Source organism: Streptomyces ovatisporus, from assembly GCF_042653885.1.
Classification (GTDB): Bacteria; Actinomycetota; Actinomycetes; order Streptomycetales; family Streptomycetaceae; genus Streptomyces; species Streptomyces ovatisporus.
Genome location: NZ_JBHSFH010000013.1, coordinates 1 through 114997, shown reverse-complemented (window position 1 = coordinate 114997; position 114997 = coordinate 1). Strand labels below are relative to the sequence as shown.

90 protein-coding genes are annotated in these 114997 nt (G+C 71.6%); 51 read left to right on the top strand and 39 right to left on the bottom strand.

All coding sequences use genetic code 11. The annotated features are described in order from the left end of the window. Positions 1-438 precede the first annotated feature (438 nt). A complete protein-coding gene (locus ACFPA8_RS21780; protein WP_386451104.1) occupies positions 439-1347 on the bottom strand; it encodes a LysR family transcriptional regulator in 909 nt (302 codons plus the stop codon). 161 nt (positions 1348-1508) lie between these two features. On the opposite strand from ACFPA8_RS21780, the gene ACFPA8_RS21775 reads away from it, so the two are divergent. Continuing rightward, positions 1509-2135 (top strand): LysE family transporter, encoded by a 627-nt coding sequence (locus ACFPA8_RS21775; protein WP_386451102.1) that lies wholly within the window; start codon positions 1509-1511, stop codon positions 2133-2135. A gap of 405 nt (positions 2136-2540) precedes the next feature. Next, positions 2541-3350, top strand: a complete 810-nt coding sequence (locus ACFPA8_RS21770) for a hypothetical protein (protein ID WP_386451100.1) — start codon at positions 2541-2543, stop codon at positions 3348-3350. Between the two features lie 26 nt (positions 3351-3376). Here the strand turns inward: ACFPA8_RS21770 and ACFPA8_RS21765 are convergent, their stop codons facing one another. Next, positions 3377-3565, bottom strand: coding sequence for a hypothetical protein (locus ACFPA8_RS21765; RefSeq protein WP_386451098.1), 189 nt, complete (start codon positions 3563-3565; stop codon positions 3377-3379). A gap of 753 nt (positions 3566-4318) precedes the next feature. Here ACFPA8_RS21765 and argC point away from each other — a divergent pair. From argC to ACFPA8_RS21740, 5 genes are read left to right on the top strand one after another with little or no spacing between them, the layout of a single operon-like run. Further along, positions 4319-5347 (top strand): N-acetyl-gamma-glutamyl-phosphate reductase, encoded by a 1029-nt coding sequence (gene argC, locus ACFPA8_RS21760; RefSeq protein ID WP_386451096.1) that lies wholly within the window; start codon positions 4319-4321, stop codon positions 5345-5347. Positions 5348-5396: 49 nt separating this feature from the next. Further along, the gene (gene argJ, locus ACFPA8_RS21755; protein ID WP_386451094.1) at positions 5397-6548 is read left to right on the top strand and encodes a bifunctional glutamate N-acetyltransferase/amino-acid acetyltransferase ArgJ; all 1152 of its coding nucleotides are present in this window, start codon (positions 5397-5399) and stop codon (positions 6546-6548) included. After that, positions 6545-7513 (top strand): acetylglutamate kinase, encoded by a 969-nt coding sequence (argB, locus tag ACFPA8_RS21750; RefSeq protein WP_386451092.1) that lies wholly within the window; start codon positions 6545-6547, stop codon positions 7511-7513. The genes argJ and argB overlap by 4 nt, the downstream gene beginning before the upstream one ends. Beyond that, positions 7510-8766 carry an acetylornithine transaminase gene (locus ACFPA8_RS21745; RefSeq protein WP_386451090.1) on the top strand — a complete coding sequence of 419 codons (1257 nt, stop codon included), beginning with the start codon at positions 7510-7512 and terminating at the stop codon, positions 8764-8766. The genes argB and ACFPA8_RS21745 overlap by 4 nt, the downstream gene beginning before the upstream one ends. Before the next feature lie 23 nt (positions 8767-8789). Further along, positions 8790-9356 (top strand): arginine repressor, encoded by a 567-nt coding sequence (locus ACFPA8_RS21740; RefSeq protein WP_386451088.1) that lies wholly within the window; start codon positions 8790-8792, stop codon positions 9354-9356. A 344-nt stretch (positions 9357-9700) separates the two neighbouring features. Here the strand turns inward: ACFPA8_RS21740 and ACFPA8_RS21735 are convergent, their stop codons facing one another. Next, complete coding sequence (locus tag ACFPA8_RS21735; RefSeq protein WP_386451086.1) at positions 9701-10720, bottom strand: bile acid:sodium symporter family protein; 1020 nt, start codon at positions 10718-10720, stop codon at positions 9701-9703. A gap of 49 nt (positions 10721-10769) precedes the next feature. On the opposite strand from ACFPA8_RS21735, the gene ACFPA8_RS21730 reads away from it, so the two are divergent. From ACFPA8_RS21730 to ACFPA8_RS21705, 6 genes are all read left to right on the top strand, one after another. Beyond that, the gene (locus ACFPA8_RS21730; protein WP_386451084.1) at positions 10770-11141 is read left to right on the top strand and encodes a DUF488 domain-containing protein; all 372 of its coding nucleotides are present in this window, start codon (positions 10770-10772) and stop codon (positions 11139-11141) included. Positions 11142-11306: 165 nt separating this feature from the next. Beyond that, complete coding sequence (locus tag ACFPA8_RS21725; protein WP_386451082.1) at positions 11307-12503, top strand: argininosuccinate synthase; 1197 nt, start codon at positions 11307-11309, stop codon at positions 12501-12503. Positions 12504-12609: 106 nt separating this feature from the next. Then, the gene (gene argH, locus ACFPA8_RS21720) at positions 12610-14061 is read left to right on the top strand and encodes an argininosuccinate lyase (RefSeq protein WP_386451080.1); all 1452 of its coding nucleotides are present in this window, start codon (positions 12610-12612) and stop codon (positions 14059-14061) included. Positions 14062-14135: 74 nt separating this feature from the next. Next, positions 14136-14567, top strand: a complete 432-nt coding sequence (locus tag ACFPA8_RS21715; protein WP_386451078.1) for a phage holin family protein — start codon at positions 14136-14138, stop codon at positions 14565-14567. Continuing rightward, positions 14564-14893 carry a DUF3618 domain-containing protein gene (locus ACFPA8_RS21710; protein WP_386451076.1) on the top strand — a complete coding sequence of 110 codons (330 nt, stop codon included), beginning with the start codon at positions 14564-14566 and terminating at the stop codon, positions 14891-14893. Before ACFPA8_RS21715 ends, ACFPA8_RS21710 begins: the two co-directional genes overlap by 4 nt. Before the next feature lie 9 nt (positions 14894-14902). Then, complete coding sequence (locus ACFPA8_RS21705) at positions 14903-15163, top strand: DUF4235 domain-containing protein (RefSeq protein WP_386451074.1); 261 nt, start codon at positions 14903-14905, stop codon at positions 15161-15163. A 142-nt stretch (positions 15164-15305) separates the two neighbouring features. Here ACFPA8_RS21705 and ACFPA8_RS21700 read toward each other — a convergent pair whose 3' ends face one another. Both ACFPA8_RS21700 and ACFPA8_RS21695 read right to left on the bottom strand, forming a co-directional pair. Then, entirely contained in the window at positions 15306-16502 is a 1197-nt protein-coding gene (locus ACFPA8_RS21700; RefSeq protein WP_386451073.1) for a YihY/virulence factor BrkB family protein, read from the bottom strand. 79 nt (positions 16503-16581) lie between these two features. Continuing rightward, on the bottom strand, positions 16582-17262 hold the full coding sequence (locus ACFPA8_RS21695; protein WP_386451071.1) for a lysophospholipid acyltransferase family protein: 681 nt from the start codon (positions 17260-17262) through the stop codon (positions 16582-16584). A gap of 314 nt (positions 17263-17576) precedes the next feature. Between ACFPA8_RS21695 and ACFPA8_RS21690 the strand changes: the two genes are divergently transcribed. The 3 genes from ACFPA8_RS21690 to ACFPA8_RS21680 all read left to right on the top strand — a co-directional run bounded on the left by ACFPA8_RS21690 (position 17577) and on the right by ACFPA8_RS21680 (position 20145). Next, positions 17577-18734 (top strand): glycerophosphodiester phosphodiesterase, encoded by a 1158-nt coding sequence (locus ACFPA8_RS21690; protein ID WP_386451069.1) that lies wholly within the window; start codon positions 17577-17579, stop codon positions 18732-18734. Between the two features lie 174 nt (positions 18735-18908). Beyond that, entirely contained in the window at positions 18909-19520 is a 612-nt protein-coding gene (locus ACFPA8_RS21685; RefSeq protein ID WP_386451067.1) for a sigma-70 RNA polymerase sigma factor region 4 domain-containing protein, read from the top strand. Between the two features lie 115 nt (positions 19521-19635). Next, complete coding sequence (locus ACFPA8_RS21680; protein WP_386451065.1) at positions 19636-20145, top strand: GNAT family N-acetyltransferase; 510 nt, start codon at positions 19636-19638, stop codon at positions 20143-20145. Positions 20146-20248: 103 nt separating this feature from the next. Here ACFPA8_RS21680 and ACFPA8_RS21675 read toward each other — a convergent pair whose 3' ends face one another. Continuing rightward, entirely contained in the window at positions 20249-20647 is a 399-nt protein-coding gene (locus ACFPA8_RS21675) for a hypothetical protein (protein WP_386451487.1), read from the bottom strand. 67 nt (positions 20648-20714) lie between these two features. Next, positions 20715-21086 carry a hypothetical protein gene (locus ACFPA8_RS21670; RefSeq protein ID WP_386451063.1) on the bottom strand — a complete coding sequence of 124 codons (372 nt, stop codon included), beginning with the start codon at positions 21084-21086 and terminating at the stop codon, positions 20715-20717. 396 nt (positions 21087-21482) lie between these two features. Here ACFPA8_RS21670 and ACFPA8_RS21665 point away from each other — a divergent pair, with 396 nt between their 5' ends. From ACFPA8_RS21665 to ACFPA8_RS21645, 5 genes are all read left to right on the top strand, one after another. Next, on the top strand, positions 21483-22130 hold the full coding sequence (locus ACFPA8_RS21665; protein WP_386451061.1) for a GNAT family N-acetyltransferase: 648 nt from the start codon (positions 21483-21485) through the stop codon (positions 22128-22130). Positions 22131-22403: 273 nt separating this feature from the next. Then, a complete protein-coding gene (cbiE, locus tag ACFPA8_RS21660; RefSeq protein WP_386451059.1) occupies positions 22404-23726 on the top strand; it encodes a precorrin-6y C5,15-methyltransferase (decarboxylating) subunit CbiE in 1323 nt (440 codons plus the stop codon). A 257-nt stretch (positions 23727-23983) separates the two neighbouring features. After that, on the top strand, positions 23984-27715 hold the full coding sequence (gene cobT / locus ACFPA8_RS21655) for a nicotinate-nucleotide--dimethylbenzimidazole phosphoribosyltransferase (protein WP_386451057.1): 3732 nt from the start codon (positions 23984-23986) through the stop codon (positions 27713-27715). 271 nt (positions 27716-27986) lie between these two features. Beyond that, a complete protein-coding gene (gene cobA, locus ACFPA8_RS21650) occupies positions 27987-29255 on the top strand; it encodes a uroporphyrinogen-III C-methyltransferase (RefSeq protein ID WP_386451055.1) in 1269 nt (422 codons plus the stop codon). Positions 29256-29360: 105 nt separating this feature from the next. Beyond that, positions 29361-30167 (top strand): TrmH family RNA methyltransferase, encoded by an 807-nt coding sequence (locus ACFPA8_RS21645; RefSeq protein ID WP_386451053.1) that lies wholly within the window; start codon positions 29361-29363, stop codon positions 30165-30167. 147 nt (positions 30168-30314) lie between these two features. Here ACFPA8_RS21645 and ACFPA8_RS21640 read toward each other — a convergent pair whose 3' ends face one another. Next, the gene (locus tag ACFPA8_RS21640) at positions 30315-31859 is read right to left on the bottom strand and encodes a serine/threonine-protein kinase (protein ID WP_386451051.1); all 1545 of its coding nucleotides are present in this window, start codon (positions 31857-31859) and stop codon (positions 30315-30317) included. Between the two features lie 736 nt (positions 31860-32595). Here ACFPA8_RS21640 and ACFPA8_RS21635 point away from each other — a divergent pair. From ACFPA8_RS21635 to ACFPA8_RS21625, 3 genes are all read left to right on the top strand, one after another. Next, complete coding sequence (locus ACFPA8_RS21635; RefSeq protein ID WP_386451049.1) at positions 32596-32805, top strand: hypothetical protein; 210 nt, start codon at positions 32596-32598, stop codon at positions 32803-32805. A 204-nt stretch (positions 32806-33009) separates the two neighbouring features. Next, complete coding sequence (locus ACFPA8_RS21630; RefSeq protein ID WP_386451485.1) at positions 33010-33390, top strand: PPOX class F420-dependent oxidoreductase; 381 nt, start codon at positions 33010-33012, stop codon at positions 33388-33390. 209 nt (positions 33391-33599) lie between these two features. Beyond that, positions 33600-33887, top strand: coding sequence for an SHOCT domain-containing protein (locus ACFPA8_RS21625; RefSeq protein ID WP_386451047.1), 288 nt, complete (start codon positions 33600-33602; stop codon positions 33885-33887). 186 nt (positions 33888-34073) lie between these two features. Here the strand turns inward: ACFPA8_RS21625 and ACFPA8_RS21620 are convergent, their stop codons facing one another. Further along, a complete protein-coding gene (locus ACFPA8_RS21620) occupies positions 34074-34598 on the bottom strand; it encodes an ATP-binding protein (protein WP_386451484.1) in 525 nt (174 codons plus the stop codon). Positions 34599-34855: 257 nt separating this feature from the next. Then, on the bottom strand, positions 34856-35167 hold the full coding sequence (locus tag ACFPA8_RS21615; protein WP_386451045.1) for a hypothetical protein: 312 nt from the start codon (positions 35165-35167) through the stop codon (positions 34856-34858). A gap of 248 nt (positions 35168-35415) precedes the next feature. On the opposite strand from ACFPA8_RS21615, the gene ACFPA8_RS21610 reads away from it, so the two are divergent. Then, on the top strand, positions 35416-36495 hold the full coding sequence (locus ACFPA8_RS21610; protein WP_386451482.1) for a PLP-dependent cysteine synthase family protein: 1080 nt from the start codon (positions 35416-35418) through the stop codon (positions 36493-36495). Position 36496: 1 nt separating this feature from the next. On the opposite strand, the gene ACFPA8_RS21605 is transcribed toward ACFPA8_RS21610, so the two are convergent. Further along, positions 36497-37291 carry an arylamine N-acetyltransferase family protein gene (locus tag ACFPA8_RS21605; protein WP_386451043.1) on the bottom strand — a complete coding sequence of 265 codons (795 nt, stop codon included), beginning with the start codon at positions 37289-37291 and terminating at the stop codon, positions 36497-36499. Between the two features lie 117 nt (positions 37292-37408). Further along, positions 37409-38275: a DeoR/GlpR family DNA-binding transcription regulator gene (locus tag ACFPA8_RS21600; RefSeq protein WP_386451041.1), complete on the bottom strand. Its 867-nt coding sequence runs from the start codon at positions 38273-38275 to the stop codon at positions 37409-37411. A 215-nt stretch (positions 38276-38490) separates the two neighbouring features. Between ACFPA8_RS21600 and ACFPA8_RS21595 the strand changes: the two genes are divergently transcribed. Next, positions 38491-40947 carry a hypothetical protein gene (locus tag ACFPA8_RS21595; protein WP_386451039.1) on the top strand — a complete coding sequence of 819 codons (2457 nt, stop codon included), beginning with the start codon at positions 38491-38493 and terminating at the stop codon, positions 40945-40947. Here the strand turns inward: ACFPA8_RS21595 and ACFPA8_RS21590 are convergent. From ACFPA8_RS21590 to ACFPA8_RS21580, 3 genes are all read right to left on the bottom strand, one after another. Continuing rightward, entirely contained in the window at positions 40917-43367 is a 2451-nt protein-coding gene (locus ACFPA8_RS21590) for a right-handed parallel beta-helix repeat-containing protein (RefSeq protein ID WP_386451037.1), read from the bottom strand. The two genes, ACFPA8_RS21595 and ACFPA8_RS21590, sit on opposite strands and share 31 nt — an antisense overlap. A gap of 173 nt (positions 43368-43540) precedes the next feature. Beyond that, positions 43541-44143 carry an Rv1733c family protein gene (locus ACFPA8_RS21585; protein ID WP_386451035.1) on the bottom strand — a complete coding sequence of 201 codons (603 nt, stop codon included), beginning with the start codon at positions 44141-44143 and terminating at the stop codon, positions 43541-43543. Between the two features lie 352 nt (positions 44144-44495). After that, positions 44496-46895 carry a phosphoketolase family protein gene (locus tag ACFPA8_RS21580; protein ID WP_386451033.1) on the bottom strand — a complete coding sequence of 800 codons (2400 nt, stop codon included), beginning with the start codon at positions 46893-46895 and terminating at the stop codon, positions 44496-44498. 127 nt (positions 46896-47022) lie between these two features. Between ACFPA8_RS21580 and ACFPA8_RS21575 the strand changes: the two genes are divergently transcribed. From ACFPA8_RS21575 to ACFPA8_RS21565, 3 genes are all read left to right on the top strand, one after another. Then, positions 47023-48420: a GAF domain-containing protein gene (locus ACFPA8_RS21575; protein WP_386451031.1), complete on the top strand. Its 1398-nt coding sequence runs from the start codon at positions 47023-47025 to the stop codon at positions 48418-48420. A 66-nt stretch (positions 48421-48486) separates the two neighbouring features. Then, complete coding sequence (exaC, locus tag ACFPA8_RS21570; RefSeq protein ID WP_386451029.1) at positions 48487-50010, top strand: acetaldehyde dehydrogenase ExaC; 1524 nt, start codon at positions 48487-48489, stop codon at positions 50008-50010. Continuing rightward, positions 50010-50417, top strand: a complete 408-nt coding sequence (locus ACFPA8_RS21565; protein ID WP_386451027.1) for a DUF779 domain-containing protein — start codon at positions 50010-50012, stop codon at positions 50415-50417. Before exaC ends, ACFPA8_RS21565 begins: the two co-directional genes overlap by 1 nt. 95 nt (positions 50418-50512) lie before the next feature. On the opposite strand, the gene ACFPA8_RS21560 is transcribed toward ACFPA8_RS21565, so the two are convergent. Together ACFPA8_RS21560 and ACFPA8_RS21555 are read right to left on the bottom strand one after the other, a co-directional pair. Further along, positions 50513-51367, bottom strand: coding sequence for an MOSC domain-containing protein (locus ACFPA8_RS21560; protein ID WP_386451025.1), 855 nt, complete (start codon positions 51365-51367; stop codon positions 50513-50515). 41 nt (positions 51368-51408) lie between these two features. Beyond that, positions 51409-51969, bottom strand: a complete 561-nt coding sequence (locus ACFPA8_RS21555) for a DUF6643 family protein (protein ID WP_386451023.1) — start codon at positions 51967-51969, stop codon at positions 51409-51411. A 230-nt stretch (positions 51970-52199) separates the two neighbouring features. On the opposite strand from ACFPA8_RS21555, the gene ACFPA8_RS21550 reads away from it, so the two are divergent. After that, a complete protein-coding gene (locus tag ACFPA8_RS21550; RefSeq protein WP_386451021.1) occupies positions 52200-53504 on the top strand; it encodes a TerD family protein in 1305 nt (434 codons plus the stop codon). Positions 53505-53555: 51 nt separating this feature from the next. Here ACFPA8_RS21550 and ACFPA8_RS21545 read toward each other — a convergent pair whose 3' ends face one another. Then, complete coding sequence (locus ACFPA8_RS21545; protein ID WP_386451020.1) at positions 53556-54689, bottom strand: glycosyltransferase; 1134 nt, start codon at positions 54687-54689, stop codon at positions 53556-53558. 116 nt (positions 54690-54805) lie between these two features. On the opposite strand from ACFPA8_RS21545, the gene ACFPA8_RS21540 reads away from it, so the two are divergent. Continuing rightward, a complete protein-coding gene (locus ACFPA8_RS21540; protein WP_386451018.1) occupies positions 54806-55594 on the top strand; it encodes a glutamate racemase in 789 nt (262 codons plus the stop codon). Between the two features lie 24 nt (positions 55595-55618). On the opposite strand, the gene ACFPA8_RS21535 is transcribed toward ACFPA8_RS21540, so the two are convergent. Both ACFPA8_RS21535 and ACFPA8_RS21530 read right to left on the bottom strand, forming a co-directional pair. After that, positions 55619-56653: an O-antigen ligase family protein gene (locus tag ACFPA8_RS21535; protein ID WP_386451016.1), complete on the bottom strand. Its 1035-nt coding sequence runs from the start codon at positions 56651-56653 to the stop codon at positions 55619-55621. 234 nt (positions 56654-56887) lie between these two features. Next, entirely contained in the window at positions 56888-57277 is a 390-nt protein-coding gene (locus tag ACFPA8_RS21530) for an NUDIX hydrolase (protein ID WP_386451014.1), read from the bottom strand. Between the two features lie 647 nt (positions 57278-57924). On the opposite strand from ACFPA8_RS21530, the gene ACFPA8_RS21525 reads away from it, so the two are divergent. Next, the gene (locus tag ACFPA8_RS21525) at positions 57925-58410 is read left to right on the top strand and encodes an NUDIX hydrolase (protein ID WP_386451012.1); all 486 of its coding nucleotides are present in this window, start codon (positions 57925-57927) and stop codon (positions 58408-58410) included. Positions 58411-58836: 426 nt separating this feature from the next. Then, positions 58837-59490 (top strand): DUF309 domain-containing protein, encoded by a 654-nt coding sequence (locus tag ACFPA8_RS21520; protein ID WP_386451010.1) that lies wholly within the window; start codon positions 58837-58839, stop codon positions 59488-59490. Between the two features lie 48 nt (positions 59491-59538). Here ACFPA8_RS21520 and dhaM read toward each other — a convergent pair whose 3' ends face one another. From dhaM to ACFPA8_RS21485, 7 genes are all read right to left on the bottom strand, one after another. Next, on the bottom strand, positions 59539-59979 hold the full coding sequence (gene dhaM / locus ACFPA8_RS21515; protein ID WP_386451008.1) for a dihydroxyacetone kinase phosphoryl donor subunit DhaM: 441 nt from the start codon (positions 59977-59979) through the stop codon (positions 59539-59541). Continuing rightward, complete coding sequence (gene dhaL, locus ACFPA8_RS21510; protein ID WP_386451006.1) at positions 59972-60604, bottom strand: dihydroxyacetone kinase subunit DhaL; 633 nt, start codon at positions 60602-60604, stop codon at positions 59972-59974. The genes dhaM and dhaL overlap by 8 nt, the downstream gene beginning before the upstream one ends. 79 nt (positions 60605-60683) lie before the next feature. Next, the gene (gene dhaK, locus ACFPA8_RS21505) at positions 60684-61676 is read right to left on the bottom strand and encodes a dihydroxyacetone kinase subunit DhaK (protein ID WP_386451004.1); all 993 of its coding nucleotides are present in this window, start codon (positions 61674-61676) and stop codon (positions 60684-60686) included. Between the two features lie 369 nt (positions 61677-62045). After that, a complete protein-coding gene (locus ACFPA8_RS21500) occupies positions 62046-62957 on the bottom strand; it encodes a GNAT family N-acetyltransferase (RefSeq protein ID WP_386451003.1) in 912 nt (303 codons plus the stop codon). A 73-nt stretch (positions 62958-63030) separates the two neighbouring features. Then, positions 63031-64482 (bottom strand): amino acid permease, encoded by a 1452-nt coding sequence (locus ACFPA8_RS21495; RefSeq protein WP_386451001.1) that lies wholly within the window; start codon positions 64480-64482, stop codon positions 63031-63033. A 222-nt stretch (positions 64483-64704) separates the two neighbouring features. Further along, positions 64705-65661 carry a hypothetical protein gene (locus ACFPA8_RS21490; protein WP_386450999.1) on the bottom strand — a complete coding sequence of 319 codons (957 nt, stop codon included), beginning with the start codon at positions 65659-65661 and terminating at the stop codon, positions 64705-64707. Between the two features lie 643 nt (positions 65662-66304). Beyond that, a complete protein-coding gene (locus tag ACFPA8_RS21485; RefSeq protein WP_386450997.1) occupies positions 66305-66988 on the bottom strand; it encodes a peptidoglycan-binding protein in 684 nt (227 codons plus the stop codon). 234 nt (positions 66989-67222) lie between these two features. On the opposite strand from ACFPA8_RS21485, the gene ACFPA8_RS21480 reads away from it, so the two are divergent. From ACFPA8_RS21480 to ACFPA8_RS21460, 5 genes are all read left to right on the top strand, one after another. Beyond that, positions 67223-68005 (top strand): MgtC/SapB family protein, encoded by a 783-nt coding sequence (locus ACFPA8_RS21480; RefSeq protein WP_386450995.1) that lies wholly within the window; start codon positions 67223-67225, stop codon positions 68003-68005. A gap of 37 nt (positions 68006-68042) precedes the next feature. Then, the gene (locus tag ACFPA8_RS21475) at positions 68043-69650 is read left to right on the top strand and encodes a phytoene desaturase family protein (protein WP_386450993.1); all 1608 of its coding nucleotides are present in this window, start codon (positions 68043-68045) and stop codon (positions 69648-69650) included. A gap of 204 nt (positions 69651-69854) precedes the next feature. After that, on the top strand, positions 69855-70577 hold the full coding sequence (locus ACFPA8_RS21470; protein ID WP_386450991.1) for an alpha/beta fold hydrolase: 723 nt from the start codon (positions 69855-69857) through the stop codon (positions 70575-70577). A gap of 235 nt (positions 70578-70812) precedes the next feature. Then, positions 70813-71328, top strand: a complete 516-nt coding sequence (locus ACFPA8_RS21465; RefSeq protein WP_386450989.1) for a VOC family protein — start codon at positions 70813-70815, stop codon at positions 71326-71328. A 124-nt stretch (positions 71329-71452) separates the two neighbouring features. Continuing rightward, positions 71453-71668, top strand: coding sequence for a DUF397 domain-containing protein (locus ACFPA8_RS21460; RefSeq protein ID WP_386451480.1), 216 nt, complete (start codon positions 71453-71455; stop codon positions 71666-71668). Between the two features lie 79 nt (positions 71669-71747). Here the strand turns inward: ACFPA8_RS21460 and ACFPA8_RS21455 are convergent, their stop codons facing one another. After that, entirely contained in the window at positions 71748-74057 is a 2310-nt protein-coding gene (locus ACFPA8_RS21455; protein WP_386450987.1) for a HelD family protein, read from the bottom strand. Positions 74058-74354: 297 nt separating this feature from the next. Between ACFPA8_RS21455 and ACFPA8_RS21450 the strand changes: the two genes are divergently transcribed. Further along, entirely contained in the window at positions 74355-74852 is a 498-nt protein-coding gene (locus ACFPA8_RS21450; RefSeq protein ID WP_386450986.1) for a hypothetical protein, read from the top strand. An 84-nt stretch (positions 74853-74936) separates the two neighbouring features. Here ACFPA8_RS21450 and ACFPA8_RS21445 read toward each other — a convergent pair whose 3' ends face one another. Further along, positions 74937-76940, bottom strand: a complete 2004-nt coding sequence (locus ACFPA8_RS21445; protein WP_417801325.1) for an N-acetylmuramoyl-L-alanine amidase — start codon at positions 76938-76940, stop codon at positions 74937-74939. A 386-nt stretch (positions 76941-77326) separates the two neighbouring features. Continuing rightward, on the bottom strand, positions 77327-78490 hold the full coding sequence (locus tag ACFPA8_RS21440; RefSeq protein ID WP_386450982.1) for an aminoglycoside phosphotransferase family protein: 1164 nt from the start codon (positions 78488-78490) through the stop codon (positions 77327-77329). A 240-nt stretch (positions 78491-78730) separates the two neighbouring features. Between ACFPA8_RS21440 and ACFPA8_RS21435 the strand changes: the two genes are divergently transcribed. Further along, entirely contained in the window at positions 78731-80233 is a 1503-nt protein-coding gene (locus ACFPA8_RS21435) for a DNA-binding protein NsdB (protein ID WP_386450980.1), read from the top strand. Between the two features lie 80 nt (positions 80234-80313). On the opposite strand, the gene ACFPA8_RS21430 is transcribed toward ACFPA8_RS21435, so the two are convergent. From ACFPA8_RS21430 to ACFPA8_RS21420, 3 genes are all read right to left on the bottom strand, one after another. Continuing rightward, the gene (locus ACFPA8_RS21430) at positions 80314-82536 is read right to left on the bottom strand and encodes a glycoside hydrolase family 15 protein (protein WP_386450978.1); all 2223 of its coding nucleotides are present in this window, start codon (positions 82534-82536) and stop codon (positions 80314-80316) included. A 774-nt stretch (positions 82537-83310) separates the two neighbouring features. Next, complete coding sequence (gene dnaK / locus ACFPA8_RS21425) at positions 83311-85221, bottom strand: molecular chaperone DnaK (RefSeq protein WP_386450976.1); 1911 nt, start codon at positions 85219-85221, stop codon at positions 83311-83313. A gap of 254 nt (positions 85222-85475) precedes the next feature. Next, complete coding sequence (locus ACFPA8_RS21420) at positions 85476-87017, bottom strand: PP2C family protein-serine/threonine phosphatase (RefSeq protein WP_386450974.1); 1542 nt, start codon at positions 87015-87017, stop codon at positions 85476-85478. 308 nt (positions 87018-87325) lie between these two features. On the opposite strand from ACFPA8_RS21420, the gene ACFPA8_RS21415 reads away from it, so the two are divergent. The 4 genes from ACFPA8_RS21415 (at position 87326) to ACFPA8_RS21400 (ending at position 96562) form a co-directional block, all read left to right on the top strand. Beyond that, complete coding sequence (locus tag ACFPA8_RS21415; RefSeq protein ID WP_386450972.1) at positions 87326-88786, top strand: HEAT repeat domain-containing protein; 1461 nt, start codon at positions 87326-87328, stop codon at positions 88784-88786. 125 nt (positions 88787-88911) lie between these two features. After that, the gene (locus ACFPA8_RS21410; protein ID WP_386450970.1) at positions 88912-90423 is read left to right on the top strand and encodes a hypothetical protein; all 1512 of its coding nucleotides are present in this window, start codon (positions 88912-88914) and stop codon (positions 90421-90423) included. 148 nt (positions 90424-90571) lie between these two features. Then, the gene (locus ACFPA8_RS21405) at positions 90572-91639 is read left to right on the top strand and encodes a hypothetical protein (RefSeq protein WP_386450968.1); all 1068 of its coding nucleotides are present in this window, start codon (positions 90572-90574) and stop codon (positions 91637-91639) included. A gap of 111 nt (positions 91640-91750) precedes the next feature. Further along, positions 91751-96562 carry a hypothetical protein gene (locus tag ACFPA8_RS21400; RefSeq protein WP_386450966.1) on the top strand — a complete coding sequence of 1604 codons (4812 nt, stop codon included), beginning with the start codon at positions 91751-91753 and terminating at the stop codon, positions 96560-96562. 81 nt (positions 96563-96643) lie between these two features. Here ACFPA8_RS21400 and ACFPA8_RS21395 read toward each other — a convergent pair whose 3' ends face one another. Next, positions 96644-96943 carry a hypothetical protein gene (locus tag ACFPA8_RS21395; RefSeq protein ID WP_386450964.1) on the bottom strand — a complete coding sequence of 100 codons (300 nt, stop codon included), beginning with the start codon at positions 96941-96943 and terminating at the stop codon, positions 96644-96646. Positions 96944-97181: 238 nt separating this feature from the next. Between ACFPA8_RS21395 and ACFPA8_RS21390 the strand changes: the two genes are divergently transcribed. From ACFPA8_RS21390 to ACFPA8_RS21375, 4 genes are read left to right on the top strand one after another with little or no spacing between them, the layout of a single operon-like run. Further along, the gene (locus ACFPA8_RS21390) at positions 97182-99923 is read left to right on the top strand and encodes a sensor histidine kinase (RefSeq protein WP_386450962.1); all 2742 of its coding nucleotides are present in this window, start codon (positions 97182-97184) and stop codon (positions 99921-99923) included. Continuing rightward, positions 99920-100348 (top strand): roadblock/LC7 domain-containing protein, encoded by a 429-nt coding sequence (locus tag ACFPA8_RS21385; RefSeq protein WP_386450960.1) that lies wholly within the window; start codon positions 99920-99922, stop codon positions 100346-100348. The genes ACFPA8_RS21390 and ACFPA8_RS21385 overlap by 4 nt, the downstream gene beginning before the upstream one ends. A gap of 38 nt (positions 100349-100386) precedes the next feature. Next, on the top strand, positions 100387-100866 hold the full coding sequence (locus ACFPA8_RS21380; RefSeq protein WP_386450958.1) for a DUF742 domain-containing protein: 480 nt from the start codon (positions 100387-100389) through the stop codon (positions 100864-100866). Then, positions 100847-101476, top strand: a complete 630-nt coding sequence (locus tag ACFPA8_RS21375) for a GTP-binding protein (protein ID WP_386450956.1) — start codon at positions 100847-100849, stop codon at positions 101474-101476. The genes ACFPA8_RS21380 and ACFPA8_RS21375 overlap by 20 nt, the downstream gene beginning before the upstream one ends. Positions 101477-101639: 163 nt before the next feature. Here the strand turns inward: ACFPA8_RS21375 and glpK are convergent, their stop codons facing one another. Beyond that, positions 101640-103148: a glycerol kinase GlpK gene (gene glpK, locus ACFPA8_RS21370; RefSeq protein WP_386450954.1), complete on the bottom strand. Its 1509-nt coding sequence runs from the start codon at positions 103146-103148 to the stop codon at positions 101640-101642. A gap of 882 nt (positions 103149-104030) precedes the next feature. On the opposite strand from glpK, the gene ACFPA8_RS21365 reads away from it, so the two are divergent. After that, on the top strand, positions 104031-105491 hold the full coding sequence (locus ACFPA8_RS21365) for an aldehyde dehydrogenase family protein (protein WP_386450952.1): 1461 nt from the start codon (positions 104031-104033) through the stop codon (positions 105489-105491). 220 nt (positions 105492-105711) lie between these two features. On the opposite strand, the gene ACFPA8_RS21360 is transcribed toward ACFPA8_RS21365, so the two are convergent. Together ACFPA8_RS21360 and ACFPA8_RS21355 are read right to left on the bottom strand one after the other, a co-directional pair. Beyond that, on the bottom strand, positions 105712-106584 hold the full coding sequence (locus tag ACFPA8_RS21360) for a M15 family metallopeptidase (protein ID WP_386450950.1): 873 nt from the start codon (positions 106582-106584) through the stop codon (positions 105712-105714). Positions 106585-106596: 12 nt separating this feature from the next. Next, positions 106597-109038: a glycoside hydrolase family 31 protein gene (locus tag ACFPA8_RS21355; RefSeq protein ID WP_386450948.1), complete on the bottom strand. Its 2442-nt coding sequence runs from the start codon at positions 109036-109038 to the stop codon at positions 106597-106599. A gap of 319 nt (positions 109039-109357) precedes the next feature. On the opposite strand from ACFPA8_RS21355, the gene ACFPA8_RS21350 reads away from it, so the two are divergent. Together ACFPA8_RS21350 and ACFPA8_RS21345 are read left to right on the top strand one after the other, a co-directional pair. Further along, positions 109358-111394, top strand: coding sequence for an acetoacetate--CoA ligase (locus ACFPA8_RS21350; RefSeq protein ID WP_386450946.1), 2037 nt, complete (start codon positions 109358-109360; stop codon positions 111392-111394). Positions 111395-111473: 79 nt separating this feature from the next. Next, positions 111474-112403 (top strand): hypothetical protein, encoded by a 930-nt coding sequence (locus tag ACFPA8_RS21345; protein WP_386450944.1) that lies wholly within the window; start codon positions 111474-111476, stop codon positions 112401-112403. A gap of 54 nt (positions 112404-112457) precedes the next feature. On the opposite strand, the gene ptsP is transcribed toward ACFPA8_RS21345, so the two are convergent. Next, complete coding sequence (ptsP, locus tag ACFPA8_RS21340; RefSeq protein ID WP_386450943.1) at positions 112458-114128, bottom strand: phosphoenolpyruvate--protein phosphotransferase; 1671 nt, start codon at positions 114126-114128, stop codon at positions 112458-112460. A gap of 88 nt (positions 114129-114216) precedes the next feature. Beyond that, positions 114217-114666, bottom strand: a complete 450-nt coding sequence (locus tag ACFPA8_RS21335) for a PTS sugar transporter subunit IIA (RefSeq protein WP_386450941.1) — start codon at positions 114664-114666, stop codon at positions 114217-114219. Positions 114667-114997: the final 331 nt, after the last annotated feature.

Here is a 114997-nt window from a genome sequence, read left to right as displayed (position 1 = left end):
CGGACCATGACCGAGAGGAGCTCACTGTGCGTGAGGTTCGCGGTCACCAGCAATCAGCTCGAACTGTGCAAGTCCTGCCAACCCCGAAGAAGCGGGATGCCTCTGGGGTGTCTACGGACACTCAGCAAGTACCTCCTGATGCAACCCACCGACGTGGACGCCCATCAAGCAGGCTGAGAACGGCGTCGTCGAACGAAGCCGACCACCCGGGTACGCCGCAATGTGACCATGCGCCCCGCGGCGCCTTCCGGTAGTGCACCTGGGTCATACCACGACGTCTCGTGTTCCTCGTAGAGGCAAGCTGAAGAGTCCTTGGTTGAGACCGCTGACCTGACCACGAAGAGAAGTCAGCCGAACTGCCTGCCCTTGTACGGGAGTTGCCAGGCCGGCACCGGGCCGCACCAGCCATATCAAGATCATCTCACCCGTGAACTGGCGTTATGGGGTAAGCCTTAGGGCAGCGTCCTGGAGCGCGTCCAAGCCGCGCGCGATGGCGATCTGTGTCCTACTGCCGGGCCGGACGCAGGCCAGGAGCCGACGGACGGGGGCCGTGGGGCCTGCCAGGGGTACGCGACGGAGGGGCAGACCCTGAGGGAGCGGGGCCTGCCGGGGGACGAGACAAATTCCGTGGCCGTGGGCGACAAGGGCGGCCACGGCAGTCCAGTCGATCGCGCTGTGTGTGACTCGCGGTGTGAACCCCGCGGCGGCTGCGGCATGCAGGAGGACCGGGTGTTGGTCCCTGGGGTCCCCGGCCTGGATCCAGGTCTCCTGAGCAGTGTCCGACAGACGCACCGTTTCACGGCCGGCCAGTGCGTGGTGGTCGGGTACGAGCAGGTCCTGGGGTTCTTCGATCAGCACGTCGTGTTCGACGAGGCCACTTCCCGTGGACGACACGTCGAAGGTAGCGATCACTACGACGATGTCCACTCGGTGGGAGAGCAGCAGGCTGATGCGGTCCTCGTCGGGGTGCTCGTCGAGTCGGCAGGCCATGCCCGGGAACTGCTCGCAGAGTGTCTGTGCCGCGGGGGCGATCACCGTGGCCAGGGCGCTGGCCACGCCGGTGATCCGCAGAAGGCCGGCGGCCCCCTCACGGTGGGAGTCCAGGACGCCGTTGGCCCGTTCCCATTCTGCGTTCATAACCTCCACGTGCTCGACCAGGGCGAGCGCGGCGGGTGTCAGCCGGACCCTTCGGCCCACGGGTTCCAGGAGTTTCAGGCCGAGTTCGCCGGACAGCTGACGCAACTGCTGCGAGACCGTGGGAGGAGAGAGGTGCAGGACAGCCGCCGTGGCGGTGACAGTTCCTTCTGCACGCAGAACGCGCAACGCCTGCAGCCGAGGATCGATCATGTGGTTTCTCCGAACGGAACGGTGCGGAATTTCCCAATGGACGCCATCAGGACGCCCGGACCAGGATGAAGATCCGAACCTTGGACGGCCACCTCTCACACAGGGGGCCGCCCGAATCCTGCTTTCCCCGCTGTTCTTTCAGCGCCCCCTGGAGGCTTGTTGTGTTCGATTCAGCCGTCGCGGGAGCGCTGGCCGGTTATGGCCTGGCGATCCCGGTGGGAGCCGTGGCCGTACTGATGATCAATCTGACGGCCCGGACCTCCTTCCGGGTCGGAGCCGCGGCAGCGATCGGAGCCACGACGGCAGATGCGCTCTACGCGGTGATCGCTGTTGAGGGAGGAGCGGCAGTGGCCACGGTGATCCAGCCGTTCTCCGAGCCCTTACGGTGGATCGCCTTCCTCGTCCTGACCATGATGGCCGCGCGGATCGCCCTTGCCGGGCTTCGAGGGCAGAAGCGTGGAGCGGTCCAGGCGCCGACGGAGGAGGCGGCCATCAGTCCACGGCGGTCGTTCACTACGTTCCTGGCGCTCACTGCACTCAACCCGTGGCCTGCCCTCTACTTCGTCGCTCTCATCCTCGGACAACAGGGGCTCCGGAACGCATCAGGAGCGGAGACTGTGGTCTACATCGTTGCGGCCGTCGCCGCGTCCGCGAGCTGGCAGTTGCTGCTGGCCGGCGGAGGGGCTGTCTTCGGCCGTTTCATCACCGGCCCTCGCGGCAGAAAGGCAACCGCCGTGGTGTCCAGCGCCCTGATCTTTGGACTCGGCGCCCACATGGCACTGGGATGACCCGGCACGGTGTCCGCCCCAGGCGCGGATGCCGCCTGGGGCAGAGCCATCAGTCTCCCGGCACACCGGGCCAACCCACGTATGCTCAGCCGTCATGTGCTCAGTCCTGCCACGGACGACCTCGAACTACCGTGGGACAGCCGCGATGACGGCCAGTACGACGGCGAGACCTGGCCACGCGATGCCCTGCTCGATCTCGCGTCCCCTTACGCAGTTCATTCCGACTGCCCCACGTCCCTGGGGCGGAGACGGATTACGGGACAGCCCTCAGCAAGGCGGCGACTTCGGCTGGCGGAGACGGCAACGGCTGGGCGCGCTTGACTTGTTGTCGAACTTCGGGACAAACCAAATACGACTCAGACCGGCAGATTCGCCCAATAGTAATCGAGACCCATGGAGGATTGGATGCCACGCCATGACACGTCAAACGCGCCGGTCTTCAGTCTGTACTACATCGCTATCGATACCGAGGCCGGCGTGACGCCGGAGCAATTCGAAGCCTTTGTTCGCCATAAAGGCGTGCACATTCCCTGCTACCCCGGATGGCGCTGGACGCTGCTGCGCGGCCTGCGTGGCGAACGGGCCGGCCAATACATGATGCTGTTCGAAATCGATGACGCCGGGCAGCGCGACCGCTACCTGGCGGCCGACGGCAATCAAACAGAATTGGCACGCCAGTTCTGGCGCGATCGTCGCGAGGCCCGGGAGCTTGTCCGCGAATGGAGGAAATACGGCACATTCAGCGAATTGCCCACGATCTATACCGACTACCGCTTGCTGGCGGAAAACAAGAAGAGCACCGTCGCCGATGGGCCGCGTTATCAGGAGCGCCGCCCAGGAGAAGAACCTCTCGCCCGGGTGATCGGCATCCACAATCTCGCGCTGCGCCCCGACGTCCGGGCAGATACCTTCGAAAGCTTCATCGCTGAAAATCATCATCGCATCGAGGACTACCCCGACTGGAAATTCCGCCTGCTGAAAGGCGAGCGCGGAAACCGGCTGGATCAGTATGTTGTGCTGATGGAGATTGCCAGCCTCGCGGCACTCCATGCGTTCTATCCTGATGCGGACATCGCGACTGCTGAGGCTGCTGCATTCGCCGAGGCCTATCGGGACACGAAGCAGATGTACGAGGAATGGAAGCAGCTGGCTTCGTTCTCCGGCTCACCGCAGATCTACACCGATTACCTTTCGGTGGCGGAAAGCCTGAGCTGACGCAAGTGAGGTGATCTCACCAACTTTCAGTTGGTCCTGGTCCTGCCGTGTTCGAAATGGGTGAGTACAAGTGCGGCTTTGACGATGTGGCTGATCTTGCGAGGGCTGGGTGTGACGCGTCGCAGGGCGCGCCGGCGGCCGGTGAGCAGGGCGAATCCGCGTTCGCCGAGACATCGCAGGCCGCGGAGTAGGGCGTTGTAGGTTCGCGTGTCCACGTCGAGAGTCCACCGCCACCCACTGCTCCCGCGTCGAAAGGCCGCCACCACCCACAATCCACAACTCCACACGCTGGTGGACGACTTCTCCAGCAGCCGTGGCTCCTATCCGCCTCGTCCCCGTCTTCCCGCGCATGACGGACCGGCTGCGTGACGTCCAGCGCGTCCAGAAGCGCGCCGACATCGCCCCGGATCTCAGGTGGCTGGGCGACTGGCGGTTGCCACGAAAAGATCGAGTCCGCCTGAAAACCCTCGATGGCGGGAGCTTCCTCCAGGTCTCGGGTGGCCGTCATCGGCGTGAGGGCGTGCGATCACTGGTGACAGGGGACTGCTGCAGGGTCTGGTCACAACTGTCACCAACCCGTGCAGCAGTCCCAGCAGACCTCGCCGCCATCGATCCGCTACGTCGAACTCCACCGGCGCAACCAGCCGTTCACGAGCCGCAGCCGATCCCGCACCGCGGCATCTCGGTCGAGCTCCACGAGCAACTGGTCCAGGTGACTTGAAGCCGAAGCGATCTTCGCTCTCGCTGCGTCGTCCACGCACCGGCAGCAGCACTCACTGGCTGACTACGGGGAACACTCTTCGGAACTGATCGCAACACAGCGTTACGCGACCAATGTCCGCCAACTGGTTTGCCCGTCCGCCAACTAAAAATCTCGGTCGCAGCAGGGGCGGCGGCTGACGCCGATACCCGCCTTTGCATAAAACTGCTGCACTACGTATAGTCATGCTGTCGACGAGGAGGGTTCGATGACAGTGCGAGCAGCGGTCGCGGGGGCGAGCGGTTACGCGGGCGGGGAGATCCTGCGCCTGCTGGCCGCGCATCCCGAGGTGGAGGTCGGAGCGCTCACCGCGGGCTCCAACGCGGGTTCGCGGCTCGGTTCGCACCAGCCGCACCTGACGCCGTACGCGGAGCGCGTGCTGGAGGAGACCACGCCCTCCGTCCTCGGCGGTCACGACGTCGTCTTCCTCGCGCTGCCCCACGGCCGGTCCGGAGCGGTGGCCGCGGAGCTGGACGAGGACGTGCTGGTCGTGGACTGCGGCGCGGATTTCCGGCTCTCCGACGCCTCCGCCTGGGAACGCTTCTACGGCACACCCCACGCCGGAACCTGGCCGTACGGCCTTCCCGAGCTTCCGGGTGCACGTACCGGACTGCGGGGCGCGCGGCGCATCGCCGTCCCCGGCTGCTACCCGACCGCCGTCTCCCTCGCGCTCGTCCCCGCCTACGCGGCCGGACTGGCCGAGCCGGAAGCGGTCGTCGTCGCGGCGACCGGAACCTCCGGTGCGGGCAAGGCGCTCAAGCCGCACCTGCTCGGCAGCGAGGTGATGGGCTCGATGAGCCCGTACGGAGTGGGCGGCGTGCACCGGCACACACCGGAGATGGTCCAGAACCTCAGCGCGGCGGCAGGCAGGCACGTCAGCGTCTCGTTCACGCCCACTCTCGCGCCCATGCCGCGCGGAATCCTCGCCACATGCAGTGCGAAGGCGCTGCCCGGGGTCGGGGCCGAGGCCGTGCGGGCGGCATACGAGAAGGCGTACCAGGACGAGCCGTTCGTCACCGTGCTCCCCGAGGGGAGCTGGCCCGCGACGGGTGCCGTGACCGGTTCGAACCACGTCCACCTCCAGACCGCCCTCGATGCGGACGCCGGCCGGATCGTCGTCGTCGGCGCCGTGGACAACCTGACCAAGGGCACCGCGGGCGGCGCGGTGCAGAGCATGAACATCGCCCTCGGACTTCCGGAGGCGCTGGGGCTGCCCGCCGTCGGGGTCGCCCCGTGAACGCCCGGGGTGTCCGGACGACGGCCGGCGAAGCGAACGGAGAAGCAGAGTGAGTGTGACAGCGGCGAAAGGTTTCACCGCAGCGGGCGTCGCCGCCGGGATCAAGGACAGCGGCGGCCTGGACCTGGCGCTCGTCGTCAATGAGGGGCCACGCCGCTCCGCGGCCGGTGTCTTCACCGCCAACCGCGTCAAGGCGGCACCGGTGCTCTGGTCCGAGCAGGTGCTCAAGGGCGGGGAGGTCGCCGCCGTCGTGCTCAACTCCGGTGGCGCCAACGCCTGTACAGGCCCCCAGGGCTTCCAGGACACCCACGCCACAGCGGAGGCGGTGGCCCGCGTGCTGGAGGAGGGCGCCGGCGAGATCGCCGTCGCCTCCACCGGCCTGATCGGCACCCGGCTTCCCATGGACCGGCTGCTGCCTGGCATCGGCGAGGCTGCCGGGCAGCTCTCCCCGTACGGCGGTGAGAAGGCGGCCATCGCCATCAAGACGACCGACACCGTCCACAAGACCGCCGTTCACCAGGGCGACGGCTGGACGGTCGGCGGCATGGCCAAGGGCGCGGGGATGCTCGCCCCCGGGCTCGCCACCATGCTGGTCGTCCTCACGACGGACGCCGACCTCGACGCCGGCGTGCTCGACGGTGCTCTGCGCGACGCGACACGTACGACCTTCGACCGCGTCGACTCCGACGGCTGCATGTCGACCAACGACACGGTGCTGCTGCTCGCCTCCGGCGCCTCTCAGGTCGCCCCCGGTGCGGGGGAGTTCACCGAGGCCGTACGCGCCGTCTGCGACAGCCTCGCGAAGCAGCTCGTCCGGGACGCGGAAGGTGCCTCGAAGGACATCCGCATCGAGGTGGTAGGCGCCGCGACCGAGGACGACGCGGTGCAGGTCGGACGTTCCGTCGCCCGCAACAACCTGCTCAAGTGCGCCGTCCACGGCGAGGACCCCAACTGGGGCCGGGTGCTCTCCGCGATCGGCACCACCGGCGCCGTCTTCGATCCGGACCGGCTGAACGTGGCCATCAACGGCGTGTGGGTCTGCAAGAACGGCTCGGTGGGCGAGGACCGGGACAAGGTGGACATGCGCTACCGCGAGGTCAGGATCACCGCCGACCTCTCCGCCGGCTCCGCGTCCGCCGTGATCTGGACGAACGACCTGACGGCCGACTACGTGCACGAGAACAGCGCCTACAGCTCATGAGCACATCCATGACCCCCGCCGGCACCTCGTCCGTGCCCGCCGCGCGCAAGCACACCGCGCTGCCCAAGGCCCGCACCCTCATCGAGGCGCTGCCCTGGCTCACGCGGCACAACGGCAGGACCGTCGTCATCAAGTTCGGCGGCAACGCGATGGTGGACGAGGAGCTGAAGGGGGCCTTCGCCCAGGACGTCGTCTTCCTGCGGCAGGCCGGGCTCCGTCCCGTCGTCGTGCACGGCGGAGGACCGCAGATCAGCGCCCAGCTGGAGAAGCTGGGCCTGGAGTCGGAGTTCAAGGCCGGGCTGCGCGTGACGACGCCGGAGACCATGGACGTCGTACGGATGGTCCTCGCCGGCCAGGTGCAGCGTGAACTGGTCAACCTGCTCAACCAGCACGGCCCTCTGGCAGTCGGCATGACCGGTGAGGACGCGCACATCATGGCCGCGACCAAGCGCTACGCGACGGTCGACGGCCGGCCGGTCGACATCGGGCGCGTCGGCGACATCGAGAGCATCGAGACCGGCGCGATCCAGGCGCTCCTCGACGACGGCCGGATTCCGGTGATCTCCTCCATCGCCCGCAGCGCCGACGACGAGAGCGGCGGCTCCGGCGGCAGCGGCGTCTACAACGTCAACGCCGACACGGCGGCGGCCGCCCTCGCCGCCGCGCTGGGCGCGGAGACGCTGATGGTGCTCACGGACGTCGAGGGCCTGTACGCGGACTGGCCGCACAGCGACGAGGTGATCAGCGAACTCACGGCAGCCGAGCTGGAAGAACTGCTTCCGGGCCTGGCGAGCGGCATGGTGCCCAAGATGGAGGGCTGCCTGCACGCCGTACGCAACGGGGTCCGTACCGCCCGCGTCCTGGACGGCCGGGTGCAGCACGCGATCCTGCTGGAGATCTTCACCGACGAGGGCATCGGCACGATGGTCGTGCCGGACAAGCGCGAGGGGGAGCCCACACCATGAGCACCGCGAGCGGAGCGACGCGCACCACCACAGCGGCAGGCGCGGTCCGGCACGGCGCGGACGACGCCAACTCCGCGCTCACCAGGCGCTGGCAGTCCTCCCTGCTGGACAACTACGGCACCCCGCGCCTCCCCCTGACCCACGGTCGGGGCGCCACGCTCTGGGATGCCGAGGGCAACGCCTACACCGACTTCGTCGGCGGCATCGCCGTCAACGCTCTCGGCACCGGGCACCCCGCCGTCGTCCGGGCCGTGTCCGAACAGATCGCCACCCTCGGACACGTCTCGAACCTCTTCGTCGCCGAGCCCCCGGTGGCGCTCGCCGAGCGGCTGCTCCGGCTTGCGGGCAGGGACGGGCGCGTCTACTTCTGCAACTCGGGGGCGGAGGCCGTCGAAGCAGCCGTCAAGGCGGGCCGCCGCACCGGCCGTACGCACATGGTCGCGGCCGAAGGCGGCTTCCACGGCCGCACGATGGGCGCGCTGGCCCTGACCGGACAGCCCGCCAAGCAGCAGCCGTTCGAGCCGCTGCCCGGCGACGTCACCCACGTGCCCTACGGGGACGTCGACGCGCTGCGCGGCGCCGTCACCACCGATACGGCTCTGCTCGTGCTCGAACCGGTGCAGGGCGAGAACGGCGTCGTGGTGCCGCCGGAGGGATATCTCGCCGCGGCACGTGACATCACGCACGAGACCGGCACGCTCCTCGTGGTGGACGAGATCCAGACAGGTATCGGACGTACCGGCCACTGGTTCGCCTGCCAGGCGCAGGGTGTGGAACCGGACATCATCACCCTCGCAAAGGGCCTCGGCGGCGGTCTGCCCCTGGGCGCGACGATGCTCTTCGGGGAGGCGGCGGAACTGCTGACTCCGGGTCAGCACGGCTCCACCTTCGGCGGCAACCCCGTCGCCTGCGCTGCGGCGCTCGCCGTGCTGGACACCCTCGCCGAGGACGAACTCCCAGCACACGCACGGCAGTCGGGTGCGCGCCTGCGTGACGCGATCTGGTCGCTCGGGCATCCGCTCGTCGAGCAGGTCCGCGGGGCGGGACTGCTGCTGGGTATCGTGCTCACCGAGCCCGTCGCACCCCGAGTGCAACAAGCGGCTCAGGATGCGGGGTTCCTGGTCAACGCGGTCGCGCCGGATGTCGTACGGCTCGCACCGCCGCTGATCGTCACCGAGGACGAGGTGGACGCTCTCGTCCGGGCCCTCCCCGGTGTCCTGGACGCGGTGGACGGCGGGCACACGAGCCGATGAGCCGAAGAGGATGGACCGGGGCGATGACCGAGGGGTACGCGCACGAACGGGAGCTGGGAAACGGGCACGCCGGCCAGGCAGTACCGCAGACCCGTACGGCCCGGCACCGCCGGATCGTCGACATCCTCAACCGGCAGCCGGTCCGCTCGCAGAGCCAGCTGGCCAAGCTCCTCGCGGACGACGGGCTCTCCGTCACGCAGGCCACCCTCTCCCGCGACCTGGACGAACTGGGTGCGGTGAAGATCCGCAACACCGGTGGTGAGCTGATCTACGCCGTCCCGGGCGAAGGCGGCGACCGTACGCCGAAGGCGCCGCTGGGGGAGTCCGCCAGCGAGGCCCGTATGGCCCGTCTGGCCGGTGAACTCCTCATCTCCGCCGAGGCGTCGGCGAATCTGGTGGTGCTGCGGACTCCGCCCGGCGCCGCGCAGTTCCTCGCCTCCGCCATCGACCAGGCAGGGGTGCACGACATCATCGGCACCATCGCCGGGGACGACACCCTCCTGCTCATCAGCCGCGCCCCGGAGGGCGGTCAGGCGCTCGCGGAGCACCTGCTGAACCTCGCGCAGAAGGAGCATCAGGGCCGCCCATAGGGCACGTCGTTTGGGCTTAGGGGGCTCGCGACGCCCGGCCCGCCCATCTGCTGCGTTGTCGGAGTCGCCCGAGTACGCCCAGTACGAGGGCGATCCTCCGCCCGGCATCTGGACGCACCGGACGCCGCTCGCCGACCCACGAAGATCCAAACGACGCACCCTAGCGACGAGCGGCACCGGCCGTCACCTCATCCGGTTCTGTCACCCCTGACCGTCGAAGCCCGGATCCCGAGTGCCGCCCGTGCCCGGTGCCGGATTCCCGCCCTGTCGCGCGCCGCAGCCCCCGGGATTGCCGATCTCGCAGGCCGTACGGATCTCGCAGGCCGTACGGGCGGGGCGCCCGGTCACGCCCGAGGCCGGTCCCTGCGGGCGAACCATGCCGCGGCCACGGCGCCGGAGATGTTGTGCCACACGGAGAAGACCGCCGACGGCAGCGCGGCGAGCGGGCTGAAGTGGGCGGTGGCGAGTGCGGCGGCGAGCCCGGAGTTCTGCATCCCGACCTCGAAGGCAAGTGCCCGCCTGGCCGGTTCGTCCATGCCGCTGACCCTGGCGGCGCCGTAACCGAGCGCCAGGCCGAGGCAGTTGTGCAGCACCACGGCGAGAAAGACGAGAGCGGCGGCGGACTTGATGGCGTCCGCGCTGCCCGCGACCACCACGGCGACGATCAGGGAGATCGTCAGCGCGGACAGCCAGGGCAGCGCGGGCAGGGCCCGCCGCACGTACCGTGCGGCCAGCAGCCGTACGACCAGACCGGCGATCACGGGCAGCAGCACGGTCTTGAGGATGTCGGTGACCATCGAGCCCGCGTCGACCGGCAGGTACTCACCCGCCAGCAGCAGCGTCAGCGGAGGAGTGACCAAGGGGGCGAGGGCGGTGGACAGGGTGGTGACGGAGACGGACAGCGCCACGTCGCCGCGCGCCAGGTAGGTGACGACGTTGGAGGCCGTGCCGCCGGGCGCGCAGCCCACCAGGATGACGCCCGCCGCCAGCTGGGGCGGCAGGTCCAGCGCCTTGACGATCAGCCATCCGAGTCCCGGCATGATCAGGTACTGCGCGGCCAGACCGACAGCCACCGCCCACGGCCGTCGGGCTATGCCCTTGAAGTCCGGCGGAGTCAACGTCACGCCCATGCAGAACATGACCACACCCAGCAGATACGGAACGGCCTCCGCCGCGCCCGTGAAGGTGCCGGGGGTGATCAGGCCGACGGCTCCGGCGAGCAGCACCAGCAAGGGGAAGAGGGTGACTGCACGCCGCGCGGCGCGGTCGTCTGCGGCTGTTCCGGTCTCACTGACCTCTCGTTCGGTTCGCACCGCGCGATCGAACGCGCTTGCCCCGCGTCGGCGCAACCCCCGTCTCGCCATCCGGGCGTTCCGCATGCTGTTCCCGCGGGCTCTGTACCACCCTGGGGGCATGAGCAGAGCATCGCGGGTGAGAGTGCGGCGGGTGTACGAGCAGGCCGATCCCGGTGAGGACGGGCTGAGGGTGCTCGTGGACCGGGTGTGGCCACGGGGTGTGAAGAAGGAGGACGCCCGGCTCGACGAATGGGCGAAGGAGGTCTCGCCCTCGACGGAACTGCGCAAGTGGTACGCGCACGACCGCGAGCGCTACGGCGAGTTCGCCGAACGCTACCGCGCAGAACTCGCGGAGCCCCGGGCCCGCGAGGCGCTCGAACGGCTGAAGGAGCAGGCGTCCGGCCGGACCCTGACGCTGCTGACCTCGGTGAAGGAGGAGCAGCTGGACCGCAGCCACGTGGCGGTGCTGAAGGAGGAGCTCGGCGGCTGAGGCTGAGGCTGAGACTGAGCGGCCCGGAGCGGTGGGACGCCTTCCGGTGCGCGGGAGAGACGCCACTCTCGGCTCCGTCGCGACGCTCTCACCAGCCACGTTGACGAAGCATACGGTGGAGTGCATACTTATGCCAGTCAGTGTATGCACCGTAAGGAGAACCCCGTGACTGAGCGCGTCGTACTCGCCTACTCGGGCGGCCTTGACACCTCCGTCTGCATCGGCTGGATCGCCGAGGAGACCGGGGCCGAGGTCGTCGCCGTCGCCGTGGATGTCGGCCAGGGGGGCGAGGACCTGGACGTCATCCGCAAGCGCGCGCTCGCCTGCGGTGCCGTCGAGGCCGAAGTCGCCGACGCCAAGGACGAGTTCGCCGACGAGTACTGCCTCCCGGCCATCAAGGCCAACGCGCTCTACATGGACCGCTATCCGCTGGTCTCCGCCCTCTCCCGGCCCACCATCGTCAAGCACCTGGTGCACGCCGCGAAGAAGCACGGCGCCACGACCGTCGCCCACGGCTGCACCGGCAAGGGCAACGACCAGGTGCGGTTCGAGGCCGGCATCTCCTCCCTCGCGCCCGAGCTGGAGTGCATCGCTCCCGTCCGGGACTACGCGATGACCCGGGACAAGGCCATCGCGTTCTGCGAGGACAAGGGACTTCCCATCGCCACGAGCAAGAAGTCCCCCTACTCGATCGACCAGAACGTCTTCGGCCGTGCCGTGGAGACCGGCTTCCTCGAGGACATCTGGAACGCGCCGGTCGAGGACGTCTACGAGTACACCGAGAACCCCGCCACCCCCCGCGAGGCCGACGAGGTCGTCATCACCTTCGAGAAGGGCGTCCCCGTCGCCATCGACGGCCGGCAGGTGAGCGTGCTGCAGGCCATCCAGCAGCTCAACGAGCGGGCAGGTGCGCACGGCGTCGGGCGGATCGACATGGTCGAGGACCGGCTGGTGGGCATCAAGTCCCGCGAGGTCTACGAGTCGCCGGGCGGCATCGCGCTGATCACCGCACACCAGGAGCTGGAGAACGTCACCGTCGAACGTGAGCTGGCGCGCTACAAGCGGCAGGTCGAGCAGCGGTGGAGCGAACTCGTCTACGACGGCCTGTGGTTCTCCCCCCTCAAGCGCGCCCTGGACGGCTTCATCGAGCAGGCCAACGAGCACGTCAGCGGTGACATCCGGATGACGCTCCACGGTGGGCGGGCCGTCGTGACAGGCCGGCGCTCGCAGCAGTCGCTCTACGACTTCAACCTCGCCACGTACGACAGCGGCGACACCTTCGACCAGTCGATGTCCAAGGGATTCATCGAGCTGTTCGGCATGTCGAGCAAGATCGCCGCGAAGCGGGACCAGGCCCAGTAGTCTGCGGCCTCCGCCCGCCGTGCGGGCCGTACACGCAGTTCAGCCGCCTCCCCGCCGCATCCGGTGGGGAGGCGTCGCATTGACACACCCCGAGGAGAGCAGAGCAATGCCCAGCAACGAAGCGCCGCAGCAGGAGCCCGCCGAGCAGGACGTACGGCTGTGGGGCGGACGTTTCGCCGACGGGCCCTCCGAAGCGCTGGAGAAGCTCTCCGCGTCCGTGCACTTCGACTGGCGGCTCGCGCCCTACGACATCGCCGGCTCCCGGGCCCATGCCCGCGTACTGCACAAGGCCGGGCTGCTCACCGCCGAGGAGCTGCACCAGATGACGGCCGGCCTCGACCGGCTGGAGCGCGACGTCGCCGACGGCACCTTCACCGGCACCATCGCCGACGAGGACGTGCACACCGCCCTCGAACGCGGCCTGCTGGAGCGGCTCGGCCCTGACCTGGGAGGCAAACTGCGCGCCGGACGCTCCCGCAACGACCAGATCGCCACCCTCTTCCGCATGTACCTGCGCGATCACGCCCGCATCATCGGCGGGCTCCTCGCGGACCTGCAGGAGGCGCTCGTCGGTCTGGCGGAGGCCCACCCCGACGTCGCGATGCCGGGGCGTACGCACCTCCAGCACGCCCAGCCCGTGCTCTTCGCCCACCATGTGCTGGCCCACGCCCAGGCCCTCTCCCGCGACGCGGAGCGGCTGCGCCAGTGGGACGCGCGTACGGCGGTCTCCCCGTACGGCTCCGGCGCGCTCGCCGGGTCCTCGCTGGGCCTTGACCCGGAGGCGGTCGCCGCCGACCTCGGCTTCGAGCACGGCTCGGCCGCCAATTCGATCGACGGGACGGCATCCCGGGACTTCGTCGCCGAGTTCGCCTTCATCACGGCCATGACGGGCGTCGACATCTCGAAGATCGCGGAGGAGGTCATCCTGTGGAACACGAAGGAGTTCTCCTTCGTCACGCTGCATGACGCCTTCTCGACCGGTTCGTCGATCATGCCCCAGAAGAAGAACCCGGACATCGCCGAGCTGGCCCGCGGCAAGTCCGGCCGCCTCATCGGCAACCTCACGGGGCTGCTCGCCACGCTCAAGGCCCTGCCGCTCGCGTACAACCGCGACCTGCAGGAGGACAAGGAGCCGGTCTTCGACTCCTGCGACCAGCTGGAGATGCTGCTGCCCGCCTTCACGGGCATGATGGCCACCCTCACGGTGCACCGGGAACGGCTGGCGGAGCTGGCCCCCGCCGGGTTCTCGCTCGCCACGGACGTCGCAGAGTGGCTGGTCAAGCGGGGTGTGCCGTTCCGGGTGGCGCACGAGGTCGCGGGGGAGTGCGTCCAGGTCTGCGAGCGTGAAGGCGTCGAACTGGACGAGCTGACCGACGAGCAGTTCGCCGCGATCTCGCCCCACCTGGGCCCCTCGGTGCGCGAGGTGCTGAACGTGCCGGGCGCGCTGGCGGCCCGGGACGGGCGCGGAGGCACGGCCCCTTCCGCGGTGGCCGTGCAGCTGGGCGAGGTGAAGGCGGATCTCGCGAAGCAGCGCGAATGGGCCGCCGCCCGCCGCTGAGGTATCCGTACGCGTACCAGCCGCGCTGTCGGGCACCCGAGTGGCCTCCCGACAGTGAAGCGAGGCGAGACGCGATGATCGGATCTGTGCGTCACCGGCCTGACGCGACGCAAACCGGCAAGAACCACGACACCGTGGCCGAGCTGGTCAAACAGGCCTCTGAACAGCTCACGGACGTCGTTCGCAGCGAGATGCGTCTGGCGCAGGCGGAGATGAAGGAGAAGGGCAAGCGCGCGGGCTTCGGCGGAGGCATGTTCGGCGGGGCCGCGATCATGGGGCTGCTGGCTCTGTGGTCCCTGGTCTTCGCGGCGATCGCGGGCGTCGCCCTGGTGCTGCCCGTCTGGGCCGCGGCCCTGATCATCGGCGGCGGACTGCTGCTGGTGGCCGGTGTGCTGGCCCTGGCAGGCAAGAAGCAGTTCGGCTCCGCGACGCCGGCCAAACCCGAGAGAACCATCGACAGCGTCAAGGCGGATGTCGAAGCGATCAAGGAAGGAGCCCACCGATGACGCACAAGGCCCAGGCGGGAGGCTCCGCAGACACCCGGCAGCTGAGGGCCGAAGTGGAGCAGGCGCGCGAACAGCTGGCGGACACCGTCGCTGCGCTCGCCGGCAAGGCGGACGTCAAGGCGCAGGCGCGGGAGATGGCCGCGCACGCCAAGTCCAAGGCCTTCTTCGAGGCGAACGAGGCGAAGGCCCGCGTGCAGCACACGGCCGAGGAAGCCGCGAACCGCGGATTCAACAGGCCGGGGCCCGTCGTGGCGCTCGTCGGGGGTCTCGGAGTCGCGGCGCTGGCGACGTTCCTCGTGCTGCGCCGGCAGCGCGGAAAGAAATGAGGTGAACCGATGGTCAAGCTGCTCTACAAGCCCTTCGGCATCATCTTCGGACTTCTCGGCGGTCTGCTCGCCAGCGCGCTCTTCAGCAAGGTCTGGAAGGCCGTCACTCACCAGGACGACGCACCGGACCCCGGCGACGAGGAGCGCGGATGGAAGGAGATCCTGCCCGCCCTGGCCCTCAAGGGGGCCATCGCCGGCGTCGTCAAGGGTCTGATCCACCGGGGCGGCGCCACCGGCGTCCGCGGTCTGACGGGCACCTGGCCCGCCTGAGCGGCCGGGCCGGGGGCACAACAGAAAGAAGGGAAAGAGCGCCGGTACCGCGGATGCGGTACCGGCGCTCCTTGTGCCGGGGGCCCGTCCGACCGGTGTGGCCGTCGGACCCGGCTCACGGGGCTCACAGGGCTCACGTGACTCACGCAGCCTTGCGGGGCCCGCCTTCCTCCCCGCTCTCCCCGGGAGGGCCTTCACCGGGGCCCGGGCGCCGACCGCCGTGTTCTCCCGGCCCCGCCTCGCGGGCGCCGTGGCCGGGTCCCGCCGTTTCCGCGCCGCGGTCGCCGGGGGGCTGGTCCTTCGGGCTGGGCTCCGGGCCGCCTTCGGGCCGCCGGACGCCGGAGTCGGGCCACTTGCTGGTGTCGCGGGGAGCGACGTACGGCTCCTCCTGGAGGGGATGGCCGCCGCTGATCGCCCGCTGGCGTGCCAGCTCGGCGTCGAACTCGAGGCCGAGAAGGATCGCCAGGTTGGTGATCCACAGCCAGACCAGGAAGATGATCACTCCCGCCAGGGTCCCGTAGGTCTTGTTGTACGAGCCGAAGTTGGCCACGTACAGCGCGAAACCCGCGGACGCGACGAGCCAGATCACCACCGCCAGCACACTGCCCGGGGTGACCCAGCGCAGGCCGCGTCCCTTCACGTTCGGCGCGCCCCAGTACAGCAGCGCGATCATGAGGGCGACGAGGAGCAGCAGCACCGGCCACTTCGCGTAGTTCCAGACGGTCAGCGCGGTCGAGCCGAGCCCGAGAGCGTCGCTGGCCCGCTGGGCGAGGGGTCCTGTGAAGACCACCAGCAGTGTGCTGACGGCGAGCATCACCATCAGCAGCAGCGTCAGCCCGACGCGTACCGGCGTGACCTTCCAGGCCGGGCGGCCCTCGGGAAGGTCGTAGACCACGTTCGAGGTACGGATGAAGGCGGCGACGTAGTTGGACGCCGACCACAGCGCGCCCAGCAGACCCACGACGGCCAGAATGCTGCCCGTGCTGCTGCTGCCCTGAAGTTGCTGGATCGCGTTGGTGAGGATGTCGCGCACGGAGCCCGGCGCGAACTTCGAGACGTTGCTGAGGAGCTTGTCGATGGAGCCCTTGCCGAGGATTCCGAGCACGGAGACGAGGACCAGCAGCGCCGGGAAGATCGACAGCACGGCGTAGTACGTCAGCGCCGCCGCGCGGTCGGTCAGCTCGTCGTCCTTGAATTCCTTGAGGGTGCGTCGCAGGACCGACTTCCACGACCGGCCGCCGAACTTCCAGGGGCTGTCCGCGGCGGCTTCCTCGGTCCTCGCGTCGGGGCCTGCGACGGGCTTCTCCGGCCGTCGGCCGTTGCTATCGCTACCAGACATGCCCCTCGGGGTTGCCCCCGTTGCCTCGGCCAATCAGAGGCGTGGGCGTTTCACCCGAGCGGCTCGTTCCGGTTGGCGTTCAGGCCGCCTTGGCCTTGGTCGCGTAGATGTCGACGTACTCCTGCCCGGACAGCCGCATGACCTCGCTCATGACCTCGTCGGTGACGGCCCGCAGCACGTACCGGTCCCGGTCCATGCCCTCGTAGCGGGTGAAGTCCAGGGGCTCCCCGAACCGTACGGCGATGCGCTTGCCGGGTGCGGGGCGCGGGATGCCGTTGCCGCCGGGCTGGATCGCGTCCGTACCGATCATCGCGAAGGGCACCACGGGGGCGCCGGTCATCAGCGCGAGGCGGGCGATGCCCGTACGCCCGCGGTACAGGCGCCCGTCGGGGGAGCGGGTCCCCTCCGGGTAGATGCCGAAGACCCGGCCCTCCTCCAGCACGCGCCGGCCCGTCATCAGCGCGGCGACACCGCCGCGCCCGCCGTCCCTGGCGACCGGGATCATGCCGACGCCGCTGAAGAACCAGGCCATCGCCCGGCCCTTGAGGGACTTGCCCTTGACGTACTCGTCCTTGCCGATGAAGAAGACTTGCCGGTCGGTGACCAGGGGAAGCACCATCGAGTCGATGAACGTCAGGTGGTTCCCGGCCAGAATCACCGGCCCCGAGCCGGGAATTCGTCCGGCCCCTTCCACCTGCGGGCGCAACAGCACGCGCAGCAGCGGGCCGAGGGTTGCCTTGATCAGACGGAAACGGGACAACTGTTCCTCCGGTCGACGACGGTCGGGCGCATAGCTGCGCAGGTGAGGACGATACTTGCCGACGGGCGTGGCCCGGACACCGGGTTCACCGCACCGATACGCAGAGTTGACGTGTGCCACGACCGCAGCTCCCTCATGCCGGGCCGGCCGGACTTCCCCGGCGTCCGGGTGTCATCTGCCCCGAGTTTCCCGCTTGTTCGGCCCTAAGCCTCCCCTCCGTGGTGAAGCCGCACCTACGATCGGCCAGGCGTCCGCCCGGGACCTTTCGTGTGCCGGGCGGACGCATTCGGATGAGACGAGCTGAGGGAGAGCCCATGGGACAGGAGCAGAAGCCGGGTCGCAGACTCGTGCTCGGCGCGGCCGTACTCGGTGCCGCCGGCGCGGCGACGGTGGGCACGGGCGGCAGCGCACTCGCGGACGGGAAGAGCGGGGGACGCGGGAAGGACGGGCCGGGGGGAAAGCTGCCGGTACCGGCCGTCGTCGCACACCGGGGCGCCAGCGGTTACCGCCCCGAGCACACCTTCGGCTCGTACCAACTCGCCCTCGACATGGGCGCGGACGTCATCGAGCAGGACCTCGTGCCCACCAAGGACGGGCACCTCGTCTGCCGGCACGAGAACGACATCACCGCCACCACCGACGTGGCGGCCCACCCGGAGTTCGCCGGCCGCAAGACCACGAAGACGGTCGACGGAAAACCGCTCACCGGCTGGTTCACCGAGGACTTCACCCTCGCCGAGCTCAACACGCTGCGCGCGAAGGAACGCATCCCCCAGACCCGCCCGCACAACACCCTCTACGACGGGCGCTGGCAGGTGCCCGCCTTCGAGGACGTGCTCAAGTGGGCCGAGCAGCAGGGCAGGAAGCGCGGCCGCCCCGTATGGCTGCACATCGAGACCAAGCACCCCAGCTACTTCCGCAAGCTCGGCCTGGAGCTGGAGCCGCGGCTGGCGAAGCTGCTGCGCAAGTACGGGCGGCACCGCGCGCACTCGCCGAACTTCGTGCAGTCCTTCGAACCCAGCAGCATCCAGCGGCTGAAGAAGCTCGTCGACTGCCCCGGCGTGTGCCTCCTGGACGCGCCCGGCTCCCGGCCCTGGGACTTCGTGGAGGCGGGCGACCCGCGGACCGTCGCCGACCTGGTCAAGCCGGAGGGCCTGAAGTGGATGGCGCGCTTCGCCGACGGCATCGGGCCGGTGGTCGATCTGGTCATCCCCAAGAACCCCGACGGCAGCCTGGGTGAGCCGACCACGCTCGTACGGGACGCGCACGCCGAGAACCTCGTCCTGCACCCCTACACGATGCGCAACGAGAACAGCTTCCTCCCGCTGGACTTCCGCAAGGGAGACGACCCCAACGCGTACGGGGACGCCTTCGGAGCCTTCCGCGCCTACTTCAGCACGGGCATCGACGGCATCTTCACCGACAACCCGGACACGGGGAAGCTCGCGGCGGCGGACTTCGACAAGGGCTGAGCAGTCCGAGCAGTCCGAGCAGCGCGAGGCTGAGCGGGCAGAGTGTGCGGGTGCGGTCTGACGGGGCGTGTGCTCCGTCGGACCGCACCGTTCTGCGCGCCCCTGCCCTCGCCTGCCCGGGTGGCGTCGCGCGGATGCGGAAACCGCGGCCCCACCGGCGTCGTCGCGACGGTCATGAACCCCAGTAACAGCCCTCCCGAGTACCGCTCGTACGCCGGGACTCCGGAGCGGCGCTCCGGTGGTCTCCGTCAACTTCCGCCCGCCTTGAGCCGGTTGGTGGCGGCCGAATGCGCTGCCGAAGCGCCCGCCGCAGGCATGGAACCGGAGGATCTCCAGCAGGCCGTGTGGCTGCGCTGGCTGGAACGGGAGCACGAACGGCAGCAGGCCCCGGCCACGGAGCACGTCCCGGGCAGCGGCGCCGGCCCTTCGGCCAGGTGGCTGCGCTCCGCCGTCCGGGCGGAGGCGCGGCGTGCCCGTCGCCGCGCGGGGAGGGAGACGCCCTGGCCGGAGGAGGGCGTCACCGTCACGTGGGGGAGCGCACCGCTCCACCGGCCGGCGGAACTTCCCGTACTCGCGGCCGAGCACCGCCGCGTCCTCGACGCGGCCGTCACCCGCCTTCCCGGGCGATGCCCCGCACTGGTGCGTGCGCTCCTGTCCCGGCAGGACCTCACCTACCCCGAAATCGCACGTGAGTTGGGAATGTCACAGGGGAGCCTGGGCCCGGTTCGTTCCCGATGTCTGGGTTGCCTGCGCACAATGCTCGCGGCGTCAGATTGCGGAACCTGAACTTGGGGGAATGCTGCGGGCAGCAATCGGCGTCACCAGGGCAGACAGTCCGGACACGGCACCCTCGTCCATCTCCGTGCCCGGGCGCACTCATGACAAGGGGAGGCAGGCGCACATGGGCATGAGCGTGACCATCTCTGCGGCGGACGAGAACGACGCCGAGCAGATCCTCAAACTCCAGTACCTGTGCTTCCAGAGCGAGGCGGAGGCGTACGGCGACTACGCCATCGCTCCGCTCACACAGTCCCTGGAGGCGCTGCGCGCGGAGATGGCCGCCGGATGTGTGCTCGTGGCACGTCTCGGCGAGGAAGTCGTCGGTTCGGTGCGCGGTGCCGTCGACACGGACGGCACCGCCCGTATCGACCGGCTCTGCGTCCACCCGCGGCTCCAGCGGCACGGTCTCGGCGGCAGGCTGCTGGCCGGGATCGAGGCCAGGCTCGCCGCGGAACGGCAGGCGAAGCGCTACCACCTCGTGACCGGTCACCGCAGCGAGGGCAATCTGCGGCTGTACCGCAAGTACGGCTACACGCCCGTGAGCACCGAGCGGGACAGGAAGGTGACGCTGACGGCGATGACGAAGGACGCCGAGGGCACCGCCCCCGCGGCGTTCACCGCGAGCGCCTGACGGGTCCGGCACTCATGCCCTGCCCGGGGGACCCGCCTGCCCGGGCACCCAGCCGGCCGGTACGACCCCGCGCGGCGGCCGGAAGGCCCCGGCCCGGACGGACTCAGCTGTGGCCGCGCTGCGAACGACGACGCGAACGGCGCAGCCACAGCAGCCCCGTGACCGGAAGGATCACCGGGATGAAGAGATAGCCCATGCCGTAGTCCGACCAGACCGTCGCATCGGGGAAGGCCGAGGGCACGGCCAGCGTCCACGTGCCCACCGTCAGCACTCCCAGCAGTTCCACGCAGCAGCAGAAGAACGCCGCCCTGCGGGCCCGCTCGCCTCCGCGCACCAGGGCGACCGTGATGAAGGCGTACACCAGCGCGGCGAGCGCCGAGAGGAGATAGGCGAGCGGCGCCTCGTCGAACCGGGTGCTCAGCTGCACGATCGAGCGGGACGCCGCGCCCACGGTGAAGATGCCGTAGAGCGTCAGCAGCAGCGTGCCCGGGCCGCTGCCGATGCGGCTGCGCGGGCTGGAGGACGAGGGGGAACCGCCCGGCGGAGCCGCGCCGCCCCCGGGCGCGGACTCAGCCACCGCTGCCGCCTCCCCAGATGTCGTGCAGCCGCGCCTGGAGTGCCGCCAGAACCACTGCGCCTGCGACCACGCTGAGCGAGCCCCACTTCGTACGCTCCGTCAGCGAGATGAGCCCCACCAGCGGCATGCAGACCACGACAGCCGCCAGATACGCCACGAAGACCGCGGTGCCTTCCGCGGGCTCACCGCCCCGGGCGAACTGGACGATGCCCACCACGAGCTGCACCAGTGCGAGCAGTGTCACCACCGCCATGCCGATGAAGTGCCAGTCCTTGGTCGGCTGATTGCGGAAAGCCGCCCAGCCGCACCATGCGGCCAGTGCGAGGGCCGCCACAGCGAGGACGACGGTGAGTGGCGTGAACATGGGCCGAGTTTATGAGGAGGGCGTTCCGCGTCCGCGTGCGGGCCTCGACCGGCGTGCGGAACCTCGTCGAGGCCCGGTCCGGCACGCGCCCGGCGGCTCTCCCCGTTCCGCCGGCCGGGGACGCAGACCGGTTCCGGTGCTCACCAGGACACAGCGGGAACCGGCCGGTCGCGAGTCCCCGTATCGACATGTCGGTACACAACCCCCGTTCCCGCCTGCGAAGCCGTCGCCGACGCTGCGGCAGACCTGTTTCATGCTGCATGCTGTGCACTGCTGCAATCGTCTGGAACACCTCAAGGACCCGCTGCCGCGGTCCTCCCAGAGCGACCGGCAGACCTGAAGTGGTCCTCCGGGGAGAGCGAAACCCCCAGACCCTCGATCCGTATGGAGCGGCGCATGACTTCGACCTTTCCGGATGTCTCGATCAGTACGGACCGGCTCGTGCTGCGCCCCCTCGAGGAGGCGGACGTCCCCTCCCTCACCGAGATGATGCGGGACGAGCTCGTAGCCGCGTGGACGACAGTCCCCGTCCCCTACCGTGACGCCGACGCACGGGAGTTCATCCTGAGGCGCGCGCCGTCCATGCGCACGGAGGGCGAGGGCATCGTCTTCGCCGTCACGGAGTTCCTCACCCACCGGCTCGTCGGGCTCGTGCAGTTGGAGAACACCGACTGGCGGACGCTGTCCACCGAGGCCGGCTATGTCACCGCGCCCTGGGGGCGGGGCGAGGGATACGCCTCGGAAGCGGTGCTCGCACTCGCCCAATGGCTCTTCGGGGACCAGAAGTTCGAGCGCCTCGAACTGCGTACGGCCGCGGACAACACCGCCGCGCAGCAGGTCGCCCAGAAACTCGGCTGCATCAGCGAGGGCGTGCTGCGTAACGCCTGGATAGCGCGCACCCGCACCGAGGACGGCGGCTGGGCCGAGATCCGCACCGACCTGCTCGTATGGAGCCTCCTGCCCGAGGACCTCGAAGGCATCCCGGAAGAACTCGCCGACGCCGGCGGCTACGCCTCGTACCCGGACTGGCTCCACTCCCGCTGAACTCCCGCCGGCCCGGCCCCGAGCCCTCCGGGCCGGATCGGTACGGCCCGCTCTCCACCCTGCCCGTGGCGGCCCGGCAGGGATTCCACGCGACCGCCTGCGGCCGGCCTGTCACCGGCCCGCCCTCCGGCGCCGGCCGAGTGCCCCGCCTCCCGGGCCCCGGTCCATGACTCCGCATGTCAGGAACCGTACGCACCCGGGGGCCGGTGAACCTCCCCGCGGAGGTAGGCTCGATGAGCCCCGACCTGCGACATGCCCAGGAGAGACGCACCGATGGCCGACCGCGTCACCGTGATCGGGTGGGACGGTTCGCCGCTGTCCGGCGCCGCCCGCTCCGCCCTCGGCGCGGCCACGCTCGTCGCCGGGGCCGCGCACCACCTGCAGCTGCCCGAAGTGCCGCGGGGCGCCGAGCACGTGAGGCTCGGCAGCGTCTCGCTGGCCGCCCGGCGCATCGCCCGGCACCGTGGTACGGCAGTGGTCTTCGCCGACGGCGATCCCGGCTTCTTCGGCGTCGTACGCGCCCTGCGCGCCCCGGAGCACGGGCTCGAGGTCGAGGTCGTCCCCGCCGTGTCCGCTCTCGCCGCTGCATTCGCCCGCGCCGGAATGCCGTGGGACGACGCACAGTTGGTCGTCGCGAACTCCCGCACGCTGCGCCGCGCGGTCAACGTCTGCCGCGCCCACACGAAGGTCGGCGTCCTCACCTCTCCCGGCGCCGGACCGGCCGAACTGGCCCTGCTGCTGGGCCCCGTGCACCGTACGTTCGTCATCTGCGAGGCGCTGGGCACGTCCAGCGAAGAGGTCACCGTTCTCACCTCGGAGAAGGTCGCCGACCACACCTGGCGGGACCCCAACGTGGTGATCGTGGTGGGAGGTTCGCAGCGAGGCGCGCAGCAGCCGGGCGCAACGGGCCCCCGGTCCGGGGAAGCCGGAGGACACGGCGCGGGTGCCGCAGGGCCCGGCCAGGCCAACCTGGGCCACCAGGGCGGTGGCTGGCTCGCCGCCCAGTCGCCCGGCTACCCGCCCCCGGTGCGCGGGTGGGCTCTGCCGCACGCCTGGTACGCGGCGGAGGAGCCCGGCGCCGGTCGCGTACCGCCGCCGCGGGCGGGCGAGTCGGCGCAGCTGCGCGCCGGGCAGCTGGCCCGGCTGGGACCCCGGATCGGGGACCTCGTGTGGGACATCGGCTCCGGCAGCGGCGCACTGGCCGTCGAGGCCGCGCGGTTCGGTGCTGCCGTCATCGCGGTCGACCACGATCCGGACGCGTGTGCCCGTACGGCAGCCGCCGCCTGGCGGTTCGGGGTGCAGCTGGACATCGTGCAGGGCGCCGCGCCGCAGATTCTGGAGGACCTGCCCGAACCGGACGTGGTGCGGGTGGGCGGGGGCGGTGTCCGAACGGTCACGGCCGTCGTCGAACGCCGTCCGGGCCGCATCGTCGCGCATGCCGTGACGCGGGACGAGGCCGAAGCGATCGGAAGGGCGCTCGCCGAGGGTGGTTACGCCGTCGAGTGCGCCCTGCTCCAGTCCGTCCAACTCGACACGGACGAGTGGGTGGAGAGTGAACGAGCTGTCGTTTTCCTGCTGGCCGGTGTCCGTAACTGAAGCACTGTGCCCGGACGGTGACGAACCCCGACGAAGTGCTGTTTCTCACCCTCCCGTGGCCGGAGGTCTGCCTCGCCACGGGTAGGCTGACGGATCGTTGTGCCGCTGTGCGGTGTTGATGGTTCGTCCGTCAATGTCCGGATGGCGCGTAGGCGGGGAATCGTGCCGCACCGTGCGGATGCTCGTTCTCCGTCTGCGGGGGCCCGGCGGCCGTTCGCAGGGTTGGAAGAAGCACTACCGATGGGCGAGGGGTACGCATGACTGACACCGGCCAGATCCCGGGTGAGGGGCAGCCGGAGAATGCAGGCGCTCAGCCGGAGGTCCAGCAGCCGGGAACGCCGGCCGCGGACTCCTACCCCTACGCGGGGCCGGCCGACGCCGCGGTCGGCGCACCCGCCCCCGGGGCGGAGGGGGACCTGCTGCTCCCGGGCTCGCACGGTGCCTGGAACGAGGCGCAGCCGGGCGCGGGCATGCACGAGGTGTACGGCCAGGAGGTCTACGCCCAGCACGACGCGTACCCGCAGCACGACGCCTACGGCAACCCCGTCGCGTACGGCAGGCACGCAGCCGCCCCGCAGTCCGGTGATCAGCCGCAGGAGCAGATGCCGCCCGTACCCGGACCGCACGAGAGGGAGGGCCGCGACTCGGGCTCCTTCGACTACGGCGCCGTACGGGCCTCCCTCGACGGCCAGGAGAGCCCGCAGGGCACGGCGAAGACGGCGGCACCGGAGCCCGCCGCACCCAACCCGCCCCGGCGCCCCCTCCACATGGGGCCGCCGGAGCCGGAGCAGTCCGGGGCGGTGCTTCCGCTCTCCGACAGGGGCCCCGGCAACCCCGCGCCTGGGCCGGGGCAGAAGTCGGCACCGGTGCCCGGCGCCGTCACTGCCGCCCCGCAGCGCCCGGCGACGGCGCAGGCGGTGCAGCAGGCCGAGAACACGGTGCCGCAGGGTGAGTTCGGGTCCGAGCAGGGTCCTGCCACAGGCGGCCCGGAGTACTACGAGTTCGCCCATCAGGACCCGGAGACCCTGCCGGGCCCCCAGCTCGGTGCGCTGCCGCCGCACGACGGGCAGTGGGACTACCAGGGGCTGAGCGCCGAAGCGGCCGCAGCGGGCCACATGGCGCAGGACGCCGCGTATCTCGCCGATGGTCCCCGACTCGCGTCTCCCGGTGCTGAGATGACGGGACAGCAGGACGACCCTGCGCAGCCGGTCGAGCCGGTCGAGCCGGTCGAGCCGGTCGCGGACCCGGCAGCCGCAATGTCCGGGGACGCCCAGGAGCAGCAGGTGCCGGAGCAGCAGGGACCGTACGAGCAACAGGCCGCGGCGGAGCACGCACCGGATGCCGCGACAGCCGAGGGAGCGACTCCTCCGGAGCCGCAGCCGGCACCGGAGGACACCGCCGGCGAGGGGAAGCGGCGCCGGGCGGGCGGTGAGCCCGAGCCGGAGAGTACGGGCAACACCTGGGTCTCCTCGCCCGGTTCGACGGCGGTGGAGGCGATCGAGCCGCAGACACCGCAGGCTGCCGAGACCGGTCCGGTGCCGGGTGGCGAAGCCCAGGCCGACGCCCCCGTACAGGCGGAGGAGCAGGGGGACGGCGGCGCCGGGACGGCAGAAGCCGGCACGGGGGACCTGCAGACCGACGTCACCGCCCAGCCGGCGCCGATCCCCTCCCCGGCACAGGAGCAGGGGGACGGCGGACAGGAGAGCGGCACGGCGGCGAGCCCCCAGGACGGTGCGGCGGAGCCGGGCGCCGGCCAGGAATCCGCCGGCGGCGAAGCGGCTGTCGCCGGGATTCCCGCTCAGCAGCAGGCGGAGCACCCCGAGTCCATGGCCGCCGACAACCGGTCCGGACAGTCCGGCCAGGTTTCCGGCGGCGGAGAAGGCGCAGCCGGGGCCGAAACCGGCGGGAACGAGGCTGCCGGGATGGTCCCCAGGCAAGGACAGCATGCGGCGCCCGAGCCCGCGCCCGCGCCGGAGGCGGCGGCAGGCGACGCCCGGACCGCGGCGGCGGCCGCGGCGGACGGTACCGGCAACGCCGGGGGAGCGGAGGGCGGTCCGGAGCAGGACGCGTCCGCGGCCGGCACCGAGGCAGAGGCGGCGAACAGCACCGGGACGGACACCCAGGCCGACGGCGGCCCCGCGGCCGAAGAGGCGGACGCGGCCGACGAGTCCGCGTCCGAGTCCGCGTCCGATTCCGATTCCGAGGCCGGGTCGGCTGCCGAGCCCGAGGCCGAGGCCACTGCTGAGCCGGTCGGGCCCCCGGCACCCGGCTTCGCCGACGACGAGCGCGAAGCCGTGCACCGTCTCATGCGTGAACGCCGAGACATCCGCAACGGCTTCCGTCCCGACCCGATCCCGCACGAGGTGCTGCTGCGCGTCCTCGAGGCGGCCCATACGGCGCCCAGCGTGGGCCACTCCCAGCCGTGGGACTTCGTCGTCATCCGCTCCGAGGAGACCCGCCGCGCCATGCACGAGTTGGCCGAGCGCCAGCGTGAGGCGTACGCCAAGTCCCTGCCCAAGGGCCGCGCGAAGCAGTTCAAGGAACTGAAGATCGAGGCGATCCTCGAGACACCCGTCAACATCGTCGTCACCGCGGATTCCACCCGCGGCGGGCGTCACACCCTGGGCCGCCACACCCAGCCCCAGATGGCCCCGTACTCCTCCGCCCTCGCCGTGGAGAACCTGTGGCTCGCCGCCCGCGCCGAGGGCCTCGGGGTCGGCTGGGTCAGCTTCTTCGACGAGCGCGAGATGGTCCGCGCCCTCGAACTGCCCGAGCATCTGGAGGTCGTGGCCTACCTGTGCGTCGGGTACGTCGACGAGTTCCCGCCCGAGCCCGAGCTGGCCCAGGCGGGCTGGTCCAAGCGCCGCCCCTTGTCGTGGGTGGTGCACGAGGAGTCCTACGGGCGCCGGGTCCTGCCCGGGGCCGAGCCGCAGGATCTGCTGTCCGACACCGTCGCCGCGATCCGTCCGCTGGACGCCAAGGCGCTCGGCGAGGCGTGGGAGCGGCAGAAGCGCATGACGAAGCCCGCCGGTGCGCTCGGCATGCTGGAGATCATCTCCGCGCAGTTGTGCGGCCTCTCTCGTCAGTGCCCTCCTCCGCTGCCGGAACCCGCCGCCGTCGCGATCTTCGCGGGGGACCACGGCGTGCACGCCCAGGGCGTGACTCCGTGGCCGCAGGAGGTGACGGGCCAGATGGTCGCCAACTTCCTCGGCGGGGGAGCCGTCTGCAACGCCTTCGCCAACCAGGTCGGTGCCGAGGTCTGCGTCGTCGACGTCGGGGTCGTGGCCGAACTCCCGGCGACGCCCGGCCTGTTGCCCCGCAAGGTCCGGGCCGGAACGGCCGACATGACGCAGGGTCCCGCGCTCACCCGCGAAGAGGCGCTGAGCGCGGTCGAGGTGGGCATCGAGACCGCCAGGGACCTCGTGGCGGCGGGCAACAAGGCGCTGCTCACGGGCGAGATGGGCATCGCCAACACCACTGTCTCGGCGGCGCTGATCTCGGTCTGCACGGGCGTCGACCCCGCCGAGGTCACGGGACGCGGCACCGGCATCAACGACGAGACGCACGCCCGCAAGGTCGACGTCGTGCGCCGGGCCCTGGAGCTGCACCAGCCCGATCCCGCCGATCCGCTCGGTCTGCTGGCCGCGATCGGCGGCCTGGAGCATGCGGCGCTGGTCGGCCTGATCCTCGGTGCGGCTTCGCTGCGTACGCCCGTGATCCTGGACGGCGTCAGCGCCGGTGCCGCCGCGCTCGTGGCCCGCTGCGTCGCGCCCGAGTCGCTGGCCGCGTGCATCGCCGGGCACCGCAGTTCGGAGCCGGGGCACGTGGCGGCCCTCACCAAGCTCGGCCTGCGCCCCCTGGTGGACCTGGATCTGCGGCTCGGGGAGGGCACCGGTGCGCTGCTCTCACTCCCGCTGGTGCAGAGCGCGGCACGCGCCATGCACGAAGTCGCGACCTTCGACTCGGCGGGAGTGACGGGCAAGAGCTGACGGGACCGGCCGTACCGCACGCGGCGGCCGGTCGCCCGCCGGCCGCATCGTGATCTGCGGAACTGCGGCCCCACCGCATCCCGCCATAGGCTGTACGGGTGTACGGGGTCGGAAGCTCCCGTACACCGACCGCCCCGGGCGGCGCACCCGTACCGCCGCCGTACCGTTACGCCCTCGCACCCGCTCACCGCCGTCCGTACGCACCTCGACGCACCTCACGCCGCTCCAGCGCCGCAGCGGCCCACTCCGCAAGCAAGGAGCCGCACGCGCCATGTCCGAGTCCCCGACCGGGCCCGCCTCCCACGCCCCGGCGCAAGCCGGGACCGACCACCCCGCGTACCCCGTCGGCCTGCGCCTCTCCGGGCGGCGGGTCGTGATCGTGGGCGGCGGGAGCGTCGCACAGCGCCGGCTGCCCGCACTGCTGGCCGCGGGCGCCGACGTGGTGGTGATCTCTCCGTCGGTCACGCCCTCCGTCGAGGCCATGGCGGACGCGGGCGAGGTGGCCTGGGAGCGCCGCCCGTACGCGCCGGGCGACCTGGCCGAGGCGTGGTACGCGCTGGTCGCCACCGACGACCCGGCGACCAACACGGCGGCGTCCGCCGAGGCCGAGGAACGCCGCGTCTGGTGCGTACGGAGCGACGAGGCCGCCGCGGCGACCGCATGGACACCGGCGACGGGACACAGCGAGGGCGTCACGGTCGCCGTACTCACCGGGAACGATCCGCGCCGCTCCGCCGCCGTGCGCGACGCCGTCGTCGAGGGCCTCCACGACGGCACTCTCAGCGCCCCGCGCCACAGGGCACGCCATGCGGGAGTGGCACTCGTCGGAGGCGGTCCGGGCGATCCCGACCTGATCACCGTGCGGGGCCGCAGGCTGCTCGCGGAGGCGGACGTGGTCGTCGCCGACCGCCTCGGACCGCGCGACCTCCTCGCCGAACTGCCCCCGCACGTCGAGGTGATCGACGCCGCCAAGATCCCCTACGGCCGGGCCATGGCGCAGGAGGTCATCAACGACACCCTGATCGAGCACGCCAAGGCCGGCCGGTTCGTCGTACGTCTCAAGGGCGGCGACCCCTTCGTCTTCGGACGCGGCATGGAGGAGGCCGAGCAGCTGGCCGAGGCCGGCATCCCCGTCACCGTCGTGCCCGGCATCACGAGCGCCGTGAGTGTTCCGGCCGCCGTGGGCATCCCCGTCACACACCGCGGTGTCGCCCACGAGTTCACCGTCCTCAGCGGTCACGTCGCGCCCGACGACCCGAGTTCGCTCATCGACTGGGAGGCGCTCGCCCGTCTCGGCGGCACCCTGGTACTGCTCATGGCCGTGGAGCGGATCGGCGCCATCGCGGAGACGCTGGTACGGCACGGCAGGGACGCGGCCACGCCGGTCGCCGTCGTGCAGGAGGGGACGATGGCGGGGGAGCGCCGCGTGGACGCCACCCTGGCGACCGTGGCGGAGCGTGCCGCCGCCGAAGCCGTGCGTCCGCCGGCGGTCGTCGTCATCGGCGACGTGGTCTCCCTCGGCACGCACGTGCGTCCCTGACCCCGACCCTGACACCGACTCCGACCACGACTCCGATACGGGTGCCACGTCGCGCACGCGGCCCGTTCCGGAAGACACGCACCACGACCACAACCGGAAGCAGCAGTGGCCCGATTCATCACGGTCGACGACCCCCGTCACCCTTCGCTCGCCGACTTCACCGGCCTCACCGACGTCGAGCTCCGCCGCCGCCGCGAGCCCGCCGAGGGGCTGTTCATCGCCGAGGGTGAGAAGGTCATCCGCCGTGCCCTGCAGGCCGGTTACCCGATGCGCTCCATGCTGCTGTCCGCCAAGTGGGCAGAGCAGATGAGGGACGTCCTCGACACCGTGGACGCTCCCGCGTACGTGGTGGCCCCCGAACTGGCGGAGGAGGTCACCGGTTACCACGTGCACCGGGGCGCGCTCGCCTCGATGGGACGCAAGGCCCTCCCCGGTCCGCTGACGCTGCTGGCCTCCGCGCGCCGCGTGGCCGTCATGGAAGCGGTCAACGACCACACCAACATCGGCGCGATCTTCCGCAGCGCCGCCGCCCTCGGCATGGACGGGGTGCTCCTCTCACCGTCCTGCGCGGACCCGCTCTACCGCCGTTCCGTGAAGGTCTCCATGGGGGCGGTCTTCTCCGTTCCCTATGCGCGGCTGGGCAGTTGGCCCCATGACCTGCAATCCGTGCGGGAAGCGGGCTTCGTGCTGCTGGCCCTCACCCCCGAAGAGCATGCGGTGCCCCTGGACGAGGTGACGGCACGGCGTCCGGACCGTGTGGCCCTGATGCTCGGCGCGGAAGGCGAGGGCCTGTCCCGCCGTGCACTCGAGGCGGCCGACGAACGCGTCCGCATCCCGATGGCGCACGGTGTGGACTCGCTGAACGTGGGCGCCGCCGCGGCAGTCGCCTTCTACGCGGTGACCAGGGAGTGAACGCGCCCGGGGCTCCCGGGGAGGGGGCCGGGTGACGGACCGGACGGGCGCGCCGGTGACGTCGACGTCTCCCTGACGGCCGGGCATGCGCGGCGCCGCCGGAGACGGACCCCGGCGTGTGGAAGGGGTGCCCTGGGGAACGGGCGCTCAGGGCTGCCGCGCGGCTCCGTCCGCATGCGGACGCTCCGGCACCTGCACCACCGGTACGGAACGCTGCGGTGCGGATCCCGCATCGCCGTCGGGGCCCTGACATCCCTGCGCCGTCGCGATGCCGAGCGCGACCAGCACCGTCACCGTCACGAAGACCACGAGCCGCTGCCGCAGCAGCCGCCGGTTCGTCGCCGGGGTGCGCCGGGGGCCGGTCGCGGGCCTCCGCGCCCGACCACCGCGCGTGGCAGGCCGGTTGGCGCCACCGCGGGTTGCGGTCCTCGGTGCGCTGCGGCCCGTGCCCGTGCCAGTGCGCTCGCCGGTCCGGGGCGTCGACCCGCGTGGTGCTCCAGGTTCCGAGCCGTGCCCCGTTCCCGCCCCGTGCTGGGTGCCGCTCACGGCAGTGTGACCGCGGTCGCTGCGCTCCCGGTTGCGTTCCGGGCCGCGCCTGTCGGGACGCTGACGGGACGGATGCTCGTCGGTGCGGCGTCCACGGGAACGCTCAGCCGGCGTCCTGCCCCGCGGCCCGCCCGCGCCTCCCCGTACACCCGGCGCACGCGACGAACCGGACGGCAGGCCGGACCGGTTGAGACCGTGGGCCCCCGCATCGGTGGTCCGGGCGGCTCCCTGCGGTCCGCCGCCCCCGGCCGCACCGTCGCCCGCCGGGCGGCCGTCGCCGGTGGTCCCCGGCCCGTGGAGGCCGCCGACGCCCTCGGAGAGGCCGCGTGCCTCCCGCGCCGCGATCTCCTTGAGGCGCAGCGACAGCTGAAGGGGGCTCGGACGCTCCTCCGGGGCCTTGACCAGACACGCCTGGATCAGCGGTGCGAGCGCGGCGTGTACGTGTTCCAGCTGAGGCTCCTCGTGCACCACCCGATAGAGCATCACCTCCGAACTGCCCTGCCCGAAGGGCGAGTCGGCCGTCGCCGCGTACGCGAGCGTCGCCCCGAGAGCGAACACGTCCGTAGCCGGGGTGACCAGCGCGCCCCTCACCTGCTCCGGGGCGAGGAAGCCGGGCGATCCGACAGCCGTGCCCACGTGCGTGAGCGTGCTCGCGCCCGTCGCCCAGGCGATGCCGAAGTCGATGATGCGCGGGCCCTTGGGGGAGAGCAGGATGTTCGAGGGCTTCAGATCGCGGTGCACGACCCCCGCTTCGTGAACGGCCACGAGACCTTCCGCCAACGACGCCCCGATGGAGGCGACTTGACTGGGCGGCAGCGAACCGTGCTCGTTGACCTTGTCGTGCAGCGAGGGCCCGGGCACGTACTGGGTGGCGAACCACGGGCGGTCGGCGTCCAGGTCGGCCGCCACGAGCCGCGCGGTGCAGCCGCCGCGGATGCGCCGGGCGGCAGAGACCTCCCGCGCGAAGCGTGAGCGGAACTCCTGGTCCTCGGCCAGATCCGGACGGATGACCTTCAGCGCGACCCGCTGCCCGCGACGGTCGGACCCGAGGTAGACGACGCCCATGCCGCCGGCCCCCAGCCGCCGGTGAAGCTTGAACGTACCGACGACTCGCGGGTCCTCGCGTCGGAGCCGCATCATCGCCATCTCGTTCCCCTGCCTCCGGTGGGAAGGCCCGTCCCCTGCCCACGGGGGAGGCCACTTCATCCGTAACCCGGTTACGTGCGTCTGACGAGCACAGCTTACGGACTGCCGCGACCTGGCGACGACAGGCCGCGCACGCGGCGCAGCAGGGATTGCCGGGCGCGGTGGCCGGATCGCCCCGCTCGCTCCCAACTCGACGCCCGACGCAGGTGTGCCGCTCGCGCCGGTGGGCAACACCCCGTTCACACAACCGAATTGACGGGACGGCACATGACTCGGTCCATCCGGCGGCCGGGGCGGTCGGCATCCCGGTCCCGGCCCGGGACGACCGCGTGCGACGGGCCCGTGCGACACCTTCCACGCGGACGGAGAGGAGCCCGAGGTGAGGGATGTCACCGGCGTATCACCCGGAAACCGCCCGGGTGTTGGGCGCAGCCGCCCCCGGACCGCGGCCGGGTCGTGTCCCGGCGGGCGGATGCCGGGACGAGGCCGCGGTCAGGCCACAGCCGGCGACCCCCGTACCGACCCCTCCGGGAAGACCCCGGTACCGGGACGCACGCCTCCACCCTGGGGAGTATCCGGCGGCCTCCGCCGTCATCCTGCGGGAGGCCCCGCAGCCGATACGCGGGCATGACGCCCGGCGGTACCGCACACACCTAGTCTTGTGGCAAGCGGCGGGCGCTGCACTCGTCCCCCGAGGTCAAACGCCCGCCGCCCCTGGATTCGACAGGAGCTGACCATGGCGCACACAGCAGGGCGCACGGCAAGCCGCACGCGGGAGCGGCTGGCGGCCGTCGCCGACATCGGCACCCGGCCGAGTGGCCGCAGGCATCCGCTTGTGGCGGCTGCCATGGTTCTGCCCCTGGCCATCATCCTCGCGATCGTCTTCGGGGCGGTCCAGGCGGTGGTCACACAGGCGTCGTCCGTGGCCGGAATGCTGGGGCACTGAAGCAGTGCCCCAGGCTCGGGAGAGCGGCCCGAGTCGGGGATACCCGGCCGTCAGCCCCGTGGGGACGGGGGTGCGGCGGACGGCATTGAGGTCCGGGCAGCTGGGGAGCTGCCCGGACCTCACGTTCCGGTACCCGGCCGGTGAACGTCACCCGACGGCCCGTCAGCGGCCGTGCGGCTTCCGCGGTACTACCCTCGCCCTGTGATGACTCCGCAGATCGCCGGCAGCCGGTACGTCAGCCTCACCACCTTCAAGCGCGACGGCACCGCCGTGCCGACGCCCGTATGGGCCGTCGAGGACGAGGGGGAGCTGCTCGTGTGGACCAGGGACGACAGCGGCAAGGTCAAACGCATCCGCAACAGCGGACGCGTCACCGTCACGCCCTGCGACGTGCGGGGCCGTACCGAGGAGGACGCGCCCACGGCGGAGGGCAGCGCGAGGCTGATGACCGAGCCGGACGGGCTGAAGCGGGTGCGCAGGGCGATGGCACGGAAGTACGGCTGGCAGTTCCGCGTCACCGACACCGGTGGCGCCCTCTTCAGGCTGGGGAAGCGTCCGCACGTCGGGATCGCCGTCACCCTGTGATCCCCGGGAGCGGCCTGCTGCTCTCCCCGCCCGCGCCGCAACGTCTCCCGGCAATTCCGGGCACTTCCCGGCGCGCAGGCGCAGCCCGTCGCGTACTCCCCGGGAGGTAGCGGGAGCCCCGCCGGCCGTACGACGACGGGGCCGCCCCACCGGGGCGACTCTCGGAAGCGAAGCACTGAACACCCTTCGCAACCGAGGAGTTGGCCGACATGTTCGACTTGGCGCAATGGCACGGCGGCGCGGGCCCCGGCCCGTGGATTCTGCTCTTCCCCCTGATCTGGACCACCGTCATCGCCGGGGCGGTCGTCCTGCTGCGGCGCGCCGTCCGGCGGGGGCGGCGCGGCCCGTGGCACGGCGGCGGTCCTGCCGCGGCAGCGGCCGCGCACCGCGAGAACGCCCCCGTGGACCTGCTGGGGCGGCGCTTCGCCTCCGGCGAGATCGACGAGGACGAGTACTGGCGACGCCTGTCCGTCCTGCAGGAGGGCGGCCGGCCGTAAGAGGACGGTCCGGCATGGGGTACCGCTGCACACGCCGGGGTCCGGTGGCGGCCTGGGGCTGCGAGAAGCGGAACCGGGGGCGCAGCAACGGAGCCGGAGCCGGGGGCGGGCGGTCGTCCGGCCGCCCGCAGCGGCTTCAGGCGTGAGCTGTGCGTGGCTGCCGTGCTTCGGGTGCGGCGGCCACCGTCACCCGAACGGGCTTCCGTCCTCTCCGGGCGTCCCGGGCACGGGGCCGGCGGCGGCGAGGGAGGGGAGCGCGGGCCCGGTTCCGGTCAGGGCCGCGCACTGCAGCGGCGTACCGAGGACGACGGGGAGCGTGAACCAGACGACTTTTCCCGAACCGTCGTGCTGTGCCCGCATGCCCCAGCTGTCGCTGACGGCTGCGATGAGGGCGAGTCCCCGCCCGCTGGTCGCCGTCGACTGCGCGGCGCGCAGGCGGGGCAGCCGGGGATCGTGGTCCCGCACGGAGACGGTCAGCCGGTCCCTGAGAAAGACGAGTTCGACAGTGCAGTGCTTGTCCGGTCCGGTGTGCCGGTGGACGTTCGTGAGCAGCTCGGTGACGCCGAGAGCGGCGGCGTCGATCAGCGGGTCCAGTCGCCAGTGGTGCAGCTGCGCGGTGACGATGCGGCGCACCTGTCCGATGCGTGAAGGCAGAGCGTTGAACTCGACCGCGCAGTGAGTGCGCGACCGTGCTGCGGCCCGGCCCGTCATGTCGGCCGCTCCCACCCCGGGGACAGGCCGGCGCATTGCGAGATGCATGTGAGGAAGGACACAGCCACAGGATGGGCCGGTGCAGCAGTGCCCGCAACGCGGACGGGGCACTGACGGGTTACGCCACGGCGCGCACGGACCGCGCGGACGCCTCCGAAGCGCACCACGCACAACTGCACCTCAACCGCACTGCAACCGCAGGAACCGGTGCCGGGCCTCCGCGCCAGGTACCGCTCGGCCCGCCCCCGCCCGCCGTCTCAGGTCCCGAGCACGCCCCGCTCGGCGGCCGCCTTGGCGCGGGCCGTACGGACGGCGCTGAGCAGCCCCGCCCGCCGGCCGAGGCCGAGCTGGAGCACGTAGCGCGTGCCGCCCATCGTCGCCAGCGCACTGTCCGGCATCCCGTAGCCGCTGATGCGCACCTTGTCGAGAGGAGCGCTGTCGATCTCGCTGCCGTAGCTGGTCATGAGCACCAGCTGGCCGTCCCGTACCTGGACGTGCCCCGCCCGGGTGAGTGAGCGCAGCATCCGCCGTATCCGAACCCCGCCCGCGTCGTACTCCGGCTCCGCCACCGTTACCTCCCACCAGTCCACAGCGGCATGGGTTCCCCGGCCTGCCGCCATATACCCTCTGTGAAGTGTGCACGCAAGCTGCGTGCTCCACCAGAGGGCCCTCCTATGATCGGCCTGTGAGCACCACCGATCCGCCTCCCGCCCCCGGAGACGAGCAAGCCGGCACAGAACGGACGGCCTCCGCGTCCGTCGCCGCGGCCGCCGCCACCCTCGACGTCGACCGCAGCGACGCGGACTACCGCGCCTGGCTGAAAGAAGCCGTCCGCCGGGTGCAGGCCGACAACAACCGCAGTGCCGACACGCATCTGCTCGCCTTCCCGCTGCCCGAGGCGTGGGGCGTCGACCTGTACCTCAAGGACGAGTCGACCCATCCCACCGGCAGCCTCAAGCACCGGCTTGCGCGCTCCCTGTTCCTCTACGGGCTCTGCAACGGCTGGATCCGGCCAGGCAGGCCGGTCATCGAGGCGTCCTCCGGCTCCACCGCGGTCAGCGAGGCGTACTTCGCGAAGCTGATCGGGGTCCCCTTCATCGCGGTGATGCCGCGCACGACGAGCCGCGAGAAGACACGGCTGATCGAGTTCCATGGCGGGCAGTGCCATCTCGTCCGGGACGCGCGGACGGTGTACGAGGTCTCTGCCGCCCTCGCGGTGGAGACCGGCGGCCACTACATGGACCAGTTCACCTACGCCGAGCGGGCGACCGACTGGCGGGGCAACAACAACATCGCCGAGTCGATCTACGAGCAGATGAAGCTCGAACGGTTCCCGGAACCCGCATGGATCGTCGCCACCGCGGGGACCGGCGGCACCTCCGCGACCGTCGCCCGCTACGTGCGCTACATGCAGTACGACACCCGCGTGTGCGTCCCCGACCCGGAGAACTCCTGCTTCTTCGACGGATGGCTCGGCGGCGACAACGAGGCTGTCAGTGACAGCAGTTCACGCATCGAGGGAATCGGGCGGCCCCGGATGGAGCCGAGCTTCCTCACCAGCGCCGTCGACCGGATGATGAAGGTACCGGACGCCGCCAGCGTCGCGGCCGTACGGGCGCTGGAGCGGGCCACCGGCCGCCGGGCCGGAGGATCCACTGGCACAGGGCTGTGGAGTGCGCTGAAGATCGTCGCGGAGATGACCGGACGGGGCGGGACGGGCAGCGTGGTCACGCTGATCTGCGACCCCGGAGAGCGCTACCTGGACAAGTACTACTCGGACGCGTGGCTGAGGGAACAGGGGCTCGACATCGCTCCGTACACCGCGACGATCGAGACGTTCCTGGCCACCGGCCGCTGGCCCGCCGAACGGCCCCGGGACGCTGCGGACGCACCCTAGGCTAGGAGCCCGGGCCGCGCTGCTTCCGTACGGGGACGCGGTCGAGCACGATGCCGAAGTGCTCGCGGTAGGCGGACCGCACGGCGTCACCGGCGAGTTCCTCCTCGTGCCGTCCGGCTGCGCCGGTGACCGTCAGGGTGCTGCCGCTCAACGTGATCCGGCCGTCCCCGGTCAGGCGGGAGCACACCGTCGACTGTGTGAAGTGGGACTTGGGCGAGGTGCGGTGCCACCAGCAGCCGAGCTCGAAGTCGGCGAGCGTGCGCGGACGTTGCTCGATCCGGTACTGCGGGACGCCGTCCCGGTGCACGTCCAGGTCGCCCTGCGGGGTTTCCTCGATACGGAACAGGCCGCCGGGGTCCACCTGTTCGTCCCGTGAGTCCAGGCGCAGCGGATACTCGCTGTGCCGCCCGAACCCGACGTCCACCAGCCAGGGCTGCGGCGTCTCCACGCGCAGCGCGAGGTGGTCGAAGAGCGGCCCCGGTCCATCGGCGCCGAAGACCCGCGCCGCCAGGAGCGTCACGGGGAAGCCCAGCGTGCTGAGCAACGCGGCGAACGCGCCGTTGAGTTCGTAGCAGAAACCCCCGCGACGGCTCTCGGTGATCTTGTCCGTGAGTGCCTCCGGCTCCAGCACGATGTCCTCGCCCAGATGCACGCTCAGATTCTCGAACGGAACGGTGAGCAGATGCTGCCTGTGCAGACGGCGCAGTGTCTCCGCGTCCGGTCGTTCCGGGCTGCACACGCCGAGGCGGGCGAGGTAGGCCCCGCTGCGCGACGAGTCGATCCGAAGGCCGTTCATGGCCTCTGTTATCCCAGCTCCCGGGCGGCTGTGCATCCGGCCGGCGGACTACGTCCGGCGGAGGAGGGGCCCTGGGGCTGCCGGGGTACCCGTACGCCCTGTCGGGGGGAGGGAGCTTCAGTCCCCTGTCCGCCGCTGCTCTTCGCGCTCCTGGGCGCCCTCGTCCTCACCCGCGACGACGAGTTCCGGCAGATGGTCCTGGATCTCCGCGCGGGCCCCGTCCGGCAGGCCGCCGTCCGTCACCAGAGTGTCGACGTCCCGGAGCGTGGCGAACGAACTCAGGCCCACCGTCCCCCATTTGGTGTGGTCCGCGACCACGACGACGCGGCGCGCGGCGCCGACGAAACGCCGGTTCGTCTCCGCCTCCGCCAAGTTGGGGGTCGAGAGCCCGGCCTCCACCGATATGCCGTGCACACCGAGGAAGAGCACATCGAAGTGGAGCGAACGGATGGCGGCATCCGCGACCGGTCCCACCAGCGAGTCCGAGGGCGTCCGCATCCCGCCCGTCAGCACCACCGTCGCCGCACCCGGACGGGGTGAGCGCGCACCGCCCGGGCCGCGGTGCGCGGTGTGGAAGACGTCCGCCACGCGTACGGAGTTGGTGACCACGGTCAGATCGGGAACCTCCACGAGCTGCTGCGCCAGCGCGTACGTCGTCGTGCCGCCGGAGAGCGCGATCGCGCTGCCGGGCTGCGCCATCACGGCCGCCGCACGCGCGATCTCCGTCTTCGCCGACGTCTCCAGGGACGACTTGGCCTCGAACCCGGGCTCGTGGGTGCTGGCGTCCGCGAGAGGCACCGCGCCGCCGTGCACCTTCTCCAGGGCGCCCTGGCGGGCGAGGGTGTCGAGATCGCGGCGGACCGTCATGTCCGAGACCATCAGCTTCCGGGTCAGCTCGTTGACCCGGGCGCCGCCGTGCCGCCGGACCTCCTCGAGGATCAGCGCCCGCCGCTGCTCCGCCAGCAGGTTGTGGTTGTCGCCCACCGCGCTTTCCGTCCCTTCCTCCGCCGCACGCCCCGCGCGGACATCCTCCCATGTGGTGAAAGCCCCGGCGCACGTCACGATTTCGCGTGGCTTCTCCGTGGAGAGGCTGCGGGCGTCCTCCCCCGGGCAGGATGCTGAGGCGATCGCGACCGTACCGACGACCTCGGGGGAGCAGCACATTGCCGGAGCACGGGAACAGCAGCGCACTGCAGAGCGTGGCGCGAACTGCCCCGCCGGAGTCGGGAGTCGAGCCGCCGCCCGGCCTGAACCTCGAACTGCTCGTGCACGGGGTCGGCGGTACGACCCCTGAGGAGATGCTCGGCGACCCGCGCATCGAGTGCGTCACCGGCGACGCGACCGCCGCCGTGTACCGGCGCACCGACGACGTCGACGCGGAGGCCCGGCCGGAGGACTACCGCGACAAGCCCGTTCCCGAGGCCTACTCGTGGTCCAACCTCACCTCCGGCAACGGCGCCCGCGCCCTGTGGCTCATCCTGCTGCCGTTCATGGTCGCCAACCTCGCCCACTGGATGCGTCCGGCCGCACACGGGCGGCACGCCGCGGTCCGTCTGCACGGGGTGCTGGTGCGGCTCGTCGCGCTCAGCCTGACGGTGCTGCTGGTGGCGGCCGCCTGCGAGGTGGCGCTCGACCTGGTCGCCTGGCAGTGCGCCGGCTCCGCCGCCTGCGCGGACGAACGCTCCTGGCTCGGGTTCATGGCGCAGAGCCCGTCGGGGGAGGGCGGCTGGTGGAGCCAGCCCGGCCGCCGGCTCGCGCTGGCAGCGGTGGTGCCCGCCGTGCTGAACGTGCTGCTGTGGTGGCTCTCGCACCGCACGTGGGCGGCCTACGAGTCGCAGCGTCCGCTGCGCACGGAGATCACCGAGTACGACGCGGAGGCCCGGGAGCGGCCGGCGCTGTGTCTCCCGGGGTTCTGGTACGGCAAGCGCCTCGTGGCACGGCTGCGTGCGGCGCACACCGCTGCGGGGTTCCTCACGGTCGCGGCGGCACTGACCGCCGCGACGACACGCTACGACCGGAAACCCGGCGGGAGCCCGGGACTCGACGCCGTGGGCTGGCTGCTGGAGGTGCTCGTCGTCGCCTGCGCGGTGTGGGTGGTGTACGTGGTGTGCCGGCGCGGACGGAAGGAGAGCGAACCGGACGACGCGCTGGACAAGATCACCGTGCGGGCCCTGCCCGGCCTCACCGTGGCCGTCCTCGTGCTCGCCGTGGCCCACGCGGCCTGGTCACGCCCCGAGTGGATCTCCGCGGGGGGCGAGCTGCCGGGCGACGAGACCTTCGGCGTACTCGCTGTCGGGCAGGGGGTCCTGGTGGCGGCCCTGGGCGTCATCGGCCTGCTGCTGCACCGGCGGCAGCCCGTACCGCGGACGGTGCTGAAGGGGCTGGGCGCCCCGGCCGTCGCGATGCTCGCCTGTGCGCTGGGCGGGGTGATGTCGGGCGGAGTGACGCAGCGCGTCGGCGACTGGCTGGACGGTTCCGGCACGCCCGGCGCGGGTGACGGGCTCATCGAAGGGCCGCCGATCCTCCTGACCTGGCAGTCCTCGGCCATCCCGGTGCTGCTGGGCGCCGTCCTCGTGATGCTGTCGTTCTTACTGGTCCGACTGGGCCGCCGCAGCCGGGAGTTGACGGACGACGTCGAGCGCGGCTACCCCGGCTCCCTTCCCGATCCCTCCCGTTCACGCCGCATCGCCTCCGTCGTCGCACGGGCCGCGCTCACCGACTCGGCGCCCTGGACGGTCGGCGCCGTTGCTCTGATCACGCTGCTGCTCGGTGCGGCCGGCGTGCTGGGCACCTGGCTCACGCGTGAGGTGCCTGGCCGGGCGGCGGACGGGATGCCGGGCTTCGTCGACGGATTCGCCGACACCGCGCAGGCGCTGGGGTCCTGGCTCATCGGCTTCGCCTTCGTCCTGCTGGTCGCCTGGGGCCGCCGCGCCTACCGGGACCCGTCGGCACGCCGCACCATCGGCATCCTGTGGGACGTCGGCACCTTCTGGCCCCGTGCGGCACACCCCTTCGCCCCGCCCTGCTACGCCGAGCGCGCCGTGCCCGACCTGGCCTGGCGCATGGCCACCTGGACCGAACAGACCGGCGGACGGCTGGTGATCTCCGGCCACTCCCAGGGGAGCGTCCTGGCCGCGGCAGCCGTGTGGCACCTGGACCCCGGAACGCGCGGGCAGATCGCGCTGCTCACCTACGGGTCGCCCCTGGAGCGGCTCTACGGGCGCTGGTTCCCCGCCTACTTCGGGCCGCGGCAGCTGCACGACCTGCACCATCAAGTGGACTGCTGGCGCAACCTGTGGCGCCTGACCGACCCCATAGGCGGCCCTGTCGATCACGCAGGCGGCGGTGACGTACCGGGAGTGGACAGAGGACCGCTGCTGGACCCCCTCGAGTACGGCCGTACGGTCCGGCATCCGCTCCCGGCCCCGATCCTCGGGCACAGCGAGTACCAGGCTGATCCTCTGTTCGACGAGGAGCGGGACCGCCTGCTGGCGCGACTGCGCACCGGGGAGCCCGCCCCCGGATGTGCGGCCCGGACCCCCGAGGCCCAGGCGCCCGCCGGCCCCGGCGCCCTGCCGCGTCAGTCGGACGGCCTGGAGAGCAGCGGTGACCGGATGCCGCCCGGTCAGAGCGAGTCCGGCAAGTCCTCCACGTAGAGGAGCGTCAGGTCGTCGGTGTCGGGGTCGGGGAGCTGCGCCACCCGTCCCGCGTGCCGTTCGACCATCGCTTCGAATGTCTGCCGCGCGGTGCGTCCGTTGCCGAAGGTGGGGCCCTTCGGCAACGCCGTGAAGTACTTCAGCAGCGCCTCGGTGGCCCCTTGCGCGAGCTGGTATTCGTGCTCCTGCGCCTGCTGTTCGACGATGTGCAGCAGCTCTTCCGGCGCGTAGTCGCCGAAGGTGATGGTGCGTGAGAAGCGGGACGCCACACCGGGGTTGACGGCGAGGAACCGGGTCATCTCCGTGGTGTAGCCGGCCGCGATGACCACCACCTCCTCGCGGTGGTCCTCCATCAGCTTCACCAGCGTGTCGATGGCCTCCCGGCCGAAGTCACGTCCGCCGTCCTCCGGCGAGAGGGCGTACGCCTCGTCGATGAAGAGGACGCCGCCGCGTGCCCGGTCGAACGCCTCCTGGGTGCGGATCGCGGTGGAGCCGATGTGTTCGCCGACCAGGTCGACGCGGGAGACCTCCAGGAGGTGCCCGCGCTGCAGCACGCCCAGGGAATGCAGGATCTCGCCGTACAGCCGCGCGACGGTGGTCTTGCCGGTGCCGGGCGATCCGGTGAAGACCAGATGCCTGCGTACCGAGGCCGCCTTGAGTCCCGCCTTCTGCCGGCGGCGCCCCACCTCGATCATGTCGGTGAGGGCACGGACCTCCCGTTTGACGCTCTCCAGGCCCACGAGGGCGTCCAGTTCGCCCAGCACCTCCTTCGCGGGGCGGGCGGGCTCCGCGTCGTTCTGCGTGGCGTCGGTGGTGGCGCCGGTCGCCGGAGCGGCGTCGGCCTGCTGCTCGGGTGTCTGCTTCGGCGCCGTCAGCGGCGCGGTGAGCAGCCCGGCTCCCGCGGGGGACGGTTCGGCGGGGGGCGGGGTGGGGGCGGGGCTGACGGGCGCGGCGCTCTGGTCGCTCGTGCAGTCCTCGACGACGGGCCCTTCCTCGGCGAACTCGTAGCCGCCGCGCGTGCACCGCTCCGTCCGGCAGCGGCGCAGCGTCGTACGGCAGCCGTCGATGACGTGGAAGCCGTAGCCCTTGGAGCCGGTGACCCGGCAGCCGTGGAAGGTGCCGCGCCCGCCCGCGGAGACGTAGAAACCGGCCTCCTCGGGTGAAGTGACCGTGCAGCGCTCGACGTTGGGGTCGGCCCCCTTGGTGACGATGAAACCGGTGGCGACGCCGTCGACCGTGCAGTTGGCGAGGGTGCCGCCGCTGCCGTGGTCGCGGAACCAGGCACCGGTGGCCGCCTCCCGGATGCGGCAGTCGTCGAGCTGCACCGTCGCGCCGTCGCTCACCGACACCGCGGTGCCGCGCACCTGGGTCAGGTCGCTGTCGACGACGTCGGCCCGCGAGCCCCTGTCGAGGACGAAGAGGGCGTCGGGCACGGTGTGCACGCGGCAGGAGTCGAGCACGACCGTCGCGCCGTCACTGATCCACACCGCGGGGTAGTCGCCCGTACTCTCGTGGATCTCGCAGTTGTTGGCGTCGGCACGGGTGCCCGGGTCCCATACGGACAGGCCGTTGCGTCCGAAGCGCCGCACAGTGGAGCGGGTGAGGGTGAGAACCGAACGGGAGCGCAGGTCGAGGGCGTTCTCGGGGATGTCGTGGATGTCGCAGTCGGCGAGAGTGAGGACGGCGTCCGTGTCCATGGTGACGCCGTCGGCCGACGTGCGGTGCACCCGGCAGTCGGTCAGGTGGCCGGTGGCGCGTGAGACGACCTGCACGCCGGTGCCCTTGATCTCGTAGACCTCGCAGCCCACGGCCTCCGCCGCACTGCCCTCGCCGTGCAGCGAGAGCCCGGCCCCCGTGGCGTGGTGCACGCGGCAGCGCTCGAGCCTCGGATGCGCGCCGTCGCGCACGGATATGCCGGACTGGCCTGCGGAGACGACCTCGCACTCCTCGTAGACGCCGCCCGCCCCGCCCGTCACGCTGATGCCGATGCCGGCGGGGTTGTCGACGGTGCAGCGCCGCACCGTGGGGCGGGCCCCGGCCCGGACCTCGATGCCGGCTGCCGAACGCGTCATCACCCGGAGGCCGTTGAGCTCTGCGGCGCCGTCCTCGACGAGGAGGGCGGGCGACGCCGCGTCCTGCGCCTCGATCTGCAGGTCCTGCACGACGGCGGAGGACCGGACGGTCAGAGCCACCCCCTCGGCGGGGGCGATGCGAACGGAGCCGGACGCGGCGCGTTCGGGGCCGCGCAGGGTGACGGTGCGGTCGAGTACCAGGTTCTCCCGGTACGTTCCGGGGGCCACGGTCACCACATCACCGTCGGAGGCGACCTCCAGGGCGGCGGCGAGAGAGGCGTACTCTCCCGTGCGGCGCCGCCACCGCGACGTTCCGGCGTGCGTCACCTGCACCGAGCCCTGTGCCATTGACAGTTGTGCCCCAACTTCGAAGGTTTCCACTGCGCGTGGGAACGCGCACGAGAGATGCACCACCGTAGCGTGCGCGCGGAGGTGCTCACTGCACGCGTCCGCACTCCGGGCGCCGCCACCGGCGCGGGAGAGCCACGCCGGTGCGGGCTTGCACAAAGTCCGGAGCCCGCTCAGTAGTTGGAGCCCGTGCGTCCCCAGTCGGGGCCGATGCGCGCCCACTCCTCGTCCCATCGCGCGTAGCGGCGCCTCAGCAACTGCTGAACGGTCAGGCGCCGTCCGGTCTCCGCGGCGGCAGCGGCGCCGACAGCGGCGGCAAGTCCCGCGAGAGCGGCGTAGGAGGAAGCCGTGCCGGGACTCATGGGGCGCTTGACGACGCGGCCCTCCGCGTCCGTCCAGACGCGGAAGCGGTCACCGGGCTGCACATGGTGCTTCGTGGCGACAGTGCTCTTGTGACTGCTGCCGTCCGGAGCGGCCCAGTGCGCCACCACACGGTGCCGCTCGGGGCTCTGCGCGGCCGTCTCGGGATCGGTGTCCAGCGGGGCACGCGTCTGCACCGACTCAGCGGTCGCCCACACCTGGTGACGGCTGCGCTGCTGTTCCTTCGCGTTCTTCAGAAGAGCATCGTGCGCGGCGGAAGTTCCCAGCCATCCGACGGCTGGAGTGATGACGACGATCAGAACTACGGCACAGAGTGCCAGCCACGCTTCGCGGCGGTCGCTGCGGCGGCACAGCGGATTGCCGCGCCAGCGCCACAGGCCGACGATCGAGCGCATGACTTCTCACCCCCTTCTCCACGTTCGCAGGTACCTCTTGCCGGGCGGTACATGCCTGGGCCAGGCGCGAAGAGACTCAGATCACCGGAACGCGGTCAACGTTCCGGCCGGCATTCCAGCGCCCGGACCGGCGGCGCGGGGCGCCCTCCAGGGTCTCCGTGTGCCTCCCGCGTGGAGTACGGATTCTACTCCGCGGGACTGACCCCCGCCGTGACGGGGGGCACCCGGTGACATCCTCGGTACACAACTGCCGCCACAGGGTGTTTCCAGTAGCTGCGCAATGGCTTCACCCGGCACGAAGCGGCCGCGGAGGCTGCCGCCCCGGGAGACGGCCGGCGCCCCGGGGAGGGGTTCACCCGCAGGCCCCCGGCCACTTCCACTCCGCGACCTCCGGCAGGTCGATGCCGTGCTCACGGATCCAGGCGTGATGCCGGGTCCGTACGTCCGCCATCTTCTGCCGGAGGCCGGTCGCCTCCACTCCCAGACCGGGAGTGCGGTCGATGACGTCCATCACCAGCCGGTAGCGGTCCATGTCGTTGCGCACCACCATGTCGAACGGGGTCGTCGTCGCCCCCATCTCCTTGTAGCCGCGTACGTGGAGCGAGCCGTGCACGGCCCGGCGGTAGGAGAGCCGGTGCACGAGCCAGGGGTAGCCGTGGTAGGCGAAGACGACGGGCCGGTCCCGGGTGAAGACGGCGTCGAACTCGGCGTCGGACAGCCCGTGAGGATGCTCGGACCGCGGCATCAGACGGGCGATGTCGACGACGTTCACCACCCGGACCGCCAGCTGCGGCAGATGTTCGCGGAGCAGCGAGGCCGCGGCCAGCGTCTCCTGCGTGGGCACGTCCCCTGCGCATGCCAGCACCACGTCGGGTTCCCTGCCGCCCGCTTCGGTGCCCGCCCACTCCCAGACGCCCAGGCCCCGCGCGCAGTGACCGCGGGCCTCCTCCAGGTCCAGCCAGTCGAAGCACTGCTGCTTCCCGGCCACCACGACGTTCACGGTGTCGCGTGTGCGCAGCACATGATCGGCCACGCACAGGAGCGTGTTGGCGTCCGGCGGGAGGTAGACCCGTACGACCTGCGGACTCTTGTTCAGGATGTGGTCGATGAAACCGGGGTCCTGGTGGGAGAAGCCGTTGTGGTCCTGCCGCCAGGCGTGCGACGTGAGCAGGTAGTTGAGCGAGGCGAGGGGCCGCCGCCACGGCACTTCGCGCGCGCTCTGCAGCCACTTGACGTGCTGTCCGGCCATGCTGGCCACGATGTGCGCGAACGCCTCGTAGGAGGCGAACAGTCCGTGCCGTCCCGTCAGGACGTAGCCCTCCAGCCAGCCCTGGCACATGTGCTCGGAGAGCACTTCGAGTACGCGGCCGTGCGGGCCCAGGTCCTCGTCGGTGTCCAGCGTCTGCGCCTGCCAACCGCGGGGGGTGGCTGCGAAGACTCCGTCGAGGTGGTTCGAGGCGGTCTCGTCCGGGCCGACCATGCGGAAGTCGCGCCGCTCCGCGGTCGCTTCGAAGAGTTCCGTCAGCAGGCCGCCGAGCACCCGTGTCGGCTCGTGGGAGGTGCTCCCCGGCGTCTTCAGCGCGACGGCGTGCCGCTCCAGCGGGGGGAGCGGCAGATCGCGCACCAGCCGGCCGCCGTCGGCGTGCGCCACCGCACCCAGCCTCCGGTCGCCTTCGGGTACGCAGGCCAGGACGTCCGCGGCGGGCCTGCCCTGTCCGTCGAAGAGCTCCTCGGGACGGTACGAGCGCAGCCACTCCTCCAACTGCCGCAGCCGGTGGGGGTCTTCGGCGACGCCGGTCAGCGGGACCTGGTGCGAGCGCCAGGTGTCCTCGACCGGTTTGCCCCCGACGTACCGCGGGCCCGTCCAGCCCTTGGGCGTACGCAGCACCAGCACCGGCCAGCGGGGCCGGTGCTGCTCGCCGCCGCTGCCGGCGCGCGCGCGAGCCTCGCGCTGGTGGAGACCGACGCGCTCCACCGCCGTGTCGAAGGCGGCCGCCAGCGCGCGGTGCGTCTCGGCCGGGGGAGTGCCGGGGTGTGCGGTGACGTGGATCGGGTCGTGTCCGTAGCCCCGGAGCAGGGAGTCGAGTTCGTCCTCCGGGAGCCGGGCGAGCACCGTGGGGTTCGCGATCTTGTAGCCGTTGAGATGGAGGACCGGCAGCACCGCGCCGTCGTGCACGGGGTCGAGGAACTTGTTGGAGTGCCACGACGCGGCAAGGGGTGCCGTCTCGGCCTCTCCGTCGCCGATGACGGCGCACACCAGCAGGCCGGGGTTGTCGAACGCCGCACCGTAGGCGTGTGCCAGCGCGTACCCCAGTTCCCCGCCCTCCTGGATCGAACCGGGCACGTCCGGAGCGGTGTGGCTGGGCAGGCCGCCCGGATGGGAGAAGTCACGGAAGAGCCGGAGCATGCCCTCGGCGTCCCGCGCACGGTCCGGGTCGTACTCCCCGAACGTGCCTTCCAGCCACGCGCCCGCGAGCACCGCCGGGGCACCGTGACCGGGCCCCCATACGCACATCGCCTCCTGACCGTGCCTTCGGACGACCCTGTTGAGGTGCGTGTAGACCAGCCCGAGACCGGGAGCCGAGCCCCAGTGCCCCAGCAGCCGCGGCTTGACGTGCTCCGCACGCAGCGGCTCACGCAGCAGCGGATTGCCGCGCAGGTAGAGCTGGCAGGCGGAGAGGTAGTTGAGGGCACGCCAGTGGGCGTCCAGCTGTGCCGTTTCCTCGTCGGAGAGAGCGGAGTGCGTATGCATGCCGGATGGGTACCAGGGAGTGCGGTGGCTGACACTCGCGGCGCCTGCCGCGAGGCGCATCCGAACCGTGGCGGATTGTCCCGGTCCAGGCGTTGCCTGGTGCTCTGCCGGGCGGCACGATGACGGTGTGCTGAATCCATGGCTGGCGCTCGAGGCGGGGGCCGACGCGGGCGCGCGCGCCGGCCAGGTGCGGCGCGCCCACGAGGAGTTCGTGACGGGCGGCGGCATCGGGGCGCTGGTCCGGGGCGTGGTCGCCGAGTCCTGGCAGCGGTGCGCCGGTGCGTCCGTCGAACCGGAGAGCGTCGCCAGCATCGACCTCGCCGACAGCGAACTCGAGGCCTACCGCGCCGCGCACCCCCTCGCACGCGTCATGCCGCTCTTCCGTGAACTGCTCGGTACGGTCGCCGACGACGGTGCCCACCTGCTGTCCGTGTGCGACGAGAGCGGCCGGATGCTCTGGGTCGAGGGGCACGCCCAAGTGCAGCGTCACGCGGAGCGGATGAACTTCGTGCCCGGCGCGCGCTGGTCGGAGCGGTACATAGGGACCAACGCCCCGGGCACGGCACTCGCCGTGGACCACGCCGTGCAGATCTTCGCAGCGGAGCACTACTGCCGGCCCGTGCAGGCGTGGACGTGCGCAGCCGCCCCCGTCCACGATCCGCGCACGCACCGGCTCATCGGCGCCGTCGACATCACGGGTGGCGACCACCTCGCCTCGCCGCAGAGCCTGGCCCTCGTCCAGGCCACCGCGCGGGCGGCGGAGGCGTTTCTGGGCGAACTCGGCGGCGGCCCCGGCGCTGCCGTCCCCGCCGGACCGGTCCTCAACGCCCTCGGAAGCGACGAAGCGCTGTTCGACGCGGGCGGCGGCGGGAACGGTGCCGCCGGGGACAGGCACGGCAGGACGGGAGGTCCGGTGCGTCTGGGGCGGCGCCACAGCGAGATCATGATGCTGCTGGTCGCCCACCCCGAGGGCCTGACCGGCGAGCGGCTCGCGCTCGAGCTCTACGGCGAGCGTGCCGTCAATCCCGTCACGCTGCGCGCCGAACTCTCCCGGCTGCGCAACCTGTTGGGGCCGCTGCTGGACTCGCGCCCGTACCGCTTGAGGCAGCGCCTCTGCACCGACTACGACGCGGTGGGCGACGCCCTGTCGGCAGGGGACCCGACGGCCGCTCTCGCGGCCTACCGCGGCCCGCTGCTGCCGCTCTCCGAGGCCCCCGGCGTCGTCCGCCTGCGGAGACTGCTGGAGGACCGGCTGCGACGGGCGCTGCTGAGGACGCCGGACCCCGCCCTGCTGGAGGAGTGGGTGCGCACCCCCTGGGGCGAGGACGACCTGGAGGCATGGGAAGCACTGCTGACCTGCCGGGGTGCGAGTGAGACCCGTCGGCTCGCGCTGGCCTCGCGGGTGCGTGAACTGCGTCGCGCCTACGGGCTGGCGGAGACCCCCGGAGAGGGCCGCCTCGGCCCCGGAACGTACGCAGCGGGCAGGGAGGCGCACGCAACGTCCCCGCAACGTTCCCGCCCATAGCCTCTCCCGCAGAACGAGCCCGCCCCCACCGGGCGGGCCGCACGCGTCAATGGGGAGGCAAGCAGAATGAGCCGCTACGCCGCGCCCGGGTCCGACGGGGCCGTCATGAACTACAAGTCACGCTACGACCACTGGATCGGGGGCGCCTACGTCGCCCCTGCACAGGGCGGCTACTTCGAGAACCCCACACCCGTCACAGGAGCGCCCTTCACGGAGATCGCCCGCGGGACCGCGGACGACGTGGAGCGCGCCATCGACGCCGCCCACGAAGCAGCGCCCGCGTGGGGCCGCACCCCCGCTGCCGACCGGGCCGCAGTGCTCAACCGGATAGCCCAGCGCATGGAGGAACACCTCGAAGAGCTGGCCGTCGCCGAGACGTGGGAGAACGGCAAGCCCGTACGGGAAGCCCTCGCCGCCGACATCCCCCTGGCGATCGACCACTTCCGCTACTTCGCGGGCGCGCTGCGCGCCCAGGAGGGTTCCCTCTCCGAGATCGACGAGGACACCGTCGCGTACCACTTCCACGAACCGCTCGGCGTCGTCGCGCAGATCATCCCCTGGAACTTCCCCATCCTGATGGCGGCCTGGAAGCTCGCCCCCGCGCTGGCCGCGGGCAACGCGGTCGTCCTCAAGCCCGCCGAACAGACCCCGGCGTCCATCCACTTCTGGATGAGTCTCGTGGCCGACCTGCTGCCGCCCGGTGTGGTCAACATCGTCAACGGATTCGGCGCCGAGGCCGGCAAGCCGCTGGCCAGCAGCCCGCGGGTGGCCAAGGTCGCCTTCACGGGCGAGACGACCACGGGGCGGCTGATCATGCAGTACGCCTCGGAGAACCTCAGGCCCGTCACGCTCGAACTCGGCGGCAAGAGCCCCAACATCTTCTTCGACGACGTCTCCACCGCCGACGACGACTTCCTCGACAAGGCGCTCGAAGGCTTCACCATGTTCGCCCTCAACCAGGGCGAGGTGTGCACGTGCCCGTCCCGTGCGCTCATCCAGCACGGCCACTTCAGGGACTTCCTGGATGCGGGGACCGCGCGTACCGAGAAGATCGTCCAGGGGCATCCGCTGGACACCGGGACGATGGTCGGAGCCCAGGCGTCCAACGACCAGCTGGAGAAGATCCTCTCCTACCTCGACATCGGCAGGCAGGAAGGCGCCCGCGTGCTGACCGGCGGAGGCCGGGCCGAGCTGGGCGGGGAGCTGGAGGGCGGCTACTACGTGCAGCCGACCATCCTCGAAGGCGACAACAAGATGCGCGTCTTCCAGGAGGAGATCTTCGGCCCCGTCGTCGCGGTCACCGGTTTCTCCGACTTCGCGGACGCCATGGAGACCGCCAACGACACGCTCTACGGCCTCGGCGCCGGCGTGTGGACCCGCGACGGCAGCACCGCCTACCGCGCGGGACGCGCCATCCAGGCGGGGCGGGTGTGGACGAACTGCTACCACGCCTACCCGGCGCACGCCGCCTTCGGCGGTTACAAGCAGTCGGGCATCGGCCGCGAGAACCACCGGATGATGCTCGACCACTACCAGCAGACCAAGAACCTGCTGGTGAGCTACTCGCCGAAGAAGCTCGGGTTCTTCTGATGGCTTCCGCCGAGCAGACGCGGCAGGCCGGGGAGGCGGCCGCACCGGACGGCCCCGAGCGGGTCGCCGTCACCGACGAGGCCGCAGCCATGATCCGGCGGCTGACGGAGCAGCACGGCCCGCTGATGTTCCACCAGTCCGGCGGCTGCTGCGACGGAAGCTCCCCGATGTGCTACCAGCGCGGTGAACTGCGTACGGGCGACTCGGACGTACTCCTCGGCGAACTGGGAGTGGAGGGAGTCGCCGAGCCGGTGCCCTTCTGGATGTCCGCCAGCCAGTTCGCCTACTGGAGCCACACCCACCTCACCGTGGACGTGGTGCCGGGACGCGGCAGCGGTTTCTCACTCGAAGCACCGGAAGGCGTGCGCTTCCTGATCCGCTCCAGGCTGCTGGAGGGGAGCGACTGAGAAACCGGACGGCCGGCCGGTGGGCTGGGAGAAGTGCCTGCCGGCCGGTCTTCGAAACGGCTCGGGCGAGGACACACAGCCAGGTGGTCCGGCACCTACTGGTCGAGAACCTCGAACGAGTCACCGCTGCGCACCCTGCCCGTGCGCTCGGGGATCAGATTCTGGCCGAACACCAGCTGATCGCCGAAGCGACGGTGGCGGGCCAGGGTGCGCAGCGGTTCCTTGCCGCGCTCCGCGGTCGCCTGGTCGGTGGTCGTCACCACGCACCGGCCGCAGGGCTTGACGACGCGGAAGACGACCTCCCCGATGCGCACCCGGCGCCAGTCGTCCTCAGCCCACGGGGCGGTGCCCTCGATGACGATGTTCGGACGGAAGCGGCTCATCGGCAGAGGCCCTTCGTCCGCGTGATCTCCCTGCGCGATCAGCGAGTTGAGGGCGTCGAGGGACGAGAGGGCCGTCAGCAGCAGCGGAAAGCCGTCGGCGAAGGAGACGGTCTCGCCGGGACGTGCGAAGGCGCCGATCTGCCGCCGGTGTTCCGGAGCGTCCATGTGCACCAGCTGTGCGGGCGTCCGGAGATATTCGGAGAACCACGCGCTCGCGTCGGCCGCCGCGGGCACGGCCTCGACCTTCCTGCCGAAGAGCTGCACCACGACGGTGTCCGCGCCCCGCGGGGGGACCGCGACCTCCAGCGGCTCCCTCCCCGGAGCCGCCACCCGGACTCCCCCTTCCCCCGCACCTTGTGCGGAGGTGATCCCGGGCAGCGGTTCTGCGCAGGCGAGCGCGAGGCGTGGATGTTCCCGCTGCGTCAGCTGGTTGCCGTCGGGCGCCGTCAGCATCCAGCGCCTGTCACCGGCCGGACCCCAGGGTTCGACCGTCAGCTCGTCGAGAGCCGTCCCTGCCAACGCCTTCACCGGGTAGATGTGCAACGCGGACGGTCTCGGCATGGTCATGAGGCCATCCTGTCACCCGGCTTGGACAACCGGGCCCCGGGTCAGTAACCGCGGCCCTGGTACTGCTGACCGCCGTAGGGGTCTTCGTACGTGTTCGGCATCTGCCGGGGCGCCGCCGGCCTGGGCGCTGCGGGACGAGGTGCCGCGGGCCTCGGTGCCGCGGGCCGCGGGGCGACGGGGCGCATCTGCTGCGGCGGCGGGGCCTGTTGGGGCTGCTGTTGCTGCTGGTACTGCCGCGGGTCGGGGTAGCCGCGCTGCACAGGAGCAGGCTGCGGAATGTAGGGCGCGGGCGTCTGCTGCAGAGGAGCCGACTGCAGAGGAGCCGGCTGTGCCATGCCGGGAGGCGGGGGCTGCTGTCCCATGGTGCCGGGGTAGCCCTGCGGCGGTGCGTTGTACTGCTGCGGACCCCCTCCGGACGGAAGAGCGGGGAGAGCGGGCGGCAGGGCGGGGAGCGAGGAGCCGACCGGCTCGTACGCCGACGGGACCCGGATGGGCGCGATCTGCGGAGTGCCACGCTCGTTGACGAGCATGTCGTAGATCGGGGTGTCCGGGTAGGACGGGCCAGCGTAGTAGCCGCCAGGGGAGTAGCGGGGGGAGGTCATGCCCATAAGGTAAGCCCAAAATGTGGCCGTTGGGGACCCCGGTCAGGGGCCCGATTCTTGTGCTTGCAGTGCTCCCATATCGCCAATCCGAGCGAAAACGGGGAAAACGGTCACGGGGCGATGCCGAGATCCTGTAAGTGAGCGAGGTTCGCCGTTGCGCGGCGGGTGGATTAGGTTGACGGCCGAGCCGCACGAACAGCGCGACGGCCGCAACAAGAAGGGGGAGTGGCATGACGATGCAGAAGGGCGCCAACGTCCCGGTCGCTGCGGCGTCCGTACGCATCGAGCTGAGCTGGCAGGCGGGCCCGGGAGGACCCGATGTGGACGCCTCGGCTCTGCTGCTCGCCGCGGGGAAGGTCCGCTCGGACAGTGACTTCGTCTTCTACAACCAGCCGCGCCATGCCTCCGGAGCGGTGCGCCACGAAGGCAAGCAGTCTCAAGGCCCGGCGGTCACCGATGTGCTGACCGCCGATCTGAACGGCGTCGAAGCGGACATCGAGAAGATCGTGGTCGCCGCCTCCGCCGAGGGCGGCACCTTCGGCCAGGTCGCAGGGCTGTGCGTACGGGTGCTGGACGCCGCGGGCGGGGCCGAGCTCGCGCGCTTCGACAGCGCCGACGCCACGGTGGAGACGGCCTTCGTCCTCGGCGAGCTCTACCGCAGGCAGGGCGGCTGGAAGTTCCGCGCGGTCGGGCAGGGCTACGAGAGCGGACTTGCCGGTCTGGCAACGGACTTCGGCATCAGCGTCGACGAACCCGCAGAACCGGTGCGCGAACCGGCGCAGGCCGCTACGTCCGCTCCCCACGCCGCCCCGCACACGCCCCCGGCGGCACCCGCGGCGACGCCGAGCGCGACGCCTCCCGCGCCGCCCGCGAGTCCTCCGCCGCCGCGGGAACCGGTGCGCCTGACGAAGGTGACGCTCACGAAGGAAGCGCCGAGCGTCTCCCTCACCAAGCAGGGCGGCACCTCGGGAACCATGCGCGTCAACCTCAACTGGCAGGTGCAGAAGCAGTTCTCCGGCTGGGGCAGGAAGCTCGGCAAGGCGATGGCGATGCACTCCGACCTCGACCTCGACCTGTGCGCGCTCTTCGAACTCGCCGACGGACGCAAGGGCGTGATCCAGGCCCTCGGCAACGCCTACGGATCGCTCCACCAGCCGCCGTTCATCCACCTCGACGGCGACGACCGTACGGGCGCGAACGCCTCCGGTGAGAACCTCACGGTCAATCTCGACCACGCCAAGGACCTGCGGCGCGTCCTGATCTTCGTCACCATCTACGAAGGGGCCCGCAGCTTCGCCAGCGTCAACGGGACCGTCACCCTTCAGCCCCAGCACGGCGCCCCGGTCGAGTTCCACCTCGACGAGTGCACGATCTCCTCCAACGTCTGCGCTCTCGCGCTGATCACCAACGAGGGCGGCGACCTCGTCGTGCACCGCGAGGCGCGCTACCTGGTCACACCACGGGGCAGCAGCCCGCAGCGCACAGTGGACGCCGAGTACGGCTGGGGCATGCAGTGGACGCCCGGCCGCAAGTGACGACCGCACGGCGGTAGTCGACGCCACGGCAGCACGGACGGGCGAGGTGCGTCAGGCGTAGGTACGGCCCTTCCAGGCAGCGCCCCGCCCCCGGTGGTGCCGCACCGCTGAATCGAACGTCATCAGCAGGTAGAGAGCCGCCGTGGCGGGCAGTGCGAGAGCGCGCCACGGCGGCTGACGGTAATAGCGCAGCATCGGCACGTATGTCAGCGCCATCACGGCCCAGGCCGCCGCGCCCACCGGCGACCCCGCCAGCGCCGTCACCGGCGGCGCGAGGTAGACCAGCGCGAGCCCCGCGAGCGTTCCGGCCAGCACCAGCGGGTTGTGTCCCAGCTGCGCGTACGCGCTGCGCGCCACCATCTGCCACAGCTGCGGCAGGCGTTCGTAGGGACGGACGCTCGTCACCTTGTCCGCGAGCCCGAGCCAGATGCGGCCGCCCGCTTCGCGTTTGACGGCACGGGCGAGCGTCACGTCGTCGATGACGGCGCCCCGGATGCGCTCGGGGATGCGGGCGCGCAGGGCCGTCTCGGCACGCAGCAGCACACAGCCGCCGGCCGCCGCCGCGGTGCGCGAGGCCGGCCGGTTCACGCGGCCGAACGGATAGAGCTGTGCGAAGAAATAGACGAACGCCGGGACGATCAGCCGCTCCCACCCGCTGTCCGCGCGCAGCCGCGCCATCTGGGAGACGAGGTCCAGGCGCGCGCCGAGCGCCGCGCTCACGAGGCTGCGCAGCGAGTCGGGGTCGTGGGCGATGTCCGCGTCGGTCAGCAGCAGGAACTCGGCGTCCGTACAGTCGCGTGCGACCGACATGCCGTGCCGCAGCGCCCACAGCTTGCCCGTCCATCCAGGTTCCGGATCGCCGGGGCGGTGCACCGACAGCGGCAGACCGTCCGGGCGGGCCTGTGCGATCCGCAGTGCGAGGTCGCCGGTGCCGTCGGCGGAGCCGTCGTCGACGAGGAAGATCTCGGCGCGTCCGGGATAGTCCTGGGCGAGGAGCGTCGGCAGGCTCAGCGGCAGGACCGCCGCCTCGTCCCGGGCGGGGACGAGGATCGCGACCGACGGCCAGGAGCCCGGCTCCCCGCCGGGCGGCAGGCGGATGTCCGTACGCCAGAAGAGGCCCTGCCCCATCAGCAGCCACAGCCAGGCGACGAGAGAAGCGGCGGCGGTCCAGGTGAGCAGGCTCATCGCCGCAGTGTGCCGCACCCCGGCCGGCTCAGGGCGCAGGGAAGTGCTCCGTACCGGAGTGTGTGTCGGGGACGAGGGCACATGCCCCGGATGGCCCATCGACTACAGTTCCTGCCGTGAAGATCGCGCTCGTCGACTCGGGGATCGGGCTGCTCGCTGCGGCAGCGGCAGTACGGAGAATGCGGCCCGACGCAGATCTCGTTCTCTCCAGCGACCCGGCGGGCATGCCCTGGGGCCCGCGTACTCCCGACGACATCACCGCGCACGCCTTGGCCTGCGCCGAGGCCGCCGCCGCGCACGACCCCGACGCGCTGATCGTCGCCTGCAACACCGCGTCCGTGCACGCACTGCCGACGCTCCGCGCGAAGCTGGAGCCCGGCCTGCCCGTGATCGGGACCGTGCCGGCGGTCAAGCCCGCCGCCGGCGCCGGCGGTCCCGTCGCCGTCTGGGCCACGCCCGCCACCACGGGAAGCCCCTACCAGAGCCGTCTCATCGCGGAGTTCGGCCAGGGCGCCCAGATCACCGCGGTGCCGTGCCACGGCCTTGCCGACGCCGTGGAGACCGCACGGGAGGACGCCATCGACGTCGCCGTCGGCGCGGCGGCCGCACTCACGCCGCCCGGAGTGCGCTCCGTCGTGCTGGGCTGCACCCACTACGAACTCGTCGGGGAACGCATCCGCACCGCCGTCGCGCAGCCGGGCGGGCCGCTGCCCGTGCTCTTCGGCTCCGCGGAAGCCGTCGCGGCGCAGGCCCTGCGCCGCAGCGGCCACCTGCCGGATCCGCACGCCCCGGGCACCGGTGGCCTCACTGTGCTCTCCAGCGGACGCACCGCCGCACGGCTCCCCGAAGCCGCGGCCACCTACGCCGAGGGCAGGTTCCTCACCGCGGCCACCCTCACGCCGTAGCGCCTGCGGCAGTCGGCGGGCGCGTCATTCGACGACCGGCCGCCGCGCGGTGGCCGTGCCCGCGAGCAGCGCGGCCCCCGCTGTCACCTGCGTGAAGCTCAGTGCGTTGCCGATGGAGCTGAGCGCGGCCAGAGCCGAGAGCGCGGCGGCGGCAGTGAGCACGACGGGCGTCCCCCGAGGTGACTCCCGCAGTGCCGCCATCAGCCACACGTATGCCGCTGCCAGCAGCATCAGCCCCACGACACCCTGCTCGGCGGCGAGTTGCAGCGGCGCCGAGTGGGGCTTGCCGTCCGCGCCCGCCGCCCGGTGAGTGGTGGGGCTCAGCTCGCCGAAGGTGTCGGGTCCCGTGCCCGTCAGCGGCTTCTCCCGAACGAGGCGGAGGGCGTCCTCCCACAGTTCGGTGCGGTGTTCCGTCAGCCGGCTCTCGAGAGCGGTGGTCACCGGGTGCGGCAGCGCGTCGGCCGCGACCGCGAAGGTGACGCCCGTGACCGTCGTGGCCGCCAGGGCGAGGGCGGCGAGCGGTACCCGCCGCCGACGTACGCGTCCCACTGCGAGGGACCACAGCAGTACGGCCAGTCCGGCCGCGAACCCGACAGGCGTCCCTATGAGCAGGGCCAGCACCACGATGCCCGCGGCGCCCAGACGCAGCGTCACCCGGAGGGCGTGCACAGGAGTGGCCCACGCGGCGCAGCAGGCGGCGCCCACTGCGAGGGTGAGCAGCGCGGCCGTCACCCCGGAACGCCCCTCGGGTCCCGCGAACTGGATGCTCCCCGCGACCATCCGTGTCGACGTCGGGCCGAAGAGGGCGAGGAAGACGCCGAAGACCGCGGCACCCGCGGCGGCGCCCACCGGCAGCAGCGAGCCCGCGATGCGCCCGGTCGCGTAGCCCGCGCCGACGGCGAGCACGGCGAGGAGCAGACCCTCCGGCCGCGCGTCGCGGCCCGCAGCCGTGACCAGCGCCCAGCCCGCGCAGGCCCCGAGTATGAGCACTCCGGCGATGTCCGCAGCGTTGCTCTCCTGCTGCCGGACTGCGCACGGCACAAGCACTGGTGACGTCATTCGCGCGACCCCCCGAAACCGGCGCACCCCCGCACCGCCCTGACGTGGCGGGCGTGCGCGGCTGCGACTCGCGGGCTCAACCGTAGTGTGCGGACGGCGAGTTGTGGATAGGTTGCGCCGGAATGATGTGCTTGATGCGAAGATGACCGCCTGGGAGCGCGTCGCGCGGGGGCGGTCAGGGAAGCGGTGCGCTGACACGCCGGTGCGCACGCGGCCTGTGGCGTAAGTCCTCCCCTACTCGTCCACGGCCTCCCGTGGCAGCACGTCATCGAGGTAGTCCTGCACCGGCCCGAACAGACCGTACGGAACCAGTTCGACGAGCCGGCCGTGTTCCGCCCAGAGAACCTCGGCCACTTCCCCCGGCGCCACGGCCCCCGCCTCGTCCGACACCGCCTCGCAGGCCACATACGTCACGTGCCGCGCCGTGTGCGGATGCACCCGGGCACCGAGCACCCGGCTCGCCGAGACCGCCAGCCCGGTCTCCTCGGCCGTCTCGCGGACCGCGGCCCGCTCCGGCGTCTCGTCCTCCTCGACGCCGCCGCCCGGGAAGGCCCACAGCAGCTCCCCCTCCCGCTCGCGGCGCCGGATCATCAGCACTCTTCCCGCATGCACGACAACCGCCATGGACACCGGTCTCCGCCCCGCTCGCCCGTCCATTCTGCTGCGCCCTCCCGGACGACGTGCCCCGCGACCGGACAGTGCGGGGCCCCGCCCCGGCACGCCCGGGACGGAGCCTCGCCACTGCACACCGGCTACTCCTCCATGAGGTCCGCCCCTGTCCGCCCGGAGCCGGAAGGGCCGAGCGCGGACCTGGACCTGTCAGGAGTACGGCGGAGCACCTGCGTCGCCCGCCCCGAACCCTTGCAGGATTCGCACGACTCGACGTAGCTGCCTCTGCCGTTCATGACCGTTTGGCCCTTGCCGGTACCACTGCAGGAAGTGCACCGATAAGGCGATGGCACAGCCGTCATACGGGATCACCTCCAGGCACAGCCGTATGCCCGGTGCATGGTGAAACACGCATCGACAGTGCTCGTTGTGACCTCCGAGGTCCGGTCCGGCTGCGTGAGCAGGGGCGTGGAAGGGGCCTGAGCGTGCGGCCGGGGCCTTCGGTGAAGTGGGAATGAAACGTCATCAGCAGCGGCTCGCCCGGGCGCCGTCGCGGCCGTCGGACGGGCGCTGACCGGGCGTCATCACGCTCAGCCCGACGGAGCCTCCGGCACTCGCTGCCCGGCGTCGCGGCCGGAGGCGGAACACGTAGGGTCGAGCACATGGCGACACCCGAATTCATCCGCACGATCCGCGAGAGCGCAGGTCACCAGCTGCTCTACCTCCCCGGTGTGAGCGCCGTCGTCTTCGACGACGAGGGACGCGTGCTGCTGGGAAGGCGGGCGGACAACGGACGCTGGGCGATCATCGGCGGCATTCCCGAGCCCGGTGAGCAGCCCGCTGCCGCAGTGGTGCGGGAGGTGCATGAGGAGACTGCCGTGACCTGCGTGGCGGAACGGGTGGTTCTGGTACAGGCGTTGCAGGACCCCGTCACCTACCCGTCCGGCGACATCTGCCAGTTCATGGACGTGTGTTTCCGCTGTCGTGCCGTCTCCGGGGACGCCAGGGTCAACGACGAGGAGTCCCTGGAGGTGGGCTGGTTCTCCCTGGACGCGCTGCCCTCCATGGAGGAGTTCGCCGTCACCCGGATCAAGCTGGCCACAGCCGACGGGCCGACATGGTTCGAGCCGGCAGAAGGCGGCCACTGAGGACACGCAGACGGCCTGTGAGCCGGTCACCGACGCCTCCGCCCCCGGCCGTCGGCCCACCGGCTACCGCCCGGCAAGGTCCAGGATGAGGCCGTCCGCGTCCCCGCAGACGCACCCCCCGGAAATCGGCCACCCGGGCCGCGGGCTCAAGCCCCTCCGGAACGCCGTGGCTGCCCACGGCGACCCACCGGGCCCACGCTCGCACCGTGACCGCGCTGACCACGAGCGACGGCCCCGCCTGGTTCGAGGGCCGCGGGCTGGACGCAGTGCCCGCGCGGTCGCCGGACGTGGCCGCAAGCCGCAGAGCGGACAGGGTTACGTTGGAGGCGCGGGAAGCCGGTGGCGCCCTGCCGGAGCGGGGCGGCGGAGGTCGTCCGGCCCCGGAGGTGCCGGCGGGCGGAGACGCGCGCAGGAGGTGGGAGTTACGTGCAGGACAGCCATGAGCAGGAGGGCGGGGAGCCGGCGTGCTGGCTGAACCAGGTGTGCGAGGAGTGCGGCCGGGTGCGCGAGCAGGCCGGACGCGCGGAATGTGAGCACTGCGGCCACGACCCGGCGGCCGGGGGACGCAGCCGTGCCGGGGCGGACCGTCCGCGCGGAGGCCGCGACCGCGACCCGGAGGGAAAGGCCCGCAATGCCCGCCCCCGTGACGGGCTCGGACGCCCGCTCCCGTACGGCGAGGAAGGCGTCGCCCGGCAGCCCGAGGGCGTACTGCGCACCCCCGCACAGACCCTGCGGGAGGCGCAGCGACTGCTCGACGAGGGCAAGCCCTTCCACGCGCACGAGGTCTTCGAGGACGCCTGGAAGTCCTCGCCCGGGCAGGACCAGCCGCTGTGGAAGGGGCTGGCGCAGCTCGCAGTCGGAATCACGCACCTCGCCCGCGGCAACACCAGGGGTGGCGCGCGTCTCCTGGTGCGGGGCGCCGACGGAATCGCACCGTGGGCCCCCGAGCCCCCTCACGGGATCGACGTGGCAGCGGTGGAGGCGTGGGCCCGGAAGACGGCGGACGAGATCGAGGCGCGCGCCACGGGCGGACCCGTGACGGTGCGGCCCCCCTCGTTGCGAGGCACCGGCGCCGGCTGACGTGGCGTGGCGTGAGCCGGTGCCGGGACGGCCTCGGACCGTCCCGGCTCACACCTTCCGGAAGTGGTAGGCCTCCTCGGCTGCCGCGGCGACCTCCTCCAGGTCGGCGCCGCCCGCGGAGGCGACCACCGCGGCGATCGCCCCCTCGACGAGCGGTGCGTCCACGAGCTGCGAGTTCTCGGGCAGTTCGTCCCCTTCGGCCAGCAGTACCTTCACTGTCAGCACGGCACTGCCGAGGTCGACGAGGATGGCCACGCCGGCCCCCGTGTCGACCTTGTGCGCGGCGGCGCTGATGAGCTCCGCGCTGGTGCCCAGGCCGCCGTCCGGTCCGCCGCCCGCGCCCTCGACGGGCGCGCTGTCCCGGCCGGCGGCGAGACCCACCGCGAGACGGGCGACCGAATCGGCGACCTCTTTGCTGTGCGAGACCAGAACGATCCCCACGCGTGGTTCGGGGCTCCGCCGGGAAAGCGGGTCCTGCTGCTCACTCATCGGCGACCGCCCCGGCCAGGGCTGTGAAGAGCAGCGCGGAGGATGTCGCTCCGGGGTCCTTGTGCCCCACGCTTCTGTCGCCCAGATAGCTGGCCCGTCCCTTGCGCGCACGCATGGGAACGGTGGCTTGGGCGCCTTCGTCCGCCGCGGTACGGGCCGCGCCGTAGGGGTCGGGCCCTCCGGCGGACAGCGCCTCGACGCCGGGGTACAGCGCGTCCAGCATGGTCTTGTCCCCAGGAGCCGCGCCGCCGAGCTGGGCCACCGCGTCGACTCCGACGCGCAGGGCGTCCGCCAGCTGACGGCCGGTCACCTGCTCGGAGTCTCCCAGTGCTTTGCCCGTACGGCGCAGCAGTGTTCCGTACAGCGGCCCCGAGGCACCGCCGACGCTGGAGACCAACTGGCGGCCCGCCAGGATCAGTACGGCCCCTGGCGCGCCGGGCGATTCCTTGCCCAGCGCTGTCACGACGGCGGCGAACCCGCGCTGGAGATTGCTGCCGTGGTCCGCGTCCCCGATCGCCGAGTCCAGTTCGGTGAGCAGGTCGGCTTCGCGCTCCACGGAGGCTGCTGCCGTGGTGAGCCAGCGGAAGACGGCACCGGCGTCCAGCTCATCGGTCAGGTCGGTCAAGACAACTCCCTTTCACGAGGGCCGTCGGGCGAAGCGCCCGACGGCGACCGCTGCCCGGTCCATTGCTCACGGCGCATGCTCAGCAACCCCAGCGCAGCCCCGGTGTGCTCACCGGCGCGTCGTACAGCCGCAGCATCTCCTCGTCGGCCCGGCAGAGTGTCACCGAGGCCCCCGCCATGTCCAGCGAGGTGACGTAGTTGCCGACGAGGGTACGGGCGACGGGCACGCGGCGCTCGTCCAGGACGCGGCGCACTTCGGCGCAGAATCCGTACAGCTCCAGCAGAGGCGTGCCGCCCATCCCGTTGACCAGGGCGAGCACGGGACCGTCGGGCTCCAGGTCCGTGAGCACCGCGTCGACGGCGAAGTCCGCGATCTCGCCCGAGGTCATCATGGGACGCCGTTCGCGTCCCGACTCTCCGTGGATGCCGATGCCGAGCTCGAGTTCGCCGGGCGGCAGGTCGAAGGTCGGGCTGCCCTTGGAGGGCGTGGTGCACGGGTTGAGCGCGACGCCGAAGCTGCGGGCGGAGTCCGCGACCTGACGCGCCATGGCCTCCACACGCTCCAGCGGTGCGCCCTCCTCCGCGAGTGCCCCGGCGATCTTCTCCACGTAGAGCGTGGCGCCCGTGCCGCGTCTTCCCGCGGTGAACTCGCTGTCGGTGACGGCCACATCGTCCTGCACGAGCACCTTGCCGACCCGGATGCCTTCGTCCTCGGCCAGTTCGGCGGCCATGTCGAAGTTCAGGACGTCGCCCGTGTAGTTCTTCACGACGAAGAGGACGCCCTTGCCGCTGTCCACGCCGGCCGCCGCCCGCACCATCTGGTCCGGAACCGGCGAGGTGAAGACCTCACCGGGGCAGGCGGCGTCCAGCATGCCCCGGCCCACGAAGCTGCCGTGCAGGGGCTCGTGGCCCGAGCCGCCGCCGGAGACGAGGGCGACCTTGTCGGCCACGGGGGCGTCTCCGCGTACGATCACCCGGTTCTGCACGTCGACCGTGAGCTCGGGATGCGCTGCGGCGACCCCGCGCAGCGAGTCCGCGACGACGTTCTCCGGCACATTGATCAGCATCTTCATTGATACCTCCGAGTGGGCGTGTGACTGTCTCTCTGGCCGGTGCTCCTACAGGTCAGAGCTGGAATCGCGGACGCGGCACCGTGTCCGGGGGATGCGGCGGACGGTCGTGACGCACCGTGGGTGCCCCGTGCTGCCGCTGCTCCTGAGCGTTCATCAGCATCGCCGACACGCCTCCGTACTGCTGTCATCGACGCTCCTCGGCGCTGAGGGGCGGGACGGCGCTTGTCACCGGACGTGACCTGGTCGGTCTGCACATCTACAGCCTGCCGCAATGCGCCGCCGCAGCAGAGATCCGCGCGGTGTTCCCGGCGGGTTTCGCCGCCCTGCCGACACGGGTGCTGTGCTGCGGATCGCACGGCGGGAGGCGGCTCAGCCCAGCTCGAGACTGGTGACCCCGAAGATGCGCTTCCCATCCGTCGACGGGGGTGTGCCGGCGTACATGCGGATCGTGTGCGAGCTGGGCCGCAGACCGCGGGAGGTGGCGAGGACGACCGCCGCCTCCTGGGTTTCCGGGATATCGACATGGACCTCCTCGTCCGGGCCGATGTGCGCGGTGAGTGCGTCGAAGAGTGCTTCGGCCGTCCGGGGGTCGTCCGCGAAGAGAGGCCCGATCCGGCGGCCGGAGCGGGCCTGGCGGACCACGCCGTATCCGGCGACGTCACCCTCGTGCAGGAAGACGTATGCCGTGTGGCCCTGTGCCGTCAGCCAGCGGTCGAGGAAGGCCCGGCGGGCGGCCGGGAAGCACTGCCGGTCGTAGGCCGCGACCGCGTCGAGGTGAGCCTCCGTCACGGCCTCGACCGAGGGTGACGGGGTCCCGGGGGACGTGGGACGGCCGGAGTAGCGCCCGGTGCGGTAGGCAGGGACGAATCCGGAGCGCCGGTAGGTCTCCTCCTGGGCGGGTACCGCGTCCAGGCCGATGGTGCGTCCCTCGGCATGCGGTACGGCCTCGCGCCAGGTCGCCATGCCCAGGCCGGTGCCGCGGTGCGCGGCATCGACGAGGTAGTAGCCCAGGAACGCGAAGTCGTCCGAGTAGTTGACGACCGAGACCGCGGAGACGGGCTTGCCCTCCAGACGTCCCAGGAAGAAACCGGCCGGGTCCGTGGGGTGGAAGCAGGCCGTGTCGCCCAGGCCCGGGTTCCACTCCTCCTCGGCGGCCCACTCCTCCACCTGGAGCCACTCCTCGGACGAGGCACGGCCGAGGACGAGGTCCCCCGCACCGGCAGGGGCGGGCGGCTCGGTGGCGGAGTGCTGATGCGGGACGTCGTCGCTGAGGCGGGTCATTCCTTCTGTCCGTCCTTTCCCGGGGTGCCTCTGCGGCCGTGGACGGCCGCAGAGGCGATGCGTCGGTCGTGCGTCAGATCAGGTCCATCGCGGCCACCTCGTCGGGGCGGCCGTAGCTGACGGGGCCCTGGAAGCGCCGGCGGGCGGTGGCGAACCACCACACGGTGGCGATGATGAGTACCACCGCCAGCGCGATCGGGGCGTAGTTGAACGTGGCGGGTGTGATCGGGGAGGCGTGCGGCAGCATGAACAGCACGTTGCTGAGGAGGATCCAGACCACCGCGACGGTTCCGACCGGCTTGCCCCAGCGTCCCAGGTGCCACGGGCCGGGCTCGAAGTCGTCCAGCTTCAGACGGAGGTAGATCGGCACGGCGTAGGCGAGGAAGAGGCCCACGACGTTGACGCTGACGATCGCGGTGAACGCCGTCTGGGACCACCAGCCGGGAATGACGAGCACCAGGGAGCACGCCGCGGCCAGCCACACGGCCTTGACGGGCGTACGGGTGCGGGAGGACACCGAGTGCCACCAGCGGGAGCCCGGCATGGCGCCGTCCCGCGAAAAGGCGAAGATCTGCCGGGTGTTGCTGGTCATGTTGGCCAGACCGCAGAAGAGCATGGCGCCGATGACGATGAGCAGCAGGAATTTGGCTGTGCCGATGCCGAGTGCGTCGATGAGAATCTGCACAGGCGGCGCGTCCGCCTTCGCCTCGGCGGCGTAGTCACGGATCGCATAGACGAGGGCGAGCATGAGGATGAGACCTGTGATCGCGGAGTAACCGATCGCACGCATGATGCCACGCGGTGCGTTCACGGTGGCCTGCACAGTCTCTTCGGACATGTGGAAACTGCCGTCGAAGCCGGTAAAGGTCCAGCTGGTGACGAGCAGCCCGAGCATGCCGCCGTAAATGGCGCTCTCGAAACCGGTGTTGTTCACGAAGTGCGTGACGAACGACGCCGACTGGTGCTCGGAAGGCATCACCGTCAGTGCCGTCACGATCACGATCATGCCGATCAGCAGCCACCACACCGAGATGCGGTTGAGGACGGCCACGAGCTGCACCGTGTAGGTGTTGGCCAGCGCCTGGAGCACCAGGATGACCGCGGTGATGACGACGGTCTTCTGGATCGTCACCTCGTACGTGTCCCACTGCATCGCGAAGAATGCCTGCAGGAACGTGGCGGCGGCGAAGCCGGTGGCGGCCGTGCCGCCCACCTGACCCACGAAGTTCAGCCACCCCGTGTACCAGGACCAGGCGCCCTTGTGCTTCTTGGCGAGCTTCCCCGCAGAGAAATACAACGCGCCGCTGGTGGGATATGCGGAGGCGATCTCCGCCATCGAGGCGCCGATGAAGAGAACCATTATCGAGACGCCGATCCAGCCGAATATGAGAATCGGCGGCCCGCCCGCGTTCATCCCGAATCCGAAGGAGGAGAAGATTCCGGAGATGATGTTGATGATGGTGAACGAGATGGCGAAATTGTCGAATGCACGGAAACGCCGCGTGAGTTTACGCGGGTATCCCATGGCGTGCAGAGTGGCGTCGTCGTCGAACGTTTCGGGAGCTTCTCGCTGCCGGGTCCTCGTTCGGGCGAGGAAGGAAGAGGCGGGCACGGATAACCTTTCTGATGGGTCAGGGGAAAACCGTCTGTGAAATGAATCGCGGTCGGGACGCCGGCGCCGGTCGCTCGAGTTCGGGGTGCGGCGGAGCGCCCGGCCGCGGGGACGCCGGGGGCGCGGTCACCGTGGTCAACGGGAGCCGGGCACCGGCAGTCCGCACGCCAGGCGGGCCTTTGTCAACTGCTCCTCCGGATCGCCCAGCACGCTCCACGGCATCCGCGCGGCGTAGGGCCCCATGGCGGCGAAGACCGGCCGGGCCTCGAACTCGCACTGCGCCATGAGCAGGGCGTGAGCCAGGTACGACAGGTCGATGACAGGTGTGAACTCGTAGTCGGCCACCTCGGGGAGCCAGTGCTGGTACGCGCCCAACGCGGTGGCCTTCCACTGGGGTTGCTCCCAGGTGCGGCTGGCGAGGAGCGAGGAGGGGTCGTGACCCTCGACGAGGGCCACCAGTGGCAGCAGCCGCAACGCTGAGGAAGCGGGCGCTCGTTGGGCGAGGAAGGCGGCCACGTCCCAGGCGGCGTTGGTCGAACCGCCGTACCGGGCGAAGAAGAAGGACAGGAAGCGGTGATGGGCCTCCCGGTGCCACGGGTCGAGGCGAAGGATGTGGGAGAAGAGCGTCCAGGGGCCGGCAGGTGCGGTGAGCAGCCCCTGCGGAGCGGGATCGCGGGGGCGCTGCAGACGCGCCAGCGTCAGCTGGGTGACCCACGGAGTCGGGTCCCTGGGGGCCATCAGGGCAGCGCGCTGGCAGGCGGCGAAGGCGATGCGTCCGAGGTCGGGGGCGCGTCTGTCCTCGGTGTCGGTGGCTCGCAGGGCCCGCAGGGAGGCCACCCTGGCCCACAGCAGCGCTGCTTCCCTGCTCGGGTCCTCGGCCAGCCAGCGCTCGGCAAGGTCGGAATCGGCAGCCTCCGAGGCCAGTACCAGCGAGCGGTGCGCCCGCAGGCCGTTGTCCGTGCGGGCGTCCCTGAGCGCCTCGTTCGCGCTGAAGTAGCGGCCGGCCCGCACGTCCACGCACGCACGTGCGAGCTGGCGATCATCGGCCGCCGGGTGCCACACGTACTGCCCCTCGAAAAAGCCAGCGGTCATGCTCTCCTGCCGAATCTGCCGTCTCTGCCGATGCCGCCCCCATGCGCACAATTCGGGCAAGCCGAATTCGACCGGAACTCATCTCCAGTGCCCGGCAGCAACGCACACCCTACTCAGCGTCATGACGGACCGGAACCTCCAATCCGTATCGCTATGGCAACGCTGCACCTTTCTCCCCGCTTCGGCGTCTCGGCTGGGTCCCGAGAGGGGGGTGGGGTATGTGGTGAGCATATGTCAGCCACCTGCGGCGTCATTTCGGCGGCGGCTTCGGCGAACCCGCGCGGGGCGAACGTGTGTGGCGAGTGCAGCGATTAGCGACTGACCGGTGGAGTGCCGGGAGGGGCTCGTCGCGGAGCTGCGGGTGAAGGTCTGTTCGAGTAGTAAGGGATTACTGTTCCTTGAACCTCGAACTGCCTTTGCGATGTTCTCGGTTGACGCGCCATCGAGCGTGGGTCGACGGGGATTCGTGCAGAGCGCTCTCAAGTCACTTGCGCCGCACAGCTGTTGTCAGGGCGGCGTGTGAGGACAGGACCGGCGCCGAGTGCCTGCCGCGACCCCTGCCCCGCCGGGGGCGCCCGGCAGGGCAGGGAGGAGAACCGCGGCCCGGTGTCGAGCACGCCGGGCCGGGCCACGCCGGGCCGGGTCAGGGGATCGGCGGGACCGTGGGGCCTTCCTGGGTGAGGAGGTCACGCGCGAACTGCTCCCACTGGGCGTACCGGTCGGGGTAGGCCGACCGCTGTACGGCCTGGCACACCTCGCCCGGAGGCATCGTCTCCCAGCCCTGAATCTGGATCAGGCCCGGATTGCTGCCGAACGGAGCCACGCCGTAGAAGGACTTCGAGGACGTGGGGACGTGCGTGATCTGCTCGGGCGTGCCCCATCCCGTGCTGGGGCGCTGCTGGAAGATGCCGAGCGAGTCGTGGTCCACGGGTTCCGTGTAGTTGACGAACTTCGATTCCTGCATCGCCGTCATCAACGCGATGACCTGGCCCTGTTCGGGTATCTGCGCCCCCTTGCCGACGCCGATCACCGTGCGGGCGTTCGCCAGTTCCTCGGGGCCGAGGTCCGCGGGTGTCGCGAAGACCTTGTGCAGTTCGGAGTCCGGGGCGTCCTGGAGGGCCCGGGCGGTCGCGGCATCGACCTCGCCCGTGGCCTTGAGGCCGTGCCGGGCCTGGAACCACTCCAGTCCGTGACCGGCCTCCCCGGCGGAAGAAGCCGGGCCGGCCTCCCGGGGTGAGGAGGCCGCGGAGGCCCCCGGGGCGACGAGCAGGGTGCCCGCGGCGACCAGTACCGCGACTGCCGCGGCGGTTGCCCTTGTTCTCTGCATGCTGCTTTTCCTCCCGTTGAGGCGTGCAGTGGGAAATTGCACGCAATTCCGGAGCATTGCCGCGGGGCAAATGCCGTATCGAATTCCACCGCGGCGATGTCCGGGGTCCGTTCGTGCCATACGAGCGGGAGGGGTTTCGCGTATGACACGCCCCGGTGTGATGCGGGCCACTTCCCCGATCGCGGCTCACGTGCTGGTAGTTTCCGGGCGAAAGCAGCCTAAAAGGAGGCGCTCGTGCAGGAGTTGGCGGCTCCGTTGTGGGACGTGCAGAACAATCAGGGTCTGCGGCAACTGGGGGAACTGGGCCTGGCCCTGGTGCTCTCCACGCTCATCGGCTGGGAGCGGGGGGCACAGCAGAAGAGTGCGGGACTGCGTACACACGCCCTCGTGGGCATCGCCAGCGCGCTGATGATGCAGATCTCCCAGTTCGGGTTCAGCAGCGTGCTCGGTGTGGAGAACGCGTCGTTCGACCCCTCCAGGGTCGCTTCGCAGATCATCACCGGCATCGGTTTCATCGGCGGCGGTCTGATCTTCGTGAGCAGGGGGGCCGTCCGCGGTCTCACCACCGCCGCCACGGTCTGGCTCACCTGCGCGGTCGGCATGGCATGCGGCGGGGGACTGGCGCTGCTCGCCACGGTGACCACCGCACTGCACTTCCTCGTGGTCCGCGGCTATCCGCTCGTCGCGTCGCGGCTGTCCGCCGGGCAGCCTCCGACGCAGTCCGCGGTCCGGCTGCGGTACCGCACCGGGGAGGCGCTGCTCCCGCGGTTGATGGAGATGTGCACGGAAAGGGGTTTCCGCATTCTGGGCGTCAGGGTCGACAGACTGCCCAGCGCCGTGGAGCGCGAGCGTCACGGACAGGCGGTCGAGGAGTCCCACGAGGCGCCGGGGGAGACCGCTCGCGTACTGCTGCACCTGGAAGGCACCGCCGACGTACGGCAGATGGCGTCGGAGATGTTCAACACCCCGGGCGTGCTGGGCATGGACGTCTCGCTCGAACCCGGTCCCGACGAATGAGCGTGTGGGACGGGCCCGTGACGTGCTACGAAGAAGCATGCCTGACGCCTCCCACGCCACCTCCGGTCACTCAGCGGTCCACGACGCCGTCATCGTCGGCGGAGGACACAACGGCCTTGTCGCCGCCGCCTATCTCGCCCGCGCAGGACAGCGCGTCCTCGTACTGGAACGCCTGGACCGCACGGGCGGTGCCGCCGTCTCCACCCGGCCCTTCGCCGGGGTCGACGCGCGGCTCTCCCGCTACTCGTACCTGGTGAGCCTGCTCCCGCAGCAGATCGTCGACGATCTGGGTCTGCGGTTCGCGGTACGCAAGCGCAGCGTCTCCTCGTATACGCCGGCCGTCCGCGACGGCAGCCGGACCGGGCTCTTCGTCGGCGGCGGTACCGCCCGCACCCGCGAGTCCTTCGCGCGGCTCACAGGAGGATCCCGGGAGTTCGAGGCGTGGGAGGACTTCTACGCGATGACGCAGCGGGTCGCCCGGCGCGTCTTCCCCACCCTCACCGGCCCCCTGCCCACCCGCGCGGAGTTGAAGGAGCGCATCGGCGAGGACGCCGCGTGGAGCGCGCTGTTCGAGCGGCCGCTCGGTGAGACCGTGGAGGAACGGTTCACCGACGACCTCGTGCGCGGCGTCGTGCTCACCGACGGCCTCATCGGCACCTTCAGTCACGCTCACGACCCGTCGCTGCTGCAGAACCGCTGCTTCCTCTACCACGTCATCGGCGGCGGCACAGGAGACTGGGACGTGCCCGTCGGCGGCATGGGCGCACTGACCGAGGCCCTCGCGGAAGCCGCACAGGCAGCCGGGGCGCAGATCGCGACCGGGCACACCGTGCACCGCATCGAGACGGACGGCAGCACCGCCGAGGTCCACTTCCGTACGGAAGACGGCGAGGGCACCGTGCCTGCCCGCCGCGTGCTGGTCAACGCCTCGCCCGACGCGCTCGCCGGAATGCTCGGCGAGACGTCCGTGCGTCCGGCCGGACCCGTCGCAGGCTCACAGCTGAAGGTGAACATGCTGCTGCGGCGCCTTCCCCGGCTGAAGGACACCTCCGTGGACGCCAGGGAGGCCTTCGCAGGCACCTTCCACGTCGCGGAAGGGTACGAGCAGCTGGCCGACGCATACCGTCAGGCGCAGCAGGGAGCGCTGCCCCGGGTGCCGCCGTCGGAGCTGTACTGCCACTCCCTGACCGACCCCTCGATCCTCGGCTCCGCACTCGCGTCCGAGGGCTACCAGACACTCACCCTCTTCGGGCTGCTCACGCCTCCCGAATGCTTCGCTCCGTCAGGCCAGGACGGGCTGGACGGCGAGGCGGTGAAGGCGAAGGCCCTGGCCGCGACACTCGCCGGACTCGACGAGCACCTCCGGGAACCGATCAGCGAATGCCTCGCCCTGGACGCCGACGGAAATCCCTGCATCGAAGCCAAGACGCCGCTGGACCTCGAAGACGAACTGCGCCTCCCCGGCGGCCACATCTTCCACGGCGACCTCTCCTTCCCCGTCGCCGGCGAAGGCACCGGACGCTGGGGCGTCGAGACGGCGCACCCCAACGTGCTGCTGTGCGGCGCGGGAGCCGTACGGGGCGGCGGAGTGAGCGGCATCGGCGGGCACAACGCGGCCATGGCGGTGCTCGAGGACCAGGGGTAGGCATGCGGCAGCAGGGCTGAAGTCTCCGCGGTCCGGCACGGTGAGGGACCGTCCCGACGAGGCGGCGGACGGGTGCCCGTGACGACGGGTCACGGGCGCGCACTGCGGGGACCCGGCGGTTCCTTCATCCGGACAGTGGCGCGCGCCATGATGAAGCGAAGCAGCCGCCGGAGGCCGGGGACGGGAAGGGGTGACACTGGGCGTATGAGTGAGGGAGTCAGCACCGTAGCCGTGAACGGCATCCGGCTCGCCTACCGCACCTGGGGGAAGGAGCACGCGGAGGGCACTCCCGTCGTCCTGCTCCACTGCCTGGGAGCAGACGGCGAGGACTGGCGCGGGCCGCTGATCCCCCAACTCGCCGCCGCACACCCGATCTTCGCCCCGGACCTGCGCGGGCACGGCCGGAGCGACTGGCCGGGGGAGTACGGACTGGACGTGCTCAGCCCGGACCTCCTGGCCTTTCTCGACGTGCTGGGCCTGCAGCGCGTCATCCTCATCGGTCATTCCTTCGGGTCGGTCGTCGCAGGCATCTTCGCCGGCGAGCATCCGGCCCGCGTGGAGCGGCTCGTCCTGGAGGAGACACCGGCCATGCTGCCGCTCGATCCACCCCGCGAGATCCGCGAACGGCCTGATGAGCCGCAGGCGTTCGACTGGGAGCTCCGCAGACAGTTCGACCAGCAGCGCAACACCCCCGATCCGCGCTGGTGGCAGCTGCTCCAGGAAATCACGGCACCCACCCTGCTGATCGGCGGCGGGACCTCCAGCCACCTGCCGCAGGAGGACATGGCGGCCATGGCGGAGCGCATCCCGAACGGCACGATGGTCACCGTCGAGGACGCCGGGCACCTCGTGCACGAGGACAGGCCCAGGGAGTTCGCGGCTGCTCTGCGGACGTTCCTGGCGGACGGTTCCCAGCCCGGACGGTGATGCCGGTCCGCGCCCGCCAGGAATCGGCGGGCGCCGCGCCGACGGTCGTCAGTGCCTCTCCGTGTACCTCTCGCATGTCCCTCGTGCAGGGCTTCCGCGCCCCGGAGCCGGGCCGCCACGCCGGGCGCGCAGTGGTGGGGAAGCAGACAGCTGCCGACCGTTTCTCGTGCACGGCGAACGGACACCCGTAGAGTGATAGTTGAACAGCAAAGCACTTCTGCGAGGAAGGTCCGTGATGGCTGAGCCCGAAGGAACGGCACTGGAGGAACTGCGTTCCAGGCGTGAGGCGCTGCGCGAGCGGTACCTGCAGGAGGCCGCCGGGCGTCCTGCGACCACGGCGCGCGGTGTGCACCACGTGGCTTTCATCTGCCGGGACGTCGAGGAGACCATCCGCTTCTACCAGGAGCTGCTCGGGTTCCCCCTCGTCGAACTCGTCGAGAACCGGGACTACCGCGGCTCCACGCACTTCTTCTTCGACATCGGCAACGGCAACCTGCTCGGTTTCTTCGACTTCCCGGGCCACGAACACCCGTCGTTCGCCGAGACGGTGGGAGGTGTACAGCATCTGGCCCTTGCGATGGACGGCGAGGAGCACGCGGCGGCCCGCCGGGCCCTCGACACGGCAGGCATCGAGTACGCGGGCCCGGACCGCGGAGTTGAGGAGAGTCTCTACCTGCGGGACCCCAACGGGGTTCCCGTCGAGCTGTACCGCGAGAGCCTCGGCGTCTTCAACGGCAGCAGGATCGTGTGACACGTCCGCCTGCCGGCCCGGCTGCAATCCGGGCCGCCACGGACCTGTCGGGCAGCCGCCGGCCCTGGTTACGCTGATCTTCCGGACGCGAGACACGGGAGGAGCGCACGTGGCGGAGAGCACCATGACCAGCACGGCGGCAAGGCCTGACCTCGATCTGACCAACGCCCGCTGGCAGTCGGGCACCCAGGAGATGGGCGGGGTGGAGATCGCCTTCGTCGAGGGCTGGATCGCCATGCGCAACGGCCGCACACCGGAGGTCCCGGCCGTCATCTTCTCGCCGGGGGAGTGGAACGCCTTCGTGCTCGGTGCGCGCAACGGGCGCTTCGACCTGACGTGAACTCGGTGCTGCTGCCGGGAAGGTTCACCGGCAAACCTTCCCGGCCGTCGCGAGCCCGCGAAGATCCAAACGACGTGCCCTAGCCGGGCACGTCTGACCCGGCCGACCGGTCCAACTGCCCCAGTACGTCCGGCAGCAGGCCCTCGTACACGACGGTCAACCGGCGCGTGACACGCGTGATCGCCACGTACAGGTCGTGACCGCCCTGCGGCGACTGCGCGAGGACGCCCGCGGGATCGGCCAGTACGACACGGTCGAACTCCAGCCCCTTCGCCTGGGCCACACCCAGCACCGCCACCTCGGCGTCCAGCGCGGCACTGCCGCCGCCCGTCGCCGCGTGCGGGAGGGCGGAGCAGAGTGCGCCGAGTCTGTCATCGGGCGCGATGACCGCAAGTCTGCCGCCGCCCGCCTCGCGCAGCGCCGCCTGTTCGCCGGCCACGGTCCGTACGGTCCCGGAGACCAGCGACCCCTCCTCGCAGCGCACGGCACACGGGCGTACGCCTTCCTCCCGCACCGACTCGGGAGGCACCTGTTCCGGTGACGCGGCGGCGAGTACGCGCGCAGCGGGCTCCATCACCTCGGCCGGCGTGCGGTAGTTGACGGTGAGCCGCTCCTCGCGCCAGCGGCCCGCCGCGTGCGGGGCGAGCGCCTCTTCCCAGCTCCGGACGCCGGCCGGGTTCCCGGTCTGGGCGACATCGCCCACGAGCGTCATCGAACGGGAGGGGGCCCGCCGCATCACCATCCGCCATGCCATCGCGGAGAGTTCCTGCGCCTCGTCGACGATGACGTGGCCGTAGGCCCAACTGCGGTCGGCTGCCGCCCGGTTCGCCGTCGTACGCGCCGCACCGGGATCGCTGTGCGCCTCGGCGAGGTCCGAGGCGCCGACCGCACCGGACCCGTCGAGGCCGAGGATCTGCAGCACTTCGTTCGCGTAACGCTCCTCCTCGGCGCGCTCCGCACGTGCGGCGCGTGCGCGGGCACGCTCGGCGGAGTCGTCCTCGCCCAGCAGTTCGGCGGCCTCGTCGAGCAACGGCACGTCACCCACCGTCAGTTCGGCCCCAGGGAGGCGCAGCAGAGCCGCCTGTTCGTCGTCGTCGAGAAGGCCGGCCGCCGCGGAGCCCAACAGGGCGCTGTCGGACAGCAGTCGGTCCACCAGCTGCACCGGGGTGAGCAGCGGCCACAGCCGGTCCAGTGTCCGCCGTACGGACCGCTGCCGCCACAGCTCTCCGGGGCCGTAACGCAACTCCTCGTCGTCCAGGGGGCGTTGGCTCTCCCCGGCGCGGGCCCGGACGAGGGCGTCGAGCATGTCGGTGACGAAACGCTTGCGAGCCGCGTTGTGCGGCGCCTTCAGCGCCTGTGCCCGTCGCAGCGCCCGCACGCACACCTCGTGAGGCACGAGCACGCAGGTCGCGTCCTCGTCGAGCGGCACCGACAGGTCCCCGTCGGGCTCGCGCTGATGCAGGCGTACGGCCCCGGCGAGAACCTGCGCCATACGTGTGCCGCCTTTGACCGCAGCGGTGGCGGCGGCGTCCTCCGTGCTCGCCTCGACGCCGGGAAAGAGGCCGCCGAGAGGCGTGAGCACCACGTCGGTCTCACCGAGGGAGGGCAGCACCTCGCCGATGTAGCGCAGGAACACCGCGTTCGGCCCGACGACGAGTACGCCGCGACGGGCGAGCGTCCTGCGGTGCGTGTAGAGGAGATATGCCGCACGGTGCAGCGCGGCCACCGTCTTGCGCGTCCCCGGGCCGCCCTGGACGACGAGGACCCCCTGCAGGGGGGAGCGGATCACACGGTCCTGCTCGGCCTGGATGGTGGCCACCACATCGGTCATCCTGCCGGTGCGCGCCCGGCCCAGTGCGTGGAGGAGGGCTGCTTCGCCGACGAGACCGGCGCATCCGTCCAAGCCGCCCCCGTCCGGGTCGTGCAGGAGCCGCGAGTCGAGGATCTCGTCGTCGATGCCGGTCAGGGTCCGGCCCTTCGAATGGAGGTGGCGGCGCCGCACGATGCCGGAGGGGCGGGCCGGCGACGCGGTGTAGAAGGGCCTGGCCGCCGGCGCACGCCAGTCGACGAGCAGCGGGTCCGATCCGGCCGTGCGCAGGCCGATGCGGCCGATGTACCGGGTTTCGCCCTCCTCGGTGTCGAGTCTCCCGAAACACAGGCCGTTCTCCACGGAGTTGAGCTGTCCGAGGCGACGGGACAGCTCGGCGGCCCGCACCTCGCGTTCGGCCGTCGCCTGGCGTGTGCCGCCGTCGGCACCTCGGGAATGCACTTCGGCGAGCGCGGCGGCGGTCGCTCTGCGCTCTTCTTCGAGCCGGCCGTACAGGACGTCGGCGTACCTCTGCTCCTGGTGCAGGGCGGCGGCCATGAGGGCCGGTTGACTCCCGGTCATGTGTCTGCTAAACTCCTCAACGGACGTGCTGTGTAAGGCAGTTGAACTTTACGAACCGTCGAGCTTAGCAGCTCCGGTGTGCGGCGCAAGATCTTCTCCGCTGTCCGCTGCGCGTGCCTCCTCTCCTCCCGGCCGGCCGTCCGCGACGGCGCGTTCGCGCCCGTGCGGGAGCGGGACGGAGGTGCGGCCCCCGTGACGGACCCCGGAGGCAACCCGGCAACAGGCGACGGCCGCCCCCCGAGGCGGGAGCGGGGACGTCCGGCGGGGGCGGCCGACGGCGGCACGTACCATGGCCGCATGTCGTTCCTCCGCCGTCGCAGTGCGTCCGTGCCCGCGGGCCCCGACTTCGATGTCCTGGCCATGGACCCGACCGACTGGCCGGGCAACCTCGGGGCCGGTCTGCTGCCCGCCCCGGACGGCACATGCCAGGGTGTCTTCCTGCGTTACGACCTCTTCGGAGGCCGCGGTCCGGCCATGATCATCGGGAATCTGCCGGAGGGGTCGCCCGCCCGGGAGGTCAGCGGCAGCCAGGTGCCCTTCGAGGTGGCTCAGCTGATGTCCGCGCTGGAGAACGACGAGCCCGTCGAGGTCACGGGCGTCGAGGACGACCCGGTCATGCACGAGGACAACCTTCTGATCGTGCGCCGTGTGAAGTGCTCGGAGGAGCGCATCTCCTGCGTGCAGTTCGACCGCAGCGACGGCGTGCTCGTGACCATCGCGAGCTGGGACCGTCCGATCACCAACGACCTGTACGCGCTGCTGAAGCCGCTGCCCGCGGAGATGTTCCGGCACTGACGCGACGGGCCACCCGGCCGTCGGCACGAAGGGCCCGGCACCTCCAGCAGGAGGCGCCGGGCCCTTCGTCCGTCCGCGGTCCGGTTACGAGGAGGAGCGGATCAGCCGCACGTCGTCCGCCTTCACGAACGCCACGCGGTGCCCCAACTGGATCTGGTAGTACGTGAGGTCGCCGCGCACCACCTTGAACTTCTCCGCCTCGGGGTCGTAGTCCTTCGCGTAGAGATACTCGCCCCGCGTCTTGAGGCCCACGGCGTACGCCTGCCCCTTCGCGATCTTGTACGGCAGCGGGGAGAGCTCCTGGGCCGGCACACCCGCCGGGTACGCCTCCTTCTCCGGATACGCGCGCCCGTACACCGGGATCTCGTCCTTGCCGGCCTTCGGCGTGACCGTCTGCCCGCGGGCGGGAACGGCGGTCGGCTGCTTCCGCGGGTTGTGGAACCAGGCCTTCTCACCGAGGTACCACACTGCGGTCCACTCGCCCTTGCGGTCGGCCACGGCGTACTGCTGTCCGGTGCTGGCGCGGGCCCCGGTGTCGTTGACGCCGGTCGTGGAGTCCTCGCCCCCGGGGCGCAGTCCGATGTCCTTCACCAAGGGGGAGGAGGCGTCGGGTGCGGTGTGGAGCCGCACGGCGCCCGAGCCGTGGGCCGGGCAGGGATCACCCGAGTCGTCGCACCGGGTGTACTGCGGCTGGTGCTTGTCGTAGTCGGGCCTGATCGTCACCATGCGGCTTCCGGAACCGGCCTCGGGCTTGAACGGCTTGCCGAGCAGGGTGAAGTAGTGCTGCCAGTCGAAGTACGGCCCGGGGTCCGTGTGCATGCCGGGGATGTTGGCGGACGTCGTGCCGGGCACGTTGTCGTGGCCGATGACGTGCTGCCGGTCCAGGGGGATGTCGTACTTCGCTGCCAGGTACTTCACCAGCCGCGCCGAGGAGCGGTACATGGCCTCGGTGAACCACGCGTCGGGATCGGTGAGGAAGCCCTCGTGCTCCAGGCCGACCGACTTGGCGTTGACGTACCAGTTGCCCGCATGCCAGGCGGCGTCCTTGCCCCGCACGTGCTGGGCGATGTGGCCGTCCGAGGAGCGCAGCGAGTAGTTCCACGAGACGTACGTGGGGTCCTGGATCAGGTCCATGACGACGTCCCAGGGGCCCTCGGTGTCGTGCACCACGATGTAGTCCACCGAGGCGGACCCGGGCCGCTTCGCCTTGTCGTGGTTTCCGTAGTTCGGCTGGCCCTCGTCGTCCGTGTACTCCTCGTACGGGGCGGGGAGCCACTCGCAGGACACGCTCCGCGGGCACTCCGGCCCGGCCTCCGGCGCCGCGGAGCCCGCCCGCTTCAGCCCGTGCCCGGCGGCCTGCGACTCGTCGGCGCGCAGCGAGGGCACCGCGTCGAGCGTGACCCGCTGGCCGGCGTCGTTCGTGCGCCGCGCACCGGAACGGACCACGTCGAAGACGTCGTTCGCGAACGCCGTGCCGGCCGCACGCTCGGTGGCGGCGGGGAAGGCGGCCACAGCGCCGAACCAGTCGGCGGGGTCCGCACTGAGCGGACGGCCGAGCTTCTTCTGCGCGTCGGCGAGCAGCGCCGCACCCCCGCGCACGTTGGCCGCCGCCGACTCGCGCAGTTCCTTCTTCGGCAGGCCCGTCAGTTCGGCTGCCCGTTCGGCCGTGCGGAGCCGGGCCGGCACCCGGCCCTCGCCGGGCGTGCCTGCGTGGGAGGCCGCCGTACGGGCCTCACGTGCGGTGTCGCCGCGGGCGTCTTCCGTGCCGCCGTGACCATGTCCCGCCTGCGGGGCTGCTTCGGCGAGTGCCGTGCGGGCGTCCGTCAGGTGCATGGGGCCGTAGCCGCCGGTGACGCTGGGGGCGCCGTCGTGCGCGTCCCAGCGCGACTGCAGGTAGGAGACACCGAGCAGGACGCTTCGCGGCACCTTGTACTGCTGTGCGGCGTCGGTGAAGTGCTGCTGGAGCCTGGAGGAGTCGCGCTGTTCGGCCGTGGCGTACGGGCCGGGCGAGGCGAGCGGCAGCAGTAGCGCCGCAGCGGCGGCCCCGGCGGCGGCGACCGTCAGGGTGCGCGAGGAGCGCCCCCTCACGGGCAGTCGGCCGAGCGCACGCCGGAGGCGGCGTCTGAGAGGGTCGGGGGCGTCGGGGACAGGGCCGGGTGATCCATGCAAACCGGGCAAGGAAGCCTCCTCGGACTGGGCTCGTCGCATGCGGCGGGCGCGAGCAGGCCTCAGAGGTATCGGTTGTACGATCATCCGTCAATGACTGGGCGGTGAGCACAAGTCGCACGTCAGCGGGGTACGTTCGGCCTCCTGGGCCGCAGCCGCCCCCCGTGCGGGCCCCCGCACGCGAGCCGGTGCGAACCGGGTGCCGTGCTCGGCGGCGGCGGGACCTGCGGGGCGTCAGCGGTCCATACCGGTGACGCCCCGCTCGGCCCACCCCCCCGGCCGGTAACCCTCAGTGCGTCACGGCGTGTTCAGCGGGTGCTCACGGCAGAGCGAACCGCTCCCCGCGCCAGCGCGCAGTCGTCGTGCAGCCTGCGCAGTAACAGACGCTGCTCCTCGCCCCTCGCCATCCCGCCGGGCCTCTCCGATGCGCCCGGCGACGCGCCCGGAGGCGTGGGTTCGCGCATGGTGCGCTGGACCGCCGTCTCGTAGTTCCGGATCTCCTTGGTCAGCACCAGCATCAGGTTGACCAGGAACGCGTCCCGGGCGGCGCGTCCCTGAGCCTGCGCGAGCTGGCTGATGTGCCGTCGGGCTATGGGAGCGTCGCCCAGCACGGCCCACAGCGTGGCGAGGTCGTACCCGGGCAGATACCAGCCGGCGTGCTCCCAGTCGACCAGCGCGGGTCCGGCCGGGGCCAGGAGCACGTTGGTCAGCAGCGCGTCCCCGTGACAGAACTGCCAGGGCGTGCTGCTGCCGCTCCCGTAGGTGCGGGCGATCCCGTGCAGCAGCTTCTGGAGATCACCCAGGTCGCGGTCCGTCAGCAGCCCCTGTTCGTGGTAGCGGCTGAGCCGTGCCGGGTAGTCGACCGGCCGCTCGAATCCGGAGACCGGAGGCTGCCAGAGGTTGAGCCTGCAGACAGCGCCGAGCGCGGCGCGCAGATCGGAACGGGGCGGCGCGTCGAGAAGGTGACGCCTCATCGCCGCGACCCGCCCCGGCATCCGCTCGATCACGAGCACGCAGTCGTCGGGGTCGGCGGCCACGAGCTTGGGCACCCGCACGGGAGGGCGGTGCCGTACGAAGGTGCGGTAGGCCCCTATTTCGTGCCGGAAGCGTTCGGTCGGGACCTGCGCGTGGTCCATCAGGCATTTGGCGACCACGGCCTTGCGCCCTGCCGTGCCCGCCATCAGTACGGACCGGCCGACGCGACGAAGGATCTGCACCGGCTGGAACTCCGGACAGATGCGCTGGACCGAGTCGAGGGCCGCGCGGATTCGCTCACCTTGAGGGCCGGTCAAGTCCAGCCTCCCGCTGACGGACTGGGCTCCGATGCCGCCGGTCAGCCTGCCCCGCGCAGTGCCACCGCGGGAGACCGCACCCCGGCCCGGAGAGGACGGGAACGCCGGAGAGCCGCCGGCGTAGGGCGGATTTCCGAGCGGCCGCAACGGTGCCGACACGGAGGACGTCGCTGGATGCATGGTGAGCAGGGTCCCTTCGTGCGCCGACAGGTCGCCGCGCCCGCCGGCCCGTTCCGCACGGTCCGCACCCTGGGGAATGCGGAGCCGGAGCGGACGCTGGCCGGAGTGGCGCGTGCATACAGCACACCCGGGCGTCCGGGTGGCACACCATCTGGCGGACCCTGGCGAACCCTGGCGAATGGTCCCAGGGCAGTTGGGCGGGGGTTAGTGTCAACTAAGCCGAGAACCTGGGGGCTTGACGTGACCAAGGGACCCAACACCCGCCTCGCGGACCTTTTCGGACTCGCCGGATGGTCCAAGGGCGAGCTTGCGAGGCTCGTGAACCGGCAGTCGGCGGCCATGGGCCACGCACAGCTGGCGACCGACACCTCGCGGGTGCGGCGTTGGATCGACATGGGGGAGACCCCGCGAGATCCGGTGCCGAAGGTGCTTGCGGCTCTTTTCACCGAGCGACTCGGCCGTGTCGTGACCATCGAGGACCTCGGGTTCAGCAAGCCGGGCAGATCTGCCGCACGGCAGCAGTCCGGGCTCGACGGGATGCCGTGGGCACCCGAACGGACAGCCGAGGTCCTCACCGAATTCACGGGAATGGACCTCATGCTCAACCGACGCGGCTTGGTGGGCGCGGGTGCCGCGCTCACCGCAGGATCGGCACTCACCAGTGCCATGTACGACTGGCTACGCACGGCACCGGCCCCCGCTGCCGGCCCCTTCAACCCCGGCCCCTCCCGCTACGCGGACCAGGCGGCCTTCGACAGGTACGACGCGGCCCCGGTGGGGTCTCAGGAGATCGAGGCGCTGGAGCACTCGGTGGAAGTCTTCCGCGCCTGGGACGCCGCCCGCGGCGGCGGACTCCAGCGCAAGGCGGTGGTCGGGCAGCTCAACGAGGTGGGCGGCATGCTCGCCTACCACCACCCGGACCGCCTGCAGCGCCGCCTGTGGGGGGTCGCGGCCAACCTGGCGGTGCTCGCCGGATGGATGTCGCACGACGTGGGCATGGAGCCCACCGCGCAGAAGTACTTCGTCATCGCCGCGCACGCCGCGCGTGAGGGAGGCGACCGTCCGCGGGCGGGCGAGGCCCTGTCCCGCGCGGCACGGCAGATGGTCCATCTCGGACGCCCGGACGACGCCCTGGACCTGATGAAGCTGGCACGTGCGGGTTCCGGGGAGGAGTCGCTGCCCCGTACGCAGGCGATGCTCCACACCATCGAGGCGTGGGCGCAGGCGTCGATGGGACGCGGCCAGGAGATGCGGCGCACCCTGGGGGAGGCGGAGGAGCTCTTCGCGTCCGACAACGGCGATGTGCCGCCGCCCAGTTGGATGCAGATGTTCGACGAGGCGGATCTGCACGGCATGGAGGCGCTGGCCTACCGTACGCTCGCCGATCACGAACCGGCCGCGGCGGGCGTGGCGGAGCGCCATGCCAGGCAGGCCCTGCGACTGAGAGCGGACGAGCGGCAGCGCTCGAAGATCTTCGACTGGATCTCCCTGTCCTCGGCCTACTTCATCGCCGGCGAACCCGAACAGGCCGAGCGCTACGCACGGCTCGCCCTCGTGAGCATCGGCGAGAACTCCTCCCACCGCACCTGGGACCGGCTGCGCGAGATGTACCGGCTGACGGGCCGGTACACCGGACACGCGGGCATCGCGGACCTCAGGGAGGAGATCCAGCTGGCGATGCCGAGGCACCACAAGCAGACGGCTCCCCGGCTGTCCGGCACCCCCGGTCTGCGCAACATCTGAGCAGACCGGGGCAGACCGGGGCAGGCCGGGAACGGGCCGGGGAGCCTGGAAGCCGGGGACGAGCCCTCCTGGCTGTGCGCTCAGCGGCGCACGTAGCGCTCGGCGACCACCGACGGGAACTCCACCGGCGCACCGCGCTCGAGCGACCGCGCAAGACGCAGGTACTGCGCGTGCGTCCATGCCAGAGGCGTGGCCGACGCGGTGCCAGTGCCCGGCTTCTCGCGGGGCGCCGGCGGCCTCGTGTCCCAGACCTGTTCCGGCAGCATCAGTGTCTCGCCGGCCGTGCGGGCCATGTCGCGCAGCCGGCCTGCCGCCGAGTGCCGGTCGCCGCAGAGCAGTTCGTACTCCCCGCGCTCACCGGCGAAGATCGGCCACAGTCGCCCGTGGGTGGTCTTCACCTCGGGACGGTTGACGGTCCACTGCTCACCATTGGGCTGCTCGCCGTAACCGTCGCCGGAGTACCGGTACCAGTGGCGGCCGGAGGGTGTGTCGACGGCGAGCTTCCGGTCCACCACGGCGAGGGAGTTGCGGATCACCGGGTCGTCGGCGGGCTTGACTCCCAGCCGTACGAGCTCCAGGAAGCCCGCGTCCACGACGGTGCGCTGGTCCACGGGGGTCTCGATGTTGTTGCCGAGTTCGTACTCCACACCGGAGTCCGGCTTCCCGTTCTTGGTGAGCCGCAGGTAGTAGGGCTCGTCCGAGTCCGGGCCCTTGGTGGTGACGGTCCACTTCTCGACCGACTCCTGCCATTTGTCGGCCGCCTTCAGGTACTTGGCGGCCTTGCCTCCCTGTCCGCCCCGCTCCAGCAGGTCCGCGAGGCAGACGAGTCCGGCGATCACGGAGGCGATCGTGGAGGGCGAGTAGCCCGACTGCTCCTCCCAGCGCTCCTGCTGGCTGTAGGGCGCCTCGTAGCCCTCCTCGCTCGTGAAGCCGAGGATGAAGTCGCCTCCGCGGGCGAGGCGTTCGAGTGTGCCGGCGTCGTGACGGTCCAGCAGCCAGGCCAGCAGCATGGGGGCCGCTGTCTCGTCGAGCTGGATGCTCGTCCAGAAGGGCTCGCCGTCGACCTTGCAGTTCTGCGGCCAGTGCCCGTCGGGACGCTGCGTCCTGAGCATGTAGTCCAGGGCCCGGCCCGCCGCGGCGTGGTCGCCGGCGGCGAGGAGACCGGTGCCTATCTGGTACTGGTCGCGCGGCCACACCAGGTGGTACGGGCCCGTCTCCGGGACGACGTGCCGGGAGCCGAAGTCCCAGGGCATGGAGGGGGAGGCGATGAACGCACCCGGGTTCTTCTTGTCCTCGCCGGCCGCCAGCGTCACGACGGACGCCGTCCAGAGCGCCCGGTCCGACGGCGTGCGCAGAGAGCCGGGGGGCTGGGGGAGCCCCGCGAGGTAGGAGGTCCAGCCCGTGTCGTACGCGTGCGCGGCGGCGTGGAAGCCGGCCCTCAGGGAGCGCCGCGCCGTCCTGACGGCGTCGTCGGCCTTCTCCCCGAGGCCCAGCACCACGGTCTGCCGGGTCCGGGCGCAGCCGTCCAGCCGCAGCCGTCCGAGCTGCACGACGTTGCCCGGTCCGGCGGTGGCGTAGTGGTGCTTCAACCGGCCGTCGTTCTCCGAGAGTTCGCTCCAGCCGTCGTTCACGCCGAGATAGCCGACGGTGGACTCGGCGAAGCCGTCCTGGGCGAGCAGTGCGCTCGCCGCGTGCTTGTCCTCGGCGACGAGCGCGCCGTCCTGCGGGAACGCGCTGTCGTTGTTGCCGTCACCGGAGAGCGAGGGGTCGTGCAGCACGTACACCTGCAGCGGTGTGCCGGTCCGGGAGCGGACCTCGACGTCGATGACGACGCTGGAACGCTCCGGGTCCGTGACGTACTGCGTCACGGCGCTCCAGCCCTCGCCCTGGCTGGTCTGCCGGTAGCGCGGTGCGCCGCCGTGACCGATCAGTTCCGTGCGGGTGTCGGCCTGGCCGACCCGCTGGACGAAGGTCTTGCCGTCGGTGACGACGAGTTCCGTGTGACGGCTGGCAGGGGTGCTCAGATCGGGGTAGTACGTCTCGCTCATCCTGCCGCCCTGCAGGGTGAACCACACGAGGCTCCGCTCTGTGCGGGCGGTGCCGAAACCCACCTTGTCGGCCGGGTCGAAACGTGCGTCCTTGCCCGGGCCTCCCGGTGCCTCACCGGCCGTCTCCGCCACGTCGGAGCGCGCACCGGACATCCCGGTGGCGCCGGCGCTGCCGGCGAGCGGGACGGGCGCGGCGATCGCCGACGCGCCGACCAGAGCGGCTCTGAGGAAGTTCCGACGGGAGTTCGTAGGCACGCATCCTCCAGGTGAGGCGTGGAATCGAGCCATCTCAGGGCCCGTACAGGTGAGTTCACCATGTGAAGTCGTCCGCCCGGACGACCACCGCATGAGTGAGCGAAAGCCTTGCCTCGGAAGACCTCTGCGTCAAGAGAGGCTTGTGTGACTCCAAAGTATGAACGCACACGGGGGGTTCGGGTGAAGTGCGCTTCATGTCCCGCTCTGCGGTGCGCAGTTGTGGGCGCCGACGAGGCCGGTGGCCGGACGGGTGGACCGCGCCGTCGTACCCGGCACGGCCGGTCGGCGCCCCCGGGATGTCCCGGGATGTGCAACTCCCCTGCGGGAAGCGGCACTCGGCGCTGCGGCGGGCATGTCCCGCCGCAGCGCCCGTCCTCTCCTCGTTCCGCGGAAGCGGACCTTGATCACTCCTTGCCCTGGCCCTCCTTCTTCGCGAGACGGCGGCGCTGCCTGGCGGTCGGCTCCCTGCGTCCGGTCTGCCGGTGGTAGACCTCTCTGCGCTCCTGGTTCGTCATGGCTCTCGCACCCTTTCGAGGGACGGGTACGCCGTGATCTCCCGGGGCGGGCGCGGCGTACAACCGCCTGCGGGCGCAGCGGCCGGACGGTTCCGGTCCCCGGACCGGGGTTCGGAGAAACCGGCTCCGTCCGGCGCCGCCCGGCGGCAGGAGCGGCGGGTGACACGGACGACCTGCGCCCAAACGCTTCCATTCCGGTGCGGGCGCACGTCCCGGCCCGCTCGGGCGCACCATCCGGTGCCGGGCGCCGGCCGGAGGCTCACGCTGCGCCGCCCTTCTCCTCTCCCTTCTCGTCTCCCTTCTCGTCGTCGACGATCTCGGCGTCCACGACGTCCTCCTCCGGTCCGGCACCGCCGGCCCCGGGAGGCCCCGCACCCTCTTCCGTCCCGCCACCGGCGGCAGCACCGGCTGCGCCGCCGGCCTGGGCGCCGCCGTACATCGCCTGGCCCAGCTTCTGGCTGACGGCGGCGACCCGCTCGCTCGCATGGCGGATGGCCGCGGTGTCCTCGCCCTTGAGCTTCTCCTTCAGGTCCGCGACCGCGTCCTCCACCTCCGACCTGACGTCGCCCGGGACCTTGTCCTCGTTCTCCTTGAGGAAGTCGTCCGTCGTGTAGACGAGTTGCTCCGCCTGGTTGCGGGTCTCCGCGTCCTCGCGCCGGCGGCGGTCCTCGTCGGCGTACTGCTCCGCCTCGCGCATCATGCGGTCGATCTCTTCCTTCGGGAGGCTGGACCCGCCTGTGACCTGCATCTTCTGTTCCTTGCCCGTGCCCTGGTCGCGGGCGGAGACGTGCATGATCCCGTTGGCGTCGATGTCGAAGGCGACCTCGATCTGGGGCACGTTGCGGGGCGCCGGCGGCAGTCCCGTCAGCTCGAAGGAGCCGAGCTTCTTGTTGTACGCCGCGATCTCGCGCTCACCCTGGAAGACCTGGACGGTCACCGACGGCTGGTTGTCCTCGGCCGTGGTGAAGACCTCCGAACGCCTCGTCGGGATCGTCGTGTTGCGCTCGATCAGCCTGGTCATGACGCCGCCCTTGGTCTCGATGCCCAGAGACAGCGGTGTGACGTCCAGCAGCAGCACGTCCTTGACCTCGCCCTTGATCACACCGGCCTGGAGCGCGGCTCCGATGGCGACGACCTCGTCCGGGTTGACGCCCTTGTGCGGCTCCTTGCCGGTGAGGTCCTTCACCAGGCCGGTGACGGCGGGCATCCGTGTCGAGCCGCCGACCAGGATCACGTGGTCGATCCGGGACACCTCGATGCCGGCGTCCTTCACCGCCGCGTGGAAGGGCTCCTTGCAGCGCTCCAGCAGATCCGCCGTGAGCTGTTCGAACTGGGCGCGCGTGAGCTTCTCGTCCAGGTGCAGCGGGCCCTCGTCGGTCGCCGTGATGTACGGCAGGTTCACGGTCGTCTCGGTTGCGGACGAAAGCTCGATCTTCGCCTTCTCGGCCGCCTCACGGAGCCGCTGCACCGCCATTCTGTCCTTGGACAGGTCGATGCCGTGCCCGTTCTTGAACTGCTTCACCAGGTGATCGACGACCCGCTGGTCCCAGTCGTCGCCGCCGAGCCGGGTGTCGCCGGAGGTCGACTTCACCTCGACCAGTCCTTCGCCGATCTCCAGGAGCGAGACGTCGAAGGTGCCGCCCCCCAGGTCGAAGACCAGGACCGTGTGGTCGTCCTCCTTGTCCAGTCCGTAGGCGAGAGCCGCGGACGTCGGCTCGTTGATGATCCGCAGGACGTTCAGCCCCGCGATCTCACCGGCCTCCTTGGTGGATGTGCGCTGGGAGTCGTTGAAGTACGCCGGCACGGTGACGACCGCCTCGGTGACGTCCTCTCCCAGGTACGCCTCGGCGTCCCGCTTGAGCTTCTGCAGCACCCTGGCGGAGATCTCCTGCGCCGTGAAGCGGTTGCCGTCCACGTCGCCGGACTCCGGGAAGCGCCAGTCCGCGTCCCCCGCGTGCCGTTTCACCGACCGTGCCGTGCGGTCCACGTTCGTCACGGCCTGCCGCTTGGCGACCTCGCCGACGAGTACCTCTCCGCCCTTGGCGAAGGCCACCACGGACGGGGTCGTCCTGGCTCCTTCGGCGTTCGGGATGACGGTGGGTTCACCACCCTCGAGGACGGAGACCACGGAATTGGTCGTCCCCAGGTCGATTCCGACTGCTCGGGCCACCTCGACTCACCTCTTCTCCGCAGTCGCCGGCTCGTACACGTCGGCGACAGGGCCCCGAAGCAGCAGGCGAACCAGCCGGGCCACCTCGGACCGGCCTGCCGCCCCGCCACCGCAAGGCCGACAAATGCCTACACATCCTGCATAAAAGTTGAGCCGGTCGGTGTCAAGTGCCCATCGGGTCACTCTTCGGAGGGGCGGCTGCCGGGCCGCCGACGCCGCACTGCGCGGTCCCGGTGGCGGGTCCGAGCCTGGCGTCAGCCGCTGACGCGTGCGACGAGCACGCAGGCGTCGTCCTGGCCTTCACGGTCGCCGAACTCCTCGACGACGGCACGCACGCACTCCTGTGCCGTACGGGCCTCGGCGAACCGGCCGGCGAGGGAGAGCAGCCGCTCCGAACCTCCGTCCTGCGCGTTCCCGCCGGGCAGCACGGGTGCGGGCCCGGGCCCGGACCCGGACCCGGACCCGGAAGATCCGCCGTCCTGCGGGGTGAGTCCGTCGGTGTGCAGCACCAGCAGGTCGCCCGCCTCCAGCACTTCGGTGTGCTGGCCGTACGCCGCACCCGAGGTCGCGCCCAGCAGCACGCCCTCCGGGGGCTGCAGCACGCGGCCCTCGCCCCTGCGGAAGAGCAGCGGTGCGGGATGCCCGGCCTGCGACCACGTCAGAGTGCGGTCTGCGGGCTGGTAGCGGCAGCACACCGCGCTGCCCAGGGCCGGCTGGGCCGCGGAGTCGAGCAGCTGGTTGAGGTGCCCCATCAGCGTGCCGGGCTCCACACCCGCCACCGCCATGCCGCGGACGGCGCCGAGCAGCATGGCCATCCCCGACGTGGCGGCGACCCCGTGGCCGGTGAGGTCGCCCGCGGACAACAGCGTGGCGCCGTCGGGCAGTTCGAGCGCGTCGTACCAGTCGCCCCCGATCAGGGCACTCGTCGCGGACGGAAGGTAGTGCGAGGCGATGTCGAGGGCGCCGCCCGTGTGCCCGTCCGAACGGGGGAAGCGCTGGGAGCCCCGCCACGGCGGCAGCACCGACTCCTGCAGCTCGACCGCGATCCGCCGTTCGGCCTGCGCCGCGTGCCGTTCGTGGTGCACCGTCTCGCGCGTCTCCACCACGGCGAGTTCGCTCCGGCGCAGCTCGCTGACGTCCCGGACGACCGCCCACATGGCGGCGGTTCCGCCCTGGTCGTCGAGGACGGGTTCGCCGAGCAGGTGCAGCGTGCGTACGTCACCGTCCGGCCGCATGATGCGGAACTCCCGGTCGATGGGCCGGCTGTCCACCAGGCAGTCCGTCACTGCCGCGGCGAGCAGCGGCTGGTCGTCGGGCAGCACCCACGAGGGAAGTTCGTCCAGGGAGAGCGGGCCCTCGGCCGGGGAGCGTCCGAAGATGGCGTACAGCTCCCCGGACCAGGAGACCTCGTCGGTCAGCAGGTTCCACTCGGCGCTGCCGGACCGCGCCGGTAACCGGCGGGAGCGCGCGGCCCCCGCGGCGGCGGTCTCACCCTCCGCGGCACGGGCATCGCCGGGCGCACCGTCCGTATGGTGCGCGTCTGCGGCCGGGGACCCCGCGCGGAGCTGCCCGAGGTGTTCGCCGAGGCCGTCGAGATGGCGGGCGGCGAGATCGCACAGGGCCCGCCTCCAGCGCGACGTGGGATCCCCCGCCTCCTCCCCGTCCTCGTCCGCCGCGCTCGAGCGGACGGCGTCGATCCCGCCGCGCAGCCGGCGCGCCTGCGTGATGAGCGCGTCCAGCGTGCCGCGCTCGGGCGGCTGGGACGCCGGGCGGTCCGCATCGAGGTGGGAGGGCATGCGTTCTCTCCGATACGGGATGAGGGCTCGGTTACGACTGTTGCACAGGCTGCGACCGGCCGTAAGTGGTTTTGCCATACCCGATCCGGTGGTGCTGCGGGCATTTGTCCGCGCCCTCCTGGCAGTTGGGACCCGCGGAGCACTCCGGGCACACCGCGGAAGGGCCGATTCCCGGTAGGCTCCCGACGCCGGACGCGCGCATTCCACGTCGCTGGGGAACCCAGGAGTAGAACCACGCGCACCGGCAAGGATGCTGGTCAACGGAAATCCCGTTGCCAGTCGAAGACCCCGCACCGGATGCTGACCTCATGTTCGTCGAGCCCGTCGATTCAGACATAGCGCCCAGCGGTACGCTGCTCGGCCTCCTGCAGCGAGGCCGTGGCGACGGCACGCTGCACGCCTTGGCGGCGCCACGTGCCGAAGCTCTCGCCGCACTCCGGCAGTGCGTACTCCACGACCCACGGCGCGACTGGCAGATCGAACACCGTTCGCTCTACTACGCACGGCTGCACATGGAGCTGGACGCCTCCCTCGACGACATCGAGGAGCACCTCTTCCACCCCGACGACCAGCTGACGGCCGAGGGGGAGGCCGAGGTGCGCACGGGGCTGGCGCTGTCCGTGCTGGGCCACCTCGCCTCCTACCGGGACACCGGCGCGCTGGAGCTGCTGCGGCGCTACGCCACGGCCGGCGCCAACTGGCAGTGGGCACTGGACGAACTCGCGGTGCGCGACGACGACGAGGGGCTTCGCGCGCTCGGCCCCGCCGTACTGACGCGCTTTCCGGAGACCCGTCAGGGCGACATGGAGCTGGCCGCGTCGGCCCGCGACGCCTTCGAGCCGCGGCCCTGGCGCCTGTGGGCGGAGGACTCCGCACGTCCCGGCCAGGCCGAGCGGCTGCTGCGCGTGCGGGAACAGGGCTGTTTCGACCGCTGGCAGCGGCAGATGCACGGTTCGGGCCCCCGTCCGGGCTGGAGCGTCCGCGCAGTCCTCGACTGGGCGCAGGAGGGCCACGACCAGCATCCGCGCGTCGCGCGCGAATCGGCCGCGGCCCGCTGTCTGGCGGCCGTCGCCGGCCCCGAGGACCGTGCCGAACTCCTCGCCGCCGCCCGCGGCCCGCGGGAAGCGGCCCGCGCCGCCGCGCTGCGGCACCTGGCCGAGCGGGGCGACGCCGATGCTCTCGCGTTGATCGAAGAGGCCGCCGCCGACCCCGGCGAACTCGTGTCCCGGGCCGCGCTGTGCTCCTTCGCGCGGATGCGCAGCACCGCGGCGATCGTCCGTGCCAGGCAGTGGGCGGCCGCCCCCGAGGGCACGCTGCCCGGCGGCCTTCAGACCGTGGCCGCCGAGATGCTCGCCTGCTGCGGAGGCGCACAGGACGCCGAAGCGGTGCTCCGCGCCCTGCGCCGCACCGTCCGGCAGGAAGGGCCCGACAGCGACGCGCTGTGGCCGCTGGTCGACGGCGTGGGCCGGCTGGGTGTCGGCTGTGCCGCGCCCGTACTGCGGCACGTCTACCGTGAGACGGCCTCCTCGCAGCTGCGGGGCCGCGCGGCCGCCGCGCTCGCCCTCACCGACCCCTCCTTCGCGGCGGGCTTCGCGGTGGAGTGCCTGTGGGACTGCGAGGAGACCACGCGCGCCCTGGCCGCCGAGTACGCCGCGACAGGGGACGAACGGGTCGTCGAACGCCTGCGGCGGCTCGCGGCCGATCCCGCCGAGGAGGCCGGGGTGCAGAGCGCCGTACGCGGCAGGCTCAGCCCGGACGCGGGGCGCTGAGGCCGCGGCGGGGGTGACTCCCGGCGCCGGACGTGTCGGGGCGCCGGCCTTCGGCCCGCCGGGATGTAACGCCACATCAGGGGCCGTTTCGGGCGTTGTCGGTGTGACGGCATAGTGTGTCCGTCGTGACTGAGCACGCCCCGCCGATCATCCCGTCCCCGGCTCCCGGCCCAGCGGCCGACGAGGGCCTGGCGCGGCGGCTGCGGGCCCTGGCCTGCACCGCTCCGCTGCACGACCTGGACGTCCGCAAGGCCAACCTCGCGGGGGAGTACAGCACTTACGCCATGTCGGAGGTCGCCCTGAGCGCCATCGACGTCGTCACCCTCCAGATGGACTTCGACACCGGAGCCGACCACGAGGACGTCGTGGCCCGGCTGTTGCCCCGCATCGCCGCCCAGGCCCCCGGCCGCCCGGCCGCAGAGCACGAGCGGGTCGCCCGCTGGGTGCTGGAGAACCTGGTGAACGTGGGCAGTGTCGACCGCGGATTCCGGGCCGTCTACGGCACGTTCGGGCCGGACGGCGCCTACGTACGCCGTGACTACGACTTCAAGCTCATCGAAGAGGTCCCCGGGCCAGGCGGAAGCGTCTATCTGCGCACCACCGACGAAGCGGTCAACGTGCTGGTCGGTGCCCTCGACACCGACGTGACCAGCGCCCAGATCGCCGCCGAGGTCAAGCTGGAGGTCCTCATCAGCCGCGGCCGCCTCGCGGACGCCCAACTCGCCGCCGAGCAGGCCCGGTACCGCACGGTGCAGTACGCCGAGACGCTCCGCCGCACGCTGGAGGCCACCCGGCGCGACGTGCGAGCCGTCGACTGGCTGCGCACTGTCCCGGACATGATCAGCGAAGCGCTGGATCACGTCGCGGACCGCTACCGCCACGAGAACGCGATCCTGACCAACATCCGCCGTGCCCGCGACGAGGCGGCGTCCGAGCGCGGCCCCGACCACAAGCGCCGCGCCGCCGAACTCGTCGACATCGTCAAGGACTGCATCCGCCGTCACACCCAGCTCCAGTCCCGCTTGCTGGCGGCGGGGCCGCTCTTCCGCGCCGAGCAGGACCGTCAGGCATTCGCACCGCCCGCCGCACGCGCGGGCCTCGATCTGTACGGTCAACTGCTGGCCCCGCTGCTGCCGTTGCCGCTGGAGGGGGCCGGCCGGGTCACCGACGCCTTCTTCTCCCACGGCACCGGGCTGCGCACCCCCGGAGCGGTCCGGGTGGGGGACCTGGTCGACCTGCTCCTCACGCCTCCCGCCCCCCGCGAGCACCTCGGCGCCGAGATGCCGGAGCCGGACCTGATCGCCACCCCGGACGACAGCAGGTTCAGCGAGGAACAGCTGGAGCAGGCCATGGAGTTGCTGGAGCTGCCCGCCGACGCGCCGCGCCGGCTCTCCGGACTGCTCGCCGAGGCGAGGAGACAGGACCCCGGACTTCCCTACCTGGTCTCCCTCCTGGCGGTCCACGCGGCCAGCCCCCCGGTGGGCACGGCCTACCGGCAGGGCGAGCACCGCCTTCTCTTCGCCGTGGACGACGGGGAGGAGCTCGACGACCCCGAGTTCGGCGGGGCGGACCTCATCGTCGGCACGGCCCTGCTGGACGCGGAGGGCATGGCCTCGGACCGCACGGAAGTGGCATGAGGCGGTCCGGACACCGCCGGCCGAAGTCCCGCTGCCGGCACGTCGCTTCGGGAAGCCGTCGGCCGTACGGCCGGACCGTCCGGTGTACGCAGAGAGCAGACCGCGGCACGGCCCGCGGCCGGAGAGATCCACGAGGAGTACCGCACCCGTGAGCGAACACCGCGACGAGGGAATCCGCGACGAAGAACCGGCGGGCGACGCCGCTGGAGCGAGCGCCGAGGGCCACCCGGCTGCCGCCTCCCCGCCGGACGTACCGGACCGCCCCGCGAGCTCTGCCGGGCCCGCCGGTTCCCGCGGCTCAGGCTCCGCCTTGCAGGAGGGCACCCGCGGGGAGTTCTCCGGCTCCGGCAGCGGCTCCGGCTCCGGCTCTGACAGCGGCAGCGGCGCCCAGGCCGCCGTCACCCCGGCCGACACCGCCGACGCGGCCCGGCTCGTCTCCTTCGGGCTCCATCCCAAGCTGCTGCCTGCCCGCGACGCCGAATACGCCGAACTGCTCCGGCGCTACCGGGACGAGCCCGCCTTCGCGCGCCTCGCCGACGCCGTCGCCACCGGCCTGGGGCTGGTCGTCCTGGAGGTCTCGACGCGTGCGGGCATGGCGCTCGCCGCCGACGAGGAATCCGTCTTCGCGGTGCGCATGGGCGACTATTCGCGCCGCGCCACCGCCGACTCCGCGGACCGCTTCCTCCACGGACTGGCCCACCTCGCAGTCGCCGCGATGGCCTTCCCCCGTCCCGAAGACCTCGCCGACGACGGCTACATCGGCCGCATCACCGTCAACGGGGTCGACTCCTTCGTGCGGCAGGCGTGCAGGAGGCTGGAGGAGCATGCCGAAGAGACGGGCGAGAACGCCGACCCGGTCACGGGGGCACCCGGCCTGGAAGCGGCCTGGCGGGTGTACGCGCGCCGCAGTGCCACCGGAGCCACCAAGGACGCCCGCCGGCTGGCGGGTTCGACCACCGGCATCATCGGGAAGGCCGTCGCCTTCCTCGTCGATTCCGGTTTCCTCCAGCGCACCGGCGACGACGCGGGCGGCACCTACCGCACCACACCGCGCTACCAGCTCCAGGTCCGGGACATGGCCGGCAGCGCCGCGATGTCGGAACTGCTGGAGCTGGGCGTCGTACCCGTCAGCGACGGCTCGGCGAGCCTGCTGCCGCCGGGCGAAGGAGACGACGTGGAGATCGCCGGCGACGCCGCGCTCCCCTTCCACTCCTGAGCCGGTCCCGGCCCGCGAGGGCCTCTCCGCCCCGAACCCCTCAGCCCTTTTCCGTACACACGACCTTCCGTACACACGACCTTCCGCATCCACACGACGAGAGTCCCCGCCATGTACGAGCTGTCCCGGATCCGCCTCTACTCCATCGGGCCCGCCGGTGCGCGCTATGCCGACACCGTGCTGGACCTGCGCGGGGTCGGCGGCCCGGTGCCCAGCCCCGCCCCCGCACAGGCCGACTTCTTCGAGGACGAGCCCACCGGGCCGCCGCGTCGCCCCGCTCCCGCCGGAGTCCTCTTCCTGGAGAACGGCGGAGGCAAGTCCGTCCTGCTGAAGCTGATCTTCTCCGTCATGCTTCCCGGGCACCGCAACACACTCGGCGGCGCGAGCTCCGGCGTGCTGCGCAAGTTCCTGCTCGCGGACGACTGCGGCCATGTGGCCCTGGAATGGCAGCACACCCGCACCGGCGAGACGGTCGTCGTCGGCAAGGTCAGCGAGTGGCGCGGGCGTCAGGTCTCCAACGATCCGCGGAAGTTCGCCGAGGCGTGGTATTCCTTCCGGCCCGGCCCCGGCATGAGCCTCGACTCGCTGCCCGTGGCGGAGTCGGCCGCCCTGCACCCGGCCGCCGAGGGCACGTCCCGGGCGCGTGGCCGCCGCCGCACGATGAAGGGCTTCCGGGACGTCCTGACCGAGACGGGCAAGGCGTACCCGAACCTGGACGTCGCCTGGGAGGAGGTCCACGAGCGCTGGACGGAACGGCTGACCGGGCTGGGCCTGGATCCCGAACTCTTCCGCTACCAGCGCGAGATGAACGCCGACGAGGGGGAGGCGGCCGGCCTCTTCGCCGTCAAGAACGACTCCGACTTCACCGACCTGCTGCTGCGTGCGGTCACCGACACCCGGGACACGGACGGCCTGGCCGACCTGGTCCACGGATTCGCCCACAAGCTGGGCCGCCGCAGCGAACTCACCGCTGAGCGCGACTTCACGGCAGGCTCCCTCGAACTCCTCAACCGCATCGCGGAGTCCGCCCGGCAGCGCGAGCGTGCCCGCGACATCCACACCGCCGCGGAGCAGCGGACACGCGCACTCGTGCGCAGACTCGCCTCCCGCGGCACCGGGGAACGGCAGCGCGGCACGGAGCTCGCCGAGCAGGTCGCCGAGGCGGACCGCGCGGTGACGGGAGCCGCCGACGCCCGCGCGACGGCCTCCCTCGTCGCGGCCGAACTCGCCTACCGGCACGCCTCCCTGGCGCTGGCCGGCGCGGAGAAGGCCGCCACCGCGCAGCGCCGCGAACTCACCGACGCCCGTACGCTGCACGCCGCATGGCAGGCAGCCGAGACCGTGCTGCAGCACCGGACGGCGGCCGACCGCGCAGCCCGCGTCTCCGCGGCCATCCGTGAGGCCGAACGGGACGCGGCACCCGCCCTGGCGGCCAGGGCCACGGCCGCCGCCGACCTCGTACGGGCCCTGCACGCCGCAGCGGAGGAGGGGGAGAACACCGCCACCGCCGAGGAGGAGCGCTCCGCGGGTCTTCAGTCCGACAGCGAGGCCGCCCACCGTGACGCGACGGCAGCCGCCACCGAGGCCCAGCGCGCCCGCAGCGAGAGCGAACACCTGCGGCAGCGGCTCGCCGAGGTCGAGCGGGAGACGGACGAAGCGGTACGGGCGGGCTGGATCGAGGGCTCCGGCAGTGGCGAGGGCGACGCCGACCCCGCGCGGGCGGCCCTCGCCGCGAGCGACGCCGAGAAGAGCGCCGTCGCAGCGTGGGAGCAGGCCCGTGAGACCGCGCGCCGTACCGCCGAACGCGCGCAGGAGACCAGTTCGGAACTCGCCCGCGCCGAACTCGCCGCCGCACGCGCGGAGGACGCGGCCGAAGCCGCATCCGCCGCGTACGCGGCGGAGCGCCGCACGGCCGAGGGTCTCGGCTGCGAGGAGCGGCTGGCCGAACTCCTCGGCCTTCCGCACGGCTCGCCGGGCTCCGGTCCGGCTTCGCTGCCGGCGCCCCGTGCCGAGCTCGGCCGTGACGGGCAGGACGGCGCCGACGGCCGGACCGGCCGCCCCGGGGACGAGGACGGGCGCGATCGGTCGGGGAAGGGCTCAGCGGCAGGCCGGTCCACCACCGCGGAGGACGACGCGGGCGGCGCCCGGGGCCCCCTCACCGCGGAGGAGCTGGACCGAGGGGGCGAAGCTCTCACGGAACTGCTCGACGAAGCAGTCGCCACCTCCGAGCGGCAGCTCTTCGAGCTGCGGACGGCCGCCGCCGACGACTCCCGCATGCTGGGGGCGCTCGGGGACGGCGGACTGCTGCCCCCCGGGCCCGATGTCACCGCGACTGTCGAATTCCTCGGTGAGCACGGCGTCCCGGCCCTGCCCGGCTGGCGCTATCTCGCTCAGGCCGTCGACCCCGCGGACCACGCGGACGTCCTCGCAGCGCGGCCCGAACTCGTCGACGGCGTCATCATCACCGACCCCGGCAGCCACGCCCGTGCCCGCGAAGTCCTCGCCTGCGCAGCCCTGCTGCCGCGCTCGGCCGTGGCGGTCGGCACGGCCTCGGCACTGCTGGCGCCGACTCCCTCCCCGGACGCGGCCGACGCCCGGCGCGACGACGTCTTCCTCGTCCCCCCGAACCCCGCCATGCACGACGAGCTGGCCGCCGACGACGAACGCACCCAGTTGCGCCTGAGAACGCAGGCCCGCGACGAAGAGATCCGCACGCTCGCCGCCCGCCTGTCCGCCGACCGCACTCTCGCGGCACGCCTCGCCTCGTGGCGCACGGGATGCCCGCCCGGCCGCTTCGCTGAGCTGGCCGCCGCGGCCGACGCGAGCCGCGAAGCCGCCGAGACGGCCCGCAACCGCCTCGCGCAGGCCCGTACGGCGCAGCAGGAGGCGGAGGAGGCCGCCGCCGACGCCGCCCGTGTACGGGACGAGCGGCAGGAGGCGGCCCAGCGCGCACGGCGCAGCGCCGACGCCCTGGCAGGGCTGGCATTCAGGCTGCGTGAGCGCGCAGGGTGGCTCGCCAGGCTCCGTACCCTGGCCGACGAGGCGGCGGAGGAGGAGGAGCGCGCACAAACGTGCCTCGCACGGGCCCGCGCCGCCGACGAGGACCGGCGTGCCGCCCAGCGTGCGGCGGACGACGCACGCCGCACAGCACGCACGCTGCGCGCCGAGCGCGCACAGGTCGCGGGCGTGCCCGACGACATCGACGAGAGCGCAGAGCCGCCGGGCGACTCGCTGCCCGCCCTGCGGGAGGCGTACAGGTCGGCCTCACAGCTGTACGAGCAGGTCGGTGTCGGCGCCGATCTGCGGGCCGAACAGGCGCGCGCGGAGGGCGACGAGTCCGCGGCGCTCGCGGCCCTCGACCGGCTCACCAACAAGGTCCGCACGCGCGCCGCGCAGCTCCTGGAGGGCCCCGACGGGGCCGACGGACCGGCGCGACAGGCCGCCGCCGCCCGTGCGGAGTCGCTCGTGCAGATGCTGGAGACCCGTGCCGCGAGCGCGAGCGAGCAACTCGGCAGGCTGCGCGGTGAGGCGGAGCGTCTGGCCCCTGCCGAGGGCGGCGCCCACACCGCGCTGCCGGACTCCCTCGTCCCCGGCGACGCCGAGCACGCCCAGCGCCTGCTGCGCACGGCCAACGGCGAACTGGCCGCCCGCAGCGACGAGTTGGATGCGGCGCGCGACGCACACGCGCAGCTGACCCGCTCCCACCAGGCCGCCCTGAACGCCGCGGAGGGCTTCGAGGAGACCGCATCGATGCTGCGCGAACTGCTGCGTGATCCGCAGTCCGCCGCGGCCCAGGACGGCGAGGAGCCCCCCGAGCCCTACCCCGGCACACCGGCCGAGGCCCGCCAGGCCGCGGCGGAGGCGCGCCGCTCCCTGCGCGGCTGTGCGGCGGACCTGTCGGCGACGGAGCAGGCGGTCCGCGAGGCGTGCGAGGTGCTCGTACGGCACGCCAACTCGTCCCGCTTCGAACACGTCCGCACCCCGGCACGGCAGCAGATCCGCGAACTGCCCGCGTCCGCCTTGCCGGAGCACGCCGGGGCCTGGGCGGACGCCTTCGCTCCCCGGCTGCGTGTGCTCACCGACGAGTTGGTGCAGCTGGAGCGCAACCGCGACAGCATCGTCGACAGGCTGCGCGGCCTGGTGGAGTCCTCGCTGGCGACGCTCCGCGCGGCGCAGCGGCTGTCCCGGCTGCCGGAGGGCCTGGGGGAGTGGTCCGGGCAGGAGTTCCTGCGCATCCGCTTCGAGGACCCCGACCAGGCCACACTCGCCGAACGGCTGGGCGAGGTGATCGACGAGGCGACGCGCGCCGCCGTACGGAAGAACTCCGACCTGCGGCGGGACGGAATGTCCCTGCTGCTGAGGGGAGTTCACGCCGCCCTGCAGCCCCGTGGAGTCTCGGTGGAGATCCTGAAACCGGACGCCGTGCTGCGGGCGGAGCGGGTGCCCGTCGGCCAGATGGGAGACGTCTTCTCCGGCGGACAGCTGCTGACGGCCGCCATCGCCCTGTACTGCACCATGGCCGCACTGCGCAGCAACGACCGCGGCCACGACAGGCACCGGCACGCCGGGACGCTCTTCCTCGACAACCCCATCGGGCGCGCCAACGCCACGTACCTGCTGGAGCTCCAGCGCGCGGTCGCGGACGCACTCGGCGTCCAACTGCTGTACACCACGGGGCTGTTCGACACCACGGCGCTCGCGGAGTTCCCGCTCGTCATCCGTTTGCGCAACGACGCCGATCTGCGGGCGGGGCTGAAGTACATCAGCGTCGAGGAGCACCTGCGCCCCGGTCTGCCGCAGCAGGACCCCGACGGGGAGACGGTGCACGGCGAGATCACCGCGACGCGCATGTTCCGGCGGCCCGAGGGAGCCGAGGGCCGGCCGAGGGTTCCGGCGCAGGCAGACCCGCGCGGGGAGTCCTGAGCGGGGAGTCCTGAGGGGCGGGCACGCGGGCGCTCCCGTGTCGGCGAGTGCCCGCACCCCGCCCACGGCGGGCCGGTGCGGTCAGTCCGCCGCCCCGCGTCTGACCCGTACGCGCGGGCGCGGGCGGGCCGCGCTGCTGGGTTCGGACAGCACTCCGTGCCGCTGCCGCCACACCTGCCGCGTCACCCACACGTCCAGCACCGCCCACGTCGCCACGACCGTGCTCGCCACGGTCGAGATCACCATGGGGAATGCCAGCCAGACCGCGGCGAGGGAGCACAGCACGGCGATCATCAACTGCACCAGCGTGACCGCCACTATGAGGAGCGCGCGTACCGCGGCCGTACGAACCGGATCCGGCAGCCGAGGCTTTGCGTACATGGTCTCTTCACTTCCCCGCTCAACAACCCCCACATGCTTGCACGTTTCCACGGGCGTCGTCTGCGCCACAATCTGCGGAGCAGGTCCGGGCATCGGCGGACATCTGCGGATGAGGCACCCTGGACGCCCGGTTTTGCCGCTCGGTCACATCTACGACTACGTCACGCGGCAGTAGTAGGCTCACGCCGTTTGCTGTCGAAACTCGCCCCCGCGCGGAGGGGGTTGACTAGGGGAGGCCATGCGCTTTCGCGGTAGGTCAATCCGCCGGAAGATCGTGGCGCTGTTGCTGGTGCCGCTGCTGTCACTGGTGTCCATCTGGGCCTTCGCCACGTATCTCACCGGACGGGAGGCCCAGGAGCTCCTCGACGTCGTCAACACCGTCGACGAGGTGGGCGACCCCGCGAAGGAGGCCGCCCAGGCAGTGCAGCGCGAGCGCCGGCAGATCCTGATCTACCTCGCGGATCCGCGCGGTTCGGAAGCGCTCACTCTGCTGAAGAGGCAACAGCGGGCGACGGACGCCCAGGTCGGCCGACTCCGCGCCAACGCCCGCAAACCCGGGATGCGTTCGAGCCTCTCCGGTGACGCGCACGCCCGCCTCGACGCGATGCTGGAGAAGTTCGAGGACCTCGAGGACATCCGCGGCAAGGTCGAGGAGAACACCCTCACCCGTGGCGGGGCCTTCCAGGCGTACAACGAACTCGTCGACCCCTGCTACGCGTTCGTCGCCGCACTCGGCGGACTCAACGACGTCGACCTGGACAAGCAGGGACGCGCCCTCGTCGGTCTGGACAGGGCCCGCGAATACCTCTCCCGTGAAGACGCCCTGATGGCCGCGGCGCTGGCCTCGGAGGAGATGACCAAGGGCGACCGCCGCGCCTTCTCCGACCGGGTCGCCGAGCGCAACCTCACCTACGACACGACGCTGTCCGAACTGCCGGCCGAGGAACGGCAGGTCTACGAGACCTACTGGAACGGCACCGACGGCCGGACCCTGCGCAGCTACGAGGACGCCATCATCGCGGCCGGCGCCCGAGGCACCGAAGGCGTCGTCAACGCGGACCGCTGGTCCTCGGCGACGTCCACGGTCCTCACCGACCTCGAGCGCATGAACTTCGAGGCCGGCGACCGGTACGAGCAGCGCGTGCAGCCCGCGGCGACCAGGGTCCTGATCCAGGCGGGGGCGGCGGGACTGCTCGGCGCCGTCGCGGTCCTCGCTTCGATCATCATCTCCTTCCGGGTCGGCCGCAGCCTCGTACGGGACCTGCGCACGCTGCGCAGGGAGGCTCAGGAGGCCGCCGGAGTCCGGCTGCCGAGCATCATGCGCCGTCTCGCAGCCGGAGAGACCATCGACATCGAGACCGAGGCTCCGCGGCTGGAGTACTCGCAGGACGAGGCCGGGCAGGTCGGCCAGGCGGTCAACACCCTCCAGCGGGCCGCCGTCGAGGCGGCGGTCAAGCAGTCCGGCATGCGCCGCGGCGTCTCGGACGTCTTCGTCAACCTCGCCCGGCGCAACCAGGTCCTGCTGCACCGCCAGCTCACACTGCTCGACCACATGGAGAGGCGCACGGAGGACTCCGACGAGCTCGCCGACCTCTTCCGGCTCGACCACCTCACCACCCGCATGCGCAGGCACGCCGAGGGCCTCGTCATCCTCTCCGGGGCGGCGCCGTCCCGGCAGTGGCGCAAACCTGTGCAGCTGATGGACGTCGTGCGGGCGGCGGTGGCGGAGGTCGAGGACTACGAGCGCATCGAGGTGCGCCGTCTGGCCCGGCTCGCCGTCGACGGCGGTTCGGTCGCCGACCTCACCCACCTCGTCGCCGAACTCCTCGAGAACGCAACGGTCTTCTCCCCGCCGCACACGGCTGTGCAGGTGCTCGGCGAACGCGTCGCCAACGGCTTCACCCTGGAGATCCACGACCGGGGGCTGGGGATGGCGGCCGACGCCCTCCTCGAAGCCAACCTGCGGCTGGCCGAGACACCGGAGTTCGAGCTCTCCGACACCGACCGCCTCGGCCTCTTCGTCGTCGCTCGTCTCGCCCAGCGCCAGGGCGTACGGGTCTCGCTGCAGCCCTCGCCGTACGGAGGGACCACGGCCGTGGTCCTCATCCCCGGCCGCATCCTCTCCGAGACCTCCGGGGCGCCGGAGTCCGAACCGGACCGCGACACCGGGAGTTTCCCGTTCAGGGGAGGAGTCACGGGGCAGCGGCTCGACGCGCTCACCCGCAAGGCACCGGCGCCGTCGCTGCACGGCGGAGATGCGGCGAACCGGCCCGCGCTCGACGGCCCCATCGAACTCGAGGCGGCACTCGGCGAGTTGGAGGAGGCGGGAGGCCGCGCAGCCTCCCGGCCCCACGCCGTCGACGACCCCGCACCGGAGTCCGGCAGGGACGACCAGGGCGCAACCCCCCGGCCAGTGCCGCTGCGCGCGCCCAGGCCGGGACTGGAGCAGCACCAGCAGGCTCACGACGAGACCGAGTCCTCCCGTCCGCAGAGCGAGGGAGACGGCCGGGACGGCCTCGCTCCGCTGCCGCGACGGCGTCCCCACACGCCTGTGCTCGTCGCGGACCACGGACGTCCCGTGGACGGCGGAAAGCGGGCCTCACGTGCCGGGACGGCCGGCGGGGACACCGCGCGCAAAGAGAGCGAGGAGCGCGCGGACCGCTCGTCCGAAGCGGATGCGGCACCCGGGCGGTCCTCCGGTGGTGCACAATCCGGTACGGTCAGCGGTCTGCCACGCCGTGTGCGTCAGGCAAGCCTCGCGCCCCAGCTCAAGCGGGACGCAGGCGATGGCGTGTCAGCTCACGGCGACCGCGGGCCCGACCCGGGTGACTTGGCGGACCGGGACGCGGAGGAGGTCCGCAGCCGCATGGCCTCGCTTCAGCGGGGCTGGCAGCGGGGCCGCCGGCAGAACGACGATGATTCTGCCGACGAAGCGGCGGAGTCAGCACCACGAACGACACCGGAGGGGAACGGTCGATGACCGCACCGAAAGCAACCGCGAACACTGCCCCGGGAAGCGGTGAACTCAACTGGCTCCTGGATGAGTTGGTCCAGCGTGTCGGCACCATCAGCAAGGCGCTCGTGCTCTCCGGGGACGGGCTGGCACGCGGCGCGTCGCAGGAGCTGACCCGTGAGGACGGCGAGCACCTGGCGGCCGTCGCGTCCGGCTTCCACAGCCTCGCCAAGGGCGTCGGGCGTCACTTCGACGTGGGTGGCGTACGCCAGACGGTGGTGGAGCTGGAGGACGCCTTCCTGTTCGTGACCGCCGCCGGGGACGGCAGCTGCCTCGCCGTGCTCGCCGACGCCGACGCGGATGTCGGCCTGATCGCCTACGAGATGACCCTCCTCGTCAAGCGGGTCGGCGTGCACCTGGGCACCGCCCCCCGGTCGGATTCCGCCGGGTGACGCGAGCGGGCACCGAGGGGATCTGACAGGACGCAGTGATGACGGACCGCTGGTTCGACGACGCCGCAGGGCCCGTGGTGCGGCCGTACGCCATGACGCGCGGCCGCACACGCAGCAGCTCGGACGAGGCGCGTCTCGACCTCATCGCATTGGTGATCGCGCAGAGCCCGGACGGTGAAGGAGACGCGAAACCCCCCGAGAACGGGGACGGCGCCGGGCAGGGTGACGGTGGCGGTGCGGCCGGTCGCGTCGACGGCGGCAGCCACCGCGACGCCGATGTGAACTCGGACAGCACGCTGGCCCCGGAGCACGTCGACATCGTCCTCCGCTGCCGCCGCGCGCCGCAGTCCGTCGCCGAGCTCGCCGCCGAACTCGACCTCCCCGTGGGTGTCGTGCGCGTCCTCGTCGGGGACCTCATCGACTCCGACTGGGTGCGCGTGAGCCGGCCCGTCCCTCCGGCGGAGCTGCCGGACGAAAGCATTCTCAGAGAGGTAATCGATGGCCTTCGGGCGCTTTAAGCGCGGCGCCGCGGCGTCGCCCGCAGAGCCGGTGACGCTGAAGATCCTGGTGGCGGGCGGATTCGGCGTCGGCAAGACGACCCTCGTCGGATCCGTCAGCGAGATCAAACCGCTGCGCACCGAGGAGACGCTCACCGAGGCGAGCCGCCCCGTGGACGACACCGCCGGTGTGGAGGCGAAGTCCACCACCACCGTCGCCATGGACTTCGGCCGCATCACCATCAACGACAGCCTGGTGCTCTACCTGTTCGGGACGCCCGGACAGGACCGCTTCTGGTTCCTCTGGGACGAGCTCGCCCAGGGCGCCCTGGGCGCCGTCGTCCTCGTCGACACCCGCAGACTCGAGGACAGCTTCGCCGGCATCGACTACTTCGAACGCCGCCGGATCCCCTTCACCGTCGCCGTGAACCACTTCGACGGCGCGGACGCCTACCCCGCCGAGGCTGTGCGGGAGGCACTCGACCTGGACGCCGAAGTGCCGATCATGGTGGGCGACGCGCGGAGCCGCGAATCGGCGCGCGACATCCTGGTCTCCGTCGTGGAGCACGCGATGCGCCGGGCGACGCCCGCCGCCCAGCAGAACGAGCCTCACCCCGCCCCCGCGCGCTGAGACGCGGCGACGGGACGAGGCCGGCGCCCCGCCCCGTCGCCGCGGGGGTCCACGGCCGTACGCCCGGTCGGCCCGGTCGGCCCGGTCGCACCCGGGGCCTTGGCCGGTGCGCTCAGGGCCCCGCTGCCTCGTCACGCGCGCCCGGGCCGCTGTGCCGTCCGGGTCAGTCGCCCTCCTCGACCCAGCCGAAGCTGCGCTGCACGGCCTTGCGCCAGTTGTGGTACTCCCGCTCCCGTACCTCCGGCGCCATGTCGGGTGTCCATTCGGCGTCCCGCTTCCAGTGGGCGCTCAGCTCGTCCAGGTCCGACCACACCCCGGTCGCCAGACCCGCGGCGTACGCCGCGCCGAGACACGTCGTCTCCGCGACGACGGGCCGGATCACCGGTACGCCCAGCACATCCGCCTGATGCTGCATCAGCAGGTTGTTGCCGGTCATGCCGCCGTCGACCTTGAGACTGGTGATCTCCACGCCGGAGTCCTGGTACATGGCGTCGACGACCTCCCTCGTCTGCCAGCTGGTCGCCTCCAGCACGGCGCGTGCCAGGTGGCCCTTGGTGACGTATCTCGTCAGCCCGGCCACGACACCGCGCGCGTCGGAGCGCCAGTACGGCGCGAACAGCCCGGAGAACGCCGGGACGATGTACGCGCCCCCGTTGTCCTCGACGCTCGCTGCCAGTGTCTCGATCTCGGCTGCTTCCCGGATGATGCCCAGCTGGTCGCGGAACCACTGGACGAGCGCACCGGTGATGGCGATCGAACCCTCGAGGCAGTACACGGGGGCTTCACCGCTGAGCTGGTACCCCATCGTCGTGAGCAGTCCGTTCTTGCTGGGGACCGGACGGGACCCGGTGTTGAGCAGCAGGAAGGAACCGGTGCCGTAGGTGTTCTTGGCCTCGCCCACCTCGAAGCACGTCTGACCGAAGAGGGCCGCGTGCTGGTCGCCCAGCGCGGACGCCACGGGGACGCCCGCGAGCTGGCCCACCGCCGTGCCGTACACCTCCGACGACGACCGGATCTCGGGAAGCACGGAAGCCGGGATGTTCATGGCGTCGAGGATCGACTGGTCCCACTGGAGCGACTCCAGGTTCATCAGCATGGTGCGCCCGGCGTTGGTGACGTCCGTGACGTGCACTCCGCCGTCGGTGCCGCCGGTGAGGTTCCAAATGAGCCAGGAGTCGATGGTGCCGAAGGCCAGCTCTCCCGCTTCGGCTCGCTGCCGCAGGCCGGAGACGTTCTCCAGCAGCCACAGCACCTTCGGGCCGGCGAAGTAACTCGCCAGCGGCAGGCCCGTACGGTCGCGGAACCGGTCCTGGCCGTCCGAGCCGCCCAGCTCGGCACAGAGAGCCGCCGTGCGCGTGTCCTGCCAGACGATGGCGTTGTGCACCGGCTGCCCGGTCTTCCTGTCCCACACGACCGTCGTCTCGCGCTGGTTGGTGATGCCCATGGCGCTGAGCTGGTCGGCCCGGAGTCCCGCCTTGGCGACCGCGCCGGCGACGACGGCCTGCACCTTCGACCAGATCTCGGTGGCGTCGTGCTCCACCAAGCCGGGCTTCGGGAAGACCTGACGGTGCTCACGCTGATCGACGGCGACGATGGCACCGTCCTGGTTGAAGATGATGCAGCGGCTGGAGGTGGTGCCCTGGTCGATTGCGGCGACGTATTTGTCCGACATGATCGCGTTCCCCTTTTCCGGATCTATTGCTGAGGAATGCCCGGAGGACCGGAAGGCCCCGGGAGAGTCAGAGAGCGGGCCGCAGGACGCTGTCGCGGTGGCTCTGGTGAAGCCGTTCGGCTGCCGTGCGACGGAGGCCGAACAGGATCGGCGAGGAGCCCGGATCGGTGTTCCTCCATCACGGCTCCTTGTCCCTCGGCCCGGTGGCGGCCCCGGGACCCGGCCGGCCCGAGGCCCTTGGGTCATGACCCTGGCGGGCCCTGGCGGGACGGCCTTCGGCCAGGTCACGGAGCGGAGCCGATGACTGCGGCCGGCGCCGTGACCCGCGGCCCGCCCGGCCGTTCCCCGACGAGTGCCGCGGCGGTGTTCTGCGCTGCGAAGAGGCCGTCGAGGCCAGGGACATCATGAACGCTCGCGGCTGCGACGGTCATGGACATCCCCGCCGTGTCGGCGTGATCAGGAGCGTATTTCCCCCGGATTCCGGCGCCGCGCGCACGGCATTCGGCAGGGGGCCGGAGGGCGCTCGCCGTGCCCGGCGGACCCGCGCCGCACCGGTTTCCCGACCGCCTGCGCACGGGACGCCGGACCGGGAAGCGCCCCGCGGAACGCGGGGAGAGGGGGCCTGCGTCGCGGCGCAGCGGCGGCAGCCGCAACGCGGTGGAACAGGAGTTCGCGGGACGGTTGAAGATGCAAGTACCGTTGACACCCGCACACCCGCGGCCGGAGACTCCGGCCAGCCCGGTGACGAACGAGTGTCGCCAGGCGAACGTGGTCCTGCTCCTCCCGTCTCGGGGCTTCCCGGCCGGCGAGCCGGCCGAAGCGTCGGGACGCTTCGCGGGACCCCGGAGCCCGCCTGCCCGCCGCCTCGGAAGGGGACCGATGATGACCGACCACCGTGACCTGCTCATCGGCGGGCAGGAGGTCCCGGCGGCCTCCGGCCGCACGGCAGACGACATCGACCCCTCCACCGGCGAGGTCTGTGCCACTGTCGCGGCGGCCCGGGCGGAGGACGTCGGCCGTGCCGCCGCAGCGGCGGACGCCGCCTTTGCCGAGTGGGCCGCGACGAGCCCCGCCACCCGCCGGACGATCTTCCTCAGGGCCGCCGACATCCTCGAATCCCGCGCGGAGGACGCGGTGGCACTGATGGCGCGGGAGGCGGGCGGCAGCCGCCCCTGGGCGCTGTTCAACGTGCAACTCGCCGCCGGAATGCTCCGGGAGGCGGCCGCAGCGGTCACCGCCCCCAGGGGTGAGGTGCTCACCTCCCAGGACGAGAGCGCGCTCAGTCTCGCGATCCGGGAACCTGTGGGCGTCGTCGCGGCCTTCGCCCCGTGGAACGCCCCGGTGATCCTCGGCACCCGTGCCGTCGCCGCACCGCTGGCGGCGGGCAACACCGTCGTCGTCAAGCCCAGTGAGGACGCCCCGCTCTCCTGCGGGTACTTCGTCGCCGACGTACTGCGCGAGGCCGGCCTGCCCGACGGGGTGCTGAACGTCGTCAGCAACGCACCGGAGGACGCGGCGGAGGTCGCCGAGGCTCTCGTGGCCCATCCTGCGGTCCGTGCGGTCAACTTCACCGGCTCCACCGGCGTCGGGCGCCTCATCGGCAACCTCGCCGCACAGCATCTCAAGCCCGCCGTACTGGAGTTGGGCGGCAAGAACTCCGTCATCGTGCTGGAGGACGCCGACGTGGACTACGCCGTCGACGCCGCCACCTTCGCCGTGTTCATGAACGCGGGCCAGATATGCATGTCCGGGGACAGGATCCTCGTGCACGCCTCTCTGGCCGAGGAGTTCACGGAGAAGTTCACCGCGAAGGCCGCCGCCCTGCCGCACGGTGCGCCCACCGATCCGGGCACCGTCATCGGCCCGCTGGTCAGCTCCGACTCCGCCGGCCGTCTCGCAGCGCTCGTCCAGGACGCCGTCGGGAAGGGCGCGAAGGTCCTGACCGGGGGAGGGGCGCCGCGCGGCGCCGTCCATCCCGCCACCGTCCTCACCGGCGTCACCCCGGACATGGAGCTGTACCACGGCGAGGCGTTCGGTCCCGTGTGCGCACTGTCCGTGTTCGCCGCCGACGACGAGGCTGTCCAGCTCGCCAACGCGACCGAGCACGGCCTGACTTGCGGCATCATCACCGAGAACGCCACCCACGGACTGAGCGTCGCCCGCCGCATCCGCACCGGCATCGTGCACGTCAACGACCAGTCGGTCGCGGACGAACCGCAGGCGCCCTTCGGCGGGATCGGAGCGTCCGGATACGGGCGTTTCGGCGGCCGTTGGGGCATCGAAGCCTTCAGCACCACTCGCTGGGTCACCCTCGCCGGCAAGCACGCGCACTACCCGTTCTGAAGGAGCGGCGCTCGCCGGGCGGCTGAGCTGCACCGGAGCCACAAGTGTCACGAGCAGGTCACCGGACGCGCACACGCACGTCCGGACGCAGGGTGCGGTGAACCACAGCCGGGAACACGGCGTCCACCATCAGCAGACGGCGGCACGGGAACCACGGGGGTGATTCCGTGCCGCCGTCGGTTGCCCCGGCCGGTGTGTCAGGGGGTACGAACCGCCCTGCTCAGGGCCGGTGCAACGCCCGTCGCCAGACGGGGAAGTCGAAGAAGGTCTCGGGGAACGTCTCGTCCTCGAGCGTGAAGTGCCACCACTCCTCGGGGAGGTTGGTGAAGCCGGTCTTCTCCAGGGTGTTCTTCAGCAGCAGCCGGTTCGCCCGCTGCTTGCCCTTGATACGGGGATCGAGCGTGTGCGACAGGGTGTCGAAGCAGTCGTAACCGGTGCCCATGTCGACGGAGTTGTCCGGGAAGCGGACGCTCTCCGGCGCGAAGCAGGAGACCAGCGGCTCCCCGGGCCGGTACGGACGGGTGGGCCTGGCCGGGAGTTTCACCAGCGTCAGATCGACGGTGCTGCCACGGCTGTGACCGGACTTCTCCGCGATGTAGCCGTCCTCGAACAAACGGTCCTTCTCGACCCGCGGATAGAACTCGTCCTTCATCCGCTCGTCGTCCAAGTCCTTGGCCCAGCGCACGAACTGGTCGACGGCACGCTGCGGCCGGTAGCAGTCGTAGACCTTCAGCGAGTAGCCCTTCCTGAGGAAGGCGTGCTGAGCGACGCTCAGCGCCTTTGCGGTGTCGCGCGTGACGATGCACATGGGCTGCCGGTATCCGTCGATGCGGTCGCCGACGAAGTTGTGCCGTGTGCGGTAGCGGATCTCCTGCAGGATCGTCGGGGCGACATCGCTGAGAGCGACGAACTCCTCCGGTGCAGAGGGCTCTTGGGCACGGGTACCGCCCACTGCGGCGTGGCGGCCCTGGACGTCCTGGACGGTGCCCCCGGACGGCGCCGCGGCAGCGGCCGGTGCGGCGGGTGCGAGGGCGGTGAAGGCGAGCAGCGCAGCGGCGAGTCGCGCCGGGCGGAAGGATCCTCTGAATGGCATGGCCATCGTCTATCAGGTGCGCACCCGCACCGGGTAGCCCACGGCGCCGCCGTCTTGCCGAGTCACCACCGTCGTACCGCCGTCGAGCCCGACCGTGAACCGCTCGGGCAGCGCCCGCCCCCAGCCCTCGCCCTCGTCGGGGATCACCAGCCCGCTGCCCTTGCGTCCCGGCGCCGGCGGCCACACCTCCAGCTCCGTGGACCCGTCCGGGCCCGTCACCGGTACGGCGGCACCGGCCCGCGCCAGCACGGGAACGCGGGACAACGGAGCGTTCAACTGCGCTTCCCCCGGCCCTTCGTGGGCCTCGCCCGTAGCCGTGTCGTACCAACGGCCGTGCGGCAGCTGCACCGTCCGCCGCCGTGCTCCCGCCTCCAGTACGGGCGCGACCAGTAAGGCGTCCCCCAGCAGGAACGCGTCGTCGCACTCGCGCAGAGCACGGTCACGCGGATGCTGCCACCACAGGGGACGCACATACGGTGCGCCCGTACGGTGGGCGAGCTGTGCGAGAGTGCTGAAGTACGGGCGCAGCCGCTCGCGTTCGGCCATCGCGGCGGAGCAGTCCGCCAGCACCTGCTCCCCGAACGCCCAGGGAACCGGTGAGCCCGCTCCCTTGGTCGCGCGTGTGCGGAACAGCGGGAGATACGCGGCGAGTTGGAACCAGCGCAGATACAGCTCAGGTGACGGCACGGCGGTGCCGCCGCCGATGTCGGGCCCCGAATAGGGCACTCCGCAAAGCCCCAGCCCCACCACCAGTGCCAGCGAGGCCCGCAGCCCCGCCCAGTCGGTGACCAACTCGCCCGACCAGGTGCCGCCGTGGCGCTGCATGCCCGCCCAGCCCGACCGGGACACGAGAAACGGGCGCTCGGAAGGCCGCAGATGGCGCAGCCCCGCATGGCCGGCCTGCGCCATCGTCAGCGCGTAGACGTTGTGAGCCTCGCGGTGATCGCCGCCCCGCCCCTCCAGGGCGTGCTGCGCAAGCCGCGGCAGGGTGCGTTCACCGCCCGGAACCGCCTGGCAGGACGGCTCGTTGAGGTCGTGCGACACCCCGGCGAAGCCCTGCGCCAGCCGCTCCGCGTACAGCTCGCCCCACCACTTGCGCACCCGCGGTTCGGTGAAGTCCGGCAGCAGTGCCTTGCCCGGCCGTCGCAGCACGCCCAGCACCTGCCGGCCCCGCTCGTCCCGTACGAAGGCGTCCACCGCCGCACCGCTGTCGTGGACCGCGTTGCCCGGTTCGGGCCTCACCGCGGGATCCACGACGGAGACCAGGCGTACGCCGTCGGTTCTCAACTCGGCGGCCAGGGACGGGAGATCGGGGAAGCGGGCGGCGTCCACGGTGAACACGCGGTTGCCGTCCTGATGCTCGGCGCCCAGGTGCACGGCCCGCAGGGGCAGTCCCCTCTCCCGGTAGGCCGCGGCCGTGGCGCGGACCTCGTCCTCGGTACCGGTGCCGCTTCCGCTGTGCTGATGCCCCAGAGCCCAGCCGGGCGGCAGCGCGGGCGACCCCGACAGGCGCGCCCAGCCGTGCAGCACCCGCGCCGGGGGACCGGCGATCACCCAGTAGCGGAGCGGACCGCCGTCCATCCGGGTCTCGCTCCGTCCGTGGCGGTCGTGTCCCGAGCCCCGCCCCTCCACGCCCTCCGTGATCGTGACCCGCCCGTCCCAGGAGTTGTCGTGGAAGATCAGGTGGGTCCCCACATCCGCGACGACCAACTGGAGCGGCATCGTGACGGGGAGCGGGTCCGCGTCCGGCCCCGCAGGGCCTTGGTCCGCGTTCCACAGGCGGTACGACCCGTTGCGCAGCGGCGGTCCGCCCGCCCTCGCGCCGAGGCCGAAGAAGCGTGCGTCGGCGGCCACTTCGGACCGCTGCAGCCACCTCGCCCGGCCTGCGCTCCCGGCCGGCTGCGCCTCGGCAGCCACACCCCCGTCCCCGTCCCTGGGGCCGTACGGACCGTCCCCGTCCCCGTACTCCTCACCCGGCCCGCGCTCGTCGCCCGGCGTGACGCTCTCCCACCACCGCGGCGGCAGCTCCCTGCGCAGCAGTTCACCGCCCGGGGTGCGTATCTCCACGGCGCCGTGCCGCGAGACCGTCACCAGCAGCCGCTCCGAGACCACCCGCCATCCGCCTGCCTTGTCCGGCTCCAGCTCCGCCCGGCCGTCCGGTTCGGGCACGGGCGCGGCCAGCGCGTACGAGGGCGTGGGCTCGGCGCCGTCCCAGCCGAGGAAGACGGCACCGCCGACGGCCACCCGGACGCACAGCGAAGAACGCTCGAACCAGATCATCCCGCCGCCCGGCCGGGCCTGCGCGCCGCGCGCCGGCCCCGGCACCCGGGCCCGCTCCGACACCGGCCGTGCGACCCCGTCCGACCGCCGGCGCCCCCAGGGAGTGCGCGCCTGCCGCTCCCGCCATGCCGTCCCGACCATCCTCACCGACCGCACCAGGCCACGCGCATCCATGCTCCTCAGAGTGCCAGGGGCAGGGGATGCCGTCAGGGGCGTTCAACTGGCGTTCATCCAGCGCCCATCAGTCCTTGACGTGCGCCCCCGCGCCCCCGGCACCGCCCTCGCGGCGGACCGCTGCCGCGGGCCGGAGCCGTCGCCGCAGTGCCCACCGGACCGTGGTGCCGCCACATCCCCGATCAAGGGAGCATGTGGCCTCCGCCCTGGCGCGAGGTTTGATCACGTGGCATCGTCCTGCCCATCCGTACGTACGCCCACCGGTACGCCGCGCCCGTGCGGCGTAACCGCCAGCCGAGCCGGACCGGGAGCCGCCCCCATGACCACCGCGCACAGCACACCGCAGCCCCAGCCCGTCACGCCGGAGCCCCTCTGGCAGCCGGGCCCGGACCGCGTCGCTGCTGCGCAGATCACCCGGTTCCAGTCCTGGGCGGCCGAGCACCACGGTGCTCCCGCGGCCACGCCGGACGACCCCGCAGCGAGCTACGCGGCGCTGCACCGCTGGTCCGTCGACGAGCTGGCCGCCTTCTGGAAGGCCGTCACCGAGTGGTTCGAGATCCGCTTCTCCACTCCTTACGAGACGGTGCTGGCCGACTCGGCCATGCCGGGCGCGACCTGGTTCCCCGGTGCGGCACTCAACTACGCCGAGCACGCGCTGCGAACGTCCGAGGACCCCGCACGGGCCGATGAGCCCGCGCTGCTGCACGTCGACGAGGGGCACGAGCCGCGCACCGTGACCTGGAGCGAGCTGCGCCGCCAGGTCGGCTCGCTCTCCGCCGAACTGCGCCGCCTGGGCGTGCGGCCCGGCGACCGCGTCAGCGGCTACCTGCCCAACGTCCCCGAGGCCGCCGTGGCACTCCTTGCCACCGCGGCGGTCGGCGGCGTATGGACCTCCTGCGCCCCCGACTTCGGCGCACGCAGCGTCCTCGACCGCTTCCAGCAGGTCGAGCCGGTCGTGCTGTTCACCGTCGACGGATACCGGTACGGCGGCAAGGAGCACGACCGCAGCGAGACCGTCGCTGAACTCCGCCGCGAACTGCCGACCCTGCGGGCAGTCGTCCACGTCCCGCTGCTCGGGACCGCCGCCCCCGAAGGCACCCTGGAGTGGTCCGGCCTCGTCTCCGCCCCCGCCGGCTCCGCGGACGCCTCACCCGTCTTCGAACAGGTGCCGTTCGAGCATCCCCTGTGGGTGCTCTACTCCTCCGGCACCACCGGCCTTCCCAAGGCCATCGTCCAGTCGCAGGGCGGCATCCTGCTCGAACACCTCAAGCAGCTCCGCCTCCACAACGACATCGGCCCCGGCGACCGGTTCTTCTGGTACACCTCCACCGGCTGGATGATGTGGAACTACCTCGTCTCCGGCCTGCTGACCGGCTGCACGGTCATCACCTACGACGGGAGCCCCGGGTACCCCGACGTCTCGGCGCAGTGGCGCGTCGCGGCACTCACCGGGACGACCTTCTTCGGCACGTCCGCCGCGTACGTGATGGCCTGCGGCAAGGCCGACATCCATCCCGGACGCGACCTCGACCTCTCCCTCGTCAAGTGCGTGGCCACCACCGGCTCACCGCTGCCACCGGACGGCTTCCGCTGGATCCACGACGAGATCTCCGAGGACATGTGGATCGCCTCCGTCAGCGGCGGCACCGACGTGTGCAGCTGCTTCGCGGGCGCCGTCCCCACGCTCCCCGTGCACACCGGCGAGCTGCAGGCCCCTTCCCTCGCCACCGACCTCCAGTCCTGGGACCCGCAGGGCAAACCCCTCACGGACGAGGTCGGCGAGCTCGTCGTCACCCGGCCGATGCCGTCGATGCCGGTCCGCTTCTGGAACGATCCGGACGGATCGCGTTACCGCGACAGCTACTTCGAGATGTACCCGGGCGTCTGGCGGCACGGCGACTGGATCACGCTCACCGGCCGCAACACCGTCGTCATCCACGGCCGCTCCGACTCCACCCTCAACAGGCAGGGCGTGCGCATGGGTTCGGCCGACATCTACGAGGCGGTCGAGCGGCTTCCCGAGATCCGCGAGTCCCTGGTCATCGGCGTCGAACAGCCCGACGGCGGCTACTGGATGCCGCTCTTCGTCCACCTTGCCGAGGGCGCCGTACTCGACGACACCCTCCGCGACCGGATCAAGAGCACCATCCGCGAGGCCCTCTCGCCCCGGCACGTACCCGACGAGGTCATCGAGATCCAGGGCGTGCCGCACACCCTCACCGGCAAGCGTCTCGAAGTGCCGGTCAAGCGCCTCCTGCAGGGCGCCCGCCTCGACAAGGCCGTCAACCCCGGCTCCGTCGACGACGTCGAGCTGCTGCGTTTCTACGAGCGGCTCGCGCAGGACCGCGCCGGCTGACGAGCCGCCCCGGCCGCCGTTGTCGGACCCCCTGATTACTGTGAGTGACCGGATGATCCGCAGGAACCAGGGGGAGACCATGGCACACACCAGAAGCCGCAAACGCAGAGCCCGCCGTGCACTGCGCCGCGAAGTGCCCAGCATCGTCCCGGTACTCGCGGACGGAGCGCACTTCGCGCGGATGCGCTCCTACGGCTCCTTCGCCTTCGACGACCACGGGAGCTACCTGCGGCAGCTGGAGGGGCTGCTCCGTGCACTGACCGCTCAACAGATCCACGCTCGTGTGGTGCTGTTCGACCCCGTCGACTACGAGCTGTTCTGCCAGGCGGAGAAGCTCGACCCGGACACTCCGGACAGCCGTGTCCGCTATGTCGCGGAGATCGCCGCAGCCGGAACGACGATGCCCTACAGGGGACAGCCAGTCGAACGCCTGCTCCCGCAGCTACGCGAGGCACACGCCTGCCGGCTCACCTGGCAGACCGGGACGGAGATCCTCGCCCGCGCGGGCACGTGCGAGCGGTGCGGAACCGACATCGGCAAAGCCGCGTTCGACCGCGCCGCGCAGGCCCTGGCGCTCGTCCTGGAGACGGCGGGCGGCGGCACCCACCATCTCGTCGGCAGCGTCGCAGTCCCGGGGGCGAGCCTGGTCACCGCACTGGACGTCCGCAGAACGCCCCAAGGCGAGCTCCACGCCCAGGAGTCGGCGGCACTCGCCCTCACCACCGCGCTGGCCGCCGGATTCGCGACGGCCGGCGCCGGCGGCCTCGTCCTCCGTACGGACGCCGGCCCCGGCGGCGCCACCGCGGGATCGGAGGGCACGGGGGACGACGTCGTCCGGGGATGGGCGCTCGACCAGGCGCGGTGCTGGCTTCGCCCGCTCACCGCATCCGAGGTGTTCAGCGCCTACTGCACCGACCCGGCGACGCGGGAGCCCCTTGCGCCCGAACCCGGTGTCGACCACGCCCCGGGATTCGCTCTCCCCCACCCGGGAGGCGGACTGCACTGCTGACTCACGCAAGCCGGCCGTCCCGCCGCGAAGCGGAACGGCCGGCTTGCGCACCGCTCACTCGCCGGACAGCACAGCCTGCGCCGCAAGCTTGGCCTCCTGCGCGCTGTCCGCAGAGCGAGCAGCGGACGCGGCACGCTCGCACTGGGCGAGCGTGTGCTTCGCCAGGATGGCCCGCACGTAGGGGATCGACGCGGCGCCCATGGACAGGCTGGTCACGCCGAGACCCGTCAGCACACAGGCCAGCAGCGGGTCGGCTGCGGCCTCTCCGCACACGCCGCAGCTCTTCCCCTCCGCCCGCGCCGCGTCGGCAGCAGACGCGACGAGGTCCAGCAGAGCCGGCTGCCACGGATCCTGCAGCCGGGACACGGCGCCCACCTGACGGTCCGCCGCGAAGGTGTACTGCGCCAGATCGTTCGTCCCCAGCGAAAGGAACTCCACCTCCTGCAGCACCGAACGAGCCCGCAGCGCGGCAGACGGAATCTCCACCATCACCCCCGCCTTCGCCTGAAGCCCCGCCGACCGGCACGCCTCGGCGAACGCCCTGGCGTCCACGCGGTCCGCCACCATCGGAGCCATCACCTCGAGATGTACGGGCAGCCCTTCCGCCGCCTTCGCGAGGGCGGTGAGCTGGCCCTGCAGAACCTCGGGGTGGTCGAGCAGCGTGCGCAGTCCACGTACACCGAGAGCCGGATTGGGCTCGTCCCCCGGCATGAGGAAGTCCAGCGGCTTGTCCGCCCCCGCATCCAGCACCCGCACCACGACGCGCCCTTCGGGGAACGCCTCGAGCACCTGCCGGTACGCCGTGACCTGCTTCTCCTCCGACGGCGCCTTCGTGCTGTCGTCCAGGAACAGGAACTCGGTCCGGAAGAGCCCTACCCCCTCGGCACCCGCTTCGACGGCTGCGGCGACGTCCCCCGGCCCGCCGACGTTGGCCAGCAGCGGCACCTTGTACCCGTCCGAGGTGGCCCCCGGCCCCCTGGCCGCCTCGAGCGCCGCCTTGCGCTCCTCCGCCTCCGCCCGCAGCGCGGCCTGCTCATCGGCGCTGGGCGACAGGGAGACGGTGCCGGTGCTCCCGTCCACAGCGACGACAGTTCCCTCTTCCACCTCGCACGCCCCGGGCAGAGCCACCACGGCGGGTACGCCCAACGCACGGGCCAGGATTGCGCTGTGGCTCGTAGGGCCCCCCTCCTCGGTCACGAAGCCCAGGACCAGGCCGGGGTCGAGCAGCGCCGTGTCCGCGGGAGCCAGGTCACGTGCGACGAGGACGAACGGACGGTCGCTGTCCGGCACCCCCGGCATGGGCACCCCCATCAGGCGCGCGACGATCCGGTTGCGTACGTCGTCGAGATCCGCCACACGCCCCGCGAGGTATTCGCCCGCACCGGCCAGCAGAGCCCGGTAGGCGGCGAAGGCGTCGTACACGGCGCGCTCCGCCGTGCTCCCCACAGCGATACGACGCTCGACATCGGCCATCAGTTCGGGGTCCTGCGCCATCATCGCCTGCGCCTCGAGGACGGCCTGTGCCTCACCACCCGCCAGATTGCCCCGCGCCGACAGGTCGTTGGCCACGGCCTCCACGGACTTGCGTGCCCGCTGCTGCTCGCGAGGAGCCTCGGACTCCGCGATCTGGGCGGCCGGTGGCTCCAGCACGGCAGTACCCATGTGCCGGACCTCGCCGATCACCACTCCGTGACTTACTCCGACGCCTCGCAGGGTTGCGTCCATCTGTCTCATCTCCCGTCCGTGCGGTGGGTCCGTCACCGCTGCGCTTCTCGCGTACCCGGGCCTCACTGCGCGGGCAGGGGCACAGGTGTCACTTCCACCTGAAGAGCGTCGTGCTCGTCTCGACGGGGCCCTCTTCGAGGACGGCCGCCAGCGCGTCCGCGGATGCTTCGAGAGCGATCACCGGCGAGATCGGGGACTTGCCCGCCTCTTCCACTTCGGCGGGGTTCCAGCGGACGAGGGTCTGCCCACGCTCCACCGAGTCCCCCTTCGCAACGAGGAGTTCGAAGCCCTCGCCGTTGAGCTGGACGGTGTCGATGCCGAGATGCGTCAGCACTCCGCGGCCGTCGGCGTCGACCACGACGAATGCATGCGGGTGCAGCGAGACGATGATTCCGTCGACGGGCGAGACAGCCTCGGTCGGCTCACGCAGGGGGTCCACGGCGGTGCCGGGGCCCACCATCGAACCGGAGAAGACGGGATCGGGCACCGCGGAGAGCCCGACAGCGGCACCGGCCAGGGGGGACGTCACAGTGGTCATGGGATGCCTCCCGATGGGGGGATCGAGCAGCCGCCGTCTCCATCAGGACTGGACGGCGCACCGATCTGCAGCGTAAGTCATGGAAACGGCCCGCTCCGGGTGAGCGCAGGGTGTGGCGTGTGCCTCAACGCCCCCGCCCACCAGGCGTTCTTGCAGCGGTCAATTTGCGACGGGTCTCCCGGGCCGCTACTGTCGGCCCCCGGTCCGGATCCGACCTCGGACCCGAGGCCCCAATTTCCTTGCGGGGCAGGGAGTTTGATAGCGTCGGTTTCACCGAGAGGGAAGCGCCCGGAGTGGCCTGTGAAAGGGTCGTGATGGAAGCGTTCGTTCT

What these genes read in the sequence shown, in the direction of transcription:
- ACFPA8_RS21780 (WP_386451104.1), bottom strand. Translation starts at nt 1,347, where the DNA reads ATGATCGATCCTCGGCTGCAGGCGTTGCGCGTTCTGCGTGCAGAAGGA.
- ACFPA8_RS21770 (WP_386451100.1), top strand. Translation starts at nt 2,541, where the DNA reads ATGCCACGCCATGACACGTCAAACGCGCCGGTCTTCAGTCTGTACTAC.
- argC (WP_386451096.1), top strand. Translation starts at nt 4,319, where the DNA reads ATGACAGTGCGAGCAGCGGTCGCGGGGGCGAGCGGTTACGCGGGCGGG.
- argB (WP_386451092.1), top strand. Translation starts at nt 6,545, where the DNA reads ATGAGCACATCCATGACCCCCGCCGGCACCTCGTCCGTGCCCGCCGCG.
- ACFPA8_RS21745 (WP_386451090.1), top strand. Translation starts at nt 7,510, where the DNA reads ATGAGCACCGCGAGCGGAGCGACGCGCACCACCACAGCGGCAGGCGCG.
- ACFPA8_RS21740 (WP_386451088.1), top strand. Translation starts at nt 8,790, where the DNA reads ATGACCGAGGGGTACGCGCACGAACGGGAGCTGGGAAACGGGCACGCC.
- ACFPA8_RS21735 (WP_386451086.1), bottom strand. Translation starts at nt 10,720, where the DNA reads ATGGCGAGACGGGGGTTGCGCCGACGCGGGGCAAGCGCGTTCGATCGC.
- ACFPA8_RS21730 (WP_386451084.1), top strand. Translation starts at nt 10,770, where the DNA reads ATGAGCAGAGCATCGCGGGTGAGAGTGCGGCGGGTGTACGAGCAGGCC.
- argH (WP_386451080.1), top strand. Translation starts at nt 12,610, where the DNA reads ATGCCCAGCAACGAAGCGCCGCAGCAGGAGCCCGCCGAGCAGGACGTA.
- ACFPA8_RS21715 (WP_386451078.1), top strand. Translation starts at nt 14,136, where the DNA reads ATGATCGGATCTGTGCGTCACCGGCCTGACGCGACGCAAACCGGCAAG.
- ACFPA8_RS21710 (WP_386451076.1), top strand. Translation starts at nt 14,564, where the DNA reads ATGACGCACAAGGCCCAGGCGGGAGGCTCCGCAGACACCCGGCAGCTG.
- ACFPA8_RS21705 (WP_386451074.1), top strand. Translation starts at nt 14,903, where the DNA reads ATGGTCAAGCTGCTCTACAAGCCCTTCGGCATCATCTTCGGACTTCTC.
- ACFPA8_RS21700 (WP_386451073.1), bottom strand. Translation starts at nt 16,502, where the DNA reads ATGTCTGGTAGCGATAGCAACGGCCGACGGCCGGAGAAGCCCGTCGCA.
- ACFPA8_RS21690 (WP_386451069.1), top strand. Translation starts at nt 17,577, where the DNA reads ATGGGACAGGAGCAGAAGCCGGGTCGCAGACTCGTGCTCGGCGCGGCC.
- ACFPA8_RS21685 (WP_386451067.1), top strand. Translation starts at nt 18,909, where the DNA reads ATGAACCCCAGTAACAGCCCTCCCGAGTACCGCTCGTACGCCGGGACT.
- ACFPA8_RS21680 (WP_386451065.1), top strand. Translation starts at nt 19,636, where the DNA reads ATGGGCATGAGCGTGACCATCTCTGCGGCGGACGAGAACGACGCCGAG.
- ACFPA8_RS21670 (WP_386451063.1), bottom strand. Translation starts at nt 21,086, where the DNA reads ATGTTCACGCCACTCACCGTCGTCCTCGCTGTGGCGGCCCTCGCACTG.
- ACFPA8_RS21665 (WP_386451061.1), top strand. Translation starts at nt 21,483, where the DNA reads ATGACTTCGACCTTTCCGGATGTCTCGATCAGTACGGACCGGCTCGTG.
- cbiE (WP_386451059.1), top strand. Translation starts at nt 22,404, where the DNA reads ATGGCCGACCGCGTCACCGTGATCGGGTGGGACGGTTCGCCGCTGTCC.
- cobT (WP_386451057.1), top strand. Translation starts at nt 23,984, where the DNA reads ATGACTGACACCGGCCAGATCCCGGGTGAGGGGCAGCCGGAGAATGCA.
- cobA (WP_386451055.1), top strand. Translation starts at nt 27,987, where the DNA reads ATGTCCGAGTCCCCGACCGGGCCCGCCTCCCACGCCCCGGCGCAAGCC.
- ACFPA8_RS21640 (WP_386451051.1), bottom strand. Translation starts at nt 31,859, where the DNA reads ATGGCGATGATGCGGCTCCGACGCGAGGACCCGCGAGTCGTCGGTACG.
- ACFPA8_RS21635 (WP_386451049.1), top strand. Translation starts at nt 32,596, where the DNA reads ATGGCGCACACAGCAGGGCGCACGGCAAGCCGCACGCGGGAGCGGCTG.
- ACFPA8_RS21630 (WP_386451485.1), top strand. Translation starts at nt 33,010, where the DNA reads ATGACTCCGCAGATCGCCGGCAGCCGGTACGTCAGCCTCACCACCTTC.
- ACFPA8_RS21625 (WP_386451047.1), top strand. Translation starts at nt 33,600, where the DNA reads ATGTTCGACTTGGCGCAATGGCACGGCGGCGCGGGCCCCGGCCCGTGG.
- ACFPA8_RS21620 (WP_386451484.1), bottom strand. Translation starts at nt 34,598, where the DNA reads ATGACGGGCCGGGCCGCAGCACGGTCGCGCACTCACTGCGCGGTCGAG.
- ACFPA8_RS21605 (WP_386451043.1), bottom strand. Translation starts at nt 37,291, where the DNA reads ATGAACGGCCTTCGGATCGACTCGTCGCGCAGCGGGGCCTACCTCGCC.
- ACFPA8_RS21590 (WP_386451037.1), bottom strand. Translation starts at nt 43,367, where the DNA reads ATGGCACAGGGCTCGGTGCAGGTGACGCACGCCGGAACGTCGCGGTGG.
- ACFPA8_RS21585 (WP_386451035.1), bottom strand. Translation starts at nt 44,143, where the DNA reads ATGCGCTCGATCGTCGGCCTGTGGCGCTGGCGCGGCAATCCGCTGTGC.
- ACFPA8_RS21580 (WP_386451033.1), bottom strand. Translation starts at nt 46,895, where the DNA reads ATGCATACGCACTCCGCTCTCTCCGACGAGGAAACGGCACAGCTGGAC.
- exaC (WP_386451029.1), top strand. Translation starts at nt 48,487, where the DNA reads ATGAGCCGCTACGCCGCGCCCGGGTCCGACGGGGCCGTCATGAACTAC.
- ACFPA8_RS21565 (WP_386451027.1), top strand. Translation starts at nt 50,010, where the DNA reads ATGGCTTCCGCCGAGCAGACGCGGCAGGCCGGGGAGGCGGCCGCACCG.
- ACFPA8_RS21560 (WP_386451025.1), bottom strand. Translation starts at nt 51,367, where the DNA reads ATGACCATGCCGAGACCGTCCGCGTTGCACATCTACCCGGTGAAGGCG.
- ACFPA8_RS21555 (WP_386451023.1), bottom strand. Translation starts at nt 51,969, where the DNA reads ATGACCTCCCCCCGCTACTCCCCTGGCGGCTACTACGCTGGCCCGTCC.
- ACFPA8_RS21550 (WP_386451021.1), top strand. Translation starts at nt 52,200, where the DNA reads ATGACGATGCAGAAGGGCGCCAACGTCCCGGTCGCTGCGGCGTCCGTA.
- ACFPA8_RS21545 (WP_386451020.1), bottom strand. Translation starts at nt 54,689, where the DNA reads ATGAGCCTGCTCACCTGGACCGCCGCCGCTTCTCTCGTCGCCTGGCTG.
- ACFPA8_RS21535 (WP_386451016.1), bottom strand. Translation starts at nt 56,653, where the DNA reads ATGACGTCACCAGTGCTTGTGCCGTGCGCAGTCCGGCAGCAGGAGAGC.
- ACFPA8_RS21530 (WP_386451014.1), bottom strand. Translation starts at nt 57,277, where the DNA reads ATGGCGGTTGTCGTGCATGCGGGAAGAGTGCTGATGATCCGGCGCCGC.
- ACFPA8_RS21525 (WP_386451012.1), top strand. Translation starts at nt 57,925, where the DNA reads ATGGCGACACCCGAATTCATCCGCACGATCCGCGAGAGCGCAGGTCAC.
- dhaM (WP_386451008.1), bottom strand. Translation starts at nt 59,979, where the DNA reads ATGAGTGAGCAGCAGGACCCGCTTTCCCGGCGGAGCCCCGAACCACGC.
- dhaK (WP_386451004.1), bottom strand. Translation starts at nt 61,676, where the DNA reads ATGAAGATGCTGATCAATGTGCCGGAGAACGTCGTCGCGGACTCGCTG.
- ACFPA8_RS21500 (WP_386451003.1), bottom strand. Translation starts at nt 62,957, where the DNA reads ATGACCCGCCTCAGCGACGACGTCCCGCATCAGCACTCCGCCACCGAG.
- ACFPA8_RS21495 (WP_386451001.1), bottom strand. Translation starts at nt 64,482, where the DNA reads ATGGGATACCCGCGTAAACTCACGCGGCGTTTCCGTGCATTCGACAAT.
- ACFPA8_RS21490 (WP_386450999.1), bottom strand. Translation starts at nt 65,661, where the DNA reads ATGACCGCTGGCTTTTTCGAGGGGCAGTACGTGTGGCACCCGGCGGCC.
- ACFPA8_RS21485 (WP_386450997.1), bottom strand. Translation starts at nt 66,988, where the DNA reads ATGCAGAGAACAAGGGCAACCGCCGCGGCAGTCGCGGTACTGGTCGCC.
- ACFPA8_RS21475 (WP_386450993.1), top strand. Translation starts at nt 68,043, where the DNA reads ATGCCTGACGCCTCCCACGCCACCTCCGGTCACTCAGCGGTCCACGAC.
- ACFPA8_RS21470 (WP_386450991.1), top strand. Translation starts at nt 69,855, where the DNA reads ATGAGTGAGGGAGTCAGCACCGTAGCCGTGAACGGCATCCGGCTCGCC.
- ACFPA8_RS21465 (WP_386450989.1), top strand. Translation starts at nt 70,813, where the DNA reads ATGGCTGAGCCCGAAGGAACGGCACTGGAGGAACTGCGTTCCAGGCGT.
- ACFPA8_RS21460 (WP_386451480.1), top strand. Translation starts at nt 71,453, where the DNA reads ATGACCAGCACGGCGGCAAGGCCTGACCTCGATCTGACCAACGCCCGC.
- ACFPA8_RS21455 (WP_386450987.1), bottom strand. Translation starts at nt 74,057, where the DNA reads ATGACCGGGAGTCAACCGGCCCTCATGGCCGCCGCCCTGCACCAGGAG.
- ACFPA8_RS21450 (WP_386450986.1), top strand. Translation starts at nt 74,355, where the DNA reads ATGTCGTTCCTCCGCCGTCGCAGTGCGTCCGTGCCCGCGGGCCCCGAC.
- ACFPA8_RS21440 (WP_386450982.1), bottom strand. Translation starts at nt 78,490, where the DNA reads ATGCATCCAGCGACGTCCTCCGTGTCGGCACCGTTGCGGCCGCTCGGA.
- ACFPA8_RS21420 (WP_386450974.1), bottom strand. Translation starts at nt 87,017, where the DNA reads ATGCCCTCCCACCTCGATGCGGACCGCCCGGCGTCCCAGCCGCCCGAG.
- ACFPA8_RS21415 (WP_386450972.1), top strand. Translation starts at nt 87,326, where the DNA reads ATGTTCGTCGAGCCCGTCGATTCAGACATAGCGCCCAGCGGTACGCTG.
- ACFPA8_RS21400 (WP_386450966.1), top strand. Translation starts at nt 91,751, where the DNA reads ATGTACGAGCTGTCCCGGATCCGCCTCTACTCCATCGGGCCCGCCGGT.
- ACFPA8_RS21395 (WP_386450964.1), bottom strand. Translation starts at nt 96,943, where the DNA reads ATGTACGCAAAGCCTCGGCTGCCGGATCCGGTTCGTACGGCCGCGGTA.
- ACFPA8_RS21390 (WP_386450962.1), top strand. Translation starts at nt 97,182, where the DNA reads ATGCGCTTTCGCGGTAGGTCAATCCGCCGGAAGATCGTGGCGCTGTTG.
- ACFPA8_RS21385 (WP_386450960.1), top strand. Translation starts at nt 99,920, where the DNA reads ATGACCGCACCGAAAGCAACCGCGAACACTGCCCCGGGAAGCGGTGAA.
- ACFPA8_RS21380 (WP_386450958.1), top strand. Translation starts at nt 100,387, where the DNA reads ATGACGGACCGCTGGTTCGACGACGCCGCAGGGCCCGTGGTGCGGCCG.
- ACFPA8_RS21375 (WP_386450956.1), top strand. Translation starts at nt 100,847, where the DNA reads ATGGCCTTCGGGCGCTTTAAGCGCGGCGCCGCGGCGTCGCCCGCAGAG.
- glpK (WP_386450954.1), bottom strand. Translation starts at nt 103,148, where the DNA reads ATGTCGGACAAATACGTCGCCGCAATCGACCAGGGCACCACCTCCAGC.
- ACFPA8_RS21365 (WP_386450952.1), top strand. Translation starts at nt 104,031, where the DNA reads ATGACCGACCACCGTGACCTGCTCATCGGCGGGCAGGAGGTCCCGGCG.
- ACFPA8_RS21360 (WP_386450950.1), bottom strand. Translation starts at nt 106,584, where the DNA reads ATGCCATTCAGAGGATCCTTCCGCCCGGCGCGACTCGCCGCTGCGCTG.
- ACFPA8_RS21355 (WP_386450948.1), bottom strand. Translation starts at nt 109,038, where the DNA reads ATGGATGCGCGTGGCCTGGTGCGGTCGGTGAGGATGGTCGGGACGGCA.
- ACFPA8_RS21350 (WP_386450946.1), top strand. Translation starts at nt 109,358, where the DNA reads ATGACCACCGCGCACAGCACACCGCAGCCCCAGCCCGTCACGCCGGAG.
- ACFPA8_RS21345 (WP_386450944.1), top strand. Translation starts at nt 111,474, where the DNA reads ATGGCACACACCAGAAGCCGCAAACGCAGAGCCCGCCGTGCACTGCGC.
- ptsP (WP_386450943.1), bottom strand. Translation starts at nt 114,128, where the DNA reads ATGGACGCAACCCTGCGAGGCGTCGGAGTAAGTCACGGAGTGGTGATC.
- ACFPA8_RS21335 (WP_386450941.1), bottom strand. Translation starts at nt 114,666, where the DNA reads ATGACCACTGTGACGTCCCCCCTGGCCGGTGCCGCTGTCGGGCTCTCC.